Consider the following 114,365-nt stretch of genomic DNA (forward strand, 5'->3'; position numbering starts at 1 on the left):
GCGTAAGACTATCTCAGGATAGCAGCACCCAAAGAAGCGCTAACCCGCCAGAATTTAAGCAGCTATCAATTTTTGATCTGCTTAAATAGATGGAATCACCGTCCGTTCACGGCGGTGAGGATGTCAAAAGAAAATATACTTGCCGAGTTAACCCCACGAAAACAATTATTTTTTCAAAGATTCATTGATACTTATAAAAATAAATGGTCTAGTCGGTTGGGTTGACGGCGGAAACCTAACTAATACCGATGAAGTTGAATGAAGTAAAGTAGAGACTAAAAAACCCGGTTTCTTCTACGGCTTCAGAAAATCGGCGATGTGTATTATTAAAGAAACCGGGTTTTTGGCTTGTAGTCGGTTGGGTTGACGGAGGAAACCTAACTAATACCGATGAAGTTGGGTTGCGTTAGCACTTAACCCAACCTACAAAAATCAATGGTCTAGTAGGTTGGGTTGACGGAGGAAACCCAACTAATACCGATGAAGTTGAATGAAGTAAAGTAGAGACGAAAAAACCCGGTTTCTTCTACGCTAATACCGATGAAGTTGGGTTGCCTTAGCACTTAACCCAACCTACAAAAATCAATGGTCTAGTAGGTTGGGTTGACGGAGGAAACCTAACTAATACCGATGAAGTTGAATGAAGTAAAGTAGAGACGAAAAAACCCGATTTCTTCTACGCTAATACCGATGAAGTTGGGTTGCGTTAGCACTTAACCCAACCTACAAACATCAATGGTCTAGTAGTCTAGTAGGTTGGGTTGACGGAGGAAACCCAACTAATACCGATGAAGTTGAATGAAGTAAAGTAGAGACGAAAAAACCCGGTTTCTTCTACGCTAATACCGATGAAGTTGGGTTGCGTTAGCACTTAACCCAACCTACAAACATCAATGGTCTAGTTGGAAGACAGCAATTTTGAGAGTGCTGTTTTTAGCATTTCAACGGCTCGATCAATTTCCGCTTCTGTTACAATTAAAGGCGGAACAAACCGCAACACTTTCGGGCCAGCCGGAACCAAAAGCAAACCTTCAGCCATCGCCGCTTTTACCACTTCAATAGAAGTTAATTCAGCCTCAGCATTCAGTTCCAAACCATTAATTAAACCCCAACCCCGCACATCTACAATTAAATCAGGATATTGAGCTGCAATTAACTGAAGTTGACTGCGAAGTTGTTCACCCCGTTGTTGAACATTCGCCAGAAGATTCTCACGTTCTACCGTTTGACAAACACACAATGCGACTGAACAAGCAAAGGGATTTCCGCCAAAGGTACTCGCATGATTTCCCGGTTCAAACACATCGCAAAACGACTTACACAACATCGCCCCGATGGGAATTCCGCCGCCTAAACCTTTCGCTGAGGTGAAAATATCTGGTTCAATTCCCAGGTTTTCATATCCCCACAGTTTACCACTGCGACCCATTCCCACCTGCACTTCATCAAGAATCAACAAAATGCCTTTTTCGGTGCAGATTTCCCGAACTCTCTGGAAATAAGCCAAATCTCCCGGACGAACTCCCCCTTCGCCTTGAAGCGCTTCTAACAGAATAGCCGTAACTCGGCGTTCATCGCGATCAACTTCAGCAATCATCGCTTCTAGGGCGGTAATATCGTTATAAGGCACATAGACAAAGCCCGGAACGAGGGGGCTAAAGCCTTTTTGATATTTCGGTTGTCCAGTAGCAGTAATCGTGGCTAAGGTGCGACCATGAAAGCTAGCATGAGCCGTAATAATTACCGGATCAGCAATATTTAACTTGTCGTGAGCGTACTTGCGAGCCAGTTTAATCGCCCCTTCATTCGCTTCGGCACCGGAGTTGCAAAAGAAGACTTTATCGGCGCAAGAATGAGCCGTAAGCCACTGGGCGAGTTCTCCTTGGGAGGGAACATAATACAAGTTGGAAACGTGATGCAGCGTCTTTATTTGCCGGGTAACGGTATCAATCAACGCCGGATGCGCGTGTCCGAGTGTACAAGTGGCAATTCCCGCTACAAAATCTAAATATTCTCGTCCGTCGGTGTCCCACAGGCGACAGCCCTCACCTCGTTCTAGGGCGAGGGGAAAACGCCCATAGGTATTCATCACATGAGCGTTAAACTCATCAGGACTGAAGGGCGTTGTATCGGTCGTTGTAGAATCTTTAAATAGCGTCTCTAAGCTCACAGCGAACTCCTAAAATCTTAGCTTTAGTTTCTATCCTGACCTTGATCTTAGGCGAAAAACTGAGATTGAGGGGGTGAAAATTGATTGAAAAATGCTTAACATCGTCAACGTTTGCTGACGTCATTCATTGAAAAGGCTATAGATTTATTTGTAGACCTCTAAATTCTAAACTCAGGCGGTAACTCATTGGGATCGCGAATTTTTCCCCATCCCGGTGAAGCTTCTGCCGAACGAATAATATAGGCAGCTAACTTTTCAGCTTGCGGTTGGGGTATCCAGGTTTCGGAGATTTGACGACACCAATAGTTCGTATCGCTACCATCGAAGCTCAGAGGATATCGAAAATAGCTGATTAAACTTTTGATGTTATCACGAGGCGGAGTTGCCGCTTTCAGGTCTTTGAGAGATAAAGAGACATCCGGGTAAGGAATGGTGACTCCCCCAGCATGACAATTGAGACAACTTGCCTCAAACAGTATTTTACCTGTTGTTAGATCTTCGGCGGAAAATTGCTGAGTATGACCTTGATTATCGGCAGGTATTTCTACAGGCTGACTGGCTAAATAGCGACGCACATAAGGATCAACTCCATCGGCTAAAACCGGGGAATGAACCATAAACATTCCTAGTCCAATCAGTAAAAAAATCAGTAAAGAATTCAGAAATTTTTGAAATCGCATTGAGTCTGGATAGAGTTGAGTTTGCCCAAAAAAAATCAAAACATTCAGACTTCAGACTTTAGACCTTAGATCAGCCAACTTTTCCCCCTCAGATCACTCATCAGACGTGAAAATCCCAACTGCCTCTAAAACCCAAAATCCGAAGTCTAAAACTGCATTGTTATCTCAAATTAACGCAGGTATTTACCGCCACCCCACTGATCACCCCGAATTTTGGGTTCTAGCAAAATGTAACCCGCAATGGCGTACAGATCATCCTCAGTCAGATTTCTCATCTTCGGATAAATATCAGCACTCTTGGTACTCGGGTGTAATTCAGCAATTTCGTCAAACCCATCATAGGTCGTGGGGTTTTGCATATAGTCTATCAAGGCCTCAATATTATTCCGAGAAGGAACAGCACCGGAGAGCGCTTTGGGACTCAAGTTGACATCAGGATTGGTTTTTGTTACCCCTAAAGCATGACATTGAGCGCAAGCATAGTTAAACAGTTGTTTACCCTGTTTAACCTCTTTTAAACTCAGAACAGTTTGATCTCCTTGTTCGTTGAGGGGAAAAGTCCGTAGGTCTTCTGTCAGTTCGAGTGCGCTTGCACTATTGACAAACATTTGAAACGTGAAAAATACAGTGGCTACAGCCAGCCAAATGTATCTTTTGATCATAATTCTCCTTAACCTTATGTTAGTTATGGAACTTTGTAATACAGAGCGACTTCATCTGAAAGTTGTGGGTTGAGTCTCAACTGTTTGATAACTCGCACCCAACCAGAGAATGTCATGGATCAATCATCCTCTAGGATGTCTCTTTGGTCAAAAGTTTGATCGCTTGTCCTGTTAAACTCATCTCTGAGTTCAGCAAGGGTTAGTCTTGCTTTGTCAAATCTTCTTTTTGTTGGCGTGCCATAATTTCTGACATAATTGCCTTAGCATCCTCTAAAGCCAAACGGGTTTGAGGGTGTTTGTAAGCAATTCCCAACTGATCGCATAGATTGAGTACCGCTTCGACTGGGAGATTGTAATCCTCCGCAATTTCTGCTATGGACAGGTCTGCAAAACCCATGAGATTTGGTTCCAACAGATTTGAATCAAATTAATTATAGGAACTCTTGGTAACTCTGAAAACCCGTTCTCACTAATACTTCGCTTTCTTGAGTGTTGGACTCAGGCGTGATCGCCTAGAGCGTTTCACTGACTCGCCTCGTCACCCCCGGGTAAATTTCTTTTCCCTCAAGGCAGTTTAACCCGCCGCAGGTTTACGGTTTCGGCTGAACTGAGGTTTAAGCATCGGTACTGATAGAATTGCGATCGCTCACGGCTGAACTCAAAGGTTTAGCGTCAGAGCGACTCGCCAGATAGTGAGCGGGTTTTTGAGGAAGACGATGAAAGCGAACCAACTGAGCTAAAGTTTTCTTAAGCTGAGGACGAGGAACAATCTGATCCACAAAGCCATGAGCCAACAGATATTCAGAAGTCTGAAAATTATCAGGAAGCTTTTCTCTGAGGGTTTGTTCGATAACTCGTCGTCCCGCAAAACCAATTGTCGCCTTGGGTTCAGCCAGGATGACATCACCCAACATCGCAAAACTCGCCGTTACCCCTCCGGTGGTTGGATGGGTTAAAACCGGAACATAGAGTAATTTAGCCTCTCGGTGATGCTCTAACGCGCCCGAAATTTTCGCCATCTGCATCAGACTCAACATTCCCTCCTGCATTCTTGCTCCTCCCGAAGCACAAATAATGATTACGGGATATCGTTCTTGAGTGGCGTGTTCGATCAGGCGAGTTAGTTTTTCACCGACGACTGAACCCATGCTTCCCCCCATAAACTGGAAGTCCATCACCCCAAGCGCTACAGGTTCACCGTCCATTAAACCGATACCCGTTTGTACCGCATCAGTTTGGCCCGTTTTTTCGCGGTAATCTCGCAGGCGATCGCTATAAGGTTTGCGATCGCGGAATTTCAGGGCATCAATCGCGTACAATTTGGCATTGAGCGGCATCCAAGTCTGAGCATCAATGAGCTGTTGAATGCGTTCGTCACTGTTAACCGACATATGATGACCACATTCCAAGCAAACTCGCAGATTTACTTGTAAGTCTTTGGTGTAGGTCAATGCACCACAATGTTCACACTTTACCCAGAGTCCATCAGCTATTTCCCGCTCTTGTCGCTCTGGGCCGATCTGAACTGACTTTTGTCGATTTGCAAACCAATCAAATAGAGACATTAAAAGAGTTTTTTCGGTTAGATTTTGGATCTCAAGCGTGAGGCTGTCTGAAACGTCAGTTTACCTCATTATTCTTTCTAAAATATCATTTGCGATATAACGATCTGTTTCATTGATCAGTTTTCCGGTTTAATCGGCTGATTCTGATTCCTCTTCGATCGGACTGAGGAGCAAACGAGCCGCCCACTGATGCACTGAATGAACTTGTAATGCAGCCGGACTCCCCATACCCATGTAAGACGTTAGACCTAAGTCTACAATTCGGGTGGGAATTCCATGAGCGGCTAACACTTGTTGCATCAATTCAGCTTCCCATCGCATGGGTGTTGTTCTGAGCGTAATCCAAGACATAACCCGTTGACCTTAGAAAGCGGGGAAAAATAGATTGAGATAGGCTGATAATATTGTCTCACCCCACAGGGCTGTTAAACCAGCAGCCAGGGCTAAAAACGGGCCAAATGCCATCGGTTGTCGTCGATCTAACCAACCCAGTGCGATCGCCCCACCCCCGACAAACGCCCCCAACACACAAGCAATAAATCCCGCTAGCAGCAAATATTTCCAGCCTAACCAAGCCCCCATCAAAGCCGCTAATTTGCTATCTCCAGCCCCCATCGCTGTTTGTCCCAGGGCAAGCGATCCCAAAAAAGCAAGAATATCTAATAACCATAACCCCAAAACCGCTCCAAATATCCCGCCCATCAAAGATCGACTCACCAGAGCAACGTTCAACCCTTGTTCCCAAGCTAGAGCCATTTGAAAACCAAGTCCTGCGACTAATCCCGATTGGGTGAGACAATTGGGTAAAGTCAGCGTATCGAGATCAATAAAAGCCAGAGCCACTAACCAACTGAATAACGCCCAATATCCGACGATTTCCACCCCCGTTTGAGAATTCCCCAACACCAGTAAAAAAAGTAGCCCTGTTGCGGCTTCAACGAGGGGATAACGCACAGAAATGGGAGCATGACAATGTTTACAACGTCCTCGTAGCCCCAACCAACCGAATACCGGAACATTTTCAACCGGACTCAGAGGAGTTAGACAATGAGGACAGCGTGAAGGTGGCCTGAGTAGGGATAAACCCGCCGGAATTCGATAAATGACCACATTTAGGAAGCTGCCAATCGAAGCTCCCAGAACGAATACAATTAAGTTAATGAACCCCGTCAGTAAGATATCCATAGGCAACAAGCACTCTGAAGTCAGAAGTCAGGAAAAAACGGGTCACTGAAAAGACTGTTCCCTGTTTAAGACAGTTCCGAGTCAATGTTATCGAGGGGAATAAACCGCTCTCCGGGTAACAAAATCGGTCGAGCGGAGAACGTTAACAAGCCGCGATAGGTGATCGGATGAATGATCACGCCAGAGGGTCGTCGCATTTGTCGGGCGTGAACTTGAAGATAAGCCAGGTAAATTCGCCGAGCCGCTTGCAATAAATCAGGTTCAAGCCAGCTTTGAGGGCTTTGAGAAACCCAGGAACCTTTAGGTTGAGGCTGAGAAGCATAGACCACAGGACACTCTTCCAAGTGTTAATCTTTTGTATGGGAGTTGCAAATTTTGCTATTAGCAATCATAGGACGATTTTTCAATTATCCTGAAAGAGAGTGGTTGATTAATGGGGTTATTCTAGTTTGTCCTTTGCTCTCGAAACCATTTCCGTTCCTATTTTCCAAGCCGATGTCCAATCAATCTGACGCTTCACCACTACCCACATCCCTGCGTAGAGTCGCCTTTGCGCTTCGTCGAGCCGGTTGGATTAGCTTTTGGGTTCAGCTCGTCCTAGCGGTTGTTTCTGCTATTATTCTGCTGTTTGCTATTTTAGTCGCCAATCAAACTTCTTCTCCAAGTGGAAGTTCAGGAGTGGAAGGAGGCTTATTTTTTGCCTTAGGGGGTTTGGCTGTATTAGGATTTAGTGCTTATCGGGCTTTTTATCACACTCGCTTGAGCAAACAACTGCGTGGACCTGCTCCAGGCCGGCCGAGTCGGGGCGAGACCATTAAGCAAATACGGGTCAGCTTAATTGCGAATATGCTTGGGATGCTACTGACACTTATCGGATCTGAGGCGATTAACGGTATTCTTTTGGCGAAGGCGGTTTCTCAACCGAGGGGGATTTTAGACGCTTCAGTGAACCTACGAGAGTTTATTCAACCGCTTGATATTTTTATTGTTCTCGCTAATACTCATACTATCGTTGCCCATTTTGTCGGGATTGTCGGAGCAATCTGGTTAATTGAACAAATCTACAAAGAATGATTTGTAGCTTGTACATTGGTTCACGGCTGGGGAGATTGACCCGATAGACTATTTAACAAAGCCAACCAGGCAAAGCTTAGGGATTGAGATGATTGTCCAACTCAAGTTCTTAATCCAACGCCATTCAGTCCCTAATTTTGTAACTTTCCTGACCTCCGGGACTGCCCATTTCTTCTATAATAGTGGTGTCTGCATCCGGAATCAGGAGCAGGCAATAGAAAATGTGACTCAGATGGTATTGTACTGAGTAACAACAAACAATTCAATATGGAACTAAACTCCGAAACGGGTATCGGCCTGATCGAGCCGAACGTTGTTGAAGTTTCACCGGAACACTTGCGCTCTCTGTTAACTTTAATTGAGACCGAACTGCACCACAGTCAAGTCTATCAGATTGCTTTAGCTAATCTGCAAAAAATTCTAGGAGATGCAGCCCCCAAAGGTGAGATTCTGCTCAACGCAGTCGGTCGGGAAGGGATTCAACTGGCTCTCAAACAACTATTAATTCGCCAGAGTCAAACTATAGTACAAACAGTTGCAAAAGACAACTACTCGAACTCTGTTGCCCATTCATCCTCAAGCCCAACAGAACAAGCGGCTCTACAGTCTTGGGAGTCTGCTCCGTTGTTATCCCAGCAGTCAGACTTGTCTTCTTCGCTCCAAGAAGTTTCTGTGATCTCGTCGGGTGGGGAAGCTGTTTCTAATGGGGTTCATTCTTATTCTGTCGCATCAGAATTTGATCAAACCTCATCTGAGGAAACCCTAGACTCTCACTCAGCCAAGGATGAGGCTAGTGTTCAGAAGCAGAACAAGCGCAAAAAAAGATTAACAGAAGCAGAATTAGCAGCCCAAGCCGCAGAAAAACGAGAAGCTTGTCTGCGTCAGGTGGGTCAAGAGTTACGACAAGCGCGTGAAGCTCTTTCTGTGTCTCTCACACAGCTTCACCGTCAAACCCTCGTTCCTCTGTCTCATCTGCGAGCTTTGGAAACGGGTCAAATTGAAGAGTTACCGGAAGATGTCTACTTGCGGGGGTTTATTTGTCGTTTAGGGAATGCTCTGGGACTCAATGGCACCGCGATGGCGGCTTCTATCCCTACTCCTGACCCTTTACAACATTTGATGCCTACATGGTCAAAAGCAGAACTTGATTCTAATTTTTATCTCAATTCTGTTCATCTCTATTTGGGTTATGCGGCTATTCTGGCGGGGTCTTTAGGCGGTATTGCTTGGCTGTCTCAACAGTCTATACCTGAAACCACAATTCCTCCAGAAATGCAGAAACTTCTGCAAGAAAATGAGCCTCAGTCTCGTCATCGTCAACATCACTCTGAGTCTAAAGCTTCATCCAAGCCCGGTTTGGCGTCGGCTGAAATGGGGGTGGTTCTGGGTGCTGATATTGCTCCTCCCCAGGCGATGGATACAGACCTGATGCCCCAGGAAATGACCAGTATGGGGTTCGGTAGCTACCAACCAGAAGGATAAGGGGAGAATGGGGAAGTTTCTTCTCCCCTCTTTTGAGTATAAAAATTGTTGTATAGAAATAGGCAATCTTGCAATCTTGCACTGCTGCAAAATCTGGTGACTCTCTTACAAACTTTGCTAAGATTGCAAAGTTCCTTCTTGACGGAAACCGCCTGTCTTGGGCAGCATTCCCTCTCTTGCAAACTTCGCTAAGATTGCGAACTAAGTCTCGCCGGAAACCGCCGGGCCGCAAGGAAAGCGCTCTCGACGGAAACCGCCAAGTCGCGAGTTTGCGCTGGCGCCCGCAGGTGGCGCGGGGTCTGCCCGCAAGATCGGACTTTGCGCTACCGACTATTCCGCGCCCGTCGCAAGGCAAGCGCTGATAATTGATAACTGAAAAAACGGGTAGGGGCAATTCATCAATTACCCCTACAACTGTTATAGCACTACGCATAACGGTTAGGACATTGGTAAATGCTGAAAATATTTTCTGCTGGCACTTTTGCCTCTTGCCTGTTGCCTTTTGCCTAGCGCGTAGCGCTATAACTGTCTCCCCCGACACCCCCGCGCTCATCTGTAGCAAATATTATAGTATTTCAGATCAGAACTTATTTCAAAACCCTACACCCCAGAAACCCGATTTCTTCTCCTTAAAAATCTAGGGAGTTAAATTGGCGGGTAATGCTTCCCAGAAAGGTTGCTTTGAAGCTTCACGAGTTGTATTGATTCCGGTGTAAACATCACCTTTGAGTTCCTGATAGTAACTATCATCCAGGAAGTTAATATTCATTCCCGAAATCGCTAACCGTCTTTTGAAATATTCCTGAGTGTAATCTCGACCATCAATTAATGCACCGCGAGGGTTAGGTGCCAGGAGTTCACCATTAATAGAAACTGTATTAATCAAGTTCGGCCACCAAGCATAACCGCTATAGCCAAACAACACTGGAACTTGAATAATTTGATCATCTTCTAGGTTGAATTCTCGTTTAATTTTCTTCAATAATGGGTCTATTTTTTCCCGTTGTAATTGCAGATTATGCTGAACAAGTAAGCGATTATTCAAAGCCGCTCTTACAGTTGTTTGGGTACTCAAACCCCGATTAATTGCCGCCCCTTCATATCCTTTTTCAGCGAGTTCTTCAATGAGTTTAATTCCGGCTTCTGGACTGACAATTAATAGCAAAGGTTCACCCGTTTGACTGGGAATAAAGTTAATAATTTCACTCACATGACGAATCATTAACCAAGAGGTATCAATCTCCACTGGTGGGCCTTGTACTTTCTGGGCTTTCAGGAATTCTACCACATCAGGATGCAAGGTGTCTCCGTCGGCTTTCCCATAATAAATTCTACCCATCGGATATTTAGGAAGTGGGGGAGTTACTTCTAAATTACCATACCAATCTAATCCTTGATTGAGCGGATCAAGTGATCGCGGTTTACCCACTTCAAACCAACCGAAATTTCGATTCATCAATGATTTAGCGTAATCATCACTTTCACTCAAACGATTTCCATTCAACGCCACTGGATAATTTTTGAGGGTATTTTCACGGGGAAACTGTACATAACCAATTTCTGTTGTATCTTGCATCCAAGCTGTTTCACCGGGAGTTATTTTTGAGGTTACACCAGTGGGTTCGACTATTTGTTGAACTTGTTTGATAAAATCTTGATTAACACCGCGATCGCTGAGATGAATTTCAGACACCAAAGCGGTATTAGAAGACATGATCCAAGGGGCGACTCCCATTTGAATGGTATCAGAAGCAATTTCTTGATCTTCTCGACGAGCAACTGCTTTTAAACTGACTAAACCCGTCCAATTTTTATCTGCAAATTGTTTGGCTTCTACTCCTAATATAATTTCCTCGCTAATCGCTAGAGGTTGTTGACCTGTTAAATCTACTGGAACCCAACCGCCTGCTGTTTTCTGAAAGAGATTGATAAACGGTTGTGAACGAGTGTCCGTCGTCATAAATATTTGGGCATTTTTGTATTCTTGAGAAATTTTGAACTGAACTTGGGCTAAATCTTCACTATCATATTTACTATTAACAATTTTATCTTTCCAATCGGGAATTCCATCGCGATCATCATCATCATTATTAAACAAAATCAACGGGCCTGTTGACAATGACCACTGAGTTGGACGAACTTCATCGGCTTCTGTGATGATTCCATCTCGGTTGGTGTCGCTGTAGAGTTCAAAGCCTGGAAACTGAGGAACATCAACTGAATATTCCGAGGCGTTTTGTGAGGTTTGTTGATCTTCGATTTCCGATTGAACCATTGCTCGTTCGTAGGTAGCGATCGCCAGATAACCTTGATATTCTACAATTTTTTCAATGGCTTTCTGGGCGAGAAAGCTATCGGAGGGAATTTGTCTGATGGTATCAATGGCTTGTACCCAGAGACGTTGGGCTTTTTCCCAGTCGGCTACACCTGGGCTAGAAGTTCCGGCGGCTACGGCTTCTGTCGCCAGTTGCATCGCCTGTTCCCAAATTTGTATGGCTTGTTCTTCGCGTCGAATGCGGGTTTCAGTTTGACGTAAGGCACGGAGTCGGGTTTGATATTGTTGCAGTTGCAGTTCGTATTCCCAAGCTTCTAAACGGGATACATCTGGAGAACCGGAAACTTTTTCTAAGTCGGCAAGGAGTTGATCTCGCAGTCGATATAAATCTTCTAAAGACTGGGGCGTAGAGGGTTCAGTGGGTGTCGAGATAGCCTCTGGGGATAAAAGTTGGGGTTCTTCGTCGTAGAGGCTAGATTCATCAATTCTGTATTCGATCTCAGGACTGTTGGGAGAGGATTGAGCCAATACCAATTGAGGAATAGGAATCCAGATAATCCCGACTACGACTCCGAGTGTATTGATCAATGCTACAGCAACGTATCGCATCCAACCCATCTAATATGCTTCCTCAAACATCGAAATTGATTGTACCAGCTTTTACAGTGAACAGTGAACAGTTATCAGCGCAAACTTGCGACGGGCGCGGAATAGTCGGTAGCAAAGTTTGTAAGAGAGTTACCAGTTTTTTCAGTTATCAGTTAACAGTGAACAGTTATCAGATTTTGCATGAGTGCCTATTTTAATTGGCGATCGCTCGGAGTAAAACATCAGTTAAACTCATTTCTTCCATATCTTCAAAGGTTACGGTATTACAAATATCATACTTGGCTCCTGCCATTTGCAATTCTCGATCTAGTACCTTAAAAAATTGAGTAACCGCCGCATCATCTCCGACTTGAATTAATTCTATCCCGAGTTCTTCATCTCGACTGAGTTGATTGGCTGCATTAATGGCAATTTGTTTAACCGCTTCTGCTCCTTCTATTTCTCCGCCTGTTACAATAATAATCAGTTCACCATTGGGCTTAGAAATATCCATTGCCCGACGTGCAAAGTAGTTATCTGTCGCATCTTTAAGAACAGCCGCGAGATTGGCTTTTCCTATAGGTTCGTGATTCATAAAAATCTGAGCCATTCGTTCAGTCGTCACCTTTTCATATCGTTGAAATTGATCTGAAAATAAGTAAACGGTAATACCATCGGGATCAAAATGTTCACAGAGCGTCGCCAAGGCCAGAGTAGACTCTTGGATCATTTCCCAACGGCGTTTTTGTTCAAAGCGATCAAAAATCGACATACTCTGACTTTGATCAATGATTAAAGTATAGTCACGCTGTTGTAAAGTCGATCCCCCATCCAACAAAACATCCATGAGTTCACCTCCAAACGGTATAAGACTCGACTCTGAACGCGATCAGGAATTGAGACCTGAGCCTGATCGATTAGGCAATAATGAAGTGTATCAGTTATAATCTACTTAGGCTTTGATACTCTGGAAAATATAACCTCAGTCGGCTTGCCTCAGCTCTAAAGTGGATGTATGGCATTCAATACAAGAGTGTAAAGGTATACAAATAAAGTTACAAATATCCCTTGACTTTTTTACATTGTGTTACGTTTTTGGCACTCTTAGCAAGAATGAGAGATGTTTAAAGTCAATTAACAGACTCAGTAGCAGTGCAAGTCAAATTCAACTGGGGAAACAATTCTCAGGGTATCCAAGTCTGTCGTTGGTATAACTGCGATAGCGGATGCTTCCCATGAAAATTAGCCCTTCCCAATCGACCGGGACTCAAACTATAAAGAATCAGAAGCACCCCCGTCCATTGATTTTAGCATTCATGTTGACCGGGGTCTTAACAATACAAGCCTACCCAGCTTTTCTCAAAACCGTGATTGAGAGTGCTGGTATGCTGGTCTCTCCTTCTTCTGTCTCAGTAGCCAGTATGGGTTACTCAGCTCCTGCTCCATCTGACTCATCTGTTTCTGAGGAATCGATCAATCAGGTTGAGTATCAAGCCAATTATTATCATCAAGCTGAAGCTTCGGTTTGTCAAGGGGATCAAGGTTGTGCGAGTCCCAAAAAGCCTTCAACTTATAAAGTCTTACCGACTCCTCTATTTGATCGTCATACCCAAACCCCACAACAGAAGAGTCCTATCGAACTCCCTGTTGAGTTGGTCAACTATGATCTTCACAGCCAAGCCCAACCTCCCAACCCCATGAGTTCTTTACCGCCTGCTGTTGCTCTAGCGGTTCGTCAAGATTTGTCTACTCAGACGGGTATTTCTCCGGAAAAACTAACGATCACAGAAGTTGATCGCCAAACCTGGCCAAATTCTTGTTTAGGACTCGCCCAACCGGATGAATTTTGTGGTCAAATGTTGGTAGAAGGGTGGCGAGTGGTTCTCTCAAATGGTCGTCAAACTTGGGTTTATCGTACCGATTTAAAAGGACAAGTTTTTCGCCGGGAACAAAATCAAACCGTTTCCAATTTACCCATTTCGGTGGCGAATCAGGTTTTTCAAGATGCGGCGAACCGCTCGGGTTTACCCCATTCTGGTTTACGAATTGTCGAGGCTCAATCCCAAACTTGGCCTGATGGATGTTTGGGACTCGGTGAACCGGGAACTTTGTGTACTCTGGCGCTGGTACCGGGATGGCAAGTTAAAATTTCTAGTGGAAGACAAGCTTGGGTTTATCGTACAAACGAATCGGGTTCTTTGGTTCGATTGGATGAAGCGGCGAGTCAATTTAATGATTCGGCTCGTTTGAGATTGTTGAATATTACCGATAGCCAACTTCTCTCTCCACGAACCCAAAATTGGGTTTGGCAAGCCATTGCTTTTTGTGGCATTACAGATACAACTTATGAAACCTTATTTGGTAAAACCTGTAATGATCCTCTAAAACCTAGCTCAGAATTATTTTAAATCGTTTTGAGCATGGGCTGTGTGAAACTGATCAATTGAAAATGAATTTATGGCAGATTTAAGCGGAACTTGGCTGGGAACCTATTGGCAACAAGGAGATCCAACTCGTTTTGAGGTGACTTTCATCCAGAGTGGTAATACTCTTAGTGGTAATATTTTGGATGATGGGTATTTAGGAGAAGCTCGTTTGAGTGGTACGGTAACAGGACGAAATGTTAGTTTTACCAAACGTTATCTAATGACTTCTCCCGAATCCGTCAGCTATATGGGCATCGTTTCTGAGGAAGAAAACTATATTCAAGGACAGTGGAATATTGACTCCCGTTTTTCGGGTCCTTGGGAGGCTCATCGTAGTGGAGAAAACTTGGTTGCTGAACTCGAAATGCTTAAAAGCGAACAAGTTCCGGCTGCTGTTAGTTTAGGATAATGATTGATCTGAATCGAAATTTCAACACGATCGACACAAAGAACACAAAGAAGTTGTCAACAGGCTCCTTGCTGATTGCTATAGCTCAATGTTTTGATAGAAACCGCTCCTTGCTGATAATTCTTAGACTCAAAATTAAATGAATCTGAACCGACATATAATATGGGAATTGAGCTACTTGAAAACGGGTTGTCTGTTATAGTCTCATTGACAAAAATATTACTAGAATTGATTTCAGTTTTATGTATTATTGTCGGCTTAGGAGCTACGTTTAAATTAGTCATTCGTCAGCCTTATGTCTTGCGAGATTTGCCTTTTTTTAAAGTGCGACTTTGTTTAGGGTCTTGGCTGGCACTTGCATTAGAATTTCAGTTAGGAGCTGATATTTTAGCGACGACGATTGCCCCGAGTTTAGAATCTTTAGCTAAGTTAGGCGCGATCGCGATTATTCGGACTTTACTCAACTATTTTCTCGGAAAAGAACTCGAAACTGAGCGAGAACTTCAAGAGAAAAATATCGTTAGATAACTCGAGTTTAGAGAGTTTAACGATTAGTATCCACTGGCTTTGAGATATTGTAAAATCCCTTGTGCGATCGCTGCCGCCATGCGACTGCGTTGAGCGGGGTCAGCTAAAATACTGGAATCATAAGTATTTGTCACGAAACCGACTTCTACTAAGACTGAAGGCATAGAGGTATTTCTCAACACATAAAATCTCGCTTGTTTGACGCCTCGGTTTGTCATGTTGAAATTTGCCAAAATGCTATTTTGAATGTATCCTGCTAGGGAATAACCCGATTGATAATAAAAGGTTTCAATCCCAGTGGCTTCCGCTCTATAGGCGGCATTGGCATGAATACTCACAAATAATGTCGCGCCTAAACGGTTCGCCATTTGTACACGGGGTTCGAGTTCAACCGTTCGATCATCGAGGCGAGTCATCACCGCACTAACCCCATTTTGCTCTAGAATTTGGGCGACTTCCTGGGAAATCGGAAAAACAATATCTTTCTCTCGCAACCCGCCCACACCCACAGCACCAACATCACTCCCGCCATGTCCTGGGTCAATGATCACCACAACTCGTCCTTGGGGAATTTGCGGTAAAGAAGGTTCACCGGAACCAATGGGTCGAGGGGGAAAGGGAAGGGGACGCCGAGAAGGTTGAGATTGACGAGGGGGTAAAAGGGGTCTAGGACTTGAAGAGGCTCTAGAATTATCAGGGGGTTGAGGCGTGGGTTGAGAGGGGGGAGGAACAGGCGGAACCGAAGCCAAATTAATCGCCATCGGGAAGACAAGCTGTTCAGCGCTATTTTGGCTGGGTTGTCCAATTTGAACCCGAGTGGCAGGTTGTACTAAAAGGGTAAAGGTTTCGGGGTCTTCTTGACGAACGCGGGTGGAGAGGAGGGGGCTACCGACTTGTCGTTGGGGGAGTTGAATGTTTTCTGGGAGTTTAGCGGCGAAGAAGGTAATCCCATAGGCTCCCGTTTCTCGATCCCAACCATGAGTATAGTTGAGGGGTTTGTCGGCTTCCACCACAAAATAGGTTTGATTTTGTAGCTCAATGGATTTAATTGTGGCTAAACCTGTGGAAACTTGAATGGCGGGAGGGGTACCGCCAGAAGGCCAAATCGCCACGCCTCCGGCTGAGGGTCGAGCTTCCCAATTTTGGCTGGTATTAGGGGTACTCATTGTTACTCGCACGACAGGCGGCGAGTTCGACAGTTGACTGACTCGAGTGATGCTGACACCATCTTTATTCACCCGTTGACGAAAGCCATTGGACTGAGCGCTTAGGGTGGTTCCTAACAGATCAACCGTCATCCAGGTGCCATCTTGACTACGCTTAAATTCGATTTGGGGCATTTGGCCGCTAGTAAGCAGCACAATCCCGTCATCACGCACTTCGACTTGATCTAGTGCCGTTTGATTGGTCGTGGGTCGAGGTTGAACCGCCGCTTGTCTGGAGGGAGGGGTCGGGGGAGTCGGAGGAGTCTGTCGCTGAACGTTAACGGAAGGATTGGGGATGGGTGTCGGTGTTGATCTAGGGCTACCAATCGCTTGCGGTTGGGGAAGTTGTACGGTCCACTCACTGGGAGAAACACCTCGAAACTGTACCATCTGCGGATCGAGGGTATATCCATCGGCGAGTTCAACGACGATACGAGCGGTTTGATCATCAAACTGACCCAGACGAATTTCTCGAATGGCTCCCCCAACAGACTGCTTACGAGTCACGTTTCCCAATGTGGTCCCGGGTAAATCGATCACTAAACGAGTTGGGTTGGAGAGTAGAGAAGCCGTAGGTTGTACTCCACCTTGAGTCGTAAAGGAGAGTCGATTCTCGGAAGTCTCAAATCGCCAGAATTGCAGTTGAGCTGCTTCACCTGGAGAGACGAGTAAAAATAGACTGACTAAACTGGGGAATATCCAGCGCAGCAATAGTGTTTTTCCCATGCGTAACACAGTGAGGAAGTCGAGCGAACCTTAAGCTATCGGTACTTAGCCATAGGCTAGAGAATCATAGCACAGATTATGCCCTATGACGGAGGTGTTCTGTTGAGGATAGCCTGAGTTGAAAATAAATCTGTATCAATTGAATCTCCTGATCCTCTATCGAAATCGTATGCTGAAGGGTAGACTTGTAAGAATAACACAAGTTCCTCAAGATAGATATCTGAACTCGATCAATATCTGCATTGAGCAATGATTGCTTGACTGTTCGATCAATGATTTGTTTTTACCCTACGGCTAGTTCTAGGGAAAATCAGCAGAGTCGAGCAAATTTTTTTCTAGAGATTGTTGGGTCGATTGTAGAAGGAGGTCAAGTTGAGTGTCAATCCTAAGCCGAGATTAACAAATCGATTTGAGTTTTGTGGTCAAACAAAACCACTCCCACCTCAAACCGAAGAGACGTTCTATTATTTTGCTTATGGTTCCTGTATGTGTCCGGTAGACTTACAGCGTACTATGGGAGAATCAACTTATCAATATGTGATTGGCCCGGCGATTCTTTCAGGATATCGACTTGGTTTTTATCGGCGATCGCAGCGTCGAAATTGTGGGGCGCTTGATGTGGTTAAAGATTCTAATTCTTATGTGGAAGGGGTTCTTTATCAGCTTCCTTCGCGGATGAGTCCTTTACTAGATGAACGCGAAGAAGTTCGTTTTGATATTGATCAAGGAGTTCACGTTGGGGGCTATCAACCTGAACTGATAGAAGTTGATTGTTCGGGTCAATTATACAGCAATGTTCGCACCTATACGGTGATTCATAAGTTACCGGAAGAACTCGCTCCAAATGATTGGTATTTTAACGTAGTTCTACGCGGTGCGGTGACTTGTGGACTGACTCCCGAATATTGCTGGAAATTGTTTGAACATATGCACAAACTCCAAGAACAGCAATTTAAAATTCAATCTCCTTGGTTACGTTCGGCCTAAATTAGCCACTGTAAAAATTGTAGAGATGTTGTATGGAATGTCTCTACATAACTATTCCAATCTATCAAAAGAAACTGACCCCACATTTTTTTCAACATAGGCTAATTATAAATTGGGGAGTTGCCATTGTTGCGGTTGAAATTCACTTAAAGAATTAAGAATTTGATCCGCTTCGAGATAGAGTTGTTTATCCATATCAGCCGCCGGAACTGCTACTACAGACATTCCTGCTGCTTTAGCCGCCGTTACTCCCGCTAACGCATCTTCAAAGACTAAACAATTTTCGGGTTTTGCGCCTAAACGTTGGGCGGCGATTAAGAAAATATCGGGTGCTGGTTTGCCTTGTTTGAGTTCGGGATCATCACCTTGAATGACACATTGAAAAATGGAAAACCATTGCTGATAACTTTGGATTTTTGCCGCATAAGGACGACTGCTGGAACTGGTGGCAATGGCTTGTGGAATGTGATGAGCGGCTAAATGTTGGGTGAGTTCTACTGCACCTTCTAAGGGTGGAACATTTGCATAATATTGATAAATTATAGCATCTTTTTCGGCTAAATACGCTTCAACTGTTAAGGGAATTTCCAGCATTTCAATAATTAGTTTTGCCGAATCATGGGATTTTCGTCCCCGCAATTTACACATTAAAGAAGGATCAATAAATTTATCATAGCGACTTGCTAGCATTTGGTTAACTTTCGCATGAAGGGGTTCTGTGTCTAACAGTAAACCATCTAAATCGTAAATGAGATGCGTAATTTTTGGAAAGGTTTTCATTGATAAAAGCACTGAGAACTAAAGGGTGATTTGACGGAAATCTGTTGGTTTATCTCTCTTCTCCTTCAATCTAGTCAAACCCGGAACATTAGACTAAATTTTAGGAACTTTTACAGAGTTTAGAGCCTTTTCTCTATTCTCCCTGATTTGAGGACTTTAGACAAGCCTGAAGGGTGGGAATGAAGTCTTCTAAACTCGGAGTGGGATAATTTAGGTGTTTGGCTTGATCATCCCAAATTCGCAGTTTAACAGCATCATTAGCGTAGGGATGATTAATAAATTTGGTTGCTTCCTCCGGCGACAAAATCCCGCCTTGCAGGTTTAAACTGTGTTGAGAAGCAGGGGATAATGTTAAAAAATACTGAGAATTTGCTGCACAAAGATAACGTTTAGCTGCCACATGAAGACGAATGGGTTCGGTGATGGCTGAACTAAATAATAAGCTTAAAAAAGGTAAGGCACAATATTCATGGCGATCATCAATTCCTCGGGTTGCAGCATCTTCTCCCCAGTCATGAATGAGATGTCCGAAGTCATGCAATAAACAAGCGGTTATCAGTTCAGGAGAAGCATCATTTGACTGTGCTAAAGCCGCACATTGTAAGGCGTGTTCGAGTTGGCTAACGGCTTCTTCACCATATTGGGTATTGCCGCGAGTTTGGAGAATTTCTATAATTTCATTAATGCTCGGTTTCATCATAAATTGAAATGAATAAATTTAGCTAAATTGAATTACAACAACCAAGATTTTAAACAAGTCCAAGTCCAGTCGGGATATTTGTGATAAAATCGTAATTCCCATTGTGTTGATGCTTGAGGATCAATGATTTTTTTGGCGAGTTTTTTGAGGGAATCATGGTGTTGGGGTTGAAAGTTATAGGCAAAACTAACATGAAGCCATTCTTTTAGTCGAATCTTTTCCTCAATGGGTTGACTGTTCATGATTTCGGCAAAGTGAGCAATCAGATGTTTTAAACCCGATGCTTTTAATTCTAAACCATGCCAGTTTGGTTTGAACATCATCTGGACAATTTTTATGTCTAGAGAGATATCTTGAGATTGATGATAGGCTTTGTCTAGAGTATTTAAGTAGTGATGAATGGTTGTTTGATCGGCGTTAAAAAAACCTGTTAGGGAACAATGAGGCATATAGTGATGGGCAGTATTTTCTCCACAGAGTTCTTTACTTTTTTGGAAATAGAGGTTAATTTGTTGACCGAGTTCGCCCACTGGACAAGCATAGATAATAAATTGTTCAGCGTTCATCATTTCTTGTTTATTTTGATTTTAAGCTATTATGCAACTCGTTTACCTTTACGAATTACCGAAGTAATTCTGGGAACAACTCCATCATCGTGAACGGTGATTAAATCCGCTTGTTTCCCCACTTCTAAACTGCCTCTTTCGTGAAACAAATTAATAGCTTTGGCGGGGTTACTCGTAACTAAACGTAGGGCTTCATAAATCGGTTTTCCGAGCTTGTTCGCAATAATAAAAATAGATTGTAGCAGACTATGAGGAACATAATCAGAGGAGAGAATATCAACGAGATCTTTTTGAATGAGTTCCATTGCTGAAATATTACCGGAATGGGAACCCCCTAACACTAAATTAGGCGAACCCATTAACACTTTTAAACCAGATTGATGAGCAGTTTTCGCTGCATCTAATGTTGTTGGAAATTCGGCTATTTCAGCGCCATTTTCAACCGCTTCTTGAATATGTTCAACGGTTGCATCGTCGTGAGTTGCTAGAGAAATATTTTTTTCTTGGGTGAGTTTGGTAATCGATTTTCGGTTTTTATCGGCATATTTCTGTTGCAAATCCCGACGCATTTTGACAAAATTTTCCATCTCTTGGGCTGAAAATCCATATTTTCCCATATAATATTCAGTGTATCTTTTCACATCTACAAATTGTCGCTGACCGGGCGTATGATCCATCACAGAAATGAGGGAAAGTAACGGATGATCACTATATTCACTGGCTACATCACACACCTGTTCATAGGAGAGTTCACAGCGTAAATGAAGGCGATGATCGGCGGTAAATCTTCCGGCTTTTTGTCCTTCTAAAATAATATCAATCATCGGCCTAAAATGGCTCATGCGGTTGGAACCGGGTTTAATATCTCCAACTCCAATGGCATCACAAACTGTTGTAATTCCTGCGCTAATTAAATCGCGATCATGGTAGGTTGCAGCCGCTTCTAACGGCCATTTAACACTCGGTCGAGGAGACATACATTTTTCTAGATTATCAGTATGTAACTCAATTAATCCCGGCATTAAATAGTCACCTTGACCATTTTTGCCAATATTTACGATTCCCGGTTGAATGTCTGCAATTTTGCCATCACGAACGACTAAAGTTCCTCTTAATTCTTGGTCGGGAAGTTGTAGACGATAATTGGTGTAGACTTGTTCATTCATGGTTGCTTAATTGTCAGTTAATCTAAACTTAATCGAGATTTGGAATCATCAAACCTTCATATTGTAACTAAAATTCTGCTAAAATTCTAAAGGAGTTTCAAAGAATTATCGGGACATTGACTCAATGATTGTACACGTCGTTTTGTTTAAGTGGAAAGAAGACGCGACTCCAGAAGCGATCTGCTCGACGATGGAGGGACTAAAAGAATTGAAAGCTAAAATTCCGGGTATTATTGACTTATCCTGTGGTGAAAATTTCTCGGAACGTTCTCAGGGGTTTCAGCATGGATTAGTGGTCAAATTCACAGATAAATCTGCTTTAGAAGCTTATACACCCCATCCGGATCATCAAGCGGTTGTGCAGAATTTAATTAAGCCTATTTTAGCAGATATTCTCGCGGTTGATTATGAAGTTTAATGGGTGAAACATTAATCACTAAATGTCAATTCTCGCGTACAAAGCTGATTTTTGACTTCTTCATCGTGAAATATTCCAATTAAAGCAGAACCTTTGGCTTGACGTTCTTTTAACAGTTTAATTACGGCTTTAGAATTGGTTTCATCTAAAGCAGATGTTGGTTCGTCTAAGAGTAAAATGGGATAATCTACCGATAACGCCCGAGCGATATTCACCCGTTGTTTTTCTCCTCCTGAAAAAGTTGTCGGAGATAAACTCCAAAGTCGTTCGGGTAAATTCAGGTGAATAAATAGCTGCTGAATTTTTTCGTAAGCAGTATTTTGATTTTCCCCTAATTCTAACAAAGGTTCAGCCGCAATTTCTAACGCTGGAACCCGAGGAATAACCCGTAAAAATTGACTCACATAACCGATTGTTGTCTGTCTAATTTCTATGAGTTCATGGGGTTCAAGTTGGGTTAAATCGACCCAATTTTTGTTATGTTTGATCCAAATTGAACCGCTATCAACTCGGTAATTTCCGTAAAGCGATCGCATAAAAGTAGATTTTCCTGATCCCGATTTTCCAGATAAAGCTACTCCTTCTCCTTTGTTAACTTGGAGAGAAACCATCTTTAAAACGGATAGCTGTATCCCCCCTTGATTGTGTAAAGTAAAGCCTTTAGAAATGTTCTCCGCTTTTAAGAGAGTAGAATGATCAAAGTTGGAAATAGAATGAAGTTTTTGTGGTTTTAATTGCATTTTTAGATGAAATTGCTGAATGTTTGCTATAGGAAATTCTGTAGGGGCGGATTCCATATTTATGAATATTTCCGACAAACCACCTAAATAAACTCGCCCCCTGAATTGCTAAGGCGTTAGAGTCGCACTAACTAACTGTTGGGTGTAGGGATGTTGCGGATCATCTAACACTTGATCAGTTAATCCACGCTCAACAATCTTACCATTTTTCATTACAAATAACCGATGAGCGAGTAACCGCACAACTCCAATATCGTGAGTCACTAAAATAACACTTAAATTCAGATTTCTCACCAAACAACGTAATAAATCTAACAGCCTTGCTTGTACAGAAACATCTAATCCGCCTGTGGGTTCATCCATTAATATTAAACGGGGTTTTGTCACTAAAACTCTGGCAATTTGAAGCCGTTGCTGCATTCCCCCAGAAAACGTTGTCGGAAGTTCATCTATCCAACGACAGTCAATTTCAACCTGTTGTAACCACTCCCCAACTTCTTGGCGAATTTTGCCATAATTTCGCACACCAATGTCCATTAAACGTTCACCAATATTCGCCCCTGCTGTAACATTCATGCGTAAACCATCCCGAGGATTTTGTTGTACAAATCCCCATTCTGTTCGCATTAATTGACGAAGGTAGGATTCAGAAATTTGTTGAAAGTTCAGCCATTCTTCTTGGCGGTTTAGATAAGAAACTTTTCCTGAATCAATGGGTAAATATCCAGCAAGGGCTTTGAGTAAAGTTGATTTTCCTGAACCGGATTCACCGACTATTCCTAACACTTGACCTGGATAAAGATCGAATGAAATATTATGACAAGCTTGAGTTGAACCGTAATATTTATTGAGGTTTTTCACAGTTAGCAAGGGTTTATTTTTGTTCATACAGTATCTCTATTTAAAATCAGGGGTAGGGCGGGTTTAGTAAGGTTGCTTGAGGGAAGGATAAATCTATGTGAACCCGCCCCTACAATGCGTGTTTTTTCATAGTTCCTAGATACAATTTGATCAACATTAATTCATTTATTTATTGAGATTTTTGGGATAAAATAGCTTTAATTCGGGCGTAGGAAGCTTCTACCTCTTCGGGTTTAGGTTCAGTTTTTTTCCAGCTTTCTCGTGACATCAAACGTTCACACCAAGCTTTGAGTTTGGGATACTCATCTAAAGAAACATTCAAATATTTTAACGAGGGGATAACAGTCCCAACCGCAATATCAGCCAGCGTCATTTGTTCACCAACTAAATAAGGATTGTCACCTAAATAGTTTTGATAAAAATTGAAAATGGTTGCAATTTTTTGCTCAACTGCTTCTAACGGTTGGTTGGGGTCAGCAGGTAAACCCACCACCTGTTTTAAGAGAGGTAAAGTTGTCGGTAAAAGTTCATTAACTGTCACCAATTCTAACATTCGCATAATTCCAATCGCTTTAGCGTCTTGGGGGGTAAAACTCGGGGTGGGATATTTTGCTTCTAAATAGTCTAAAATAGCGAGAGATTCAATTAAGGTAAAATCATCATCAACGAGAGTCGGGATATGATGAAATGGATTTAATTTTAAAAACTCTGGATCAAATTGATCGCCTTGTAAGCTGAGAATAATTTCTTCAAACTCAACTTGCTTTTCTAACAGCATTACCCAAACTCGACGGCTGTTAAAGGAGAGGGGAGTATGATAAAGTTTTAACATGATTAAAAACCTCTTTGTAGTTTGTCGGTTAAATTATACCTTTTTTTGATGTTGCTGCTGACAATAATCACTATCTGAACAGACCCACATTCTTGTTCCTTGGTCATCCATGATCACTTCATCTAGATAACTCTCTTTTGAACCACAAATTTCACAGACTTTATCCCATTTTCCCACATAAAACGGATGATCTTCAAAGTCTAAACTCTTCACCTGAGTATAGGGAGGAATAGCATAAATTCGCTTTTCTCGCCCCGCCCCAAACAGTTGTAAAGCCGGACAATTATGCAGTTTAGGATTATCAAATCGAGGAATTGGACTCGGACTCATTAAATAGTGATCATGAACCATTACGGGGTAATCATAGGAGGTAGAAATATAACCATATTTTGTAATATCTTCATAGAGTTTAACGTACATTGAACCGTATTCTTGCAAAGCGTGCATTTTTTGAGTTTGAACTTCTGAGGGTTCCAACCAACGCAAAGGTTCAGGAATCGGAACTTGATAAACCATTATTTGACCTTCTTTTAAAGGCGTTTCAGGGATGCGATGTCGGGTTTGAATGAGAGTGGCTTCGGATGTTTTTTCTGTCGTTTTAACATCACAAACTTTAGCAAAAAAACGTCTAATATTAACGGCATTTGTCGTATCATCTGAACCTTGATCAATCACTTTTAATACATCATTTTTACCGATAACGGATGCAGTCACTTGAATTCCTCCCGTTCCCCAACCGTAAGACATCGGCATTTCTTTAGAAGAAAAGGGGATTTGATGACCTGGAATGGCAACCGCTTTTAAAATGGTTCGACGAATTGAACGTTTAGTTTGTTCGTCTAGATAGGCAAAGTTAAAGCCTTCGTAAGATGTCTTTTCAGAATCAGAAATCATGTTAATTTTACTTCAAAAAACTAGAATAATTATGAATGGGGTTGAGAGGTTAACGGGGATGAATTTTGAGGAGATGAAGCAGAGGGTATATTTTGGGGTACAGAATGATTGATTAAATTAGGGTCGGAAACTGAGGAAGAATTACCCTGAGTTTGTTCTTGTCGCATCTGTCTAACTAAATTTAACTCGGCCTGAAAATCGACATAATGGGGTAATTTTAAATGCTGCACAAATCCCTGAGCTTGAACATTATCAGAATGATACAAAACAAACTCCTCATCCTGGGCTGGCCCTTGAATTTCTTCTCCAAATTCTTTAGCTCTCATCGCTCTATCAACCAACGCCATTGACATCGCTTTTCGTTCATTATACCCCAAGGTTAATCCATATCCGCGTGTAAATTGAGGTGACATTTCTTGACTTCCTGAGAACTGATTGACCATTTGAACTTCTGTTACTGTAATGTCAGCAATTGCCACTTCAAATCCTAACTCTTCTGGAGAAATAATTACTTCAACTTCTCCCATCCGAATTTCTCCCGCAAAGGGATGATTTCGACCATATCCTCGTTGTGTAGAATAGGCTAAACTCAGCAAAAATCCCTCATCTGCACGAGCTAAATTTTGGAGTCGTTCATCTCTTCCTGCGGGGAATTTTAACGCTTCCTGAGTGATGTCAAAGGGTTGATTTTCTTCTGGCGGTTCGGCTTGAATTAATCCTTCTTTTCCTAACAAATCTAATACAGCAGTAACTTCTTCTTTTTTTGGAGTTGCTGTTGGTGCAGGGTGAATGTTTCCTTCGGCTGCTAACTTAAAATCTAACAATCGATGAATATAATCAAAACTCGGCCCTAACTGTTGTCCACCGGGAATATCTTTGAAAATTGAAGAAATTCGCCGTTGAATTTGCATTTGATTTGTATCTAACGGTTTGCTGTGGTAAAATCTAGGTAAGGTTGTCCGATAAGCTCTAATTAAAAAGATCGCTTCTACTAAATCTCCCCAAGCTTGTTTAATCGCTAAAGCTGCTAAATCGGAGTCATATAAACTCCCTTCACACATCACTCTGTTCACTGCTAAAGCGAGTTGTTGTTTAATTTGTTCTATCGTTAATTCGGGTGTATTTGCATCCCCTCGTCGCAACGCTTTTAACAAGGCTTCTGCATTTTCTATCGCTTGCTGACCACCTTTGACGGCTACATAAGGCATTTGATGAACTCCTGATTTTTATGAATTTTAAATGCTTAATGTTGTTGTTCTGGGTAAACCGATAACGGTATTTTCACCCAATAAAAATACATCTATCCCTAAAGGATAACTGCGATTAATTTCTAACCATCCTTGTCTAAATGTCGAAGATAAGGGGAGTTTTATCACTCTTTTTTCGGAAATTCCAGGCCCCTCTAATCGCACTGATTCCGTTTTTTCTAAGGGTTCAACTTGAATCAATAAAGTTGTCGAAAGTTCCGGTTGTTCAGCAGTTCCCCAATTAAAATTAGATAAGGCTGGTAGAAGACAAAGCTTCTGAATCATCGCAAAATTTGCGGCTTTCGGATGCTCGGTAAAATGACAACCCGTATGAAATTTTAACCAGCTTTTTACTTCGGGTTCAAAATCTGAACTCAGCCAAACAGTTGTCTCTAAATCGAGTAAAGTTAAGCAAGCCGCAGCACAAGCTAATGTTAATCCAGGCGGAGGAGTGAGTTGAACAAAAATCTCTTGAGTTCTTCCGGGAAAAGATAAAGCATCCAGGAGAGCGCGAAAGGTGATTTGAGCATCGTGTATTGGGTCTTTTAATCCCGGAAATTGTGTGATTTCCATAAAAAGTTTAGAACAAACTAATTGTTTTTGATGTGTTAAAATCTGATTTTTCAATCAATAATAACTTTATTCCCCTCTTGCTAAAGTAAAGAAATTAACTTGAGTTGCTGCGGCTTGAGACTGTTTAACTTGTTGTTGACGAATGGCTTCAGCTTGTAGAGGTTCTATGACAATTTTTTGAACCCGTTCAGACCAGTCAGGATGCTGCATCAAACCATCACCCAAAGCCGCTAATTCCGCATGAAGATGAGAGCGCCCCGCTACATAACCAAATCCTGTTATCATCGGTTGATGATTAAGTTTAATCACACAGCGAGTCAATGTCATTTCTCCCAGGTTAAAGACTTGTCCTGTACCTCCGGCTCTGCCTCTAACAAGGGTTAAACCGATTTCGGGCGGACGCAAGAAACTGTATTCTGGCAGAGGTTCCAGGGCTTTGATTTTTTCCTGCAACTGCAAAGGCGAAGCTTTGGCTAAAATTGCCATCCAAGCCTGTCGTTCGACAAGATTTGACATAATAATACTTGAGGATTATTCAACTTAACTAAAATTCATCTAGACAATTCAACACGCTAGTCACAAAGTACCTAACTTTGTCAAAATTGACAAGGTTTACCATCGACATTGCATCTCGAATGAACCGTGATACCATGCCTGTATACGCTCAAATCGCCCATGAGTTGCGACAAAATATCAATCAGGGGACTTATCAGGTTGGAGACAAATTACCAACCGAAAATCAGTTGAGCGAACGTTTTAGAGTCAACCGTCATACTGTACGACGGGCGATTGCTTTGCTCAAAAGTGAAGGGCTGTTGCGTGTTGATCAAGGTCGGGGTACCTTTGTAGCAGGAATACCGATTCGATACCCCGTTGGAAAACGAGTTCGTTACAATGCTGCGATGAAGGCTCAAGGCTTAGAAATGAGCTTTCAACTGTTGCGAGCGATTGAGATTCCTGCTAATTCATCGGTGGCGAGTCATCTAGAACTTTCCCCTGGAGATGGAGTCGTATTAATCGAACGTTTGAGCTTTGTTGATGACCAACCGATTAGCATTTCTACGGGTCATTTTCCACTGCATCGCTTCCCAAATATTTTATCTTACCAACATAAAATGTGGTCGATTTCCCAGCTTCTCAGAGAGGTCTATGGCTGCGATCATCTTCGACGTTGTACTCGGGTTTCTGCTCGGGTTGTTCGACCTCAAGATGCCAGTTTACTCAGATTACCACTCAATCACCCCATCCTGTTAACTGAGTCTATTAATGTTGATCAAGATGATCGTATTATAGAATATGGTATCACCCGATTTAGGGGCGATCGCATGGAATTAGTGTTTGAGCCAGAATAGTCAAACGGTCTCAATTTTTAGGGAAAAAATTTGTTGCAAAGTGCAGCTATATTTTAGCTGTATCTTGTCCGCAACTTCTTTTTAAATTTTAACAAAAATCTAAACCAAGCTTGAGCAGGTTTATCATAAAATGTAAAAATATCACCGTAGGCTACTCTCGAATTGAGATGATGTTCCCAATGTCGTTCAGGAGTTGTAATCCATAAGATGTGGCAAATTTTTTTAACAGAGTTTGGCGTTTCCCATTTTTCGAGAGAAACGTGTCTCCACTCCACATGGCATTCTGCCAAAATCAATCCTAAAATTGTTCCGATTGGTGAGATGATTCCTAATATCGGAATAAACATCAAATAGGGAAATGCGCCAAAAAATCCAGTGATCAAAGCAGAAGGTTTCTTCGTCAAAATAGCATAACGGACAAAGCTGCGGTTCGGACTATGGTGAACCACAGCATGAAATCTACCAAAAATATGTTCAGGGACGTGATAGCAAAACGTTGAAATGAAGTCTCCTAACAGCATGAGTAGAAGAGCAACGCAGAAAATTTTGAGAAAAGCCACAATAAACTCCTCACCATAGGCAAAAGGCAAAAGGCAAAAGGCAAAAGGCAAAAGGCAAAAGGCAAACTATTGTTGACCTTAATCAATCTAGGTTAAACTCAATTAATTTTTGGGTTAAATTTCGTTTAATTTTTTGATGAAATTTTCTAAACCCTTCTCAGCTTTAGCTGATCTGAAATTGAAAAAAAAGCAACAGCGTAGGGGCGGGTTCCCCAGTTCCCCATCTCCCCCCGATCATCTGTAGCAAACACCTCTGTCTTTGATATTAGACCCTGATACAATATTCACTGATTTTAGACTAACCAGTTTCGCAGTTTAGCGGAGATAAAATCTATCGTTGATGTTGCCACAATTAAAATGATTAAAATCGCGCAAACTTTTTGATATTGAAACGCTTGAAAACTCTGATAAAGTGATACCCCAATTCCTCCCGCACCGACAATTCCCAGCACCGAAGCTGCACGAACATTCGACTCAAACCGATACAAAATATATGAAGTCCACAAGGGCATCACTTGGGGAAGTATACCAAATAAAATCTCTTGAATTTTTTCAGCGCCTGTCGCCCGAATTCCTTCGACTGGCCCCGGATCTATCGACTCTACAACTTCTGAAAATAACTTTCCTAATATACCTGTGGTACTCACAAACAACGCTAATACTCCCGCAAAAGGCCCTAAACCAACAGCCACTACAAATATTAGCGCAAATACGATTTCGTTAATCGCTCGCATCGCATCTAATATCCGACGAATTGGCTGTACTATCCAAACCGGAAAAATATTTTCTGAGCCTAATAATGAGAGCGGAATTGCTGCAATTGCTGCCATTAACGTTCCCCAAATTCCCATCGAAATGGTGATAATCGTATCTTCTAAATATAATCGCCAATCCGAAAAATCCGGGGGAAAATAAGATCGAGTATATTCAACCATATTACCGCTATTTTGCAACAAAACCGGGAAATTCAATTCACTTTGAATCCCTGCAAAAATGAGTATACCAATTGCTCCGAGCAAAAATAAAATACGGTTATTTGTCACCCGTTTTTTTTCTTGATCAAGCATTTCTAACACGGCTGGAGATGCCAACAATTCAACAGATGAAGAGGTAGATGGCAAATTATTATGATTATTTTTCATGTTCAAAAAATTCAGAGATTGAATATACAAAAAATGAACGTTTCTCTCCCTCTCTCACCCCCGTGACCCCCATCTTTCAAAGTCCCCCGCCCCCCTTGCCCCCCAATTCTGGGGGGAATTAGCGGATGCTTCGCTGTTTTACAGTGGGGTAATTTGGGGTCACGGGGGCGGGGATTTAGGGGGCATTATCCCAGAATTGGGGGATTTAGGGGGCATTATCCCAGAATTGGGGGATTTAGGGGGCATTATCCCAAACTTGGGGGATTTAGGGGGCAGGGGATTTAGGAGAGACCAATAAATACAATTAACTTTGTACGGCTTTCAACTGTTTATTCAACTCATCTAACTTTTTCTGTTTCGTGGCTGCATCGATATTTTCATCATCTTGAACTTCAAGAATTTGCTTGCCAATTTCCAATTCTCGAATGGGGTTCCAATTTTTATCGTCTGCGGGAACAAAGCTAGACCATTCAAGAGGCCCTAATACCGTTTCATCGTTATAATTGTAAAAGAAGTTTTTAATTTTCTCTTTTAAATCTTCGGGTAAATCTTTCCGATAGCTAATAGGGTCACTGGGAATTTCAGGAGAAGTCCAGATGATTTTGATTTTTTCATGGGCGGCTGGATTTGTTTTTTCTAGGCGACTAATAGACTCGTTGTTATTCGTTGCCACATCAACTTGATTATTCGCAACGGCTAACGCTGTGGCTTCGTGACTTCCTGAAAAAATCAGCTTTTCAAAAGCTTTTTTCGGGTTAACGTTGTTTTTGGCAAAAATATAATAACTCGGGACTAAAAAGCCCGAAGTTGAGTTCGGTTCATTAAATGCAAAGGTAAGATTTGCCGCATTTTTCAAGACATATTGATCGCCATTTTCTCCTTGAATTTCGGAAACAATGGGGTTATCTTTATTCGTGATTAAATAAGCATAGTAACCCTTGGAACCATCAAGCGCTATCGTTTGAGCAAATGCTTCAGCGTTGGCTATTTTAGCCGCTTCAATATAGGATTTTCCACCCAACCAAGCCAGATGAACTTGTCCGAACCGCATGGCTTCAATCACCCCATTATAGGAGGTCGCATAGAAGGCATTAACAGGCATTCCGAGTTCTTTAGACATCGCTTGAATAAACGGCTCCCAAATCGGTTTTTGGTTCGCCTGAGACTCTGTAGAGATGATGCCAAAATTGAGTTCTTTGATCTCAGATAAAGGCTTAACCTGTGTCGTTGTCGCAGTCACCGTTTCAGCTTGGGGTGTTTCTGAAGTCGGTTGAGTTTCAGAAGTCGTCGAACTGGGTGAACAACTGGCGAGAAGTTTTGCTCCACTCAGTGATAAAATAAACCAAGAAGTGGATTTAAAAAAATGGCGTCTGTCCATAGTTTCCTCTAAGTGACTTGTTGACTATTTCAAGGGTTAGAATCGGGAATTTTGATTTAGACTAATAATTCTCCATGTCCGCTTAAAACTAATTCTTGGGCGGCACTACCGTAGAGTTCGTTGAGTCGGTTTTTATCAAGTGCTTCTGTCGGCCCATCAAAGAGAACTTCTCCGTTTTTCAGAGCCACTGCACGGAGAAAATATTGCTGCACCATCTGCACTTGATGCAAAGAAGTAATCACGGTAATTCCATTTTGTTGGTTGAGTTCACTCAACAATTCCATAACTTTACGAGCCGATTCGGGATCGAGAGAAGCTATCGGTTCATCTGCTAAAATAATCCGAGCGCCCTGAACTAAACAGCGAGCAATTGCCACTCGTTGCTGCTGACCTCCTGATAGCATCGAAGCACGTTTGTAGGCTTGCTCTAAAATTCCCACTCGTTCTAAAGCAGACAAAGCTTGTATTTTTTCGGCTTTGGTAAAATAACGAATGGCAGAGCGGGCGAAGGACATTTGTGCTAAATTTCCAACGAGGACATTTTCAATCACACTGAGTCGCTTCACCAGATTAAATTGTTGAAAAATGCAACCCATGTTGCTTCGCAGTTGGCGAATTTTTGAATGAAATTTGCCATCGGATTGTAACGCAAAGTCAAAGACTTTAACGACACCACTATCGCCCCGTTCTAAACCGTTGAGATGGCGGAGGAGCGTTGATTTACCCGAACCTGATGCCCCCACCAAGGCCACCATTTCCCCGGATTCTACGCTAAAGCTGACCTTTTGTAGAGCGGTTTTACCTCTGAAGCTTTTGGTCAGATGCGTCACTTCTACCGCAGTTTCTTTTAGCACAGTTGTGAACTCCCCCTTGACTTGAACTATCCATAGTTTGGAAGCTTGACATTAAAAGAAAAATATCTCTAGATGATCATTGGGTTAAATTTTATAAAAGATTTATTTTACCCACAGATAATACATCATAAAATATAAGCACATACTTGGGATTTTCTCAGTTCTTGGACTAAACGATAAGCTTGATGCTGATAGAGCGGAATGGGTAAAGTCGCGGGTAGGTTATTCATCAAATTTCGAGCGAGACTGAGTTGACAGCCTGAAATCCTGACGATGAGGTTTGCCCCTTCAAAAGCTGCATCTGGTGTGCGGGCGTCTTCGATGTGAACTTTCGTTGTTTTCGCAGCAATACAAATCCCTTGTTCAATGGCTTGTAATCCCTCCGTTGTCGCTAAAACCACCATGCGATCGCCAACTGAAAGTAGGATATCATCAGAGGGAATAAATCGAGCTATATTTTCTCCAGATTGATGTAAAATCGGCACAACTCCGTAACCATAAGCCACTTCTGACAACAGCAACCCGTTCAGGGTATCTCCCGCTTCAATCTGATATTCTGTGACTAAAATGGTTTCATTTCCCAGGCGAAATAAATTCAGAATATTTTCGCCAAATGCCGCTCCCGCAAACGCTTCGGCTGCGACTTTATAGGCACACAATACATCGGTTTTCGGCAATAACTGAGTTAAACTTTGACTAAGGCTTTGTTCCATCGTGCGAATTACGATATGACAATGGGGATTAACATTGCGTACCATCAAGCCAATTTCTAAGTTTAAAATCTCGTCATCCGTCACAATGACAACGCTACGGGCGGTTGCGAGATTGACTTTACTCAGGGCATCTGCATAATTACTAATAATCAGAGGAATAGACGGTAAAAGAGTCGAGTCAAATTGGGAATTTTCTGTGATTCCGACAATCGCCTGTTTGAACTCTTGTAAAAAAACCGCTACCCGTTGACCCACTCGCCCCAAACCAATCACAATCAGATGGTTATTTTGAGGAATGGGCGGACGTTTTCGAGTCAGTTGAAATCTTGCACTCAGGAGGGCTTGAGTGAGTAAAGCATACAACACCCCAACCAGGGCGGTTCCGGCTAGGGTTAGCCCCAAAGCAAAAAACTGTAACCACCCGGGAATTACGGTAACAGGTTCAAACTCACCGAAAATATCTGCATAACCCCCCAATAGCAAAATAATCACGCCGTAGAATGCACTCAGATAGGTCGCTTCAGGGTAATAGGAACGAAACAATAGCGTACCAATAACCGATAGAATAAACACCAACAAGCCACAAAATAGGGCGACTCGCCGCAGGGGTTGTTGTTCGCTTTGTTGCCAATATTGAATGATTTGTTGTTGGAGAAACTGCCAACTGATTTGATGGAATGAGTTTTGCAGAATTTGTTTTAAAGATAGCGTTGTTGTCGTCGTAGGTAATCGAGAAAATGACCGTTCGATGACTTCGACATAAACAATCATATCACCCGGGCTAGGTTGAAGATTAGGCTGCCAAGCGTGGACTTTTAGCGGTTGGGAAGAACCTCTCGGAAGATGACAAAGAAGACGGCGACTGCGACTATTGAGGTCTTGTAAACTTGAACGATTACACCAAGGATCACCGGGACTCAGTTGGCGTTGAATGATTTGGAAGCGGTAGCTATCTAGGTGAAAAAATCCTAGAATTTCACTTCCTAAAGCCGCTAAGGCAAAGGCAAAAGCAGGCAGTTGTGTGGGTTCATAGGCGACTAAGTTTCCCAGAAGTTGACCCAGAAGTTGGTTGAGATTTTCCTTGGATGAACGCACAACTAAACGAGAATATCGACTGAGTTTGCGAATAACGAGGGCGGTTTCGGCGTTGATTCGTTCGTTTGAGGTGACGATTAAGACACATCGAAAGTGTTGAATTTTTGCCTGATTCAGTAGGGCTGGATCTCGACAATCTCCAATGATTAAATTCTCTAAGAAGTTGGGGAAATTGGGGATTTCCCAGTGTTGAGGATGGACTAATTCAATGGCACTCACTTTGACTCCGTAGGCTTTGAGCGCCACAACACAATGCTGTCCTAAACCCCCTAAACCACAGACTAAAAATTGATCGGACAGAGGTTGAGAATCATTTTCTTGCTGATTTTGAGGTCTATTTTCAGGAGTTGACATAGATGCAACCGATTTAACTTTCTTTTAAAGAATCTCGTTGACTTTGAGGCTGATGCAGGGAATCTGTTTCATCTCGATTGAGTCGCAGCCAAGGCGATAGTATACTTCTAGATGAGCTTGGTCTTCCGCTTCAAAAAGTAAGTGTTGATCGGGGAATACTACACGCTCGAAGTAGCCTGTTGTTGTACTGATAATTCGCAATACTTGCAATTGAGAGGTTTGGTTTTTGTAGCTACAAAGAATCACACTGTCAGACAGAGGGTTCGAGAGGTTTGCAAAATTCATAGCAGATGTTCACACGCTTTTGTCTATACAAGTTGCCGCACCCAAACTTCCTAAACTCACTCAAGTTGGTGATGGATAGTCTACTCACGATTTTCTGTCGAAGGCACAAGAGAAAAGGCTGGCAACCCTGGCTAGGAGTCTACGTTCCTTTATCCCTACCTTGATCAAAACACATCTGCTTGACAATTAAGTTAAGGTATGTTTAAGTAGTAACTCTGATATTCCCAATTAAGTTGGTAAAAAAAACACACAGGCGAATCCCCAATAAGCATTCAAAGTCACTCAGTTAGATAACTTTGGGGGTCATCTATTTTTGGTGACTTTGTTAAAAGATCAGGTTTTGTTTGTTCAATACATTCATAAATCTATCTTGAGGAATAAACTTTATTTATGTTTTTTAGGGTAAGCACAAGCTGTTTTATATCTTTTGAATTAATTGTATTAACTTTTGTTAACTTACTTGAGACCGAGCTGTTATAATCACTAGAATAGAACTGAATCATTCCGTGAAAATGATTCGATTTCGCGAGGTGAAAATGACCACAACTACATTAGATAAAGTTAGAACATTGGGGGACTGGGCCGCACTCGGAATTCAGCAACACTTAGAGAAAGTTCTCCAGCACGAACCAGAAGTTTTGGCAGACAAAGATCCCGAAGAACTCCACCAAATGCGAGTCGGAATGCGACGTTTACGTTCAGCGATTACAGGATTTGCCCCGGTACTCGATTTACCCCAGGGAACACAAAACAAAAACATCGGGAAAGTCTCTCGGTGCTTAGGAGAATTGCGGGATCTAGATGTTCTACTCGAAGCAATTGATCAACGATACTATCCGAATTTACCCTCAAAAGAACAGAAAGCAATCAAACAAGTTTTGTCCGAATTGAATCTACAGCGTCAACAAACGTTTAAGCAGGTGAAAAAGACGCTAGAAAGCAAGAAGTACAGACAATTAAAGCAAGAGTTGCAACAATGGTTAGACTCCCCGTGTTACACGAAAATCGAACAATTACCCATTGAAGAAGTTCTGCCCGATTTATTATTACCGCAAATTAGCCAACTGTTTTTACATCCCGGTTGGCAAGTGGGAATTGAACAGCTTCAAACAGAACCCACTCAAAATGGTTCAGAACAACTATCTTCTGAAACTGTAGAACAGATTTTGCAAGTCGAAGGAGAAACAATTCATGATCTGCGTAAACAAGTGAAGCGAGTTCGGTATTTGATGAACTTGTTTACTGATTTTTATGGCGCGACATACTCGGCTTATTTGCAAGACATGAAAGACATTCAAGAATATTTGGGCGATATTCAAGATAGTCATGTGTTAGAAGTCGTAATGACAAATGTTTTGGAGTCAGATATTAAGTCAGTCTTGCCGACTTTTGCCCAGGTGTTAGCGCAAAGTCGTTATAAAGCGTGGCAAAAATGGCAACTGTTTCAACGCCGATATCTAAATACAGAACTTCGCTTAAATTTCCGTTCAACCCTTCTGCATCCCATCGTAGACTTGACTTTACATTCAGAAGAATAAACCCTCACAATTAGTCACCACAATCGGCTAACGTGTTATTTCCCTCATCTGATTCAGGTGGGGGAGAGTTTGCACAAGATCGCGAAAGGTTTCTTTATTTTTGATGACGATTTCTTCGACCCCGGCAGCCAAAGCTGTCCAAAATCGGAGGCATATACACCGGTTGGGGGGTGGGAATACAGGCGTTTGCATCGCCCATTTGCGCCCAGGCGATCGCCCAGTACCGCCTTGACGATTTCTCGCAGGCTCTGATCAGCTTGCCAAATAGAATTACAAAATTCCGGTTGTTAAGTGAATCCATATTAAGAGAACTTTTCTAACATACAAAAATGTCCGGCTGACTTAATCGGTAGTGACAATCGATAGTTATCTGGATGGGCAGCGATGAACTCCTCGACTGCTGTTTTTACGCCCGTCGAGAAAAAGTCGTAATCATCAACAATAATATGTCCACCTTTAGATAATACCTGATCTAGAAAATTGAGAGCCACTAAAATAGGTTCATAAAAATCAAAATCGACGTAGGCAAAACAAACCTGTTGAGGCCGGTTAGATGACTGAATTGTCTCTTCAATGAATCCAGGTATAATTTGAGTCCGTTCTGAGGGAAAGTTAATATCATTTAATCGCTTTTGTACCAGATCAACAGAGGTGAGCATTGTCCCCGTGTAGGCATCCATTGATCGGAGATTAAAGATATCATCTTTTAGTGTATCTTTAGCGGAGGGTTTGGGTAATCCAGCAAAGGAATCAAAAAGCCAAATTGTTTTATCCGTCTTTTGAATTTCATGCGCCATTAATGCTGATGTCGCACCTTGGGCGACCCCAAATTCGCAGATATCCCCTGGTAAGGGTAAAGATTTGTGTAAATAATTGACAATATAGAGCGCTTCACTGACCGATGTACCTAAAAGTTTAAACAGTAAATCAGTTCTTACCTCGTCATAGTCTGATAAATCGGTCAGCAGTATCTTTTTATAAACCCCTTCCACTTCTTTGAGCAGTGTTTTATATCGAGTATCGGGTTTATTCAGTTGTGCTAGTTGATAGCCTAACTGTTTTTTAGAATAAAACTTATATAATTTATCTAGACTGTTAAAAATTAACCTATCCATCACGTTAAACATCAGATGGGTTTAGCTCCTAATGGTCTTCTGACTCTCTATTAAACCATAAAACGTGAACCATTACTTTTATTTTCAGATGCCTCAGTCTCAATTAATCCTACGGGCATATAGCAGTTCTATCTGATTTGTGAAATTTGCAGCGCCAATAAGCTTACAGTGCGGGCATTCCCGCCCGCCGGAAGTTCACGATGGTTTGTCGCTGCTCAAACGTCGGTTTGAGTTGGCTGAGTGTCGCCCCAATTGCGGGAATTGTTTGCGCCATCTTCACCCGTTCTCCCGGCTACAACCTTCTATTTGATCGCCGCTTTTCACCCCTAATTTCTCAACTGAACAGGCATCACTAAATAGGTCATTTTGAATCCGCCTAAAGGAGATAAAATCACGGGACTTGTAGCCGCATTAAGCTGAATTTGAATCTCAGAAGTATTGAAAACTTTTAAACCTTCCATCAAATATTTGACATTAAAAGCCAGTTCTTTCGGTTCTTCTCCTGAGATTTGAGCCGATAAAGATTCGAGTGCATTTCCCACATCCGCCGCTTCTACTGAGAGTGATATTTTCTGATTATCGTTATCAATGCTACACTTAACAATATCATTTTTCTGACTCGCTAAGACGGCAATTCGTTCTAAGGCGCTTAAAAAATTACGACGATCTACATTAATTTGATTCAGAAATTGATTGGGAATCAGTTGTCGATAAGCGGGATAAGACCCTTCTAATTTTCGACTATTTAATCGTTGATTTCCCAGTTCAAAGATAACTTGACTTTCATCAAATCTCAGCTTAACCATTGGTTTGGACTCTTCTTTGCCGCTAGAATAGGCAGCCATCATTCGTTCAACTTCTCGTAAGGCTCGAGCGGGAATCGTCACTTCAAAATCTTTGATTTCTGAGTCGCTATCAGCTTTCGATTCATCATCAGAATTCAAGTTTTCAGCTTTAACAACCGCCAAGCGATGACCATCAGTTGAGGCAAATTCAAGTAAATCTTTACTCACTTTTAGATGAACACCTGTTAAAACTTGTTTAGTTTCATCAGGACTGGTTGAAAATAACGTACCTTTTAATCCTTCCATTAAAGCATCAGCCGGAAGTTGAATGAATTCTCCTTCTTCGATACTCGGAAGTTCCGGGTATTCTTCAGCACTCATACCCCTCACTTGATAGCGTCCTGAACTTGAGGTTAATGTAATAATAGATTCTCCGGCTTCGTCATCGAGAGCAATCGGACTATTGGGTAAACGAGAGACAATATCATTGAGTAATTTAGCCGGGAGTGTAAAGCTTCCCCCTTGTTCAACTTCTGCACTCATACAAGTATAGATTCCTAAGCTTAAATCGAATGCAGTCAGGCTCAGTTGTTGAGTTTCTGAAGATGCTTTTAATAAAATATTCGATAAAATGGGATGGGTCGGACGAGAGGGAATTGCTCGGGAGATTAAGGATAAATTAGAACTGAGTTTTTCCTGTTCAACAATTAATCGCATAGATTGACCTGGGTAAAGATTGAGTTTTTATAAAAAGATTGGCAATCAGAGTATGAGGTTCTGACAACAGAATACCATTCCTAGAGTGAAGACACAGAGTTTTATATTCTATCGTTTTCTCTGCGATTTGCTAGAGCCTATTGCTCATCTTGTGGAAAACCTGTGGAAAACTGCTTAAACCTCTACGGCTCTAGTCAAGAGACTGAAGCAGTTTGGAGGTTTTCCACAGTGTTTGAGGAAATTATCCACAATTTTTTCCACAACAGAGGGAAAAAGAGCTACCGTTGAACTGTGGCGATCGCTAAGTGTTGAGTCCTGGAAAAGCCCATTGTTTTCTCCGAGGTACTGCGACCATAGCCCGATAGGGTTTGGTCCTATGGGGGATAGGAGGGGAGCCGGAGGGACGGAGGCTCCCAATTAATCTTTGTCATCACGTTTTATCTTCCTTTTGAGACTACGAATGTATTCTCTGAGTACGTCTGTCTGATTTCTTCCTTCTTGCTCACAATAAGTTTTGAGAATTGCTAGCTCCTGTTCGGGGACGTTGATGGTTAAGTATTTCATACTAACAAGTACGGTATAATACCAGTATGTTAATCACCTACCAGTACAAGTGCAACCCAACCCCTAGCCAGGCATCCACGATGGAAGCCTGGGGAGAGTTGCTGCGTAGACATTATAATTATGCACTCGGTCAACGACTCGATTGGCTACGTCGTACTCGATGTCAGATTGACCGATGCAGTATCGTGTCTGAAGCGATAGGTGATATCCCTGAAAAAGTTGACTATTACTCGCAAGCATCACAGTTACGCCAAACGAAAGAACTATTCCCTGAGTACAAGAACATCTATGCCGACTGCCTGCAGCAGAACTTGATGCGGTTAGATAAGGCTTGGAAGCGTTGGTTGATTCCTGATCAAACAAGTAAGCGGGGTGGTCGCCCTCGCTTTAAGAAACGGAATGACATCTGCTCATTCACATTCCCTAGAGTAAACTGTCCAAAAGCAGGAGCGCATCTAACAGGAAATGTTCTCAAACTGTCCAAGATTGGCGAAATTGAAGTGATCCTGCATCGCCCAATTCCTGATGGATTTGCAATTAAGCAAGCTACTTTAGTCAGGAAAGCGGATGGTTGGTATGTGAGTTTCTCTCTTGAAGACGATACAGTTCCGGAGCCTTTACCTGTAGATGAAGTTAAGAGTGTAGTTGGCATAGATGTTGGACTTGAGAAGTTTTTAGCGACATCGGATGGGCAAGCTGTTGTAATCCCTCGGTTTTATAGGAAATCTCAACAGCAATTAGCACGTCAGCAACGGCAATTGGCGCGGATGGAAAATGGTTCAAAGAACTACCGTCGGCAATCGAATAAGGTTGCTCGTCTTCATCTGCACGTTGCCAGGCAGAGAAAAGAGTTTCATTATCAAGTTGCACATTGGTTGTGTGACCAGTACGACTTGATAGCGTTTGAGAGCCTGAATATTAAAGGATTGGCGAGAACCCGACTTGCCAAGTCGATATTGGATGCAGCATGGGGAAGCTTCTTGAATATCCTGCAAGCAGTAGCGGTAAAACGCGGCAAGTGGGCAATTGGAGATGACCCTAGAGGTACGAGTATCGAGTGTTCTGGTTGTGGTGAAAGGGTTGAAAAAACCCTCAAGGATAGAGTTCATAATTGCTCTCATTGTGGGCTGGTAATTGATAGAGACTGGAACTCTGGAATTAACATCTTGAATCGGGTAAAACGGACGCTTGGACTAGCGTTTGCTGGCTGCGGAGGATACTTGGGTACAAGTCCTATGAGGCAGCAGCTCTCAATCGTGAGTTTGGGAAGCCCCTTCTATACTGCTCTTAGCAGTTAGGAGGGGAGGATGTCACCCGTCATAATAGAATTAAGCCGAAAAATCGCTATAAAACTCTTGACCCATGTCAGAAACTCAGGTAAACAACCCAGCCTCAAATCACGCAGAACCGACTTCTCGCTGTGTCTGGGTCTGTCAAAATCAAACCTGTCTGAGACACGGTGCCGAAAAGGTGCTGCAAGCCTTTCTAGACGCTGAGATTTCTGAAATCGTTATGGAGACGGGCTGTATGGGCCAGTGCAGTGTTGGCCCAACGGTTCGCGTCACTCCGGATGAAACTTGGTACTATCGAGTTCAACCCCAGGATGTTCCCAACATTGTTGAACAGCACCTCAAAGGGGGTCAACCTGTGGAAGAAAAGCTCAATCCCCGAATTCATCCTCGTTTTTACTACTAATTTCGCATTCAGAAAGAACCCAGGTTTTGATCAGGTCATTGACAATTTCCGGGACTTCATCATGGGGACAGTGACCTGCTGTGAGAAAATGTTCGCTCAGTTTAGGATAATATTGGCGAAACTTGGCACTGCGATCGCGACAGTTAATCCAAGGATCAGCTTCTCCCCAAACCAAGAGTAGCGGACAACTCAGTTGACTCAGCAGAACATCAACTTTTTCTCCTGATCGCGTTTTAAACACCGAAGCAAACACCTGCGCCGCACCGGGAGAACAAGAGGGACGATAAATGTCTTCAACCAGTTGTTCGGTAACAGTCTCGGGGTTTAAATAGACTTTTTTCAGGGTTTTGCGAATGGTTGAGCGCCGTCTTGTCCATTGAAAGACGGCATAACTGGCCCAATTCTGTTGGAATAGCCATCGCAAGCTTCCTGAAGCCGTCTTTTTCCAGGCGGGAGGGGGGGGAGCGGGTTCAGTTTCGGTAAATGGCCCTGCACTATTGAGCAAGATTAAACCCCGAGCCGATTGGGGACGTTGGGCGGCGACACATAAAGCCGCATATCCACCTAGAGAGTTTCCCGCTAATATTGCAGGTTGACCAATGGTTTCGCTGATAAAATCATCCAGTTGATCGCGCCAGAGATCGCTGCTATAGTCCCAGTTTGGTTTGGCTGAACGTCCGAATCCGAGGAGATCAATCGCCCAAACCTCGAAATGTTCACTCAAGCCGATAATATTTTTGCGCCAATGGTCAGTTGAGGCGCCAAATCCATGAACCAAGAGCAGGGGGGGACGCGAGGCTTGAGGTTCACCCGCCCGCACATAATAAATTAACTGTTCTCGCCACTTCCAGTAAGTACCCGAGATTTCATAAGGGTTAGCGGTTACAGTTGTTTGCATAGCATCAATTTTTGTGAACTCAGGTTGATGATTATCTTTTAATTTTAAGATGGGACTGCCCAACCCGGGATAATACCGAATCAGAAAGTTGTTTTTTACCTCAAGTTTTGGGAGCGGGAATTTTTAGATCTCCAGGGATTGAAACGCTGTTTGGGGTTCTCGGTCAGCCTCAACAATTTTCCGGATCGGTGTTTTTTGGCGAGTGTTTTGATAATCTTAAAGTAAGGATCTAATTCTGGCAAATTTGCGGATTATGACTCAACTCGGTCGGGAAGTGCTTTCTCAGAGCCAATCTCATCAAGCGTTAGGGGGTTTTTAGCGTCGTCGGAAGTGACTCACGGCTGTCTGAGCCGCTGAGAAATGATAGAATGGCAGGTAGAGGCGAAGTTCACCTTTGAGCTTGATGAAATAAAAAGTCCATTACTAAACACTAGAATCAGCTTCTAGTTTGTTTAGTTAATCAAGCCCTCAAAATAGCTGTTCTGCTGCTGTAACTCTGTAGAAAGTTTTAGGAAAAGGTGCATTGTCAACCTACCCATCAAAAAGCAGTCTAACCCTTCTCACATCCTGCATGGGGAAAATGGGAATAAAGATGACCTTTAAACCTGCTCCGATTGTCGGAAAGGAAGTTAAAAACTGATGCAGGGTGTGAAATTTATTCACCATGACGCCAGGGAGTTTTCCGAGTGATTGCCATATCATCGCGTCCGGTTCAACGTAACTGGGTCACAGTTAGCTTTGCTTCTACGCTTTATCTGTGTCCAATTTTAGATTTGCTCCTAGCAGAGATCCCTGAGTCCTGGCAAGCAGAACTGCGCTTAGGGCTTCAGGAGGCACTGGTGAACGCGGCCAAGCATGGCAACAAACTAGACCCCAGTAAAACAATCGTTGTCCGTTTCTCCATCATCAAAAATCAGTTTTGGTGGATTATTTCTGATCAGGGATCAGGTTTTCGTCCTCCCTGTCCTTGTCCCGCTCATTTATTAGACGATCATCACCCGCCAATAGAGGAGTCAATATTGCCTGTTGATGAGCATGAGTGTGGACGAGGTTTGTATATCTTGCACCAAATCTTTGATCGAGTTGAGTGGAACCCGGAAGGGACAGAATTAACGCTTTGTAAGGAGATAGTCAATTCCTATTATGCCTAAACTCGGATCACGCTAGGGGAGAAAACACAGGCTGAAATACAGCTTTGCTGCTTGATCCCTGAACAAAAATTTAGAGTAAATTTGAGCAGAACCTGACTCAGATCTGCTTTGAATCTCTCCCCAACTATCATAACAGTAAATTTTCCAATCTAGTTCAAGATTGTTTTTTTGGTGAATTCACACCATGACCTGGACAAGGAGGTGCTGAGATCGAGTGATCCAGCCAACCAATTGCTTGATTCAGGCGAGGGATCGATTCTTGGGGTTGATTTTTGAGTAGAAAAACCAGAGCCGCAATGATTTGTTCGCTCGCGCGAGCTTTGCGGTTAGATTTGAGTTGATGCCAGTCTTGATCACCGATGGCTAGGCGTTCGGCTAGAGCTTGGGCCAGCTCTTCGGTGGTATACTCGTCAAGGCGAGACACCAGGGAAGTATTAACGAGGCTAGCATTTTGAGCAGATGTGGGGATCGAGTTAACCATGAACAACCTTCTATCAAATAGAGAATAAGGGAAGTTGCATCTTTGCATTTATATTATGCCAATAAACTTCACCCCTAAACCGATCCCGATTATACTTAATCTGTCTGGCTCAGAACCTTACCCCGTTAAAACAGAGATGACATCGCAAGATCAGGAATTTGAGCAAGCGTTATCTCAAGTCGAGCGATCGCTCGTGGGGATCAAACAGCGTTATGCTCAAGTTAAACGAGATCAACGCCGTCAGGCTGAACTTAAAAATCGCATTGATCAAGTGATCCCCGAACTGCGTCAAACCCGATCCCGTCAATTACGAGAGGAATTGCGTCAAATTGAAGCTGAGTTAGAAACCATTGAACTCAACCTCGAAAGCAGCTTGTTTACTTGGGGAAGTCTCAAAGAACCCTTTTGGCAAGCGGTTCGCTTTGGGGGATTGGGGATCATTTTAGGATGGATACTGAAGTCTTTGGCGGGATAACGAGATCAGCACCAGATGAGAACCACCAAGACACAAAGACACGAAGATTTGCTCTGGGTGTTTTCTGTGTCTGGGTTGAAAGATTCCTCAAGTTGTTAAGACTGTAACGTTTTTAAGTCTCCTGGGGGAACAGCACCTTTTTCGGTAATAATGGCAGAAATTAATTGGGCGGGTGTAACATCAAACGCCGGGTTATAAAACTCAACTCCCGTCGGACATAAGCGGGTATTACCGACTTCATAAAGTTCTGTTGGATCTCGTTCTTCAATGGGAATTTCTGCTCCAGTTTCCAGTTGAAAATCCACCGTCGATAAAGGAGCAGCAACGAAAAAAGGAATATTGTGGGCTTTGGCTACTAACGCTAAACTATAAGTGCCAATTTTGTTCGCTGTATCCCCATTTGCTGTAATTCTATCTGCGCCTACAATCACCGCATGAATTAAACCTTGTTTCATGCAATGAGCCGCCATATTATCGGCTATTAATGTAACTGGAATTTGGTCTTGAACACATTCCCAAGTTGTTAGTTTTGCCCCTTGTAAACGAGGACGGGTTTCATCGGCGTAGACTCTTTCTAGCCGTCCTTCTCGCCAAGCTGAACGAATCACACCAAGAGCGGTTCCATAGCCTCCAGTGGCTAACGATCCGGTATTACAATGAGTGAGAATATTGAGTTTTTCAGGAGATGTCGGTAAAACGGTTAATCCGGTATCTCCGATCAGTTTACAGGTTTGAATATCCTCAGCATGAATCGTTTTTGCTGTTTCTAATAAGGCTTGTTGTACCTGTTCAACTGATCCCTTGGTTTCTTGAGCGGTTTTCAGCATTTGATCAATCGCCCAAAACAAATTAACAGCCGTTGGACGAGTGCGGCGTAACACATCAGCTACGGTTTCTAATTGTACTAAAAATTCTTGAATATCAACAGTTTGGATATCTCGGGCGCCGAGATACATTCCATAAGCTGCGGCGATTCCAATGGCGGGCGCACCTCGAACAATCATCGTTTTAATCGCATGAGCCATATCTTCATAGCGACTAATTTCAATTCGAGTATATTCTTTAGGAAGGCGAGTTTGATCAATCAGCAGAACGTGATTATCTTGCCAAATGATCGGATAAACTTGAGTCAGGCTAGAAGTCATAGGGCGTTGAGAATGGAAATATACAATTTATATTCTAGTTCTATTCTAGTCTACACCTTTTAGGGATTTTGTTTGAGTCAGCCTAGAGCGAATCTGTCGAATTAAACTGTGAATCTTAGCTGCAAGCTTGTAGCGTAGATAAGGAAATACTCCCCGATAGATTACTTTAAAATTGTATTCAAAAAGAATCTCTAAAATTTCATCTGCGCTGAAATGGTTTAAGTACGCAACTCCGCGATCAATCAACTCATCACTATACTCTAAATATTTCCTAATACCCATCCGTTCAGACCAGTCCCAAGTCTTTTTATAGGTCTGATACATCTCCGGTTTATAGGCTTGGAAATTCACTTGTTTTCCGGAAAGATAAGCTTCAATATATCGACAAGCAATTTCAGCACTTTGCATTCCATGTCGAATCCCTTCTCCGCCCAACATATTCACGGTTGAAACTGCATCTCCAATGGCAATAATGTTATTTTGTGAATAGGTATCTTTCAGGCCGCTACAATATTTCAATACTCCACCATGAATATTAATAATATTGTATGAAATTCCTGATAAATAATCATTTAAAATCAGTTCAATATAGGTTTTAAGGGAGTCGGTCTGTTCAACAATTTTATGCTCACGTTTGAGTCTAGCAGAACCCACTTTTAAAAGATTTTGTTCCATCGGAAAAATCCAAGAATATCCTTTAGGCATCCATTTGTGACCTAGAAAAAATATTAATTCATGGGCATATTTTTGATAGTCTGAGCTTTCTACTTCTATTAAATATTCCGTTCCAATTCCGGTTAGGTAAGATGAAGATTTTTGTCGGGATGGAGAAATCACCGCTCGGGTCGGGCCAGTAGCATCTACCAAAACTTGAGTCGATACATGAACCGTTTCATGGCTTTTATAAGGTTTGAACTCAACGACTGTTTTTCCACTTTCTTGAAAATGTTGAATGTAGCGGTGTCCCATGCAAACTTCACCCCCTTGTCGTTGAACTTCTTGGGCTAAAAACTCTCGCAGTTTAGCAAAATTCAAGACAGCACCCCGAGGGCGATCGCATTCCCAACTTTGATGAACATGAGTTGTAACAATTACAATTTTTTGCCACAAACTACCGACCACATCTGGAGGGAGATTATACTGTTCTAGGGTTTCTATCGGAGTTGCGGCGCTTGAAAAGTCATTTTGACCAAAGGTTTGATGCTGTTCGGCGAGTAAGACGTTTTTACCAGACTTTGCAAGCTGTCTCGCACAGTGACCACCCGATGGCCCTGCTCCCACAACAACAACGTCAAAATGCTTCATTTTCCCAATCTAACACTAACTGCTTTTACAGTTTACCGGATGTGTTGTATTTTCTAAACCAACGGTGTGAGCGCTTAAAGTCAGCAGTTTAATTGTAGCCGAATCGGTGCTATTCTCGCGAGAGAAACTCAAAAGATTTTTAGGTAATCTTTATCCAAAAAAGTGAGAATTCAATCAACCACCGAGGAGTTACAACTAACGAGATTTACTTCTTGAAAATCGGGAATCGGTTGACGACTTGAAGTAATCGGAATAAATTCTCCTTCGAGTACAAAATCATCAGCGTTGAGAACGACGGCTAAAATGGCTTGGGTTGATTTCAATTTAATCACAGCATCATCTAAAAAGCCATCTTCATCAAAATCGATGAGTTCCATATAGTCAAGATCTTCTTCAGTAAGTCCACCCGTGAGTCCGATTTTATCTGCATCTGCAAACCAATCAAAGTCAGTAATTACTTGGGCTTGATAGATATTATTAGTGGCTGCATGAGCTTCTAAAATAAACACATCAGTATGACCATTATTATTGAAGATTTCAGCTTGAACAGATTTATGAGTGACTAAGGTTGTCATGCAGGGCAGCACAGTTGCCAGCAGTAAAGTGCTTAGTTGTGTTACAATCATTTATTGAGGATTCATCTCTACGATTTCACTCTACGGATCTGTGCATTTACTATCTGAAAGGTTGGTGCTACTATTTCCACCTAGACATGATCTCAATTCAGAAGTGAATAATAGGTCAGGTACCTACGATCATCAATTTATAGGGAATTTTTCCTCCGTTTAAGTTAACAGAGATGAGCGAGTTTTAGTAGACAATTTGCGAATTGGTTACGATTGACTGTAAGAAAGTTGTAAATCAAAGAAAGATTAATCAAATCCTCCGGGTTATATCAAAGACAATCGGTTAGTAAAAAAGCCTATTTTCTTCTGTCTCGGGAGGGTTAGCTAATTTTACAGATTTTTTTAAAAATCTACAGGACTTACGTCTCAACCCAGTTTCGGGCTGGGAACCTCAACAGGGCTGTTGATCAGCCAAGGAGTGCGTAAGTCCTGAATATTCGGTGTTGAAATCGTCTAATCTTTACGATTCAACTCGAATCACTTGTTCATAATTATTTTGGGCTTTTTTCTCGTATACTTGACGAGCCTGAGCATCTTTATCGCCATAAAAAAATGAGAGAAGTGCAAAACGACGACCTGCGGTTATATCGGTTGCTTCGTGCATTAAAGAACAAGAGAAAATAATCGCACTCCCTGTATCTGGTTTGTACAGATGAAGACAATGTTCTGGGAATCTCAAAAATCCCCCAACATATTCCTCTACATTCAAGTTAATCGTCATTGCAAACCGACGGTGAGCTGTTCCCGGTGTGGTGTTATCTCGATGGGGTCGAAAATATCCACCTTCTTCGGCATTATAACAGGCTATTTTGTAGGATTCTCGACGGCTGACTTCAAATTGAAAAGCGTGTTGAATTTCCGGAAAAACTCGTCGCTGCATTAGAAAATCAATGTGATTAATTAATGCTAAATCTTCTATAAAATGATCGCGACGCCGTTTATGGCTGGGGTCAAGATATCCTACTGTTTTCTCTCCATCTCGTCGCATAAAACCGGATTCAGAGTTTCCGCGAGTTTCCCAAATCTCAATCAGGTAGCGACAAAATTTGAGATCGAGAACGTTAGGAATGAGCAACACAGGGGCTTGCATTTGAATAGCTCGGGGTTCTTCTCGACGAATGAGAACCTGAAGATCTCCTAAGAGTTTTTGAATCGCTTCTTCGAGGTTATTGAGAGGATATATCCCTAAAATTCGCTGGTTTGAATCCAGTAAAAAGCCAGTCCGAAGATAGGATAAAGTAGAATGATCTCCGTCTGCTGAAGAACAAACTCTGTACTTTAAACTCACTTCAAACTTGCAATCACACAGCAAGCTAAAGGGAATATTATGAGTTTGAGCAAATATCAGGCGAGATTCAGGCTGATCTGAACTAATAGAAAAAACGCGCAGATTCGATTGATTTAAAATCGGCATTAAATCTCGAAATCGACAGGCAATTTCACGACAAGCCGGAATTTCATCTAGAGCGTAAAAAAGCAGAAGAATTGGTTTTCCGGCATTGTTACGCAGGAAGAAATCGCCTTTATTTTGAGTGGGTAAGCGAAACCAAGGTGCAGGGTCACCAACCCGAAGTAATGGTGTTTGAGGCTTCATTGTCGCAATTTTGGGATTTACCGATTTGACGACTCAATCATCGGACTAAAGGTTCCCTAAAAGATGAAATTTAGAGAGAGAGTTGAAGCTTGAGTCAGCTTTTTTTCGTTTTCCAACTAACCCTTGATTGAAATCAAAGTTCAATCTAAATTAACAGTTTTAAACAACTTAGAGCAAGCGTTAGCAGCTTTAGAGACCCGAAAAAGATGAAGTCAACCATAAAAACCCAGTTTCTTCAAGAAACCGGGTTTTTCGAGCGGACTGTACCTTACTCAACTAAAAAATGCTATAAGCCAAGCAGATTGCTGTCGTTATCCGATCGCCGACATGGGTAACAGAGCATCCTTCAACAACTGAATTTTATCCGTTCTTTCCCAAGGTAAACCCAGGTCAGTCCGTCCAAAATGACCGTAAGCTGCAACCTCTTGGAAGAAGTGTCCACCTCGTTTAGCAGGTAAATTCTGCAAGTCAAACGCTTGAATCATTCCCGCAGGACGCAGTTCAAAGTTCTGCTGAATCACCTCAATCAGCTTATCTTCATCTACTTTGCCGGTGCCGAAGGTTTCAATAAACAAACTCACCGGACGAGCAACCCCAATCGCGTAGCTAACCTGAACTTCGCATTTATCCGCTAATCCAGCAGCAACGATATTTTTAGCAATGTAGCGGCAGGCATAAGCGGCACTACGGTCTACTTTTGTGGGGTCTTTACCCGAAAAAGCCCCGCCTCCATGACGAGCATAACCCCCGTAGGTATCAACAATAATTTTACGGCCAGTCAAACCCGAATCCCCTTGGGGGCCACCAATCACAAATTTACCTGTGGGGTTGACTAAAAAGCGCGTCTTGGCATCCGGCTTAACGCTAATATCCTCAAACACAGGTTCTACCACTTCAGACCAGAGATCTTGTTTGATTCGGGTTTGAATTGCAACGGGGTCTGTAATTTCTCCAATTGTAGCGGTGTGTTGAGTCGAGATTAAAATGGTGTCAATTCCCACCGGGCGGCCATCTTCATAGATGATAGTCACTTGGGTTTTACCGTCTGGACGCAGGTAGGGAAGGGTGCCATTTTTGCGTACTGCTGCCAGTTGACGGGAAATGCGGTGGGCTAAACTAATCGGTAGAGGCATTAGTTCAGGCGTTTCGTTACAAGCATAGCCGAACATTAAGCCCTGATCTCCGGCACCGATAGCATCTAACTGTTCCTCACTCAGATGTTCCCGTGTCTCCTGCGCTCTGTCAACCCCTTGAGCGATATCTGCGGATTGTTCATCTAAGGCAACCAGAACAGAACAGCTATTGGCAGAAAAACCGTTATCTGCATGAATATAGCCAATATCAGCAATTTTTTTGCGAGCGATGTCAATATAGTTGACCTGTGCTTTAGAAGTGATTTCGCCCGTAATTAAAACTAAACCTGTGTTGACGACGACTTCGGCAGCAACCCGGCTTTTGGGATCTTGGGTGAGTAAAGCATCCAAGATGGCATCGGAAATTTGATCACAAATTTTATCGGGATGGCCTTCTGTAACTGATTCAGATGAAAAAAGGTAACGACTAGACAAAGGTAGTTCCTCCTAAATATTAAAGCTGGGTTGATTGTAAAGTTTTGATTAAACTCGCAATTCAAGCTACTCTGACCCCAAAAGTCATTGGTCAACCCGATGAATGTTTGTTGCTACGCAAGAAGCTACAAAGTGGCAAGGAATTTAGTCAATCCTCAGGAATGCTCGAGGCTACTCGAAGTCATCTGCAACTTGAAGAACTTGAATTTCATCAAGTTGAGTGATAATAACATCAGCTTGACACAAATTTTTAGCAGTTTCGGGTTTCCAACTCATCCCAATACAACCTGCCGCCCCCGCTTTTTTAGCCATCTCCATATCCACTGCTGCATCTCCAACCATTAGAGTCGTCGAAACTTCTACCTCTAAGTATTTGCACGCTTGGCAATATAAATCTGGATCAGGTTTACTCAAGCCCTGATCTACACCCATTTGCAGTTGAATATAGTCTCCGAGCTGATAACGTTCGACAAATGCTTGTACTTCTCGAAGGGGGGCGGCGGAGAGAATGGCCAGTTTCAATCCCACTTCTGAGAGAAACTTCAACACCTCTAAGCTGCCTGGAAATAATGGGGACGGAGCTGCATCTTTCAAATATTGGTCAGCTTCATTAAAAGCTTGGCGAGCTATTCCTAACGATTCTAACCACCCCCGTCCCGTTTCGGCAATATAGGCCGCCGCCGCAATTTCATTTTCTCGCCGACTGCCCACTGCCATTAATCCGGCAGGATCGAGCTGATCACCTTCTACACCAAACGCCATTAACAGTGGCTCTCCGACACCGGGGATTTGAGCATCAATTAAACGCGATCGCTTCTGAGCAAGATTTCTCAAAAAATTTTCAGAATTTTCTAGCGTGCCATCCTTATCAAAAATGACAGCGCTAATCTTCTCAAAGATAACGCCTTGAACCTGAATAGTAACCAACTAAGACTTCTCCAACAAACTTCTAGTCTTCTTGCTGAACAAGCTGAAAAAAGAGGGACATTCCCTCTTCCTTAAAACCTTAACTTCTAAGATTCGGCAACAGCCGAGGCTTCTTCTGGTTCAGCCGTCTCAGGTTCGGCTTCTTCCACCTCTGTTTCGGTTGCAGGAACTACGTCTTCAGGAACTACGGCTTCAGGAACTACGGCTTCATCAGCAACTTCTAGAAGTTCTTCATCCTCGGTTGCAGGCGGAATGTCTATCTCACTCAGTTCCGCTTCATCAACCGCAGGAGCATCTGTTCCTTGCTGTTCGGCTAACATTTTCTCTCGGAACTTAGCAGCCATTTCCTCAGCTTTCTCGTAGACAAGCTCAGGATTTTTCACCATTGCTCCCGGTTCAGGTTCAAGCTGCTTTGTTGACAATGAAATCCGACCCCGATCCGCATCGAGATCAATGATCATCACTTTAACCTCATCATTAACATTGAAGACACTGTGAGGTGTATCAATGTGATCATGGGAGATCTCGGAGATGTGTAACAAACCGCTCACGCCACCAATATCAATAAAGGCACCATAAGGTTTGATTCCGCGTACTGTTCCGATCACCACTTCTCCAACTTCGAGTCGGTTCATCTTCCGCTCAACTAAAGCACGACGATGACTCAACACCAGTCGGTTTCGGTCTTCGTCTACTTCTAGGAACTTCAGAGGGAGTTCTTCTGAAACCAATTCCTCTTTGGGCTTTCGGGTACTAATATGGGAGCCGGGAATAAAACCGCGTAATCCTTCAATTCTAACCAGAGCGCCACCTCGGTTAGTCGCAAACACTTGGGATCTTACCGTTGCATCTTCTGCTTGCAGTTGACGAACTCGTTCCCAAGCTCGCATATACTCAATCCGACGAATCGATAGGGTAAGCTGCCCATCTTCATTCTCATCGGTTAGAATAAAAAACTCACGGGTTTCGTTGGACTGTAATACTTCGTCCGGACTCTCCACCCGGTTAATTGACATTTCCTGGAGGGGAATGTAAGCTGCGGTCTTAGCACCAATATCAATCAGAGCGCCTCTAGGTTCTAAACTAAACACCGTTCCTGGAACAACGTCTCCCGGACTAAAATGATAGTCATACTGATCGAGTAAGGCGGCAAAGTCTTCGTGGGTAAAACCCACATCTCTCTGATTGGTTTTCTGATTGATCATGCGTGTTGTTTCCTAGATTTTCTCTCCTTAGTAGTTTTTGACACAACTTAGAGCCTTTCTTCCACTTGCTTTGCCTGAAATTTGGTTTGAGCATTGGAAGATCCCAAGTTTTGAGGTGACATTCAACCTCACTCTAATTGCTTTGACCTGCGCCTCACTTTAAAAGAGGGCAGGACAATGAGTTGGGTCTAACTAACTTAGATCCGTTATAGAACTATAGCTAATCAACTCTAACAACTTTCCCCAAACTGAGCCAAAATTTGGCTTGAGTTAGGGAATGAGCAGTCTTTATAACTGTAACTCTGGGGTTATGTCGATTAGTCTAGGTCAGAGCATTACTATTATGCCACACTTATCTGAGTTTTGTGTCAAGGGGATAGAAAGAATTGAAATCAACAGTTGAGAACAGCTGATCATTCCTCAAACCCGAAATTAAGGAAAGATTGCTTCTTGGGGTTGGGTTTGATTTTCTTCAGCTTCCCCCGACTGTAAACGTTTTAACGAACTGAACTCAGATGTAGATTCCTCTGAACAGGAGTTGGCGGAAACATCGGCTTCTTCTTCAGCTTGATCACTATTTCTCTGATAGCTTTTGAGGTGATCTAAGGTTTCCACAAAATCTCGGATTCCTTGAAACTTTCGATAAACCGAAGCAAAACGCACATAAGCCACTTCACTAACTGATTGGAGCTGTTCTAGAACTAATTCACCAATTTCCTGACTGGAAACTTCCCGAATCACACGTTGTTGTAATTCGGCTTCCATCTCATCAATAACTGCCTCTAAAGCCGTTGTTTCCAAGCCGGTCTTTTCACAAGCTCGTATCAGACCTCGTAACAACTTAGAACGGTCAAAAGATTCTCTCTTCCCATCTCGCTTAATCACCGTAATCGGCACGAATTCAATCCGTTCATAAGTCGTGAAGCGATGCTTACAATTCAAACATTCTCGACGACGACGAATACTTCTGCCTGACTCTGCGGAACGAGACTCCAAAACTCTACTATTGGTGTGTTGGCAAACAGGACACTGCATAACTATAATTTTTCAAGTTATAACTCCCTCAAAGCGGTCATACCCTTTGACTAGAGTGAAAAAACAGAATCCTTATTATAATAGCCTGAATATAGACTTCAGGGACTAAAGGAATTTCCCATAGCCCCGGATGAAGTCTGCTTCTATTGGGTTTGCTTGATGCTATGCTCTTAAAAATTTTGCGGATCTCCAGCAAAAAAGCATTCTAGCTTATTTTCCAATCCGAGGAGGTTCTCGGAAGGCGATCGCAAAAAATAGCACTCCCAAAGCTAAAGCCAAAACTAAGATATAGGCAACGCTTTCCATTGTGTCAAAGTTTCCTTATATTCCAATTGATCATCAGTTTACCAGTTTAGAGATCAAAACCGTCGAAAGAATCCTCTTTGATCTCACTCCAAATTAGAGAAGAGCTAAGACTAGGAGACGAGTTTAATCCCCTAGCTTAACTCTCAAAAACTTACATCAACCTGTATTTGAGGTAGATGAAATCCATTTCACAAAAGTGACTCTAAACTGTTTTATTAGTACGAGTTGTTTTGTCACCCAATTTCTGGAAGAGTCCCCATTCCACTTGCTCTTCGAGGTCAGCTTCAATTCCCGCAAATACATCCCGGAAGATGGTACGAGAACCATGCCAGATATGACCAAAGAAGAACAGCAGAGCGAAGCAGGCGTGAGCAAAGGTGAACCAGCCTCTTGTACTGGTGCGGAATACACCGTCAGAATTCAGAGTTTCTCGGTCAAACTCGAAGGGCTGACCCTGTTGAGCTAGACGAGCATACTTTTTAACCGTGGGTGCATCGCTAAAAGTTTGACCATCCAACTGACCGCCATAGAAAGAAACCGTTACTCCAGCTTGCTCAAAGCTATAACGAGATTCTGCCCGACGGAAGGGAATATCAGCTCGGATTACACCGTCTTTGTCTTGTAAGACAACGGGGAAGGTTTCAAAGAAGTTGGGAAGACGACGCACAGTCAGTTCACGACCTTCACGATCAGTGAAGACCGGATGACCCGCCCAACCTTGGGCAATCCCATCACCGTCGTTCATTGGACCAACACGGAATAAACCGCCTTTAGCCGGACTATTACCAACATAGTCATAGAACGCCAGTTTTTCAGGAATCTTAGACCAAGCTGTCGATAAGCTATCACCAGAGGCGACACTGGCTTGAACTCGCCGCTCAATTTCTTGCTGGAAGTAGCTTTGATCCCACTGATAACGAGTCGGGCCAAACAGTTCAATTGGAGTAGCTGCCGAACCATACCACATGGTTCCTGCGACCACAAAGGCCGCGAAAAACACCGCCGCAATACTGCTAGACAGTACAGTTTCGATGTTCCCCATCCGCAGAGCTTTATACAGGCGTTGGGGAGGTCTTACCGACAAGTGGAATAAACCCGCGATAATTCCCACAATACCTGCCGCAATGTGGTGAGCGACAATACCCCCGGCATTAAACGGGTTAAAGCCCTCTGGCCCCCATGAGGGCGAAACGGGTTGAATACTACCCGTCAAGCCATAGGGATCAGAAACCCACATTCCGGGGCCGAACAATCCAGTCAAGTGGAAGGCTCCAAAGCCGAAGCACAGAAGACCAGATAAGAACAGGTGAATCCCAAACATTTTGGGTAAATCCAAAGCGGGTTCACCGGTGCGGGGATCGGTAAACAGTTCGAGATCCCAATAAACCCAGTGCCAAACGGCCGCTAGGAATAGAAGACCGGACAGAATGATGTGAGCGGCTGCAACGCCTTCAAAAGACCAAATTCCGGGGTTGCCAGAGGCTTCTCCGGTGACGCTCCAACCCGCCCAAGATTCGGTGACTCCCAAACGAGCCATGAAGGGCATGACAAACATTCCCTGACGCCACATCGGATTCAAAACGGGGTCAGATGGATCAAAGATTGCTAGTTCGTAGAGGGCCATTGAACCCGCCCAGCCTGCTACGAGAGCAGTGTGCATTAGGTGTACAGAAATCAGCCGTCCCGGATCGTTCAGAACTACTGTATGTACGCGGTACCAGGGTAGTCCCATTGACTACGCTCCTCCTCTATTTGTAAGGTATACTTTTTTAAACTTTGCCATGAATACCCGTTTCCTTACCCTAAAGTTAACGATTTGTCAACCTTTATTTAAGCTAAGACCGTTTTACGGGTGATTTGCATCCATGAAACTTATGTGAAGTACCTGACCCCAACACAGGAGATGCGCGGAGCAGGTTTCGTGTCTCGTCTGCCGTTGCCAAAAGAAACTTAGCTTCTTTTGGTCTTAAACAGCATCTCTGGTTGATTGCTCAACCTTTATCTCCTAGACAGGAGAACCCACGCAGCAGTCCACCTCCCGCAGACCGAAAAAATTCTCTGATTTTACGCCTCAGACAAGTTTGGACTCTTGGAACAGTGACTCGTCTGATTCCCTATTTTAAAGAAGTGTATCGATAGTTAGAACCAATTGCAAGAGTATTTGCAAAACTCAGAAACCATCCGAGTCAAAAAAGCCGAGAAAAATCCCCCCAGTGTACTAACCTTTGTTATCTAACCTAGCTGCTTTCGGCTCGACTTTTACCCCGGTTCAGTCGAGATCAAGGGAGTCTCTATCCTTTGGCATTGAGCCGAAGCCGTACATAAGCGATCCAACACTTGGTCAGCCGTAATTAAGCGAGTCAGAATCACTTGACCAATGCTACTGGCTGAGTGATTATTCTCAGAGGAGAGAGTCAAGGGTTTAACTTCCAGCATCAAGACGGCATCTTCTACCCGATGCAGCCACATTTTTTCTTTCTTGTCACACAAACAGAGATTCAATTTCTGGATTTCTGGTGGGCGGCGGTGAGCGGCTTCATCCCACAGGCCACCAACACCCCAGACACGACCCACAGTCCATCCATCCGTTAAAAAGAAGTATTTCATGGACTTTCTGTCGCCTACTCAAGCTAGAACTAAACTTAAAGATAGCGCGAAATCATTCAGGCGCTAGCTTTAATCACAATAGTTTTGGATTTTCAGCAATAGCCCTGACGCTCAACCCACCGATAGAAATTAACACAACCGATACGCTAATCCTCCCCAAATGTTGAGATAATCAGGTCAATGTTAGAAACAATATCCGCTAACTCCGACCCTATACCTGGAGAATAGGAGATACTCCCAAGTGAAACTCGCCGATTGGATTGGTTTTCTCTGTCTGATTATTGCTCTGGTGATTTTGTGGCAGTTTCAACAGATTGTGCTGTTGATTTTTACCTCTGTGATTTTAGCGATCGCCCTTAACAGTTTGGTCAGATGGCTTCAACAGTTTAGACTTAAACGCGGCATGGCTGTGATCATCGCCTTAAGTTTAGTAGTGCTATTTGGGATATTATTTTTCAGCCTCGTCATGCCCCCTTTCTTAACTCAATTTCAGCAGTTGATTGAGTTAGCCCCAAAAGGATTTAACCAATTTATCGGATGGGTTGATAACCTGCTAGCAAATCCTCCGGCTAGGTTTGCTCAATACGAGCTTCGCATTCCCAGCGTTACGGAAATTGCCAAACAAGTTGGGCCATTTGCTCAAAATGTTTTAGGTAACTTTTTTGCCTTTTTTTCCAACTCCCTCACTACCTTGCTTCAACTTTTGTTGGTGATGGTATTATCTTTAATGTTTCTCAGTAATCCACCCGCCTACCGACAACTGTTTGTGCGCTTGTTTCCTTCATTCTACAGGCGACGAGTTTCGGAAATTCTGGAGGCTTGTGAAACGGCTTTGTTGCAGTGGATGGGGGGAATTGTAATTAACTCCATTTTTATTGCGAGTTTGAGTGGAATTGGTTTACTCGTCCTGGGTATTCCTTTCGTCTTTGCTCATGCCTTATTGGCTGGAATGTTTAATTTTATTCCCAATATCGGCCCAACTGCCAGTGTGATTTTTCCGGTATCGGTAGCCCTGATCGATAATCCCTGGAAAGCACTGGCGGTGATTATTCTCTATCTGATCATTCAGAATTTAGAAAGCTACTGGTTTAGCCCCATGATCATGCAAAAACAGGTGTCTCTGCTTCCGGCGGCGACGTTAACGGCTCAAATTTTCTTTGCGCGATTTTTCGGCTTGTTGGGGCTAATATTAGCACTTCCTTTAGCAGTAGTTTCCAAAATTTGGATTGAAGAAGCCATAATGAAAGATATATTAGATAGATGGCATGACAATACTGAAAAATCCCTGATAGAATTGTCTCCCGAATCCGTTATAGATTTTGAACCCGAACTTAAACCCATCCCAATTGATCACCTTTCCAACCTTGAAGATGAATCAAATGATCCGCAATGAAAGAGATCGAACAAGTAGCCGAGGCTTTAGAAAACCAAGACTATCGCACGGCGGCTAAACTGCTAAAGCAACTGCAAAAACAATCTCCCCAAAATCCTTGGGTGCAATTGTATATCGGTCGTTGGTATGAAGGCACTGACAAGCTGAAATCGGCTGAAAAAATGTATCGCCAATTGCTTCGCGACGCTACAAACCCAAAAGTAATTGATCAAGCCCGCAAAGGTTTACAACGTCTGGAATTGATCGAACAAAACCGCCGACAAGCCGCAATTACCGAGGCGAAAGCAGACCCCCGCAATACAGAAACCGGAGTTTTAATTCTCGAACCTATTGACCCCCAACACAAGCAAGCCGCAGCCCAACATTTAGCAAAACTGTTGAATGTCGATGCCTATACCGCCCGAATGCAGTTACAAAGTCGGGGTTGGCGACTCTATCGGACGGGTGAAATGGCGGAGTTACAAGTTTATGGTCAACAGATGCGAGAGGCGGGAATTCCCGTATTTTGGGTCAACCTGACTGACATTGAGACTATTCATGTGTTTCAAGTTCTGTATTTTCAGTCTGTTTCACCTCAACCCGTAGTCGTTTGTCAAAATGAAAATCATCAACTCGGTTCTCTTTCCTTTGACTGGTCAGAAGTGACGCAACGAGTTGAAGGTTTACTTCCCTTGTTTATCGAAGCGATGGACTTCGACCCTCGACGCCGCCGCACAGACCGATTTCGCCACAAAGAGATGACTCAAGATTATGCTCAAGTGTATGATTTACATCTGGGTCATCGTCACTCTATTCTGCGATTTTCTGACCAAACTTACGACTTTAAGCAAGGAATTTCTGTTAATCCTCCTACAACATCCAACGCGACGGGGTTCGGTTCTTCTCTAACTCAAAATACGACTCGCCTCAATTGGAATCGTCTACTCCATCGGTTTAACCAGAGTTTAGCTGATGTGCAACTCTGGTCTTATTTTACGCCGTTTGCAGAAACAGCGATTGATTACACTCAACTACTGAGTCGTTTAAAATCTCATGTTTATATAGAGCGGAAATCTGAAACCCCTTGGGACCCAGCATTTCATCTCTATAGTGGGTTAGTGTTTATTAAAGTTCAACAAAAATAACGGACGAGGATTATTTCATCCGTTATTTCCCAGCTATTGCTGTTAAGAGGTTCAGACTCGTTTTAGCGAGACCCAACTTGACCCGCCATACCCTTAAACATATTCATGCTTGGACCCGGACGACGACGGCCAGAGGTCGATTTAGGCATTAAATAGTCAGGGGCAAAGGTCATTCCCGCAGGTGTAGGTTCAATACCGTTATTGAGAGAAGGTAGTTCTTTCGGCTTCACAGAGATCGCCTCAATTGTCGCCTTAGCCTCCTCTTTAGCTTCTTGAGATGCGGGCTTTGCTTTCGCTTTAACAGTGGTCTTCTTGCTGCTCTTTTCTGCTTTTTTGGGTTGTTCTTCTTTCGCTTGAACTTCTACGGGAGCAGGTTGAGATTGTTGAGGAGCGGATGGGGTTTGAGCTGAGTCAGTTCCCTTTGCTTCCTCAAGCTCTAAAAAATAATCAGACTTCTTACCAAAGCCAAAAACTTTTCCTATCATTTTATTTCCTCTATTTTTTAAGAAATATTATGCTGCTAGATTAGAGGAAAACCGCAAGAACTGTCTACATTTATTAACATAAATTTACATTTCAAGTAAAAAATCATACTATCTTCCAGAAGATAAGTAAAAATACTGAGTCAATTGTTGCAATTCTTGATATGATTCTCAGAATTTAGTGATCCGTCACTTGATTAACTGTACTATTCCCTCTCGAACACCTGTTAACAGTAGTTTATCTTGTGAAAAAAGTTCATTTGTTGCCTTCCCATGAACAGTACCAGTAACCGCAATCCCGTTATCCTGATTCACGGTATATTTGACACTACGGCGATCTTTCGGAAAATGTCAGCCTATCTCACCCAACAAGGATGGGAGGTTCACAGCTTTAACCTTACCCCGAATTATGGGTTTTTAGGGCTAGACCGACTCGCCGCACAAATTACGGACTATGTAGACCGAACCTTTTCACCGGATCAGCCGATAGACTTAGTAGGTTTTAGTATGGGAGGTTTAGTCAGTCGCTACTACGTCCAACGCTTAGGGGGTATCAAGCGGGTACAACGCCTGATTACCATTTCTTCTCCCCATAATGGCACTTTAACCGCATACTTTTATGTAACTCCAGGTACTTTACAAATGCGCCCTAAGTGTCAATTTGTAGAAGATTTAAACCAAGATATCGCCATCCTGGATCAGATTAACTTTACTTCGATTTGGACTCCCTTAGATGCGATGATTGTACCTGCGAGTAGCTCTCATTTGCCTGCGGGTCAAGAGGTTATACTCAATGTATTGTTTCATGCTTGGATGGTACAAGATCCTCAATGTCTTCGCATTGTTGCTGAAGCTTTATCTGCTCCCCTGAAAACATCTTCACCCATAACAGTCACTCAATACCAGTCACCAATGTAGGGGCGGGTTCTGTGCAAATCTATGTCACTCACAAATAACCTAGATAAACCCGCCCTTTCAGTCACCCGTCAAAAAAACTGTAAACTGAAAAGGCTGATAACTCATTAAAGTTTAACTGCAAATTAATTTAAGATGCAAAATTTTAACCTAAACGGGAATGATTTATTGTTCGCAGCGAATCCTTGGGTGATCGCGATCGCCTTAAATACAATTTTACTCAGTCTAGTTGCGATCGCCCCGAAAAAATTATTGACAACTGCTGGAATTATTCATGCGTGGATATTAGGGGTATTAATTTGGGGTTGTTTAGGTTGGCAAGGCTATCTCGTCGTCGGATTTTACTTTATTGTCGGTTCGGGAGTAACTCGCATCGGGATGGCGCAAAAAGAAGCCGCCGGAATTGCCGAAAAACGCAGTGGCGCCCGAGGGCCTGAAAATGTTTGGGGTTCAGCTTTAACTGCGGCGTTGTGTGCGATCGCAATTGTGATCATTCGGCTTTTGTCTTTAGAAGCTAGCACAATGGATCAGTTTGTTTCTTTGTTGCTCTTGGGTTATGTAGCCAGTTTTAGCACCAAGCTTTCCGATACCTGTGCCAGTGAAGTGGGAAAAGCCTATGGTCAGCGAACATTTTTGATTACGACTTTACAGCCTGTTGCCAAAGGGACGGAAGGAGCGGTTAGTTTAGAGGGGACGGTTGCAGGTATTGTTGCTTCGGTTGTTATTGCTTTAGTGGGTTGGGGAGCGGGTTTAATTGACGCGATGGGTGTTGTTTGGTGTGTAATCGCAGCTTTGATCGCAACGAATCTTGAAAGCGTGATTGGGGCAACTTTACAAGCTCAGATCAAATGGTTAACCAATGAGGTGGTAAACTTTATTAATACATTAATCGGAGCCATTGTGGCAATAGCACTTGCTCTGATTTGGAATTATAGCCAAGCTTTGCCGACTTAGAACCTTTGTTGAGACGGAGAACTTCGGGTTAGGATAGACTAGCTCGCTTATTTCGTGCAGTTGTTTTTTGTTGAAGAAGTGATTTATTATGGCTCAACCTTTTTTAGTGGTTAATGATGAACCCATTACATTGGGACAGTCTTTAAGGTATTTGCAATCCTCGGGTAAGTTGCAATCTTTTATCGGGGAAATGCTGCGCCAGTATATTCTTGACAAGGAGTTAGCGTCCCTAGAAAATCAAAATATTAATTCATCGGCGGTTGAACAAGCGGTGATTAATTTCCGATTGGAACGCAATCTCAGTGATCCCCAAGCGTTTCAGCAGTGGCTCGATAGCAATCAAATGAGTTATGACTCCTTTCATCAACAAGTTGAAATGGGATTTAAACGAGAAACTCTGAAGCTATCTATTGTTCAATCTCAATTAGAAGCATTTTTTGAAGAACGCAAGCCTTTTTTAGATACGGTGATTCTCTCACGAATTGTCGTTGCGGATTACGAACTTGCAGAAACGTTACACCGTCGCATTCTGGAAGAAGAAGCTCGTTTTGAGCAACTGGCGCGGGAATATTCACTGACACCGGAACGCAGTGTTAATGGGATGATGGGAGCGGTTAGTTTAGCGACTTTACCCGACAGTCTCAAAGCTGTAATCCCTGGCACTGCACCGGGACAAGTTGTTGGCCCTGTGGAGATTGAAGGACGCTGGTGTTTGTTTCGAGTTGAGCAATTAATTGAAGCTTCTTTTGATGATCCAAAATTGAAACAAAGACTGCAAAACGAGTTGTTTGAAAAGTGGATTAATGAGAAGCTGAAAACTTTGACGGTTAAGCTGCAAATTAACGATTAAATATAAAGGTGAGTGCTAATTGCTAATTGCTAACGGTCAATCGGAAATTAGCGATTAGCGATTAGCATAAAAATTACAATTTATTCATCTTCTTTCGGGCCAAAAACAAACTGTAAAACCATCGGTTCTCCACCCGTTTGATGATAGCGATCGGCCCATTGTCTGAGGATTTCATCTAACTCTTCTAAAGCTCGATCAATGCGATCGCTCGGAATATCAAGTTCCTCTAATGCACGCATGACTTTGGGTTGACGTTCAGCCCAGTCTCTCATTAGGCGGAAGTATCGAGCCGTATCTTCGACCATGACATAGGTGCGTTCTTCTTGATCTTCGGGAGAATAAGACCCACGGGAGAGAGCGTAGAAAGGCATTCCCCAAGGAGAATCAATTTTAGTCACAGTACCCGAATAAATCAGACGACGCTTGATGTGTTCGGCTAAAGCTTCACTTAAAGCCATTCGCCGACTGGGATCTAAATCTTCTTGAGATCGTCTATGAAGAAACTCAATTAACTCCATAAATTGAAAGGAATTAATCAGTTGAGCATCGGGTAAAAGTTTAGGGAGTTTGCTTTCGATAACGCGCTTTTCTTCTGGAGTCAGACCATTACCAGGAATACGAGGTTTTCCCGGTTGCCAGGGATATTGTTCTAACCAAACAAAGGGAAACTGGATTAGGTAGCGAGGCTCTTGAGACCCCAACATTTTCAACAGTTTTCCCTCGGTCACAGCTTGTCGAACTTCTTCAACAATCACTTTGACCCGTTTGGGTTCAATATGGTGCAGGTGTCCTGTCATCCGCAGGTTTTGATCCTGCTCCATATAGGTCATGTAAATCGCACATTTAGCGGCAGTAGCGGCTGCATCTAGAAAAGCCCCATGCCGATGCCCACTGGTTCGCATGGCACTAAAAGCCAAATATAACATGATCTGATCCATCGAGCTGGGGCTAAGAGTTTTGATCAGATCGGTATCTTTTCTCATGATTTTCCTTGAAATAGCCTAACTTGGAGGCATGGTATCATCCTCCGTTAACGAGCGCTTAGGGTTGAACTTGCTCAATCTTAACCTAAGCCAAGTCACCTAATCACATCGCCCATACCAATCCTTGCCCCTGATGTTGATGAGGCATGAGTGTGATCGTGAAGTTTTCATCCGAATCACGTACCATAGCACCCTCTGTTCTCAGTCAGTCTGCACTGCTGTGGGTATATTATATAGCAGAAATCAGGAGACAGGAGACAGGAGACAGAATTGAAACCTTTATCATAAAAGGATTTGACAGAAAAACAGTGTCCTAATCAACTCTTTCTCTGCTATAGCCTTAAAAATCAATAAATTTAGATGATTAGTTTACAGAATCTCAACAAAATGCAAGACTGCTAAAATCCAAACAGAAAAGGGGATTGGATGAATAGCAGTCTGATGAGTTACCTGAAGTTTATGATTGCTCAAGACGACATCCTGTGATGTTTTGAGTGAAGTTGTGAAAACAAGACTTGAGAGGTCAAGATATAATCTCAATCCAAAGTTCACCTGTCCTGAGCATCTTTACGGCCACTACCGCGACGCAGAAAGATAGAATTGTCTTCGGAGTTGGTGATTAGACTGTCTGCAAAACGCGGTCCATTCCCTTGATCGGGTCGAGAAGGTGGGTTATTCATCACGTTTGCTGACATCATATATTTGTGGTTTGCTAATTCTAATAAGTCCATTGATTGAGGATTTGTGGCTCGAGCTTGACCAGCGATACCAACGAATAAAAGGCTAGTTAGGGTTAAAACTGTTGTGACTTTCATTGGGATTGGCTCGTAATTAATCTATCCATTTCCTGATACGAACCTAAGCTGACTAGATCAGGATAAGATTGAAATTTTTTTAAATAAAATTTTCTGACGTTACAATAGAAGTGGGTCTTTCAGTATTTTTACGGAAACTCAACCTAAAACTCAGGAAATTTTCAGAAATTGACACAGACTTAAAGCCGTAATCTCTAAAAACACATCACAGTCTAGTCTGAGTCAGATTTTGATCTGTCACACTCAGGCTTGCTTTTGTTTAGAGAGTGCGGGATGTTGAAACTGACAACGATCACCGAACAATCATCATTACTCGAAACCAATTGAGAATTATTCTATTGTTATTGAGGGTCTAAACGTAGAGGATGACCCGAAAATATAGACCTTAAATTAAATCAGAAATGCTAGATTGGGATTTCTTCAATTCTTCATCCTCAACCTGTAATTTAATTCTCAAAACTTCACTCAAGTTCTGAGCGGTTGGAATGATCCATTGAGACTGATCAATGGCTGAGACCATTAACCAGTGACCCGCTTGATTGAGTCGTCCTTTGAGGGAAATTTGAGAACCGTCTAAATACTGTTTTAACTGCTGATCAATCTCTGGATAGAGCGTTACTAACGTCCAGGTTTGATGTTCAAGTTCAGGGGGAAAAGTCAAGGTCAAGGTATAATCTTGTTCTTGACGATGATGCAAAATACCCGAAAAATGATTCTCCAATTCTTGGGTTTCAGCCTTCAATAAATTGGGATTAACTTCGGGATAAAAATTGACCTGATTTGACGCTTTGATTGTTGGGTTTGTTGGATCAAAATCTGAGATCGGCAAATTTGATAATGTTGAAACAGAATCTAAATGACAATACCCACTCGCTGGATAGGCTTCGGGATGTTGGAGATAATAACACTGCTGATCTAACCAATTGGGATGATTCGGCGGTAAATTAAATAGGGGAATGATTGCCGCAGGTGCAACCGGATCATGCAATAATTCTTGTTGTAACTGACGTGAAGGTAATTCTCTCGGCTGACAATGGTATTCTACACACAAAGCTGCCGCCATTCCAGCCGCTTGTCCAATTCCTAACACGACAGGTTGCAAACGAGTCGCACCATTGGCAATATGAGACACAGAGATATTTTTTTCACAAACCAATAAACCGTCTGTTTCCTGGGGAATTAACGCCCGATAGGGAATCGTAAACGGTGTACCTGTCCAACGTCCGCCCCATCGTAAATACTTCTGTTTGACAGGCAATATTCCCTGAGTGTAATGATGATCATTGGGATAATTTCCAATGGCGATCGCATCACATTCACCTGTTGTATAATTGATAGGCAGAGGAGCAACATTTCCTCCCGGCATCGGTAAAATATCCTGTTCCCGAATTGTTGTCAGTCCTTGCAAGCGTCGGCTTTCTCGATAATATAAATGTAGGGCGAAGGATGTGTCTAGAAGATTAATAGGATTAGTCGGTTGCTGAGGCGGAAAAGTTCCCACTGCTAAACCATAACGGCGTCCGAGTTCCATCTGAATAAAGCGGACAAAACTCTGAGTATGCCATCGGCTTTCTTGAAAAAATTGTTGCTGTTGGGCGGGAGATTGAATTAACCGATCTAAATTTTCTCCGTAGTCATTTCCCCGACAAGGCCAATTAATCATCATCAACCCGCCCGGAAGCCGACCATAATTGAGGAATTGTTCAGGCGTATAACCTTCCCAAGCCCCAACAAATTGATTAGGATTATCGACTTGAGGGGCGGGAATTTCTGGAGAAACGGCATTTTCCCCAAAATCTTGCAGAATTGCCACCCAAGTCGGGGCTTGTACGGGAGAAGATTTTGTTAGAGAATTAGCAACAATAGGCGCACTCGGTTCTTCCCATTCGGTTTGCAACTCCCAACCCCAACGATAGGGAACTGATCCTAAAGCCAATAAATCCCCGAGTTCGGTTGCATCTACAGTAATTTCAGCATAAACAGTAAACTCGGAGAATCGCACCCCTGTAATTTTGTTGTTGTGTTTGAGGACTTCTAGGGGTTTGTAACCGGAAATCCAGTGTAAATTGGGTTGTTGTAATACCCAGTCGGCAAAGATTTCCGCTCCCACACGGGGATCAAAGGTAAAAAAACTCACCCAACCCCAATCTAATCCTTGGGGGTGTCGGCGTTGTAATTCTTGTAAAAAAGCGCCCCACAACCCGGTTTGAAAAGCGATTAATTCGTTGCCATCCGGTGCGGATACGCCTGCTGAGGTCAGCATTCCTCCCAACTCGGTGAATTCACTGACTAAAATAGTATTGGCGCCTCGACGGGCAGCTTGCAGCGCAGCAGCAACACCGCCTGTTCCCCCACCAACGACTAAGACATCAGCATTGAGTTGGTCGATCATGGTTGTTTCTGGGGTTGGGGCGACGACAACAAATTAGCTTACCATTATTAGCCGATTGTGGCTTTTTGGCAATCGGTTTGAGAGAGCTTATATTGGAACTCGGGGTGGCAATGTTTTGAGGTGAGCAGTCGAAAATTAATCGAGATGAAAACTTTGAGCGATTATCAACATCTTTTTCAGAAAACAACAATTGCTTCCATAACGCTTTTGGGATTTTCTCTGCCCTTGTTTGTGGGCGTTGAAAGCGCAAAGGGTCAGTTTCTTCCTCCTCCACCTGTTGCGGTTCCCACTCCAACGGTTAATCCTGCACCTGCACCCATTTCTGAGGGGTATATTCTTGGTGTAGGCGATCGCGTCCAAATTGATATTTTTAATGTTCCTGAGTATAGCGGCCCGAATGGTCAACATCAGGTTTCCATTGATGGTGCGCTGAATTTGCCTTTGGTGGGGACGGTGCCTGTACAGGGGTTAACAACCGAACAAGCGACAGAAGCGATTAAACAGCGTTATGCGGAATATTTACAACGGCCCTTGATTTCACTGACTTTGCTTTCGGCGCGTCCGATGCAAATTGCGATCGCGGGAGAAGTTCAGAGTCCCGGTGCTTATACCTTCTCTGGGATAGCAGGCGGTAACGCTATGCCCGGTAGTGTAACACCTAGTTCTGGCGGTTTGCAACTGCCTCGTGTGACGCAACTGTTGCAAATGGCGGGAGGAGTGACGGCGTTGGCTGATATTCGTCAAGTGAAAATCCGTCGTAAACAGCCTGGTTCTACTGTAGAGCAAATTCTGAGTGTGGATTTGTGGGAACTGCTACAAACGGGAGATTTGCGTCAGGATATTAGTTTGCGAGATGGAGACACGGTTTATATTCCTACCGTAACTGATCTTGATCGCGTTGAAGCCCGTCAAGTGGCGGTGGCGAATTTTGCGAGTTCGACGTCTCAACCGATTAGTGTAGCAGTCGTGGGAGAGGTGAACCGTCCAGGAAGCCATACGTTAGCGGCGTCGCAGAATACACCCGGATTTGATCCTGAAAATCCTCAACAACCGACGGCTTCTCCCAGTGTGGAAGGGATGGGAGTATTTACGGTGACGAGGGCGATTAAAACCGCAGGCGGAATTACAGCGATGGCGGATATTCGCAGTATTGAAGTTCGTCGCCTCAGTCGCACGGGAACTGAACAAGTGATTTCTGTGGATTTGTGGTCGCTGTTGCAAGAAGGGGATTTGACTCAGGATATTGTACTCCAGCAAGGGGATACAATTGTGGTGCCAACTGCGACAACGGCGAATTTTAATCAGTCGGATAATGTGGCAATGGCGAGTTTTTCTCCAGATGCCGTTAAAATCAGTGTCGTTGGAGAGGTAATGAGGCCAGGACCGATTGAAGTGCCTCCGAATACTTCTCTTAATCAAGCGCTGGCAGCAGCCGGGGGATTTAACCAGTCTAGAGCCAATACAAAGAGCGTAGAATTAATTCGGGTTAATGCGAATGGAACGGTAGTTCGACAAACGATTGCCGTTGATATGTCTCAGGAGGTGAATGAGCAGAATAACCCTATTTTGCGCCATAATGATGTTATTGTCATTGGACGTTCTGGCAGTGCCGCTTTTCAAGATGGGGTTGGAGGGGTATTAGGGAAGTTAGGCCCCGTTAATGGAATTTTTGGTGTCTTGAGATTTGTGGGAATTTTAGATTAAAAATTGATAAATTTTCGGGTGTGAGGAGCTAAGTTAACCCGATTCTAGACTGTTAATTGAAGGGGCTGAGTTTTGATTGATTATCCTGAGAAATCAAGCCCAATCTTCAGGGTAAACTTTTAATTCTAAACACTTGAAGCTGTCTCCTTCTCAGGATATGATTGAGATCAAGCTTTAAACTTTCAGTGACTAGAATCAGCTTGGATTGCTATCTTTATCGTTTTCAGTTCGGTTGGTCATCTATTGGGAACAACCTCGATCAAAACGCTTAATCAACAACGGCTTATACTACAATGAACACCGGAAAAAATATTCAAGTCTCAGTCTTTCATCCCCAGAACACAAACCAGAATTTTGCAACAGCCTATCCTCTTGAAAGAGGTTCGTTTGTTTACAATTCTGATGTTTATTCTCAACCCCATTCTCGGGGGGAAAATCAATTCTGGAAAGGGATTTGGCGTCGGGCGATTTTAATCTTAGGAATTACTGCTGCTACGACATCCGGGACTTACCTGTGGACGAACCATCAAACCCCAGAGTATCGCGGTTCATTTCAACTGTTTATTCCTGAGAATTCATCCCCAGAAATCGGACAAACTCTTTTAGAACAACCGCAACCAGAACTCAGTTATGCGTCTCAAGTTAAACTGCTGCAAAGTCCCAAATTAATGTCAGGAATTATTGAGACGATTAAAACTCGATATCCTGAAATGAGTTACAGTTCGTTATTCAATAAAAAAACAGGTCAAACTGCCTTTGAATCCGATAAATTATCGATTAATCCCATTCCAGATACTCGTATTTTAGAGGTGAGTTATCGGGATACAGAACCGCAGAAAGTGCAGTTTATTCTCGAAAATATTGCGAAAAGCTATATTGATTCTAGTCGTGAAAAAGAACGTTTCGACCCGAACCGTGAGAAATTGAAATTAATTGATGCTCAACTTAATCCTTTGCAATCTAGGGTTGAAACGATCAAAAAAGAACTGTTGAATCTACAGCAGAAACATACCTTTATTACACCAGAAATCAAAACTCAACAACTCACCGAACAAATTAGTCAAATTGAAGCGGAAAAACTGGAAACACAAGCGCAACTTGAGCAGCAAAGAGCAGGTTATTTAATGTTGCAACAACAGCTCGGACTGCAACCCGAACAGGCAATGTTAGCCTCAGCTTTAACGCAATCTCCGCGTTATCAAGCGTTACTCCAAAAGTTGCTGGAACTCGAAACCAATATTGCCATAGAATCGGCTCGGTTTACCAGTAAAGCCCCACAAATTCAAGCCTTACTCGACCAACGCGAACAAATTTTACCCTTATTGAGTCAAGAAGCTGAACGGGTTCTAGGACAGGATTTGGCGAATATTGACCCGAAAATTTTATCCTTTCAAGACTCGATTCGTATAGGATTAATTCAGCAATTAGTGACAACGGCGAACCAAATTTCAATGTTGGAAATTCGCACCCAAGTTTTAGAGAAAGCCGCTCAACAGTTTAATCAATCGGCTGAAGGTTTTCCGGCTGTCATGCGACGTTATACCGATTTAGAACAAGAATTAGAAGTTGCAACCAGTCGTTTAAATGATTTATCCCTTAAACGTCAAGAACTTCAGTTAGTCGTCACTCCCCCGCCACCGCCTGCTTGGGAACTGATTGCCGAACCCAATATTCCTCGCAACCAACAGGGTGAACTGATTAGCGTTTTTCCGATTATGCCCTTAAATTTAGCGCTCGGTGGACTAGCGGGGTTAGCGTTGGGAATTGCAGCCGCACAGTTGCTTGAACGTTTAGATAATGTTTTCCACAATACCAACGAAGTCACCAACCGAGTACCGCTACCGTTGTTGGGTGTCATTCCCGCCAGTGATGAAGCGTTGATGCTTCCGGCGGCTACTCTGCCTCGGATAGCGGTTTCTCCTCAACGAACCTATGAACCCAGTTGTACGCCGTTTCAAGAGGCGTTTCGTTCCCTGAGTGCGAATATTCGCCTGTTAAACCCCGAAAGTCCAGTTCGTTCCTGTGTGATTAGTTCCGCAACCCCTGCTGATGGGAAGTCAACCGTCGCGATGAACCTGGCAATGGGAGCCGCAGCGATGGGACAACGGGTGTTGTTAGTCGATGCTGATTTGCGTCAACCCAAAATTCACCGGATGTTACAACTGTCTAATGAACGGGGTTTGAGTGATATCTTGATTCAAAATCTAGAGGTTCAGGAGGTGGTACAGAAAACCCTGGGCGATGAAAATTTGTATGTGTTAACGGCGGGTCAACCGATTTCAGACCCCACACGCTTGTTATCTTCGACGGTGATGCAGGCGTTAATGCGTCAGTTAGCCCAGGTGTTTGATTTAGTCATTTACGACACGGCACCGTTGTTAGGGTTGGCAGATGCGAACCTGTTAGCGCCTCATACGAGTGGGTTAATGATGGTTGTAGGTGTGGGTAAAACTGACCGGGCGGCAGTTGATTTAGCGTTGCGAGAACTTCAGATGGCGGGTGTTCCTGTGTTGGGAATGGTTGCCAATGGGGATAAGCAAGAACGCAAATATTACGCGGCTTATTATTAAACTCTAAAAACGGTTGTTTTGAGGGGGAAATTAACCACAAAGGCACAAAGTCACAAAGATTCTTGTTATTGGTGTCTCTGTGTCTTAGTGGTTGATTCTAGCTTTGAATAGGAACCACAAAGGCACAAAGTCACAAAGATTCTTGTTCTTGGTGTCTCTGTGTCTTGGTGGTTGATTCTAGCTTTGTAACAGTGGGATAACTGCCGTTTGCAATTAAATTCCAGTTCAAAATCAAGTCATTAGAATCAGCCGAAAATTCTATTCCCTGATTTAATTCTGCTTGTTGTAAGGTTTGCCAAACTTCCCGAATTTGAATCATCTCAGGGCGGTTTGGGTTGCTAACAGAAAAACAAACAATCAGTAGTTCAGCCGTTGGAGTTTGTTTGAGAAATAACCATTCTTGCTCTTGTAGCGAGAGCGTTACTGAACTTGAATCAAGCGTTTTAACAATGACTTGAATTTCGGGTAAACTTTCACTCTGACAAGACCAATCAAAAACTTTGTTATTCCCTAGATTAATAGTATCATAACCCAGGTTTTTATACAAGGTTTTGGCGAATTCTTTTGATGAGGTTATCTCTGAACTCGCAGTTTCAGAGTATTGGGAAGACGATAAACTGCAAATTCTCAATTCATCTAAAAGTGAGTGTATTTGAGTCGGTTTAGCATCTATTAAACTTGCTAAGGGGAGTAAGTTTTCTAAGCCAAACTCACCGAGATGATGATTCAAGCTTTCTGTTAAATAAGATAGCATAATCCAGCGATTGGGACTACTGAGAATGTAGAAGGTGTTTTGTGAAGTATCGAAATAATCGGTTCCGGGTACATCTTCTGCAATTTGCAATTCATCCTGCAAAAATAAGTTAACGCTAATTTGACTGACGGGTTGAACTTTGACTTGAGTTAAAAAGTTACTATCACAGATGAACTCTAAATCCTGTTCGTGAACAAATAACCGTTTTAAGCCTTCTAAAAATTCTGTTGAGTTAATCGTAAATTGCCATTTTTGACACCATTGTAAACTTTGGATATCTTCAGTTGGATGAACATCAACAGGTTGTTCACTCACATCTCGCAGTAATGAAAGACTTCCGCTTCGTTTGGCTAATTTAGGAGAAACTTGAGGATGTAGCAGGCGTTTGGGTTCAATATAGTCTTTCCGCCAAGGTGCATCTGGAATTAAAATTTCTGTCGCTTCACACAACAGATTCGCGGCTGTTAATAACAGAATATTATTCACACTTTTTTCCTCTAAATCCAGTTGTAATTCCAACCGCTTGAACACCTGAATTACACCGTTAATATCTTCTTCAACGAGAGTCAAAAACCCGGTTTCTTGTTGGGTTTCTTGGGGTTGAGAAACCGGGTTTTTCTGAAAGTTGTTCAAATCTTCTTCCGTGAGAGTCAAAAACCCGGTTTCTTGTTCTTCCGCAATTTCTTCAATAAAACAGAGGTAATCTTCTACAATTGGGGATTGACGTTGACCTAAAAGTTGATAAACTTCTCCAATTTTATGACAAAATGAAATGGTAGTTCGACGTTTACCAAAAAATGGAACAGGTTCAGTAAACACATGAACGGGTTTCCAAAAGGTTTGGCTCGACTCATCCCATAAACAACAACGCCCTTCAAAACGTTCTCGAATATTCTGACGTTGTTCCTCTGTTGTCTGACGGTTATCGACAAAATGTTCGTAGAGATATTGATAAATTTGACGCACAGAGTTGAGGGTTATTTCTGCTTTTTGGGGTGTGGGTTCTTCTAGAGTTTCCCAAGTTTGAATAACGGCTTCAAAATGGTTGATAACATCTGCGGGAGCAATTATTATAAATCCTAGTTTTTCTTGAATATGTTGAGGAATCTGTTTTTTTTCAATGGAAAAAATAGGCTTCTGACTCGCTACCCAATAAGCTTCATCAACAAAACAAACTTCATCGGCTTTATAGAGTCTATTTTCCGGCGAAATTGCAGCCGCATAATTATTGAGAAATTCCAGATTTTGTTCGACGGCTAACCACGCTTTTTCTCGCAAGGCTTCCGCCAGAGTTTTACTCCCATTATTAACTCGATGATCCAAAATATTGCTATTTTTTACAACATAGGAGAATATTTCTAATACAGCATCTCGAACTGTGTCTATTCCTGAACGAATAGCCATTTGAATAAACTGTTCGATACAAGCAAATATATCCTCAGCATTGGGACTATCCTGCATTCCCAGTTGAGAGAAAAACTTCAGCCAATTTTCAAGTTCTTCTGTATAAAACTCAACATCAGGAAATACCGCTTGATTCCCTAAAATTGTTTTGACAATTTCCCGCTCTGGATGGTAGATTAAAGTAGGCGATCGCAATCGTCCATCGTTACACCGTACTAAACGTGCTTTTTTGATTTTATCTAACAGTTGAGAATAGTTACTCGGATTTTCTTGCAAATCTGATTTAATACTGTTGAGATTATCTCGTATCCAAGCCAAAGCAATCAACTGTTCTTCGTCGGAAAGGTAGGGATATTCTCGCAGCAAACAGTCTTGAATAAATGTCACTTTATCCAAAACGGGAACTTCCAAAACTTGGAAGAATTTCAGCCATTTTGTTTGAAGGTTTCCTAACTTCAGCAGTTTAAGTTCACCGCCAATTTCTGGGGGTTGGTAGCCATCTTTAGGAAGATAAACGGGTTCATCGGTTAAGTTCACAACCTCATCATAAACCGTGAGGTAAATGGGAAGTTGACGCAACTTTTCCAAACGTTCGTCATTATATTTGTTGTCACCCGCTACCCATTTTTTATCGGCTAAAAAGTCCAGCAATACTTCACAATGTTCGGGATGATAAGGAGAAAGTCCCGGTTTATAATGACTGTGAATGGTATCGACTACATCGGAACCTGTTAAAAACCAAATGAGTTGATTAGGCTGTTTTTTTGCAAAATCTATTATCGCCTTTTCCAGATTGGGCGATGCGTTAACAATTTTTACGCCAAAATATTGTAAAGATTCTAATGTTTGCTGACTAATACTGCCAGAAATTGATTCATCAAAAATTAATGGTGTTGTCGCCGAACCTGCCCGATAGAGTTTTCCATCTGTTGCGGGAACGAGGGGAATTGTTTTCAATTTATCCTGAACCGTATTAGCATCTCTCGAAGGGAGGTAGTTTGTAAAATACTGATAAACTTTCGTTAGCCATTCTGTGTTAGGAAGTTCAGTATTATCAAAATTCAAAGTTAAACCCTCAGTATCTTGAGTATCTAAAATAAGAGTCAATTTACTCGCGACTTCTAAAGGAGTCATTTCCGAAACTCCTGTATAACTTGTAGAGACTATTCCTGACAAATTTGGATGAAGGAACCATTCAGGATAACTAACAAAAATTTCTCGAACTAAGCTGATATAAGTATTGTCAACTTTAATTCTAGCGTTGTCAAAATAAACCGTTCCAGTTGAATTATATCCGAAAACTTCTAACTTGTTATTCGCCAAAACCGCCAACGGTAAACCCCGCAAATCTGAATAACCATCATTCACACAATATCGGAGTAAATGGTAAATCCAATCTAACCGTTTTAAACAAGGTTTGGGAGCATCTTTTAACTCAACATTCAACGAACGATGTTCAATTAAATGCTGTCGCAAGTCTGCGGGATAAAAGGGTTTTATTTTACAATTAAAAGCTTCAAATGCTGAAATAATCGCTTGGGGTAATTGAGGTTCAGCAATATCAATTTTCTCAACTCGTAGCGGTTCTAATAAATGTTTATACCAATCTCCACTCAAAATTTTAACTGTATTAGGACAAACCCAGCGAGTGCTTGAAATCACTTTAATATTGTCTTGAATGTCGGGTTCTCTATGTTCAACCGCAGAACGAACTACGGGTTTACAATAAAGAAGCCGAATGGTATAATCATTCAGATGCTCTAAAGCTTTGCTGGTTGTAATTTTTTGAATAGGCCAAAGTTGATAATATTCTTGAGGATTATATTGTCCTAAATCTTCGACCAAATCGGCAATTAAATTCGCACAAGCATGGGAAACAACATGACGCACTAATAACTGATTCCAAATGGCTCTGGGACTGTCTTTTCCCGTTTGTCCGAGGTCACTGCTGAGGTTATCTCGCGAACTATTTAAGTTAAAAAATCCGTTAATATGTATCGGAAACTCCGTCTCTAAAGGAAGGGGTAAAAAGCAATAAACTCGCCCCCGAATGGGTTCTGTTTTTTCCCCCTGACAAGAAGTAGAAATTCGAGCCGCAGCCCCCGCCCAAGGTAACACTTTCTCCTGACTTTCATACATGGCGGTGATCACATTTGCGAGTTCTTCACCGTCATCAATTCTAATCACTTGCGCCACTCGCCAAATTGATGTTATCGTTTGTTTTAAACTAACCGTTTCGATTTCATGGCGATAGGAAATAGCGGCAGCGTCTTGATGGCGACAGTGTTCAATCAATAAATTAAAATCATCAGGAATTGCATTTAAAATCTTTTGACGGGCTTCTTGAACCTCTTGAGGATTTTTAGTGGTAATTCTGAGAATTTCTTCTCGTGTTCCTTCACTATCCGCCGGAATTTCATAAACATGAATGGACTGAACAGACTTGAGAAACAGCAACAATTCTTCGCCACTCGCGATTAATTCTTGCAAAAGTTCTCTAATATTAGATTCAGTAAATGCTTGCTTGCGAATTTCACTTTCTTTCGCCTGTGCTTTTGTTCTTAACGGTAAACGAAATAATGTTCCTTGAAAATCTTCGCTATTTTTGGGAAGTCCTCCCGCTTCGTAAACCTTCATAAAATCGGGATAATTTTCCCACCATCGAGGCGCAAAAATCCATTCTCGTCCCGGTTCTTGTCTAGAAGTACCCGGAACTGCATTTCCGTGAGGGTCAAAAAAGATGAGGCGATTTCGAGAGATAAAACTCGGATAGTCTGTCACGTGATAAACTGCGTTAAACCCAACCCCAAACCGTCCAGTTTTTTGTAAATCTTGTGCTTTTTCGCTTTGTCCTAAACTGCGAATACTGTTAAAATCTCGCTCGGTAAATATGCTATTATTATAAATGAGCATTGCAGGCCCTAACAGTCTAACCATCCGTTCATCAGGAAGGTTTGAAGCCCTATGAGTCCGCCAGTCAAGAGTGATTTCGACTTGGGTTGCTCTGGCATCATCTGCATTTTGAATCAGTTCTTTAATGATACCAACGCCTTCAGGATAGTCTCGAATAATTCCCCGCAAACGAGCAATTAAAGGTTCAAACTGATAAAATGAGGTTCCCGTGATTAATTCATCGCCCATCGCTTACTAAGAATAATGTTTGGTTGAATTTTAAACGGAATTGAGTAACAACTTAATTGCTAGAATTTTCACTCTCTTCAGTCTGACGTTGAGCTTGTAAAACGTCTTGGGCGGAAATCCCATCACCTTGAAATCCAAAATACCACAAAGCAGAAGCGGCTTGAGCGCGAGTGACAGGTTTTTTGGGTTGAAATAAAGTCGTAAACCCAAACACTCGGCGAATATTGGCGTTGTCACCGTTATCAAAATCGGCTAAAATCGCTCGCAACGAGTTAGAATCAATTTTACTGCTATCTTGGAACCCCCAGCGTTCTTGAACTGCATCTACAGTGGCTTTGGGTAACGCCTGACGGGTATCTAAGGGAACTTTCCACAAAATCATCTCTTCGCGGGTTAGAGGCGCGTCAGGGCGAAATGTAACGGCGGCGCTATCTCCTGACAACGAACTTGAGATTAAACCGGCTTCGGCTAACCCTTGAATTTCGGAAAAGTTTGGATGCGTTGGGGGAACATCGGTAAAAACAGGTTCATCGCTGGGAACTCCCAGACGAATTTGTTTGGCGGAGGTATTGCTGTAAAAGTTGTTATTGGCGTTGACTAACCATCGCGCAAACTCGCCTCGTGTTATGGTGGCGTTGGGGTTGGCTATAATTTGATCGCGGTTGGCGGGGTCTTGAGTACGTCCGGGTGAAGATTGCAATATGCCTAATTTTGACACATCACTGACAAATTCTCGCAACTCTTGAGGAACAGTTTCTAGGGCGGGGGAGGGGTTGGAAACTTGGGGTGAATTTGTCGGAGAGGGAGTTGGGGAAGCGCTAGGAGTCGGCGACTCTGTAGGGGTGGCAGAGGGAGTCGGTGTATCGTTAGACGTGACAGGTGGAGGCGGAGGGGGAAGGGGAATTGTCGAGATAGATTTGTCAGAGTTTTTCGCAATATTCCCATCTTGAATATAACGAATTTCAAAGTTTGTTTCTGTGCTAGAAATGGTATTGGGTTCTAGAGAAAGGCTGACTTGTAAATTATCTTGACGGGCGACAAAAGAACCTTCGCCCTCGGGGTTGGGACGTTCAAGAATTTGCCAATTTTTGCTTTGAAATTCCTGTTGGTAATAGGTTTCGACTACGTTAATGGGATCACTGGTTTTCCAGCGAGTAATCACATCGACTTCTGACTCTTTTTCCGATGCGGTGACATCTTGCAGTGTGGCGTTAGGATAAAGGGGAATTTGCGACGGAAAATTTTCAGGTAGCTGGACGAAGGTTTGATCAGTATTGTTAGAATTGGACTGATCAAACGGTTGATTATTTTGCAGGAGGGGATCGGGTTTAAATGCCTCTTCGAGTGAAGAATTGGCACAGGCGTTTAAAGAAGCGATCGCGATCGCTAAACCAGCTAACTGAACGAAACGTTTCACGGGTTTACAGTTGAAGTCAATGAGTGAACAGAGTTGATTTTGACGGAGCATCCCCAGTCTACAAACTGTATTTTAATTATACCGGAACACTGACCGGAACTCCGTTTTCTTTGGTGGAAAGTTTCAAAATATAGGGAACGGCTTTTTTCACCCAAACGTTTAAGGGGGTGTAGGAAGCTGCATCTTCACCATAGCAAACTTCTAGCATATCGGTGTGAATCATTCCCGGACTTAAAGGAATAGCGGCTAAACCGGGGGGTAACTCTTGGGCGAGGGCTTGAGTCAGTCCTTCTATCGCCCATTTTGATGCACAATAGGGGGCGACTTGCGGCGAGGTTGAACGTCCCCAACCGGAACTTAAGTTAATCACAATTCCCTGTTTTCTTTCGATCATCGCGGGTAATACATGGCGGATCACGTGGGTAACACCTTTGATATTCACATCAATGACTCGAGAAAATTCTTCGCTGGTAACTTCCCAAAGGGGTGCTAAATTATTAACCAATGCTGCATTGTTGATCAAAATATCGGGGGCGGAAACTTGCGATAAAAACTCTTTTGCCCAGGTTTTGACTTGATTTTCATCGGTGACATCCACAACGGTAAAATGATGGGGTTTACCATATTTTTGACTCAGTTCTTTAATGGCTTCTCGCGATCGCGCACAACCAATAACAGTATGTCCTAATTCGATGAAATCTTCGGTCATCGCTTTACCTAAACCCCGACTCACCCCGGTAATTGCAATTACTTTAGTCATTTTTTCCTTAATAAACTAACAGTTTAAACTTCCTTTTGGGTCGGGCTGGTTTAACAAGGTTGTTTTCAGAAGTTCAAAATCTCTCTGAACCCGCCCCTACAGAATGAACTCAACCGACTTCTTCGTTTGTTAAAATTGAGAATAACACATCGACTAACTTTTGTAAGTGATGTAATTTATGAGTAGCCATTAGTGTAATCCGAATTCGGCTGGTACTGACTGTTGGCGGACGAATAGCCGGGGCAAAAATTCCTTTTGCTTTTAACTGTTGTCCGACATTTAACGCCGTTGTTGCATTCGGAAGATGAACACAGAAAATCGGAGAATGAAAACTAGACCAAGACTCAAAAAAATTGTCTGTACTTGTCGTTTTTCCCTGGTGTTCCTGCAACAACTGCTTGAGCTTATTGATATTCTGCCATAATTGAGCGCGACGTTGGGGTTGTTGGTGAATTATCTTAACAGCTTCTAGGGCGGCTGCGGTATCAGCCGGAGTTAACCCAGTCGTATAGATCCAACTGGGGGAACGGTTTCGTAAAAAATCAATTAAACTCGCGCTTCCCGCCACATATCCCCCTAAACTTCCTAATGCTTTGCTGAGGGTTCCCATTTGAATTAAGGGTTGTCCGGTACAGCCAAAATATTCGACACAACCCGCGCCTGTTTTCCCTAAAATTCCTGTTGCATGGGCTTCATCCACTAATAGCATACAGTTAAATTCTGTCGCTATTTCTAACAACTCTGGTAAGCAACATAAGTCCCCGTCCATGCTAAAAATACTATCAGTAATGATTAAAGTTTTCCGATATTGATGGCGGTTTTGTTGCAGAATAGTTCTTAGATCTTCGCTGTCGTTATGCTGATATTCAAGAATGGTTGCCCCACTCACTTTTGCACCCGTTTTGAGGCTAGAATGATTGTATCGATCTGATAAGATTAAATCTCGTCTTCCTACTAATGCGGAAATTGTGCCTAAGTTTGCTAAATAACCCGAACTAAAAACAATGGCATCTTCTGTTTGTTTGAGACGGGCAATGGCTAATTCTAATTCTCGATGTAAATGGCGGTGTCCGGTGAGTAAACGAGATCCTGTTGTTCCGGTGCCAAATTTTTTTGTAGCAGCAATTGCGGCATCAATTAATCGTTGTTCTCCGGCTAACCCCAAGTAATCATTACTGGCAAAATTAATCAGTTCTTGCCCTTCTAAAATAACGGTTGATCCAGGACGGCTTTCTATTGCTTTTACACTGCGATACCAGTCCGCCCGGTGAATGGTTTCGAGCGATCGCTCTATCCAACTATAAGCATCTATTGACATTATTCAGACTCAGAATCTAGATCAAATTTTTCTGGATATGGAATTTCAATGCCTTCACCTCGAACCGGAGGTAGTTTCTCGACTAACCCCATGTTAAAAGCGATATCCGGTAATTCCCCGGCAATATATTTTCCCGGTTGAAAGACACGGCTGGGGGTAAAACAGGTTTGTCGAAGTTCCACGACTTCGGTTTCATCAAACATTCCTCGAAAGAGTCTGCGTTCAAGTCCCATAATCTATCCCTCTCGCCTGACAAGTGGATGGATTTTCTCACTTTAACATTACCCGTAAAAGTTATGGGTTTCAATTGATCTTTTTTTAGATTTTCTACGGATGAGAGAGCAATTCTAAAGAAAAGTTAAAAATATATCTGAATATCTGTTCAGATGTTAAATTTAAAGGAGAAGCTCACCCGGAGAAAAAGCCATGACTAGCGTTACTCAAATGAAATGCGCCTGTGAATCTTGCCTGTGTGTCGTTTCCCTAGAAAGTGCCATCAAAAAAGACGGCAAACCCTACTGTTCAGAAGCCTGTGCAAATGGCCATTCTAACGGTTCAGGCTGTGGTCATACGGGTTGTACCTGCGGTTCATAACCAATTCCTGACAGTTATCAGTGATGCAGTAACCAGTTATCAGTAAATAGGAAACAGGGTAACAGTGAAAAAACTGGTAACTATTCACCGTAAAAACTGGTCACTGATAACTGATAACTGGTCACTGTTTAGCGTGCCGTTTTGACAAATATTTTCTAAGTTTGCACCCGAGGCACAAGCGTGTTCGGCCATTGCAAAAGCGATCGCATCAAATAAAGGCGCCGCCCACTCTTGTCCAGCTTGAATTGATCCCGCTTTTTGAACAATTTCTACGGCTTGTGCAACTTCAATAATAGCAACATTGGGATTATATTCTGCTGCACGTTCAATGAGGGGATGCCAAGCGAGAGAATGACCTTCTTTATCACTTTTTCCGCCCCTAACTCTCGGCCCAATATTGTAGAGTTGTTGTTGTTGGTAAAACGGCATAATTCGGGATTGAATGCGATATTCCCACCACAAATCCCTCGAATGCAAACCTGTTACTAACATCTGCGCCCCTGGACGTGGATTTGCTGCATTAGCAACATTAGCATCCGCCGTTAATACAATCGTTTGAACGTGAGAATTGCCTTTATGAACTCCCGCAATAAAATGTTCTAAGGCTTGAAAACCCTCAATACTTTCACCATACATTTGAATGGTTGGCGTTAACACAAAAAAACCTAATGCTTCTAACCGTCGCTTCATTTCAATAACGGTAATTGTATTCCAAAATTGACCAATAGGAACTCCATTAACAGATGCTCCGGGTTGTACACCATTGGCGGTATATTGAAGGGGTAAAATAGCGATGGGTCTGTCAGTATTAATGCGAATAGGGGCGACATCGGCGTGTGTCCAGTTGCGTCCGGTATAGTTATAATGAACTTGATAAATACCCTGTCCGGCTTGGTATTGATAAAAGCGTCCATCGGGTACAATGGCAACCATTTCGGTATAATTAGAAGTGTCGGTTTTTTCGGGTTTATCGAGGGGTAAAGATTGCCTACAACGTTCGTAGAGGTAGGCTCGTGAGGAGGTGCAGTCGTCTGTTGCGTAGGCGGGTGAGAGGGCGAAAATCGTGATTATTGCCGAACAGAGTGCAATCTTTAATTTCATTTTGGGTTGATTGGAGTTCACAAAACATTTGATTCAATAACGCTCCACTTTACCAAAAATCAGGGGAAATGATACACTCTTGCTGTACAATGGTTTTAACGAGATTTAAGAAAACGTTGAGAGGATTTACAATGTATTCTCTTGAAGCCAACTGTATTACTGAAAGAATAAGTCCTATCTTTGACCACGACGGCCGTGAGTATTATCTGGAAGTAGAGTATATTTACTATGAAAATTTTAAGACAATTTATCTTTATTTGATTAGATGTAAAAGAGAATCAGAAGTTGCCAGGGCAAATTGTATATTAGAATCTAGAGGAGAAATGCTAATTGCAGACATTGTTATTAATAACAATATGGAGTTTGCAAGTTTGAACGATAAGATTTTTCGGTTGACTCACTGGAATGAACCTGTTGACTATCGTAGAAAGGGACTAGGAACTTATCTTTTGCAATATATTATTGATTTAGCAAAAACAAAAGGAGTTAATAAGATTTATGGTTCTTTAACCGAACAAGATATTAATGAGAACCCGAATCTAATTAATTGGTATAAGAAACATGGATTCAAAATTGAACCTCCAACAAGTGAAGAAATTGGAACGGCAAAACATCGAATATGTTTGTATCTTAAAGATTGATATTAACTTACAACTCGCCGAATAAGTTAATTAAACAGAAAAAAATTAATGAGAGATTTAAGTTTTCAATTCAACAAAGTTTTGAGAAAGAGAGCGGGTGTTAAAATCTGAGTTCAGTGATAATATTTAAGAGAGAGCAGATCGTTATCAAGAGAAACTAATTTATTGGGCTTAATGTTATGATTTGCTAAAATACAGTAAATTCCAAAGTGAGCTAATTATTTTATTAATTGTTCAATTTCTTCATCAGTAAAACCAAATTGTCTAAAAATCCTTAACACATAAGCGGGGGACATTTCTTTAGCCCCCATATCTATCGGCACAATTCTTTTGGTTGCTTCCAACTCCCGAATGTATAAACGATGATCTCCTTTTCCCTCTCGATAAAATTGACACCCAGCTTGTTCTAAAATTTTAATGAGTTGTTTGGGCTTGAGGGCGGGTATGTTTTTAGGCATAAACTTTCCTCAATTCATAAATCTCTGTTGACGGTTCCGTGTCTTCAAGTGTCAAAAATTCGTGCAGTTCTTGAATGGAGATTGGAGAAGAATAAACATTATTTTCTGATTGACAAGCCTCTTCAAAAGATGCGATCGCCTCTTTGAGTTTGTCAATGGCTTCTTGGGGGGTTTCGCCTTGTCCGACCAGGCCGTTTTCAAGGGATAATGAAACCCAATAGTCTTGGCTTTTTCTCAAAACAACAGTATAAAAATTCATGGTTTTTGAGGATATTTTTGTCTCAGTTTAACTAAGAATTAGGGAGGTTCAACTATTTTATCTAAGTTATAACATAATTTCAAATCAACGGGGTTTTTGCGAGAATTAAGGCATCTTCACCGAAATTTAACGAAAAAACGGGGTTTGCGATCGCCAAGTTCGGATATAATTAAACCGGATTCTTATATGAAAACAAGGGCGAGAGTGAAAATCTGATGTATTATGATAGACATAGTGATTCCCTAAAAGAAATGACTCTGTTGGAAACTATCATACAGGAACTTTCATCAGTGCCAGAACCATTGCTTATAGAAGTCTTGAACTTTATCCAGTCTGCTAAAAATGACAGGCTTTTAGTCTCCGAATCATCCACACCCCGCATTCCGAACCTACATCAAGGAGAAATTGGGATCGGCGATGATTTTAATGATCCTTTGGGTTTTTGTGATAATTAAGGCATCTTCACCGAAATTGAACGAAAAAATGGGGTTTGCGATCGCCAAGTTCGGGTATAATTAAACCAGATTCGCAGTAGGGAGTTCAAATGATGACTGAGGGTTTCCAGGACAGGCCTATTCAATAGCCTAATCGTTTCCTAATACAATAGGGCATTGAATAACGAAAGGAGCAAAAACAGCAATGAATCGTCCAAAACTTGAATACATAATAGATTCCAATGGTAATCAAACCGCAGTAGTTATTCCGATTGAATTATGGAGACAAATCTTACCTCAAGATAATGAGTCAATCGAAACAATGACTGAAAATATTGAGGACTATTGCTTAAACAAAGCGATGGATGAAGCAAAAACAACTCCTCTTCTTAGCCGCGACCAAGCGATTGATTTTTTAGCGGAGGAAGATGATTGAAAGTTGAGTATAGAACGCTGTTTTTGAGAGACTTAAAGAAACTCAAAAAACAAGAGGTTTATCCGTCTATTTACGAGTTGGTCTTCACAACTTTACCAGAAGCTACATCGGTTCAAGAGTTGCCCAATGTTAAAGCATTGGTTGGAACGGAAAACCGATATCGCATTCGAGTTGGCAACTATCGGATTGGTTTTGAAGTCAATGAAGACCGGATAGAACTCATGCGAGTTCTGCACCGTCGGGAATTTTATCGGTATTTTCCTTAAAGAAAACTATTACGATGATAGAATATAGCATCAACCTACACAAACTGATAAACTCGCCCGACATCCACACCGCCAACGTCATAACCCGGTACACCTGTCACCCAAGTATTACCGACTGCGGTGACGGACGCGCCAAAATTCAACCGTTCATCGCCGTTATCGGGAATCGTGTTAATATAAGTATCGAGAAGTTCTCCGGTTCGTAATTGATGCCGGAACACCGCCCCAGAGGTTAACGACCCATAACCCGGAGTTCCCACAAACACACTGGTATTGACGATATCAATGGCTTCTCCGAAACGGTCAAAGGGTCGCGGTTGAGGATAACTGTAGGTTTGCAACACGGTCCCGGTTATCCCGTCAAACAGAAACGCTGCCCCGGTATCAGTACCCCGTGTATCGTCTCCCGGCGCCCCAATTAATACATCTCGGCCAATATTCGTCCAAGCTAAACCCCTGCCAAAATCATCAATTCCGGGGTTGGGGTTGCGAAAAGTTTGCAATAATTCTCCGGTAATACTATCAAATAAATAGGCAACTCCGGGCTTTGTTGCCCCCACTCCCGTTAAACTTCCGGGGGCGCCTATCAAGACTTTATCGCCCACTGCGGCGACTGACGCCCCAAAATAGGAGTCGGCTGTGGGTTCGGGGTTATTGAAAGTTTGTAGCAATTGTCCGCTATTGCCATCAAACAGGTAGGCGACGCCGGAACGGGGGGCGAGGGTGTTGCTGGTGGGGGCGCCGACGATGATAGTATTGCCGATGCTATCGACTGCAAAGCCAAAGTTTTCAAAAGGTTCGGGGGTGGGGTCACTCAACAGTTGATAGGCGACTCCCGCCGAACTGCTAAATTGATAAACAGCGCCTCCTTGGGGAATGACGGTGCTATCTTGGGGGGCGCCGATGACCACATCTGCCCCAAATGCGGTTAAACTTCTGCCGAGTTGGGCGTTTCCGGCGGTGGCGGGGAAGGGATGATTAAAAATTTGCAGGGGTTGTCCGGTGACTGCATCAAATAAATAAGCTGAACCTTGACTATTATTTTGTCCGGGGGCGCCAACTAATATATTGGTGGTTACTTGTTCGACCGCAAAACCAAAATTTGCGTTGGTTTCTGGGAGAGGATGGGGGAGGGTTTGTTGGGGTTGAATTAGGGGTTCGTCATCCAATATTTCTAATGTGGCTTGGGCGGGAATTCCAATAGAAGCTGAACCTGTGGGGTTTTCTAAGGAGAGTTTAACTTCTCGAGGGTAGTCAACAATATTGTTATTGGTAATGTTTAAAGCGATGGTTTTTGCTGTGGCATCGCCGTTAGCAAAGTTAACCGAAATTGGGGCGGTATTCAGTTCTTCTGGGGTAATAATTCCAATAGGAGCGAGGGTTAAAACCACGCTAGCGGCCCCATCTTCCCCCACGCTACGAGTAATGGTTATAGGGTTAATAGGAGTGCCGTTTTCACTCACGGTAAATTGTGAGGAATTGAAAGAAATAAAACCGGGAATAAAAAAGTTTGAACGGGTGAGTCTGTCGGGTGAAACTCGTTGAACGACGGCTAAATATTCACCGTTTGCGGCTTGAATTAGGGTATTATTAGAATCACGAGGGTCTTCGGTAATATTAAGACTGTCAAAAGGGAAATCTCCGACTAAAGCAATGGTATCTATACCGGGTTGAAAGTCAAAGATAAAGTTGGTGTCTGCGGGGGTATTTCCACCTGTTCCGGGTTCAATGAAAAAGATGTCGTTTCCTTCTCCCCCAATTAAAGTATCTCGTCCTTTATCCCCATAAAGTCGGTCATTTCCAGCTTCTCCTAAAACGCGATCGTCGCCTGTTCCTCCGAATATTAAATCGTTATCCTCTCCCCCAACTAAAAAATCGCTATCTTGTTCACCGCGAATGACATCCTCTCCGGCTTCTCCATTAATTATGTCTGATCCAAAACCGCCTAAAATAATATCATTTCCTTGTCCGCCTAAGAGAACATCTCCATCATTTTCTCCTTGTATTAAATCATCACCGTTATCCCCGTTTAACGTATCAATTCCGGGTCCACCAAAGAATACATCGTTTCCTTGTCCGCCATTGGCTTCATCATTTCCCTGTCCGCCAAAAAGCGTGTCTTCGCCTAAATTTCCAAATAAAATATCATTATCTAATTCCCCAAAAATAGCATCATTTCCACCTTCTCCCAAGAGGCTATCGATACCTTTACCCCCCAAAAGGGTATCATTTCCATCCCCACCTCGAATCAGATCATTATCTAAATTTCCGCGAATAAATTCGGGGTCAGATGAACCTTGAACGGTATCATTTCCTCCCAGAAAAAAGACACCTTGAGTAAACACACCCAATTCACCAGGAAAAAAGGTGGTATTTTCTGGAAAGTCTGTTCCAACTAAGCGTAATTCTCCGGTTTGGGGGTCAGTTTCGGGTCTTAATACCATTGGTTAAACGGGAAAGTTTTTGTTGCCAAAGCTGATCTATGGTAACAAACTTGTAGCTTTTTTCCAAGAGTTTTGGGATAATTGATTTGGCAGAAGCGGCGACATCCTGGCCGCCATCGTTACCATCATGTAAGACAATAATTGACCCGTTTGTTGTTTGTTGAATAACACGATTTGTGACAATATTAACCCCAGGACGCACCCAATCTTCAGGAACGACTGTCCACATCACGGGACGATATCCCCATTGTTTTAATAGGGTTAAGATTTTCGGGGTAAAAACACCATTGGGGGGACGAACATCGAGTAAAGAATTAGGATTAAGATCACTAATATTGATAATTTCTTGTTTGGTGTTTTCAAGATCTTTTTGGAGTTGTTCATCGGTCATTTTATGAAACATTTGATGATAATATCCATGTAAACAAATCCAATGACCTTGTTGAATGACGGCTTGGGCAATTTCAGGATAGTTTTTCACCCAACAGCCTAACCAAAAAAAACTGGCTTTAATTTGATATTCGTCTAAGACGTTTAACAGGTCTAAAGTATATACTGGATGCGGCCCATCGTCAAAGGTTAGGGCAATTTCAGCTTGGTTGATATCTCCTCGCCACAGACAATGAGGAAAGGCTGTTTTTAAAATGGGATGTAAAACGGGAAAGAAGGGTGCGAATTCCATTTTTATTGAACGTTAATTAACGGTTTATTTTTGAAGTATGTGGATTGATTATAACATTTTTGCAAAGGATTAAAGCTTTTTGGTATAATTTAAAAAAGATAAAATATCCAGGAGTTCATATCACTTTGTCTGAATTAAGTTCTATGAAAGTTGTTGTTATTGGCGGTGGGGCTGCGGGTTTTTTTGGGGCGATTGCTTGTGCAAATACTCATCCCCATACTAAGGTTATTTTACTGGAAGCCGGACAGCAACCTTTAGCCAAAGTTCGTATCTCTGGCGGGGGACGGTGTAACGTGACTCATGCTTGTTTTGATCCTGCCCAATTTGTACAGAATTATCCCAGAGGGGCGAAGGCGTTGCGAGGGGCTTTTAGTCGGTTTCAAGCCAAAGATACGGTTGAATGGTTTACTCAAAAAGGAGTGGAATTAAAAACAGAAGAAGATGGGCGAATGTTCCCGATAACAGATGATTCAGAAACGATTGTTAACTGTTTAATTCAATCTGCAAAACAAGCGGGGATTCAGATTAAAACTCAGGCGAGGGTGACTGAAATTCACGTGAATCAAAAAAATCACGATTTATCCATAAACCCGGTTTCTGAAGGAAACTTAAAAACTTTCATCCCACATCATCAACAAGAAACCGGGTTTTTTAACAGAGAAAATTACTTTAAAATTATATTAAACTCAGGAGAAATATTAACGGCTGATCGCCTATTATTGGCGACAGGAAGCAATCCTTCGGGTTATCGTTGGGCGCAACAATTGGGTCATCAAATTATCCCTCCGGTTCCTTCTCTGTTTACGTTTAATATTACGGATGAAAGATTGAAAGATTTAGCGGGAGTTTCAGTTAATTCTGCTAAAATAAAGTTACCAGAAGCGAAACTCGAACAAACAGGGCCATTACTGATTACCCATTGGGGGTTAAGTGGGCCTGCGGTGTTGAAATTATCGGCTTGGGGGGCGAGATTTTTACAAGATTTTCGCTATAAAACATCATTAATTGTTAATTGGCTACCTCTATCTAATCCTGAAGCCTTGCGAGAGGAATTGTTAGCCGTAAAATCTCAATTATCTCAACGGGTTGTTTCTTCGAGTTGTCCGGTATTAATTCCGCGTAGACTGTGGAAACAGTTAACTTTAGCGGTGGGAATTGATGAACAAAAACGCTGGGGTGAAGTTTCTAATAAAGTGATTAATCAACTCATTCAAGAATTAACTCAGGGAAAATTTAAAATCAACGGAAAAGGGGTTTTCAAGGAAGAATTTGTCACCTGTGGCGGTGTGAGTTTGAAAGAAGTTGATTTTAAAACAATGGAAAGCCGTTGTTGTCCGAATTTGTATTTTGCAGGTGAAATATTAGATATTGATGGCGTGACGGGGGGGTTTAATTTTCAAAGCGCTTGGACTACGGGTTGGTTAGCGGGTCAAGCGATGGGAAAATTTTAGATAAGTAGGTAAACCTCAAAAACCCGGTTTCTTAAAAGTTACCGGGTTTTTTAAAGTTTATAAGGTCTGAAGTAGAGGAATATCGAGATAATTGACTCCTTCTAGTTTACCGGAAATACAGGTTAACGGTTTATCGACTTCGCCCAAATGATTAACGACTAAAACCGCATCTGAAAAGTCTTGATTTAGGGTATAATTATTAACAGTAACAATCGTTTTTAAACCCGCTTTTGTTGCTGCTTGTAAACCCTGATAAGAGTCTTCAAATACTAAACAATTTTCAGGAGGAAGGTCTAATTTTTGCAAAACATAGTTATAGATATCGGGGGCGGGTTTTTTGGCGGGAACAATATCTCCGGCGCCGATAACTTCAAACCAGTCAGGGTTAAGAGTTTTTTCGAGTAACGCCATCACGTTGGGTAAGGCGCTAGTTGTCGCAATGGCTAACCGTAACCCGGCGGTTTTTGCAGCTTCAATTAACCGTTTAACACCCGGACGTAAAGGAATGATACCGGATGCGAGTAAGTCGTGGTAATATTGATTTTTTAGGTGGTGTAAAGTGGTGATGAATTCGTCTATGTTTCTATCGGGTTTAAATTCAGGTTTGTATTGGTCTAAATAAAACCGAATGCGTTCTTTTCCACCGGGAACTTCTAACAATTCTCCATACAACTCAACTGACCAATTCCAAATCAGTCCTGTTTTAGCAAAAGCTTGATTAAACGCAATTCGATGTCCGTCTCGTTCTGTTTCTGCTAAAGTTCCATCTACATCAAAAATTAATGCTTTTAATGCCATTTTAGTTAAAAATATAACCGTTTAAATTTGAGGTTTAACGTCTTTATTGGGGATTTCGGGAGAGGGGAAACTTTGTTGGAGTTTGTAGCCTTGTTGTTCTATTGTTTCAACAAAATTTTTCGGGTCTGTTTCCGAGGAAGATTGAGGAAATTCTGCTGGAGAATTTTCTTTGGCTTGTTGACGCATTTTTTTGAGTTTAGCTTGTCGTCCCATGACGGGTTTCTCCAAATTAGTGATTAATTTTTTGACTGTCCATGATGCGATTTAAAACCTGTAAGATTAAAATCGCCACACTAATACTTGCCGCTAATCCTAACCAATAATTATACACAACTTGCGGTGTTTGATCAAGTACCCATCCCCCTAAAGGCGGCCCAATTAAATAACCAATTGCCCAACATTGGGCGTTAATCGCTAAATAAATTCCTCGTAAAGATTCTGGGGCTAAATCGGCAACCAGGGCAGACGCAGAAGGGGTATAACTCACTGTTGCTAGGGCTAATAGACTTAAAGCTAAAATGGCAAACAGCAGGTTATTTTCTGCAACAATTCCGGTTAAACCAATCAGAATAAATCCGATTCCCCAAAAACTTGCGGAAATCATTAAAGCTTGCGGACGAGTCCAACGACTGAGAAAATGAGCAATGGGTAATTGAGTGAGTACACATAAGGTTATATACCCGGCAAATAGATAACTAATTTTACCGGGAGAAAAACCGTTATTCACAAATTGATTAAAGTAGAGAGGTATTGTACTATGAATCTGAGAGATATAAACAGTAAACATGATATTAATCAAAACAAACACCAACAAAGGTCGGTCACTCAGGGCGAGTAACCATTTTTGAGTGAGATTTTGTTCTTTTGAGTCTGTTGATGGGGGAGTATAGGTTTCTTGGATGGTTGCAAAAATAACGCCAAAAAACACTAAAAACGATAACGCATCAACAATAAATAGAGTCCGATAAGCCCCTGTTGTCGAAATCACAATTCCGCCTAAAATAATCCCTAATTGTAAACCAATATTATCAGCAAGACGAGTTAAAGCAAAGGCTTGATTGCGGTTATCTCCTGTACTCAAATCAGCGACAACGGCTTCTGTTGCTGGCCAATACAATCCAATGCCTAATCCTAAAAATAAATTCCCTAAAACAACCGTTTTAAAATCGCTTGCACTTGCTAGAATAAAAGAAGATATCGCAGAAATTAAAGCCGAGAGTAATAACGTGCGACGCCGACCCCAAACTGGAGAATCAGAGAAAGAACCGCCCAGAATTCGCCCCAAAATACCTGAAATTTGAGCGCTTCCCAAACCAATTCCGACTGCTGTTGCCGATAAACCAACTTGGTTGACAAAAAAAATCGGTGCATAGAATAATGTAAAACCTGTACCCGTTTGAGAAAGTAACCGACCAAAAGCTAGAACCCAGATTTGGGGATTAAGTGAGGGTAGCCAAGTTAATATTCGATTAAGGCATCCCATCGTTAAAAATCCCTATCTAAAAAAGTTATTGTCATTTATTTTAACATTTTTTTGCTCAAGGAGACTGAAGGATGATTGGCTATTTAAAAGGAACAGTTGCAGCAATTCACAAAAATACGAACAATCGAGTCATCCTTTTGATAGAAACGAATAATATTGGCTATGAAGTGCAGATTGTTCCTCGAATGATTACCCAGCTACCTGCGATTGGTGAGTCAATTCAAGTCTTTACCCATCTACAAACCCGCGAAGATCAAATGGTGCTTTATGGCTTTTCAGCTATTGCTGAACGGGATTTATTTCGTCAGTTAATTAGTGTAAGTGGGATTGGAACTCAGTTAGCAATTGCTTTATTAAATACGTTGGAATTACAAGAGTTAGTACAAGCTATTGTTGGTGAAAATACAAAAGTTTTAGCAAAAACGCCAGGAGTTGGAAGTAAAACGGCTCAACGCATTGCATTAGAATTAAAAACAAAACTTGCTCAATGGCGGCAAGAAGCAGGACTCACAGCGATTGTTTCTTCTGGCTTAAGCGTCGAAATTCAAGAAGAAATTGAGATGACACTTTTAGCTTTAGGCTATACGGGTTCAGAAGTGATGCAAGCGTTACAAGCTTTGAGTCAAGAACAAAAGCTGTCCTCGCAAATCTCAACAGAAGAATGGATCAAAAAAGCAATTGCTTGGATGGCTCAAGAGTTAGGATAAATACAGATGAAGCTATCAAATAAACAAGCGATTTAGATCCGCATCTGAAAACCCTTCTAAGAGGATCGGGCATCCGGTTCTGTGCAGCACGTATATCCTATGTAAATCAAGGGTTTTGGCGATATTCATTAACAGCATTTTTACACAAGCTTTATAATTTTATCCAACCTTTTTACACAAGCTTTACAGAGTAATCTATCTAAGGACTGATTTTTTTCACAATTCTGTTTAAGATGATAGGGAGGAAACAACAAGACGAAAAATCGTTGTCTAAGGAACTATGAGTAATAACGGTCAAGAGCCTAAGCTAACGATATCAATCATTATCCCGGTCTATAACGGTGGAGAAAAGTTTCAGCGATGCCTTGAGAGTTTGACAAAGACTTCTCTAAACCCCAACGAAGTCATTGTTGTCGCAGACGGAGATACTGATGGTTCTCACGCTTTAGCTGAGAAGTTCGGTGCAAAAGTCTTTCGGCTACCCAAAGCCGGAGGCCCCGCTAGAGCGCGTAATTTGGGGGCTAAAGCAGCAACAGGTGATATTGTTTTCTTTGTGGATGCAGATGTCGAAATCTACCCAGACACAATTGAGAAAGTGGTCAAAACTTTCACGAACGAACCGAATTTATCGGCTCTAATTGGTTCCTACGATGATGCGCCGGGAGCGGATAATTTCCTCTCTCAATACAGAAATTTATTTCATCATTATACTCACCAAACAGGTAACGAAGAAGCATCTACATTTTGGGGAGCTTGCGGCGCTATTCGTCGAGAGATCTTCCTAGAAGTTGGCGGTTTTGATGAAAAATATCGTCTTCCCTGTATTGAAGATATTGAACTCGGCTATCGCCTGAAAAAAGCAGGTTATCAAATTGGGTTGCGGAAAAATATCTTTGTTAAGCATCTCAAGGAATGGCGGCCTGTTTCCATGTTGAAAGCTGACTTTTTTTATCGAGCTTTGCCTTGGACTGCTTTAATTTTACGCGATCGCCAATTGAATAATGACTTAAATCTGCAATACTCTAGTCGCCTGAGTGTTGTCTTAGTTTATGCGAAAATCGGCGCATTATTAGCAGTGCCTTGGTTATCTCAAACCTCGATTATTGCCTGTCTATTTGCGATCGCTTTTCTGGTTTTGAATGCACCCGTTTACCAGTTTTTCCACAACAAGCGAGGCTTGGTTTTTGCCCTCAAAACAGTACCGTGGCACTGGTTTTACTATTTCTATAGTGGGCTAGCGTTTGCGATTGGTTTAGTTCGTCATTGGTTTGAAGAAAATTGGACTTATCGCCGAGCATAAAGTTGTGAGAGATCACAATTTTTTTTTGTGATAAACTCAACTTGTAGAACTTGATCAAGACGACCTCACTACATTGAAGCGTAGATTATTACCCGTCTTGAGTTGAATCTAAATATTCGTTTGACCGGGGTGAATTTACCAGTGGTTGAGCTTACTACTGGTTTAAAGGGTGAGCGAATCATTGTTTTTTAAGTTTTTTGTCTCAACTTTTCTGGAGTTTGCGAAATTCTGTTTTGATCATCCTATATAATCACAGAGTTCTTCTGAAACTCCAGAGAAGATCTGGGTCTGAAATCAGGAACTCTACAGGCTTTAGATAGTGCTAAAGTGAGTTAAAATTCCAGATTTTGGACAGAGGCATATTCCGTATTTCACGTTCTACCAATATCTTCCAAAGGTCATCAAATGCTACATCATCACCCCGTCGTTATCATCGGAGCTGGCCCGGCTGGACTTACTGCTGCTTATGAACTCACTAAGCGGGGAGTACATCCTCACGTCTTAGAAGCCGCGAGTCAAGTGGGAGGGATTTCTAGAACAGAAGTATATAAAGGATATCGCTTTGATATTGGCGGTCATCGCTTTTTTACCAAAGTAGATATTGTCAATCAATTATGGCAGGAAGTTCTCGGAAAAGAATTCATCCAAGTTCCTCGACTGTCTCGTATTTATTACCAGAACAAATTTTATGACTATCCACTGTCTATCTATAACACCCTCTTTAACCTGGGTATTATCGAAAGCTTGTTGATTTTATTAAGCTATTTCAAAGCCAGAGTCAAAGGAAAATTACAACCCGATGTAGAACCAGAAACCTTTGAAGAATGGGTCACAGATAGCTTTGGAAGTCGGCTTTATCGCACCTTTTTCAAAACCTACACCGAAAAAGTTTGGGGAATTCCCTGCAATAAAATCGAAGCAGAATGGGCAGCTCAAAGAATCAAAGGTTTATCCTTAAAAAAAGCTGTTCTCAATGCTTTATTTGGCAGCAACGACACGAAAACCTTAATCAAAAAATTTGATTACCCCATCTATGGACCGGGCATGATGTGGGAACGTTTCCAACAAAAAGTTGATGAAAATGGGGGTCAAGTTTCCCTCAATACTCGGGTTGTGAGTATCAAGCGAGAAGGTCATCATATTACCGAAGTGATCGCATATAAAGAGGGTCAAGAGATTAGCCTAAAAGCGGATAAATTTATCTCCAGTATGCCTGTCACCGCGCTGGTAAACCGACTTGATCCTTTACCTCCCGATGAAGTTTTACAGGCGGCAAAATCACTGTCTTATCGAGACTTTTTGATTGTTGCTTTGATTATCGATGAGGCTGATCTCTTTCCAGATAACTGGATTTATATTCACAGTCCAGAAGTGAAAGTCGGCCGGATTCAAAACTTCAAAAACTGGAGTCCGGCGATGGTTCCTGACCAATCTAAAACCTGTTTGGGTTTGGAATATTTCTGCACAGAAGGCGATGAAATCTGGAACTTATCAGACACCGAACTGTTGGATTTAGCTACCCGTGAAATCGAAGAATTAGGTTTATCAAAAGCGAGTAAAGTTGAAGATGGAACGATATTGCGTCAACCGAAAGCTTATCCGGTTTATGACCGAGATTATCGCCGACATCTACAAGTCATTCAAGATTATTTATCACAGTTTGACAACTTACAAACCATTGGTCGTAACGGAATGCACCGTTATAATAACCAAGATCATTCAATGTTAACCGGAGTATTAGCGGCTCAAAATGTACTCGGCGACCATCATGATCTCTGGAATGTAAATACTGAACGTTCCTATCACGAAGAATTTACAAAAGAAGAGTGGAAAGGTCGTGAAAAACCTCAGTTAGTTATGAAGTAAGAAAAAGGGGTTGATAGGGGCTAAAAAATATTTACCCTGTCAACTTTTTATCGTTTTACTTTCTTCAGTGAAGATATTAACTAAAATGCTCAGAAAATGGAACACTCATCTCGACATTTTGTGTCTGTCATTGTTCCTGTTTATAATGATGTGGAACGTTTAAAACACTGCTTAGAAGCTCTCGATAATCAGACCTATCCTCCGAGTGATTATGAAGTCATTGTGGTAGATAATGGTTCAGATTCGGCTGAAAAAATTGACTCTGTTGTAACTTTATTTCGTCAAGCGTTCTATCTCTATGAAAGCACTCCAGGTTCCTACGCTGCTCGCAATCGCGGGATATCTGTTGCAAAAGGGGAAATTATTGCTTTTACAGATGCGGATTGTATTCCTGCTTTGGATTGGCTTGAACAGGGTGTAACGCATTTACAAAACGCTCCTAATTGTGGATTAGTTGCGGGAAAAATTGAGCTTTTCTTTAAAGATACCCAGAAAATTACACCTGTAGAACTCTATGAAAGTATCACAGCTTTTCCTCAAAAAGAACTTCTAGAAAAGCATCGATATGGAGCGGGAGCTAATTTATTGACTTGGAAACAAGTTATCGAAAAAGTTGGCGTTTTTGATGCAACTCTAAAGTCAAGTGGAGATGTCGAATGGTGTAGGCGAATTTTTGATTCTGGTTATCAGCAGATTTATAGCGAGGAGACTTGTGTTCAACATCCAGCTCGAACATCTTGGCTAGAACTATACAAAAGAACGATTCGCCTCGTTGGAGGAATCTATGATTTACAGCAAAAGAAAAACTCTAGAAACTTACCTCAAGATTTTGTTTTCATTTCTCTATTGCTGAAAAACTTAATTCCTCCGTTAAACTTTGTAGTCAATACCTTTCTAGATAAACGATTAAAAAACGTTCAACAGAAAGTTCAAGTTTCTGTCGTGATGTTTGTCGTTCGATATGTCAGCGCTTTAGAAATCATTAAACTGAGGTTTGGTGGAGTATCAGCACGAGAATAACAAGAGATTAGAACCATGAAAATTGCATTTATTGTCGGCCATTTTCCACAATTGTCGGAAACTTTTATTCTCAACCAAATTACAGGTTTAATCGAGCGAGGTCATCAAGTTGATATTTATGCGAGTTCTCCCGGTGATACCACTAAAACTCATCCCGCAATCGCTAAATACAACCTTCTAGAACACACTTATTATTTTCCTCAAATCCCCGAAAATATTGTCTTGAGAATTTGGAAAGGCTTGGGATTACTACTCACTCAAGGTCATCAAGATCCTTGGCGTTTTCTTGATGCTTTAAATGTTTTTAAATATGGTCAGCAAGCTCTTTCTCTGTGGTTGCTTTACACAATAATTCCCAAGTTTAATTGTCATTACGACATCATTCACTGTCAATTTGGTACCCAAAGTTATCGAGGAATGTCATTTCAGACAATCAATGATCCAAAGGCAAAACTCATTACTACATTTCGAGGAGATGATATTAGTCGGTTTGTGAAAGAAAGAGGCAAGAAAGTTTATCAAAAACTATTTCATACTGGTAACTGCTTTTTAGCCAATTGCGAATTTTTCAAGCGTCGAGTTGTAGAGCTAGGGTGTGATGAAAGTCAGGTGTTTGTTCATCGTTCTGGACTAGATTCTAGTCGATTTACGTTTACTCCCCGTTACTTCCCTAATGATGGAAAAATCCGCATTGTGACAACAGGGCGCCTCGTTGAAAAAAAGGGAATTGAATACAGTATTCTGGCTGTAGCCCAACAAGCTCTAGTTTACTCTAACATAGAGTATAATATCATTGGTGACGGCCCTTTGAAAGAAAGCCTACAAAAATTAATTAACGACTTGAACGCTCATAATTTTATTCACTTATTAGGGTGGAAAGATGAAAATGAAATTATCGAAATTCTCAATCAATCTCAGATTTTTGTGGCTCCGAGTGTCACAGCAAAAGATGGTAATCAAGATGCTCCCATCAATGTCTTAAAAGAAGCGATGGCGATGGGTTTACCTGTGATTAGTACCTATCATGGTGGAATTCCAGAATTAGTAGAAGATGGAGTTTCCGGTTTCTTAGTTCCTGAACGAGATGCAGAAACTTTAGCCGAAAAACTTGGTATTCTCATCAAAAATCCGCAGTTGTGGTTAGAAATGGGAAAAGCTGGACGAACCTATGTTGAAGAACACTATGATCTCAATAAACTGAACGATATTTTGGTCGAAATCTACCAACAAACGTTAACATCAAGTTTGCCCAAACAGAACTTAAATGTTCAGATGGCGTCAGTCAAGAAAGTTACTCAATCATTACTTTAGGAGGTTATTAACATGGAAAGATTAGCGACAACTACAGAACCGCAAGTTACGATTATTGTTGTGCCTCGTGAACGATTTAGCTGTACTCGCGAGTCTTTAGAAAGCATTTACGAACACACAAAAATTCCGTTTAAATTGGTTTATGTAGATGGGAATTCTCCCAAACACATTCAAACTTACTTGAAAGAACAAGCTGAAGCAAAAAGCTTCCAACTTCTGCGAACAGATTACTATTTGTCTCCGAACCAAGCCAGAAATATTGGTCTAGCTCAGGTCAACACAAAATACTTGGTTTTTATTGATAATGATGTTGTCGTCACAGCCGGTTGGTTAACTCAATTAATGCAGTGTGCAGAAGAAACAGATGCTACAGTTGTTGGGCCTCTCATGTGCCAAGAAAGACCTTTACATGAAATCGTTCATTGTGCGGGTGGAGAGTCTCATATTTGGGTCGATAAAACAGGTCGGCGGCGGTTTCGAGAAAAAATGTGTTTGCAGGGTAAACGAGTAACTGAAGTTCGCGATCGCCTACAACGTCAAGAAACAGAATTAGCTGAGTTTCATTGTGTTTTAGTCCGTCACTTCATCTTTGCTAAAATTGGCTTTCTCGATGAAGCAATACTCAATACCAAAGAACATTTAGACTTTTGTATGTTAGTTCGTCAAGCCGGGGGAAAAGTCTATTTTGAACCCAATTGTATTGTTACCTATATACCTGGCCCTCCTCTAGAATTGACTGATTTGCATTACTATATGCTGCGCTGGAGTGATGCGTGGCAGTTAGCAAGTCTGCACCGTTTACGAGATAAGTGGAACCTCGCTGAAGATGAATACTTTAAAAGCAAATATAGAAAGGTAGGATGGCGACGATACGGCACAATTATTGTCCCTTTAGTTCTTCGTATCACATGGGGTATGGGCAGTGATTTATTAGCCAGAATTATCGGCAAAATCGACCATGTATTGATTAATCCTTTCTTGACGACTAGCCATGCTCATCGCCAACGTAAACTTCATCATTCGATGTCAATTAATAATTAAACTAAACAATGTATGATCTGCATGAACAGCCCTAAAACTAAGATATGAGCATTAAACAGAAGGCAATTCAAGGTGTCATTTGGTCTGTAATTCAAAACTGGGGAAGTCAGGCTGGTTCACTGATTGTGTTCTTAATTCTGGCTCGCTTACTTACTCCTCAAGCCTTCGGTTTAATTGGTCTAGCTAATGTTTTTTTAGCTTTTATGCAGATCTTTCTAGAGCAAGGATTTTCCCAAGCCTTAATTCAACGCCAGGAAATTGATCCAGAAGAACTAGATACAGCTTTTTGGACTCATGTATTGAGTGGGTTGTTGCTGACTATTATCAGTTTTTTCCTGGCTGGATTTGTTTCTAATATCTTCGAGCAACCCAAGCTAATACCCATTTTACAATGCTTTTCATTTTTGTTCTTTATTAATTCTCTAAGTCATGTTCATAAAGCCATTTTGAGCCGGGAGTTTGCCTTTAAAATCATGGCAGTTCGGACGATTATCGGGATTATAATTGGCGGAACTGTGGGAATTGTCATGGCTTTATCTGGGTTTGGGGTTTGGAGTCTAGTCAGTCAACAATTTATTTATGAAGCTGTAGAAGTCTTTATCATTTGGGGTGCAATTGATTGGCGACCCAAATTCAGATTTTCTTTTCAACATTTGCGAAATTTGTTAAACTTTGGCTCTAGTATCCTCGCCTTAAAATTTCTGAACTTCTGTAATAAGCGAACAGATAATTTGCTCATCGGTTACTTTTTAGGAGAAGTTGCTCTAGGATATTATATGATTGCTTACCGTGTTTTAGAAGTGATGACTCAACTCTTAGTCAGTACAACAAAACAGGTAGCCTTACCAACTTTCTCTCGATTACAAACAGAGCCAGAGCGCTTTCGACAAGCTTTTTATCAAGTTACTTTATTTACCAGTTTAATTGCTTTTCCAACCTTTTTTGGCATGATTACTTTGACTAAAGAACTGGTCATATCATTATTTGGAGAACGATGGCTACCTTCAGTTCCGGTGATGCAAGTTCTAGCTTTTGCTGGCATTTTGAATGCAATTTCTTTCTTTAATGGTTCCGTATTCATAGCAATTGGGAAACCCTCTTGGAAACTTTGGCTAAGTTTACTAAATGCTGTGCTAAATCTAATTGCTTGTCTGGTTGCCGTACAATGGGGAATTGTTGGGGTTGCTTTGGCTTATGTTATCAGTAGTTATATAGCTTTTCCAGTTAGTCAATGGGCAATTAGTAAGTTAATTCATGTTCCCTTGCTTACCTATTTACAGCAATTTAGGAGTCCGCTCATTGGTTCAGTAGTCATGGTTTCCGGGATTTTAATTGCTAAACACTTTATGGTTGATTTAATTAATGAAAAAGTATTAATATTAGTCGGTACAGCCATAGGCACAATAATTTATGGATTGACAATCCGCCTGGTAGATCCTAAGTTATTTAAAGACCTATTAGAACTTTTGAAAATGATTAGATCTCCATCAAAAATAAAAATGAGTAATTAAGCCACTCTAATCCACAAAAAACTTTAACGAAGTTCAAAAGTAAATCCTAAAAATTTTAAGCTTTAAAATCCATGTCACACTTCAACTTGTCTAAAATTAATCACTTAGATTTAGTCAAAAAATATGCTTTAGTTGAAAACAGTATCATACTGGCGTTTATTATTTTCGGCTTTGTGGGTATTCTTCATCACGAAATTTGGCGAGATGAGTTTCAGGCTTGGTTACTGGCTCGAGATAGTGCATCCTTGATAGAACTTTTTCACAATATACAATATGAAGGACATCCGGGTTTATGGCATCTTTGCCTTTATGGGTTAAGCCGAATCACTCATAACCCTTTGATTATGCAGGTTTTTCATTTATTTATATCAGTTATTCTTGTCACTCTCATTGTAAAATTTTCTCCCTTTTCTCCTGTACAGAAATTTTTACTGAGTTTTGGATATTACTTTTTTTATGAATATACAATCATCAGTAGAAATTACAATTTAGGAGTCTTATTTATTTTCCTTTTTTGTATCATTTATTCAAGAGTAAAAGTTAGACCAATATTACTGGCAACTCTCTTAGCATTGATGGCTAATGTCAACGTTTTTACTTTTATTCTCAGTTTTGCACTCTCATTAACTTTAGTTGATCATATTTATTCGCAATTCAAAGCGAATACACTTAACCCAAACAAAATAGTCATTAGCTTACTGATTTTAATTTCAGGTTGGGCTATTTCCTTATTTCAAATCATCCGTCCTTTAATTTCACAAGAAAAAGTCATTCGCCCTATACAATCTTCTGCTGAACAAGTTCAGTCTAACCCGGGTTTGTTGCAAGAAATTAAACGTTTAGGTATTGCATTCATAGATATCTGGCGAAGTTATGTTCCCATTCCATTTCACCTCAATAATAATTTTTGGAACACTAATATCCTGACTCATAATAATCTTTTTCCCTCAGTGGGTGGTGTTTCCTTGGGTGTAGTTATTGCGGGTTTAGCTGCAATCTTTCTGTTGCTAATTGTTATAAAAATCTTCTCTCACAAGCGATTTATCCTAACAATCTATCTTTTGGGAACGGGCAGTATTATTGCTTTTAACTACCTAATTTTTCAAGGAGTTATGCGGCATAGAGGTCATCTTTTTATCTTGTTAATCGCTTGCCTATGGCTGATTGAAAAAGAGTTTTTACAGAAGCAAAATTTTATTTCAGAACAGAAACCTGCAAGTCAATTCAGAAATCAATTTTTAACGGTGATTCTTTTGCTTCATTTAATTGCAGGCTTGCACGCCTACAGCGTGGATCTATTTTATCCTTTTTCTATGGGAAAAGAAACAGCTCAATTTATCAAAGAGAATAATTTGGAACAGTTAACAATTGTGGGTCAAAGATACAGACAAGCATCAGTTTTATCTGGCTATCTCGACAAGCAGATTTATTATCCAGATTTGGGTGAATTTGGCAGCTTTTGGACTGTTAAAACCCCGATGAAAGACATACAAACAATTACCGGACTCATTCGTGAAAACTCCAATGATACTTTACTGGTTCTCACTTATCCACTCCAGTCAGATTCTACTTTTCCTCCTGACATTAAAATTACTGAGCTAAAACGTTTTGTGAAGCCAACCATCGAAAATTTTGAAAGATCATTTTACGTTTATACTGCTAGATAAAATCGTCAAAGTTAACTCAAGCCAAAGATACCCCTAGCTTAAACCTCATCTCAAAATCATCAGGTAAAAACTATGAATCAGCCTTTATTTTCAATCGTTATCCCCACTTACAACCGTCCTGAACGACTCACAAATTGTCTTCAGTCCCTTACTCAACTTGACTATCCTCGCGATCGCTTTGAAGTAATTGTCGTTGATGATGGAAGTTTCATGTCTCTTGAACCTATCGTGACACCTTTTCGCCAACAAATTGAGATTACTTTCATCACTCAACAAAATGCAGGCCCAGCTTCTGCACGCAATACTGGGGCGGCTAAAGCGAAGGGTAAATTTATTGTTTTTACAGATGATGACTGTCAACCGACACCCAACTGGTTAACCCATTTAGAGACTCAGTTTACCATGACACCTGATGCCCTATTGGGAGGTAAAACCCTCAATGCTTTACCCGAAAATCTCTATTCAACAGCCAGTCAACTCTTGATTGATTATTTATACGAATATTATAATACAAACCCTAAACAAGCCAGCTTTTTTGCTTCTAATAACTTCGCTCTCTCTACAGAAAATTTTCATCAAATCGGTCGGTTTGACACGACTTTTCCCCTAGCAGCCGGAGAAGATCGAGAATTTTGCGATCGCTGGTTATATCACAACTACCCAATGATTGCCGTCCCCGATGCTCAAATTTATCATGCTCACAAATTAACATTACGCAGCTTTTGGCGACAACATTTTAACTATGGTCGGGGAGCTTTTCACTTTCATCAATTACGCGCCAAAAGAGGAATCGGAAAAATTCAGGTTGAGCCATTATCATTTTATTTTAAACTGCTGAGTTATCCCTTTTCTCAACCCGATTCTCATCACCCTAAACTTCTACTCTCTGCCTTATTTTCTATCTCTCAATTTGCTAATGTGCTTGGTTTTTTCAGGGAGCGGATGAATCATCAATTTAAAGTTCATCAGTCCCGACTTCAAGTTGAAAATAATTGAGAGCAAACTAACGATAAAAACACAAAGATTTACTCTTTGTGTCTCTATGTCGAGCGTGGTTGTTCTTTTTTTAAAGGCAGAACGAGGGTTTTTATAAATTCGTAATCCCATCAGGAAACCTAACCACAGTTGATGATTATTTGGTTTTTTGACGACGACGAGAAGCAACGAATGAACCTGCAACCAAACCTAAACCGATAACAGCAGTGGGTTCAGGAACAGAAGCGGGAGTGGGGTCAGTAGTTCCTAAGATTTTCCAGTCTGGGCCATTGTAGAGTCCCCCTTGGCTGATCATCCGATATCCGAAAATAGACTCTTTGGAATCTAAGCCAAAATCTAACAAACTTAAACCGATAGAAGCAACGGCTTGAGCGCTACCAATTTCTTTTGTATCAATGCTGTATCCGGCATCAAACCAGTTATTAGACCTCGGTAAATTGACCAAATTACCGATCAGATTACCATTGAAGTCGATCGCTTGGATATCGAGTTTACTGTTCTTACCCCGTTCAAAAACCAAGATATTGTCAACCGCTTTGTCAAACATCACGTCAATCGCAAAGTTACCGCTATCTTCAGTATCAATAATACTGTTGAGGTTCAGATTTCCCAGTGCTTGAACGGCTCCTGCTTCTGTGAGTCGTTCTTGGCTGAGGCCTACAGTAGCTTTGTCTCCCATATCCGCACTCGCAGCACCGCTATTACCGCTGGTCCACAGGTCATTGGTGACGATTGTGGCTCCTTGAATCACTGAGAACTCAGAGATAGTTTGTCCGCCAAACTCGACAGACTTTAGCCAGATATTTCCTTTCCACTTATCACCACCTGTTAAGTCTGCGGTGTAGTTTGTTTTGAAGCCAAAGCCAACAGCTTGAGCAGAAGATGCAAAGACTCCAGTTAAAGCCAGAGCGGTGGCAAAGCTAGCAAAAAGTTTGGTTTTCATGGTGATTGCTTCCTTTTAAGATGTTGTTTACTGGATGAATCCTGAAGCTATCAAGCTATTCAGGCGTTTTGCTTTTTTTGTTTCTGTTAACTCTTATCGTAGTTTCTTATTTTTTATTTGTCTAGGCTTAAAACGATCTTTTACAAAAGATTTATGAAAGAATGCTAATCATTAAAGTATTACTTTTATCCGTATTTTTGAGTATAAAAACACCTAAAGTTCAATCAAATTTGAACGCTCCCAATTTCTAGATCGAGTGAAATTACGGACAAACCTTAAAATCCTAATTTTTCCTTCAGTGAAAATACTTAGATGAGTCAACGTTTCGGATACATACAGGCGAAAGAAATCTGCAAACCCGGTAACAACAGATATAACCCAGCCTCAGTAAAATCCCTGATTGTAAGCTTACCCCGGTCTAAAGACACGGGGCATTCGCACTAACCGGTGTATACTGTCGAGTAGAGAACAAGACAGAGGGTTGCGCGTTACGGGAAGGCTTACAGACTCCCCCAAAATTGAAATCATCTTCGCACCATTGAGATCAGCATCTCCCTTCCATCCGCAATTACCGCACTCAAAAGTCTTACCATTACGGTAGGACTTTCCTTGTTCTGGATGAATGTGCAAGCACCTGTGGCAGACCTGGCTGGTGTATCGAGGAGAAACAGCTACAACTTCAATCCCTTCTTTAATTCCTTTGTACTCTAGGAATTGTCGAAGTTGATAAAATGCCCAACTGTTAGAACGTCTGCGTTCAATCTTGTTTCTGGGCTGAGTATTGGTTCTGTCTCTAATTCCCGTCAGATCTTCTACAGCCACACTAGCTTCAGTCTCTATAGCGCGAGAAATGATTTGTTTACTGATGTTGTGGTTTACCCAGGTAAGATAATCGCTTCTCTCTACCGGATAGCCGTTTCAGGAGTCGTTTTGCTCCTTTTGTGCCTTTCTTTTGAACAGAAGCCCTAATCCTAGAAAACCTATCCCTAACCTTTGTAATGTTTTCGCCGCTCCAATTAATTCCTTCTGATGTAACAGCAAGATCACGACGACCTAAATCTACACCGATAACATTGTCTGTACTTTTAGGAGTTGGAGTTGTGTTTTTTATCTGAATATGGATGTATAGTTGACCGTCTCTATGCTTGGACAAGTTGGCTGATGTTGGCGTTTTTCCTTTCAGCTTCCCTATCTGGTAATTTCCTAAAATCAATTGAACTCGCTCTCGTCCTTCTACCGTAGACAGACTAACGGTTTGATCTTTTTCTCTGTAAGAAAAAATCCTCGCGTCATAGTCTGCTGAAGTTGGCTTGAAAACTTTGACTGGGCGTTTTTTTAAGTCTGCTGTTTTACGATTAGAAGCGACTCGCGCACAAGCTCTAACAGCGAGGTTGGCTGATAGTTGAAATCGCTCCCTGACCGTTTTATAAACCTCAGCTTGAATCCGATTCTTGTTCTTAATTTTAGGATTGACGGTGCTATTGATATAGTTGCAAGCACTAGCAAATGCCCCCAAAGTCAATTCAAGCTTTTTTACTTGTTCAGGGGCGGGTTCAATTTTGCAAACTATAGTCAATACTTGTTCCATACTCTCAATATATCACCGCGACGGAAGTATTGGCTATGCGGTTAAAACCGCACAAGTCGCCTTTCCTCCTCGGATTAAAATCGCGAGGCTTCCAGGCTACCGGACTTATTTCCCGTGAATAACCGCAAATTTCAAAATAGACTCTCGGATGATCAGAAATGGAGGGTTGTGTCGCTTCCCCATCACCCGCGTTGTGAATTACTTTTGCTCTGTATTAAGCTGTTGTTCAAGCTTGCGGCTGGCTTGAGACATCAGATAACAGAACAACCAGTACAAGATACCAATAAACAGGTAAACTTCTGAGTATCGCCCCAGGAACTTAGGATTCGCGAGAATCGAACCGCTAATTCCCAACAACTCCACCAAGCCGACAATCGCCAATAGAGTCGTATCCTGAAACAAACTAATAAACTGACCCACAATAGAAGGAATCGAGATTTTCAAAGCTTGCGGTAAGACAACCAACCCTAACACCAGAGGGGTATTCAAACCCAAAGCTTTCGCGGCTTCAATTTGACCCCGAGGAATGGCTTGTAGTCCACCTCGCACATTTTCCGCCAGATAAGCTGAACTAAACATCGTTAAACCGACAATCGCCCGTAAAATCCGATCAGGACGCATCCCTTCGGGTAAAAATAAAGGGACTAACACTTGTCCCATAAACAAAATCGTAATCAGGGGTAAGCCCCGAATCACTTCAATATAAGCAATCGAGAGAAACCGAATAATCGGGAGACGACTTTGACGCCCCAAAGCCAACAACACTCCAATCGGAAAACACAGCAAAATACTGATAATTGACATCAGTAATGTCAGCATCAGTCCGCCCCAAAGGTTACTCGAAACGGACTTTAACCCCAGTCCTCCGCCAATAAACCAAACCGCAATGATTAAAAAGACAAACCAGGTAAAAGGAAGCCATTTCATCAAATCTGGTTTTGTTTGACCGAGTTTTTTTCCTCCCCAAGCAGTAGCAACTAATAGCAAAACCATTCCAACCAGCAAAATTCGGTACGGAATGCTGACAGGAACCAAAACCGCCAGCATACAAACAATACTAATAGCAAGGATAATATTTTGACTAAACAAAACGGGAATATTACGGGCTAAAATTCCCCAAGTTAAACCTGAAAGTAAACAAATCAGAGTCAGTATAATCCATAAACGCCCATATTGATCAGGGGGAAATCGACCGACCAAAAATAAAGAAAGATTAGCGGGAATTACATCCCACTGGGCTTTTGTTCTTGCCCAAGATAGAAAATTCGCTAAACTTAACGCTAAACCAATAACAATGATCCAGGTTAAAAGACTGTTGTACCAGGTGTTAAATAGATTATTTTTTAACCATTCACGGAGGGTTAATGACTCTGAGGGTCGAACAGAAGCAGAAGGGGGTGTTGTGACAGTCATGGCTTGTAATCAGTGAGAGTTAAAATGGGTAAAATAAATTTGGATTTATTATCTTTCTCGCAATTGAACGGCTCGATTTAATCCATTCATCGCGATAGAAATTAAGAGGTCGATAGTCAGATAAGTTGCCATAATAATCAGCATGACTTCCACCACTCGTCCACTTTGATTAAACGTTGTATTTGCAACGCTATAAATGTCAGGATAAGCCACTGCGATCGCCAAACTGGAGTTTTTGGCTAAATTGAGATATTGACTGTTTAGCGGTGGAATAATCACTCGCAACGCTTGGGGAAAAACCACCAACCGCATCACTAAACCGGGTCTCAGTCCCAGCGATCGCGCCGCTTCCCACTGTCCTTTAGCAACAGATTGTATTCCTGAGCGAACAATTTCAGCAATATAAGCGCCAGTATAGACAACTAAACCCACCAATAGCGTTGTAAATTCAATCGTCATTCGCAGTCCGCCTTCAATGGTTCGACCATTTTCTAAAGGCATTGGACGTTGCCAACCCAGTCCAAATATAATGATGAAAATTGCAGCAATTCCGATTATCCAAAGTAAGGTTAATTGAGGTTGACCTGATTTTCCTTGTTCGACCATTATTTTTGTACGCCATCGCCAAATCAAAATAGAAGCGATCGCACTGATCAATAAAACCGCTAACCAAAACCACACCGCATTTCCCGACGGCCAAGGCACAAAAACGCCTCGTTGATTTAAGTAAATGAAATTAAAAAATCGAGCCGTTTGTTCTATAGAAGGGAGTTTCAAAAAAATTCCGTACCAAAACATTAATTGCAGCAGTAACGGTGTATTTCGCACCACTTCTACATAACAAACGGTCATCTGACGCAGTAACCAGTTATCGGAAAAATAGGTAATTCCGGCTGTAACACCCAGAAGAGTGGTGAGGATCATTCCGAAAAACATCACCCGCAGAGAGTTGATTAAACCAGCGAGTAAAACTTGACTATAGTTATCAGTCGGTTGATAAGGAATTAAACTTTCACCAATCCCAAATCCGGCGGTACTGTTGAGAAAATTAAAATTAAATACAGTTCCTCCCGTTTGCTGAAGGTTGCGACTGAGATTGGTTCCCAACAGTGTAAATAGAGATAATACCGCTATCAAAACGATAACCTGTAGAGCAATTTTCCAAAAGCGATCATCTCGCCAAAGCGGAGTTTTTGGTGTTGTGTTCATGGTCATCAATATAATAGAGTTCTTTTCAGAAAATATTCAATTTTAAAACCGTGCCTTTGAGAAATGGGTAAGGCACGGCGACAATGATTTTGAAGTTAAAATCTGTTATTCAGCCGTGCCTAAACAGGCTGTTCTCTACAGAGAGAAAATCTGTTTTAAAGGATGATCAAACCGATTAACGGAAAGGCGGTGAATACAATAAACCCCCATTATTCCAGAGGGCATTTTGACCTCGTTCGAGTTTAAACTGAGAACCTTGTCCGATATTCCGCTCGTAAATTTCGCCGTAGTTGCCAACTTGTTTAATAATATTGGCAGCAAATTCATTAGTTAAGCCGAGTCCCTGACCTAAGTCTCCTTCCAGACCTAAGAAACGCTTAATCGTCGGGTCTTGACTGGTTTTAAGCTGGTCAACGTTCGCTTGATTAATTCCCAATTCTTCAGCTTCAATCAGCGCGTAAGTCGTCCATTTCACAACATCGAACCAAGCTGAGTCATTATTAATAGTCACAGGGCCGAGAGGTTCTTTAGACATCGTGACATCTAACAGAATATGCTCATCGGGATTCGGAAGTGTACTGCGACGAGCCACTAACTGGGATTTATCAGAGGTCATCCCATCGCAAGCCCCTTCTGCGTAAGCCGCATAAGCCGGATCAGCTTGCTGGAATGTTTTCGTTTCAAACTGAACCCCTCTTTTACGCATATTGTCGGTTAAGTTCAGTTCGGTGGTAGTCCCTGCTTCCACACAAACGGCTCGACCTGCAAAATCTTCTAAACTGGTAATACCGCTCTCTCTACGAACCAACATCCCCTGACCATCGTAAAAAGTTGTTGGTGCAAATTCCATCCCGACTGATGTATCGCGCGTGATCGTCCAGGTAGTATTACGCGAGAGCATATCGACTTCACCGGATTTTAGAGCTTCAAATCGTTCGGTCGAGTCCAGATTTCGATATTCTACGGCGTTCGGGTCGTTGAAGATGGCAGCCGCAACGGCTTTACAGATATCCACATCCAAGCCGGAATATTGACCATTTTGATCAACAAAGCTAAACCCAGGAATTCCGCCATCTACACCACAGACCAGCTTACCCCGATTTTTCACCGTATCTAGGCGACTTGCGGTTTTTCCTGTACCTGATGATTTACCTTGATTTTCTCCATTCGTTGAACTGCTTGGACTTTCTACACAAGCCGTTAGGGGAAGAACCAATAGTAGAGTTGATAAGAGTAGAGAACTCCATTTAAGCATAGTTAAGGTTGATAATTTATTCAAAAGGCGAGTACATAATGCAGTTTCTTCAAACCTCCTTAAGATTACCTTAATTTGGTTCTGTTCATAGAACTCTCGTTATATTATTCCTTTTGAACGGCTCTTTTCAAAGCTTTGAGCTTTCACTTACTGGGGATCTTTGTCTAAGTCTCTGGGGTCTTCAGTTAATTTTTCCATCCTTTTGTTAGGAATGATCTATTGCTAGACGTGATTCTGCTAAATCTCGAATCAGTGATAGGCGTGAGTTAATATAATCATTCACCAAATCTCTGTCTAAACAGTTGACATTAGATTCAGCTTGCAGTCGTTTCAGTAAACACTGTACTAAATCTGCATCATCTAGGGAAACAATCAGTGAAGCCTGAGTCGTTTCGACTAAAGACCAAAGTTGACGGAGCATCGTGGGACTCATAAAACCTCCTTGTCCAGAACAGTATATATTCGCGTCCTTAGAGCTTATCTGCTTCTAACACCACGCCACAAAGCCGTTGCGGTTAGAAATGAGGAATTTTAGGTTTTCTTTATATTTCCACAATAACTGAATATACCTATATCAGATACTCGATCACACAAGATGTCACATGAGCTACAAATCCCTTAATCTAGCGTTGCAAAACTTGACATTGTTTTTCACTTCATCACAAATTCTTCACCCGGGTTAACGCCGGATTCTGTAGGCTGAGGTACAAATACAGCAATTGCTTTAGGAATGACTCGGAAGTGAGCCGGAGTCGAAACCGTTAACTCTCCATCCGTATTAATAGTATAGGGTTTGCTCGTTAAAACTTCAAACTCAGAGCCAGAGAGGGTTCTAGTTCCCAATTCCGGGCGATGTAGTCCGGTGCGGATAGCTACGATCACCGTAAAAAATTGCCACCACCGCTTAATTTCCAAGCTGTAGAGATCCAGACGTTGATCATCAATCGTAGCATCGTGCAGAATTTTCATCCCGCCCCCATAGTATCGACCATTACCCACTGCAATCTGAAACGTTTTCACCCGCTTACACTGATCTCCAAACCGAATCTCCGCAACAAAAGGCCTCGCCCTTAAAATCGCTTGAGTCGCAGTAATCAGGTAAGCAAAAATTCCCCAACGACGCTTGGCTTCTCGGGTGAGTTTGCGGGTAATATTCACACTCAAGCCTAGACTCGCCACATTAAAAAAATGCTTGCCATTTACCCAACCCAAATCGATAGATTGTTTATGTCCTTGGGCAATCACCTGACAAGCCTCTGGAAGTGATAGAGGAATATTCAAAGTGCGGGCCAGATCGTTAGCCGTTCCCAAGGGTAAAATCCCTAAAGGTAAACCCGTTTTCACTAATCCATCAATCGCCGCATTCAAAGTCCCATCTCCCCCTCCAATAATCACCAAATTCACCCGATCTTGGTAACGTTGAATCAGGGAAGTAAAATCTTGAGGAGATTGGGGAAAATCTTGAAGAATCTCTAAACCCAAGGCTTGGAGTTGAACAACCACTCTGGATAAAGAGTCCTGATTCACTTGACGCGCCTGGGAATTCAGCAATAAAAGTGCTGTTTTGGGATAGGGTTGCCGATGCCTGATGGACATAGGAAAAATTGATCAATAATAGGTTGACTGAACAATTGCCAAAGGCGAGTCAAACGGCTTCAATGGGGCAGTGTGAAAAAGCAGGATAAGCAATTGAGTTTCTTGGAATTTTAGACCGGAAACCGCTACTTTTTCAACTGTTCAACAACCCATTTCCAAAGCGGATGACTTGGCCCTTGTTGGCGAATTTGCCAAACCCGTTCTTCTAAACGTTGTTTGTACTCGGCGGGCATCCCAAACAAAATATTGCGACTCTGCCAAACCAAAACCCCCACCATCATACCCAGACATAAACCCAAACCCACTGCGGATAATCGATGCTCGGCCAATCCATAGCGCACCGCAGCCCAGGTAAAATGATCCAACCAGAGCCGAATTTCTGAACGCAATCCCCATAGACTCAGGGGAGCAATTGTCATCCAGAGAAACCCAACCACTAACCATCGACCCCAGACAATCAATTCGTGCAGTTTCTGAACTTGAGCTTGGAAGATAGAATCTTCGGACGGAGGTTCAGGCTTCATCACAGTTCCAGATTGAGCAAGACAAACAACACTTACCGAAGTTGAGCGGAAAGCCCCAGTCTTTAGACATGGGGATGGATAGCGAACAATTAATATTGTTATCCGGGGAGTTGTGTGGCAAAATTATACCATGATTGTACGAGAAGCTAAGTTATTAAACGGTTCCAAGTCTCAATACTCAAGACTTGATGATGCCATAAGAACTGCTCAATTCATCAGAAACAAGGCAGTTAGACTATGGCGAGATGAACGGGATGTGGATAAATCTCGCATTTCTCGCCTCTGTAAAGAGTTGGCGAAAGAATTCCCTTTTGCTAATAAACTTAATTCAATGGCACGTCAAGCTTCTGGTGAAAGAGCTTGGAATTCAATCTCTAGCTTCTATCGTCGCTGTCGTGAAGGAGCCAAAAAAAAGGGTTATCCTCAGTTCAAAAAACATTGTCGCTCAGTTGAGTACAAAACCACTGGCTGGAAACTGTCAACTGACTGTAAATCAATTAATTTCACAGATGGGTTTAAAGCAGGTGAATTTTCTTTATTCTGCAACTCAGATGTTAGAAAGGATTTGTTTACATTGAAGATAAATCGAGTGAGAGTAGTCAGACGAGCCGATGGGTATTATGCACAATTCTGCTTTAATGCTAATCGGTCTGAACCGGGAAACTATACCGGAAAAGTAGTCGGTTTAGACTTGGGTTTAAACTATTTCTACAAAGACACTAACGACAATGCAGCCATCTATCCCAAGTATTTAAGGTCATCTGAAAAGCGAATTAAAAAGCTACAGCGACGACTATCTAGGAAGTTTGTCAAGGGTAAAAAGCCCCAATCAAACAACTACCACAAAGCTCGAAAAAGACTGGGGAAAGCACATTTGAAGGTTCAACGCCAACGCAAAGACTGGGCTGTAAAACTGGCTCGGTGCGTAGTGACATCTAACGATGTTGTGGTATATGAAGACCTCAAGATACAAAACATGGTCAAGAACCATCATTTAGCTAAGTCGATTTCAGACGCGAGTTGGTATCAATTCACCCAATGGTTAGACTATTTTGGAAAAATTTGGGATAAAGCAGTTGTTTCTGTTAGCCCACATTTCACTTCTGCCGATTGTTCTAACTGTGGTTTTCGGGTGAAGAAAACACTCAGCACCCGGACTCACAAATGCCCTAAATGTCAGACAGAAATTTGTCGGGATACTAATGCGGCATTAAATATTTTCAAGAAGGGCATGAGCATTTTAGGGGCTGAGTATAATAGTACCGAAGGGCATTCGGAAACTGCCTCGTTCGAGGAAACGCTTGGGGAGATTCCACCTCTGTTAATCAGGAGACATCCGACTTAATAAGTGGTGTTGATGAACCAAGAATTAGCAATAGCTAAGAATCCCCTTTCTTTAGAAATGGGGAGTATGTCAAAAATTCTGATCAGGTTACTGTTGATCTTCAACAGCTTTAGGGTCGTTTGCGGAAACAGCAACACCAGAAGAAGGTTGACGATTCCGCCACCACGCGAGTAGGGTACTCGCAATAAAAATACTCGAGTAAGATCCCGCAAGAAAACCCACTAATAAAGCCAAAGCAAAATATTTAAGCGTTTCCCCACCAAAGAGGAAAATACTGATCAAAGGCAACATTGTGGTTAAAGTTGTATTGATCGAACGCGCTAAAGTTTGATTAACCGCATCATCAACAACTTGGTTAATCGGTAAAGTGGGATCTCTGGTAATCACTTCTCGAATCCGATCATAAATAACAACGGTATCGTTAACGGAAAATCCGATAATCGTTAACAGTGCCACCAAAAACAAACTATCGACTTCGAGACCCAACACCAAGCCCAAAATCGAAAAGACACCCGTTGTTACGATAACGTCGTGAAACAGCGCGATAAAAGCAAAAACGGCATAATCAAACTGAAAACGGAAGGTGAGATAGATAGTAATTCCAGCAAAAGAAACAAATAAAGCTTGTAATCCCGAGATAAAAATCTGACGGCCTAATGTCGGGCCTACAGTGTCTATTTGAGTCGATTGAGGGTCAAAAGCACCAATCGCTTCGCTGAGGCTATTTTGCAGCTCTGTACGTTCCTCAACATTCAGACTCTTAGTCCGAATCGAAACAATTTGTCTATCTTTTTTTTGAGGATCTTTATCAAGCAGTTGAATCGAACTATTCCCTAATCCTTGACTGGTGAGGACTGAGCGAACTTCATCGAGTTGAATCGGCCCTTGACAATTATCCGGTACTGAACAATCGAGTTCGAGTTGCAGCCTGGTTCCCCCCACGAAGTCTAAGCCTGGACGTAGGGGCGCACCAATATCCGGGCGAGTCCATGAAATCGCCATCGCGATTAAGCCCGCCAGGATAACGACTCCTGAAATTGTCCACCACAGCGATCGCTGTTTAATTACACTAAGTTTCATAGTTTGTGGTTTGTGATTCGTCCTGCGTCAATCGAGCCGGAAAAAACCCGGATGTTGTCTGACGTTTAGGAAATCGCTTTTTTTAAGTTAGGACAAAACAGTTCCGGTTTGCGTAACTCGGGAAATCCAATCACGGTAAACATGAGGGTACGACTACAGGTTACGGCTGTAAACATACTGACGGCAATCCCCAGTCCCAAAGTCAAAGCAAATCCTTTAACCAAACCTGTTCCTAACCAAAACAGGGCAATACAAGCAATTCCCGTTGTCAGGTTGCCATCTAAAATACTACTAAAAGCGCGATAAAATCCTGACTCCACCGAACGATACAACGTTTTACCCGCTTTTAATTCTTCGCGAGTCCGCTCAAAAATCAACACGTTCGCATCCACCGCCATCCCAATACTGAGAATAAATCCAGCAATTCCCGGTAAGGTGAGCGTCACACCGAGCAAGTTAAACAGAGCTAAAGTGAGTAGAGCATAAACAATCAGAGCAAAATCAGCAATTAATCCGGGGAGGCGATAATAAACCACCATAAAAATCAACACCAGAATTAACCCAGCGAGTCCTGCATAGATACTGCGTTGAATACTATCTCGTCCTAAGGTTGCGCCAACGGTGCGGTTTTCAACAATTTCTACCGGAACAGGTAACGCCCCGCCTCGCAGTTGTACCGCTAAATCATTGGCTTCTTCGGCAGTAAATCGTCCGGTAATCACCGCACTTCCGCCTGTAATTCCCGTTTCAGCGAAGTCAACCGGAACGGTGGGATAACTGATCAGTTCATTATCGAGGAAAATCCCAATGGTTCGTCCGGTTCCCGCTAAATTTTTAGTCAGTTGGGCAAACTTGTCTCCGCCTTCGGTTGAGAAACGCAGCGCAATATTCCAGTTATCATTTCCCGTCGGTTCCGGTAAGGCATCCCGCAGATCTTGGCCGCGCAGAATCGGATCTTGGTAAAGTGCAACGATCGCGTCTTGATTACTTTCTAGAGAAGCGAGGGTTTTCTCAACTGCGGCTCTATCGCCCTGTTGCTTCTGTTGTTCGAGTTGAATTTGCAAATCTCCTCTAACTTGAGTTTCGACGAGGAGTTGCGTCTCGGTTCCCGGTTTTTGCTCTCGAAAATCAAGCTGTGCAGTTCCGCCCAATACTCGTTCAGCTTGTTCGGGGTCACTAACGCCAGGGAGTTGAACCAGAATTTGATCTTGTCCGATGGTTTGTACCACTGACTCTGAGACTCCTAAACCATTAACCCGGTTCTCAATCACGCTTTGAACGGCATTAATTACCCGTTCATCAATGGTGGGGACTTCTTCTGAGGTTTTCAACTGAATCGTTAATTGCGAGCCGCCCCGCAGATCTAACCCCAAGCGCATCGGAATATTCACCAATACAATAATTGAGGAGATAACAAGAATCAGGATTAAGATCAGGAGTGAACGCTGTTTTCGCATACTCACATAAAAAATCACAGGTCAGTGGTCAAAGTTTGGGGTTGAAACCTTGAGACATTGCGGCTCTCAACACCCATCCGTTCACCTGAATACAGGTAACAGGCTTCTATTATCGGCTAATTTGGGGTCTGCCGTACAGAAAGATTCTCCTCAACTGTTTGAAATCTTTTTTTCTATCTTACCAAAAATTGCCGCACACGCCCCTACCTTCAGGTATGGGGATATAAGGCTCTTTCTAATGCTATAATAACTCTACTGGCAGGGTATTCAACCAGTTGAAAAACCCAGCATCTAATCGATGCAA

The 114,365-nt window shown here is 42.1% G+C and carries 108 protein-coding genes; 36 read left to right on the forward strand and 72 right to left on the reverse strand.

The features are described from left to right. Window positions 1-898 precede the first annotated feature (898 nt). The 8 genes from VB836_RS19295 to VB836_RS19330 form a co-directional block, all read right to left on the reverse strand. Complete coding sequence (locus VB836_RS19295; RefSeq protein ID WP_046282122.1) at window positions 899-2,170, reverse strand: aspartate aminotransferase family protein; 1,272 nt, start codon at window positions 2,168-2,170, stop codon at window positions 899-901. 158 nt (window positions 2,171-2,328) lie between these two features. Beyond that, window positions 2,329-2,850: a photosystem II cytochrome PsbV2 gene (psbV2, locus tag VB836_RS19300; protein WP_046282135.1), complete on the reverse strand. Its 522-nt coding sequence runs from the start codon at window positions 2,848-2,850 to the stop codon at window positions 2,329-2,331. 170 nt (window positions 2,851-3,020) lie between these two features. Then, on the reverse strand, window positions 3,021-3,512 hold the full coding sequence (gene psbV / locus VB836_RS19305) for a photosystem II cytochrome c-550 (RefSeq protein WP_046282123.1): 492 nt from the start codon (window positions 3,510-3,512) through the stop codon (window positions 3,021-3,023). A gap of 199 nt (window positions 3,513-3,711) precedes the next feature. Continuing rightward, the gene (locus VB836_RS19310; RefSeq protein WP_046282124.1) at window positions 3,712-3,909 is read right to left on the reverse strand and encodes a translation initiation factor IF-2; all 198 of its coding nucleotides are present in this window, start codon (window positions 3,907-3,909) and stop codon (window positions 3,712-3,714) included. A gap of 217 nt (window positions 3,910-4,126) precedes the next feature. Further along, window positions 4,127-5,077, reverse strand: a complete 951-nt coding sequence (accD, locus tag VB836_RS19315) for an acetyl-CoA carboxylase, carboxyltransferase subunit beta (RefSeq protein WP_323221688.1) — start codon at window positions 5,075-5,077, stop codon at window positions 4,127-4,129. Window positions 5,078-5,206: 129 nt separating this feature from the next. Continuing rightward, a complete protein-coding gene (locus VB836_RS19320) occupies window positions 5,207-5,428 on the reverse strand; it encodes a putative signal transducing protein (RefSeq protein WP_046282126.1) in 222 nt (73 codons plus the stop codon). A gap of 12 nt (window positions 5,429-5,440) precedes the next feature. Beyond that, window positions 5,441-6,262, reverse strand: coding sequence for a prepilin peptidase (locus tag VB836_RS19325; protein WP_323221690.1), 822 nt, complete (start codon window positions 6,260-6,262; stop codon window positions 5,441-5,443). 65 nt (window positions 6,263-6,327) lie between these two features. Beyond that, a complete protein-coding gene (locus VB836_RS19330; RefSeq protein ID WP_046282128.1) occupies window positions 6,328-6,591 on the reverse strand; it encodes a hypothetical protein in 264 nt (87 codons plus the stop codon). A 166-nt stretch (window positions 6,592-6,757) separates the two neighbouring features. Here VB836_RS19330 and VB836_RS19335 point away from each other — a divergent pair, with 166 nt between their 5' ends. Both VB836_RS19335 and VB836_RS19340 read left to right on the forward strand, forming a co-directional pair. After that, window positions 6,758-7,336 (forward strand): DUF3611 family protein, encoded by a 579-nt coding sequence (locus VB836_RS19335; RefSeq protein ID WP_046282129.1) that lies wholly within the window; start codon window positions 6,758-6,760, stop codon window positions 7,334-7,336. 267 nt (window positions 7,337-7,603) lie between these two features. Further along, window positions 7,604-8,818 (forward strand): helix-turn-helix domain-containing protein, encoded by a 1,215-nt coding sequence (locus VB836_RS19340; RefSeq protein WP_046282130.1) that lies wholly within the window; start codon window positions 7,604-7,606, stop codon window positions 8,816-8,818. Window positions 8,819-9,455: 637 nt separating this feature from the next. On the opposite strand, the gene VB836_RS19345 is transcribed toward VB836_RS19340, so the two are convergent. Both VB836_RS19345 and VB836_RS19350 read right to left on the reverse strand, forming a co-directional pair. After that, on the reverse strand, window positions 9,456-11,711 hold the full coding sequence (locus VB836_RS19345) for a protein-arginine deiminase family protein (RefSeq protein ID WP_046282131.1): 2,256 nt from the start codon (window positions 11,709-11,711) through the stop codon (window positions 9,456-9,458). A 184-nt stretch (window positions 11,712-11,895) separates the two neighbouring features. After that, window positions 11,896-12,528: a VWA domain-containing protein gene (locus tag VB836_RS19350; RefSeq protein WP_046282132.1), complete on the reverse strand. Its 633-nt coding sequence runs from the start codon at window positions 12,526-12,528 to the stop codon at window positions 11,896-11,898. Between the two features lie 574 nt (window positions 12,529-13,102). Between VB836_RS19350 and VB836_RS19355 the strand changes: the two genes are divergently transcribed. The 3 genes from VB836_RS19355 (at window position 13,103) to VB836_RS19365 (ending at window position 15,044) form a co-directional block, all read left to right on the forward strand. Further along, window positions 13,103-14,089 (forward strand): hypothetical protein, encoded by a 987-nt coding sequence (locus VB836_RS19355; protein ID WP_323221695.1) that lies wholly within the window; start codon window positions 13,103-13,105, stop codon window positions 14,087-14,089. 49 nt (window positions 14,090-14,138) lie between these two features. Next, a complete protein-coding gene (locus VB836_RS19360; RefSeq protein WP_046282133.1) occupies window positions 14,139-14,516 on the forward strand; it encodes a hypothetical protein in 378 nt (125 codons plus the stop codon). A gap of 207 nt (window positions 14,517-14,723) precedes the next feature. Further along, a complete protein-coding gene (locus tag VB836_RS19365; RefSeq protein ID WP_235440935.1) occupies window positions 14,724-15,044 on the forward strand; it encodes a DUF1622 domain-containing protein in 321 nt (106 codons plus the stop codon). A 23-nt stretch (window positions 15,045-15,067) separates the two neighbouring features. Here the strand turns inward: VB836_RS19365 and VB836_RS19370 are convergent, their stop codons facing one another. Continuing rightward, window positions 15,068-16,975: an N-acetylmuramoyl-L-alanine amidase gene (locus tag VB836_RS19370; protein WP_323221697.1), complete on the reverse strand. Its 1,908-nt coding sequence runs from the start codon at window positions 16,973-16,975 to the stop codon at window positions 15,068-15,070. Between the two features lie 372 nt (window positions 16,976-17,347). Between VB836_RS19370 and VB836_RS19375 the strand changes: the two genes are divergently transcribed. Beyond that, window positions 17,348-17,962: a gamma-glutamylcyclotransferase gene (locus VB836_RS19375; protein ID WP_407659706.1), complete on the forward strand. Its 615-nt coding sequence runs from the start codon at window positions 17,348-17,350 to the stop codon at window positions 17,960-17,962. Window positions 17,963-18,067: 105 nt separating this feature from the next. On the opposite strand, the gene VB836_RS19380 is transcribed toward VB836_RS19375, so the two are convergent. The 4 genes from VB836_RS19380 to phnM all read right to left on the reverse strand — a co-directional run bounded on the left by VB836_RS19380 (window position 18,068) and on the right by phnM (window position 21,174). After that, the gene (locus VB836_RS19380; RefSeq protein ID WP_046280130.1) at window positions 18,068-18,742 is read right to left on the reverse strand and encodes an HAD-IA family hydrolase; all 675 of its coding nucleotides are present in this window, start codon (window positions 18,740-18,742) and stop codon (window positions 18,068-18,070) included. Between the two features lie 133 nt (window positions 18,743-18,875). Beyond that, entirely contained in the window at window positions 18,876-19,442 is a 567-nt protein-coding gene (locus tag VB836_RS19385) for a phosphonate degradation HD-domain oxygenase (protein WP_235441068.1), read from the reverse strand. A 32-nt stretch (window positions 19,443-19,474) separates the two neighbouring features. Beyond that, window positions 19,475-20,011 (reverse strand): hypothetical protein, encoded by a 537-nt coding sequence (locus tag VB836_RS19390; RefSeq protein WP_046280132.1) that lies wholly within the window; start codon window positions 20,009-20,011, stop codon window positions 19,475-19,477. 26 nt (window positions 20,012-20,037) lie between these two features. Further along, window positions 20,038-21,174: a phosphonate metabolism protein PhnM gene (gene phnM / locus VB836_RS19395; RefSeq protein ID WP_323221700.1), complete on the reverse strand. Its 1,137-nt coding sequence runs from the start codon at window positions 21,172-21,174 to the stop codon at window positions 20,038-20,040. Window positions 21,175-21,298: 124 nt separating this feature from the next. On the opposite strand from phnM, the gene VB836_RS19400 reads away from it, so the two are divergent. Further along, window positions 21,299-21,592, forward strand: coding sequence for a Dabb family protein (locus VB836_RS19400; protein ID WP_323221702.1), 294 nt, complete (start codon window positions 21,299-21,301; stop codon window positions 21,590-21,592). Window positions 21,593-21,603: 11 nt separating this feature from the next. On the opposite strand, the gene phnL is transcribed toward VB836_RS19400, so the two are convergent. The 7 genes from phnL to phnG all read right to left on the reverse strand — a co-directional run bounded on the left by phnL (window position 21,604) and on the right by phnG (window position 27,255). Then, window positions 21,604-22,332, reverse strand: coding sequence for a phosphonate C-P lyase system protein PhnL (gene phnL / locus VB836_RS19405; protein WP_323221704.1), 729 nt, complete (start codon window positions 22,330-22,332; stop codon window positions 21,604-21,606). Window positions 22,333-22,440: 108 nt separating this feature from the next. Next, window positions 22,441-23,220: a phosphonate C-P lyase system protein PhnK gene (gene phnK / locus VB836_RS19410; RefSeq protein ID WP_046280135.1), complete on the reverse strand. Its 780-nt coding sequence runs from the start codon at window positions 23,218-23,220 to the stop codon at window positions 22,441-22,443. A 142-nt stretch (window positions 23,221-23,362) separates the two neighbouring features. Then, complete coding sequence (locus VB836_RS19415; protein ID WP_323221706.1) at window positions 23,363-24,025, reverse strand: glutathione S-transferase family protein; 663 nt, start codon at window positions 24,023-24,025, stop codon at window positions 23,363-23,365. A 33-nt stretch (window positions 24,026-24,058) separates the two neighbouring features. Next, entirely contained in the window at window positions 24,059-24,919 is an 861-nt protein-coding gene (locus VB836_RS19420) for an alpha-D-ribose 1-methylphosphonate 5-phosphate C-P-lyase PhnJ (RefSeq protein ID WP_323221708.1), read from the reverse strand. 29 nt (window positions 24,920-24,948) lie between these two features. Continuing rightward, window positions 24,949-26,127 carry a carbon-phosphorus lyase complex subunit PhnI gene (locus VB836_RS19425; RefSeq protein ID WP_323221710.1) on the reverse strand — a complete coding sequence of 393 codons (1,179 nt, stop codon included), beginning with the start codon at window positions 26,125-26,127 and terminating at the stop codon, window positions 24,949-24,951. Between the two features lie 27 nt (window positions 26,128-26,154). Further along, entirely contained in the window at window positions 26,155-26,739 is a 585-nt protein-coding gene (gene phnH, locus VB836_RS19430; protein ID WP_323221712.1) for a phosphonate C-P lyase system protein PhnH, read from the reverse strand. 66 nt (window positions 26,740-26,805) lie between these two features. Further along, on the reverse strand, window positions 26,806-27,255 hold the full coding sequence (gene phnG, locus VB836_RS19435; RefSeq protein WP_046278426.1) for a phosphonate C-P lyase system protein PhnG: 450 nt from the start codon (window positions 27,253-27,255) through the stop codon (window positions 26,806-26,808). A 119-nt stretch (window positions 27,256-27,374) separates the two neighbouring features. On the opposite strand from phnG, the gene phnF reads away from it, so the two are divergent. Continuing rightward, window positions 27,375-28,091 (forward strand): phosphonate metabolism transcriptional regulator PhnF, encoded by a 717-nt coding sequence (gene phnF, locus VB836_RS19440; RefSeq protein WP_046278427.1) that lies wholly within the window; start codon window positions 27,375-27,377, stop codon window positions 28,089-28,091. A 53-nt stretch (window positions 28,092-28,144) separates the two neighbouring features. Here phnF and VB836_RS19445 read toward each other — a convergent pair whose 3' ends face one another. The 6 genes from VB836_RS19445 to VB836_RS19470 all read right to left on the reverse strand — a co-directional run bounded on the left by VB836_RS19445 (window position 28,145) and on the right by VB836_RS19470 (window position 34,472). Further along, the gene (locus tag VB836_RS19445; RefSeq protein ID WP_323221714.1) at window positions 28,145-28,702 is read right to left on the reverse strand and encodes a sterol desaturase family protein; all 558 of its coding nucleotides are present in this window, start codon (window positions 28,700-28,702) and stop codon (window positions 28,145-28,147) included. 242 nt (window positions 28,703-28,944) lie between these two features. Continuing rightward, window positions 28,945-29,793: a phosphonate ABC transporter, permease protein PhnE gene (phnE, locus tag VB836_RS19450; protein ID WP_323221716.1), complete on the reverse strand. Its 849-nt coding sequence runs from the start codon at window positions 29,791-29,793 to the stop codon at window positions 28,945-28,947. Window positions 29,794-30,097: 304 nt separating this feature from the next. Further along, window positions 30,098-31,171 (reverse strand): phosphonate ABC transporter substrate-binding protein, encoded by a 1,074-nt coding sequence (phnD, locus tag VB836_RS19455; protein ID WP_323221718.1) that lies wholly within the window; start codon window positions 31,169-31,171, stop codon window positions 30,098-30,100. Window positions 31,172-31,227: 56 nt separating this feature from the next. Further along, a complete protein-coding gene (gene phnC, locus VB836_RS19460; protein ID WP_323221720.1) occupies window positions 31,228-32,025 on the reverse strand; it encodes a phosphonate ABC transporter ATP-binding protein in 798 nt (265 codons plus the stop codon). Window positions 32,026-32,150: 125 nt separating this feature from the next. Next, on the reverse strand, window positions 32,151-34,187 hold the full coding sequence (locus VB836_RS19465) for an NAD-binding protein (protein ID WP_323221722.1): 2,037 nt from the start codon (window positions 34,185-34,187) through the stop codon (window positions 32,151-32,153). Between the two features lie 24 nt (window positions 34,188-34,211). Further along, the gene (locus VB836_RS19470) at window positions 34,212-34,472 is read right to left on the reverse strand and encodes a DUF1830 domain-containing protein (protein WP_323221725.1); all 261 of its coding nucleotides are present in this window, start codon (window positions 34,470-34,472) and stop codon (window positions 34,212-34,214) included. A 536-nt stretch (window positions 34,473-35,008) separates the two neighbouring features. On the opposite strand from VB836_RS19470, the gene VB836_RS19475 reads away from it, so the two are divergent. Further along, on the forward strand, window positions 35,009-36,010 hold the full coding sequence (locus tag VB836_RS19475; protein WP_323221727.1) for a CHAD domain-containing protein: 1,002 nt from the start codon (window positions 35,009-35,011) through the stop codon (window positions 36,008-36,010). 302 nt (window positions 36,011-36,312) lie between these two features. Here VB836_RS19475 and VB836_RS19480 read toward each other — a convergent pair whose 3' ends face one another. The 3 genes from VB836_RS19480 to VB836_RS19490 all read right to left on the reverse strand — a co-directional run bounded on the left by VB836_RS19480 (window position 36,313) and on the right by VB836_RS19490 (window position 39,191). Continuing rightward, entirely contained in the window at window positions 36,313-37,125 is an 813-nt protein-coding gene (locus VB836_RS19480; protein ID WP_160315466.1) for a TylF/MycF/NovP-related O-methyltransferase, read from the reverse strand. Between the two features lie 326 nt (window positions 37,126-37,451). Then, window positions 37,452-38,627, reverse strand: coding sequence for a DNA polymerase III subunit beta (gene dnaN / locus VB836_RS19485; protein WP_323221730.1), 1,176 nt, complete (start codon window positions 38,625-38,627; stop codon window positions 37,452-37,454). A 417-nt stretch (window positions 38,628-39,044) separates the two neighbouring features. Continuing rightward, window positions 39,045-39,191 (reverse strand): ribbon-helix-helix protein, CopG family, encoded by a 147-nt coding sequence (locus tag VB836_RS19490; protein ID WP_323221732.1) that lies wholly within the window; start codon window positions 39,189-39,191, stop codon window positions 39,045-39,047. Between the two features lie 26 nt (window positions 39,192-39,217). On the opposite strand from VB836_RS19490, the gene VB836_RS19495 reads away from it, so the two are divergent. Together VB836_RS19495 and VB836_RS19500 are read left to right on the forward strand one after the other, a co-directional pair. Continuing rightward, window positions 39,218-40,489: an RNA-guided endonuclease InsQ/TnpB family protein gene (locus VB836_RS19495; protein ID WP_323221734.1), complete on the forward strand. Its 1,272-nt coding sequence runs from the start codon at window positions 39,218-39,220 to the stop codon at window positions 40,487-40,489. 64 nt (window positions 40,490-40,553) lie between these two features. Then, window positions 40,554-40,886 carry a (2Fe-2S) ferredoxin domain-containing protein gene (locus VB836_RS19500; RefSeq protein ID WP_323221736.1) on the forward strand — a complete coding sequence of 111 codons (333 nt, stop codon included), beginning with the start codon at window positions 40,554-40,556 and terminating at the stop codon, window positions 40,884-40,886. Here VB836_RS19500 and VB836_RS19505 read toward each other — a convergent pair. Beyond that, window positions 40,852-41,784, reverse strand: a complete 933-nt coding sequence (locus tag VB836_RS19505; RefSeq protein WP_323221738.1) for an alpha/beta fold hydrolase — start codon at window positions 41,782-41,784, stop codon at window positions 40,852-40,854. The genes VB836_RS19500 and VB836_RS19505 overlap by 35 nt on opposite strands. A 686-nt stretch (window positions 41,785-42,470) precedes the next feature. On the opposite strand from VB836_RS19505, the gene VB836_RS19510 reads away from it, so the two are divergent. Continuing rightward, window positions 42,471-42,935 carry an ATP-binding protein gene (locus VB836_RS19510; RefSeq protein WP_323221740.1) on the forward strand — a complete coding sequence of 155 codons (465 nt, stop codon included), beginning with the start codon at window positions 42,471-42,473 and terminating at the stop codon, window positions 42,933-42,935. Between the two features lie 154 nt (window positions 42,936-43,089). On the opposite strand, the gene VB836_RS19515 is transcribed toward VB836_RS19510, so the two are convergent. Further along, window positions 43,090-43,416 (reverse strand): DUF6439 family protein, encoded by a 327-nt coding sequence (locus tag VB836_RS19515; RefSeq protein WP_323221741.1) that lies wholly within the window; start codon window positions 43,414-43,416, stop codon window positions 43,090-43,092. 136 nt (window positions 43,417-43,552) lie between these two features. Between VB836_RS19515 and VB836_RS19520 the strand changes: the two genes are divergently transcribed. Continuing rightward, on the forward strand, window positions 43,553-43,891 hold the full coding sequence (locus VB836_RS19520; protein ID WP_046277902.1) for a hypothetical protein: 339 nt from the start codon (window positions 43,553-43,555) through the stop codon (window positions 43,889-43,891). A gap of 95 nt (window positions 43,892-43,986) precedes the next feature. Here VB836_RS19520 and mtnA read toward each other — a convergent pair whose 3' ends face one another. From mtnA to VB836_RS19575, 11 genes are all read right to left on the reverse strand, one after another. Then, window positions 43,987-45,036, reverse strand: coding sequence for an S-methyl-5-thioribose-1-phosphate isomerase (mtnA, locus tag VB836_RS19525; RefSeq protein ID WP_323221744.1), 1,050 nt, complete (start codon window positions 45,034-45,036; stop codon window positions 43,987-43,989). Between the two features lie 45 nt (window positions 45,037-45,081). Beyond that, a complete protein-coding gene (locus tag VB836_RS19530) occupies window positions 45,082-46,341 on the reverse strand; it encodes an NAD(P)/FAD-dependent oxidoreductase (RefSeq protein WP_323221746.1) in 1,260 nt (419 codons plus the stop codon). A 170-nt stretch (window positions 46,342-46,511) separates the two neighbouring features. Further along, window positions 46,512-46,967 (reverse strand): hypothetical protein, encoded by a 456-nt coding sequence (locus VB836_RS19535; protein WP_046277905.1) that lies wholly within the window; start codon window positions 46,965-46,967, stop codon window positions 46,512-46,514. A gap of 460 nt (window positions 46,968-47,427) precedes the next feature. Then, on the reverse strand, window positions 47,428-48,561 hold the full coding sequence (locus tag VB836_RS19540) for a redoxin domain-containing protein (protein WP_323221748.1): 1,134 nt from the start codon (window positions 48,559-48,561) through the stop codon (window positions 47,428-47,430). A gap of 311 nt (window positions 48,562-48,872) precedes the next feature. Then, window positions 48,873-50,129 (reverse strand): methionine adenosyltransferase, encoded by a 1,257-nt coding sequence (gene metK / locus VB836_RS19545; protein ID WP_046277907.1) that lies wholly within the window; start codon window positions 50,127-50,129, stop codon window positions 48,873-48,875. A 171-nt stretch (window positions 50,130-50,300) separates the two neighbouring features. Further along, entirely contained in the window at window positions 50,301-51,056 is a 756-nt protein-coding gene (locus VB836_RS19550) for an HAD family hydrolase (RefSeq protein ID WP_046277908.1), read from the reverse strand. Between the two features lie 86 nt (window positions 51,057-51,142). Beyond that, window positions 51,143-52,261, reverse strand: a complete 1,119-nt coding sequence (locus VB836_RS19555; RefSeq protein WP_323221751.1) for a 30S ribosomal protein S1 — start codon at window positions 52,259-52,261, stop codon at window positions 51,143-51,145. Window positions 52,262-52,693: 432 nt separating this feature from the next. Next, the gene (gene nrdR, locus VB836_RS19560) at window positions 52,694-53,296 is read right to left on the reverse strand and encodes a transcriptional regulator NrdR (protein ID WP_323221754.1); all 603 of its coding nucleotides are present in this window, start codon (window positions 53,294-53,296) and stop codon (window positions 52,694-52,696) included. Window positions 53,297-53,506: 210 nt separating this feature from the next. Beyond that, window positions 53,507-53,602, reverse strand: coding sequence for a photosystem II reaction center protein T (locus VB836_RS19565; protein ID WP_046277911.1), 96 nt, complete (start codon window positions 53,600-53,602; stop codon window positions 53,507-53,509). Window positions 53,603-53,804: 202 nt separating this feature from the next. Then, a complete protein-coding gene (psbB, locus tag VB836_RS19570; protein ID WP_046277912.1) occupies window positions 53,805-55,334 on the reverse strand; it encodes a photosystem II chlorophyll-binding protein CP47 in 1,530 nt (509 codons plus the stop codon). A gap of 527 nt (window positions 55,335-55,861) precedes the next feature. Then, complete coding sequence (locus VB836_RS19575) at window positions 55,862-56,209, reverse strand: hypothetical protein (RefSeq protein WP_323221758.1); 348 nt, start codon at window positions 56,207-56,209, stop codon at window positions 55,862-55,864. A gap of 241 nt (window positions 56,210-56,450) precedes the next feature. Here VB836_RS19575 and VB836_RS19580 point away from each other — a divergent pair, with 241 nt between their 5' ends. Both VB836_RS19580 and VB836_RS19585 read left to right on the forward strand, forming a co-directional pair. Then, entirely contained in the window at window positions 56,451-57,602 is a 1,152-nt protein-coding gene (locus VB836_RS19580) for an AI-2E family transporter (protein ID WP_323221760.1), read from the forward strand. After that, window positions 57,599-58,726, forward strand: coding sequence for a tetratricopeptide repeat protein (locus VB836_RS19585; protein ID WP_323221762.1), 1,128 nt, complete (start codon window positions 57,599-57,601; stop codon window positions 58,724-58,726). Before VB836_RS19580 ends, VB836_RS19585 begins: the two co-directional genes overlap by 4 nt. A 62-nt stretch (window positions 58,727-58,788) precedes the next feature. Here VB836_RS19585 and VB836_RS19590 read toward each other — a convergent pair whose 3' ends face one another. After that, a complete protein-coding gene (locus VB836_RS19590) occupies window positions 58,789-59,211 on the reverse strand; it encodes a hypothetical protein (RefSeq protein ID WP_323221764.1) in 423 nt (140 codons plus the stop codon). A gap of 270 nt (window positions 59,212-59,481) precedes the next feature. Here VB836_RS19590 and VB836_RS19595 point away from each other — a divergent pair, with 270 nt between their 5' ends. From VB836_RS19595 to VB836_RS19605, 3 genes are all read left to right on the forward strand, one after another. Next, a complete protein-coding gene (locus VB836_RS19595; protein WP_323221766.1) occupies window positions 59,482-60,126 on the forward strand; it encodes an esterase/lipase family protein in 645 nt (214 codons plus the stop codon). 132 nt (window positions 60,127-60,258) lie between these two features. Then, window positions 60,259-61,077, forward strand: a complete 819-nt coding sequence (locus VB836_RS19600) for a TIGR00297 family protein (RefSeq protein WP_323221768.1) — start codon at window positions 60,259-60,261, stop codon at window positions 61,075-61,077. Between the two features lie 88 nt (window positions 61,078-61,165). Next, entirely contained in the window at window positions 61,166-61,927 is a 762-nt protein-coding gene (locus VB836_RS19605) for a peptidylprolyl isomerase (RefSeq protein ID WP_046279307.1), read from the forward strand. Between the two features lie 80 nt (window positions 61,928-62,007). On the opposite strand, the gene hetR is transcribed toward VB836_RS19605, so the two are convergent. The 3 genes from hetR to VB836_RS19620 all read right to left on the reverse strand — a co-directional run bounded on the left by hetR (window position 62,008) and on the right by VB836_RS19620 (window position 66,117). Then, window positions 62,008-62,910 carry a heterocyst differentiation master regulator HetR gene (gene hetR / locus VB836_RS19610; RefSeq protein ID WP_046279306.1) on the reverse strand — a complete coding sequence of 301 codons (903 nt, stop codon included), beginning with the start codon at window positions 62,908-62,910 and terminating at the stop codon, window positions 62,008-62,010. A gap of 548 nt (window positions 62,911-63,458) precedes the next feature. Beyond that, window positions 63,459-63,725, reverse strand: coding sequence for a hypothetical protein (locus VB836_RS19615; protein ID WP_323221771.1), 267 nt, complete (start codon window positions 63,723-63,725; stop codon window positions 63,459-63,461). A 385-nt stretch (window positions 63,726-64,110) separates the two neighbouring features. Next, the gene (locus VB836_RS19620; RefSeq protein WP_323221773.1) at window positions 64,111-66,117 is read right to left on the reverse strand and encodes an FAD-dependent oxidoreductase; all 2,007 of its coding nucleotides are present in this window, start codon (window positions 66,115-66,117) and stop codon (window positions 64,111-64,113) included. A gap of 144 nt (window positions 66,118-66,261) precedes the next feature. On the opposite strand from VB836_RS19620, the gene VB836_RS19625 reads away from it, so the two are divergent. Together VB836_RS19625 and VB836_RS19630 are read left to right on the forward strand one after the other, a co-directional pair. Beyond that, window positions 66,262-67,821, forward strand: coding sequence for an SLBB domain-containing protein (locus VB836_RS19625; protein WP_323221775.1), 1,560 nt, complete (start codon window positions 66,262-66,264; stop codon window positions 67,819-67,821). 293 nt (window positions 67,822-68,114) lie between these two features. Continuing rightward, window positions 68,115-70,391 carry a GumC family protein gene (locus VB836_RS19630; RefSeq protein WP_323221777.1) on the forward strand — a complete coding sequence of 759 codons (2,277 nt, stop codon included), beginning with the start codon at window positions 68,115-68,117 and terminating at the stop codon, window positions 70,389-70,391. A 130-nt stretch (window positions 70,392-70,521) separates the two neighbouring features. Here the strand turns inward: VB836_RS19630 and VB836_RS19635 are convergent, their stop codons facing one another. The 5 genes from VB836_RS19635 to VB836_RS19655 form a co-directional block, all read right to left on the reverse strand. Next, the gene (locus VB836_RS19635) at window positions 70,522-75,690 is read right to left on the reverse strand and encodes a sacsin N-terminal ATP-binding-like domain-containing protein (protein ID WP_323221778.1); all 5,169 of its coding nucleotides are present in this window, start codon (window positions 75,688-75,690) and stop codon (window positions 70,522-70,524) included. Window positions 75,691-75,742: 52 nt separating this feature from the next. Beyond that, window positions 75,743-77,107, reverse strand: coding sequence for an S-layer homology domain-containing protein (locus tag VB836_RS19640; protein WP_323221780.1), 1,365 nt, complete (start codon window positions 77,105-77,107; stop codon window positions 75,743-75,745). A gap of 76 nt (window positions 77,108-77,183) precedes the next feature. Continuing rightward, the gene (locus tag VB836_RS19645) at window positions 77,184-77,867 is read right to left on the reverse strand and encodes an SDR family oxidoreductase (protein WP_323221782.1); all 684 of its coding nucleotides are present in this window, start codon (window positions 77,865-77,867) and stop codon (window positions 77,184-77,186) included. A gap of 109 nt (window positions 77,868-77,976) precedes the next feature. Beyond that, the gene (gene bioF / locus VB836_RS19650; RefSeq protein WP_323221784.1) at window positions 77,977-79,185 is read right to left on the reverse strand and encodes an 8-amino-7-oxononanoate synthase; all 1,209 of its coding nucleotides are present in this window, start codon (window positions 79,183-79,185) and stop codon (window positions 77,977-77,979) included. Continuing rightward, window positions 79,185-79,418, reverse strand: coding sequence for a hypothetical protein (locus VB836_RS19655; RefSeq protein ID WP_046282394.1), 234 nt, complete (start codon window positions 79,416-79,418; stop codon window positions 79,185-79,187). Before VB836_RS19655 ends, bioF begins: the two co-directional genes overlap by 1 nt. Window positions 79,419-79,611: 193 nt before the next feature. Here VB836_RS19655 and VB836_RS19660 point away from each other — a divergent pair, with 193 nt between their 5' ends. Further along, window positions 79,612-79,779 (forward strand): metallothionein, encoded by a 168-nt coding sequence (locus VB836_RS19660; protein ID WP_072075632.1) that lies wholly within the window; start codon window positions 79,612-79,614, stop codon window positions 79,777-79,779. Between the two features lie 84 nt (window positions 79,780-79,863). On the opposite strand, the gene VB836_RS19665 is transcribed toward VB836_RS19660, so the two are convergent. Further along, the gene (locus VB836_RS19665) at window positions 79,864-80,880 is read right to left on the reverse strand and encodes a hypothetical protein (RefSeq protein ID WP_323221786.1); all 1,017 of its coding nucleotides are present in this window, start codon (window positions 80,878-80,880) and stop codon (window positions 79,864-79,866) included. Window positions 80,881-81,011: 131 nt separating this feature from the next. On the opposite strand from VB836_RS19665, the gene VB836_RS19670 reads away from it, so the two are divergent. Continuing rightward, entirely contained in the window at window positions 81,012-81,521 is a 510-nt protein-coding gene (locus tag VB836_RS19670; RefSeq protein ID WP_323221788.1) for a GNAT family N-acetyltransferase, read from the forward strand. A 218-nt stretch (window positions 81,522-81,739) separates the two neighbouring features. Here VB836_RS19670 and VB836_RS19675 read toward each other — a convergent pair whose 3' ends face one another. Both VB836_RS19675 and VB836_RS19680 read right to left on the reverse strand, forming a co-directional pair. Next, the gene (locus VB836_RS19675) at window positions 81,740-81,979 is read right to left on the reverse strand and encodes a type II toxin-antitoxin system HicA family toxin (RefSeq protein ID WP_323221789.1); all 240 of its coding nucleotides are present in this window, start codon (window positions 81,977-81,979) and stop codon (window positions 81,740-81,742) included. After that, the gene (locus VB836_RS19680) at window positions 81,972-82,238 is read right to left on the reverse strand and encodes a type II toxin-antitoxin system HicB family antitoxin (protein WP_323221791.1); all 267 of its coding nucleotides are present in this window, start codon (window positions 82,236-82,238) and stop codon (window positions 81,972-81,974) included. Before VB836_RS19680 ends, VB836_RS19675 begins: the two co-directional genes overlap by 8 nt. A 290-nt stretch (window positions 82,239-82,528) precedes the next feature. Here VB836_RS19680 and VB836_RS19685 point away from each other — a divergent pair, with 290 nt between their 5' ends. The 3 genes from VB836_RS19685 (at window position 82,529) to VB836_RS19695 (ending at window position 83,374) form a co-directional block, all read left to right on the forward strand. Further along, a complete protein-coding gene (locus tag VB836_RS19685) occupies window positions 82,529-82,693 on the forward strand; it encodes a hypothetical protein (RefSeq protein WP_323221794.1) in 165 nt (54 codons plus the stop codon). Window positions 82,694-82,877: 184 nt separating this feature from the next. Further along, entirely contained in the window at window positions 82,878-83,108 is a 231-nt protein-coding gene (locus VB836_RS19690) for a hypothetical protein (RefSeq protein ID WP_323221796.1), read from the forward strand. Then, window positions 83,105-83,374: a type II toxin-antitoxin system RelE family toxin gene (locus VB836_RS19695; RefSeq protein ID WP_323221798.1), complete on the forward strand. Its 270-nt coding sequence runs from the start codon at window positions 83,105-83,107 to the stop codon at window positions 83,372-83,374. Before VB836_RS19690 ends, VB836_RS19695 begins: the two co-directional genes overlap by 4 nt. A gap of 35 nt (window positions 83,375-83,409) precedes the next feature. On the opposite strand, the gene VB836_RS19700 is transcribed toward VB836_RS19695, so the two are convergent. Next, on the reverse strand, window positions 83,410-85,818 hold the full coding sequence (locus VB836_RS19700) for a Calx-beta domain-containing protein (RefSeq protein ID WP_323221800.1): 2,409 nt from the start codon (window positions 85,816-85,818) through the stop codon (window positions 83,410-83,412). Next, window positions 85,796-86,500, reverse strand: a complete 705-nt coding sequence (locus tag VB836_RS19705; protein WP_323221802.1) for a polysaccharide deacetylase family protein — start codon at window positions 86,498-86,500, stop codon at window positions 85,796-85,798. Before VB836_RS19705 ends, VB836_RS19700 begins: the two co-directional genes overlap by 23 nt. Before the next feature lie 143 nt (window positions 86,501-86,643). Here VB836_RS19705 and VB836_RS19710 point away from each other — a divergent pair, with 143 nt between their 5' ends. After that, a complete protein-coding gene (locus VB836_RS19710; RefSeq protein WP_323221804.1) occupies window positions 86,644-87,951 on the forward strand; it encodes a BaiN/RdsA family NAD(P)/FAD-dependent oxidoreductase in 1,308 nt (435 codons plus the stop codon). A gap of 57 nt (window positions 87,952-88,008) precedes the next feature. Here the strand turns inward: VB836_RS19710 and VB836_RS19715 are convergent, their stop codons facing one another. Genes VB836_RS19715 through VB836_RS19725 form a run of 3 tightly spaced genes read right to left on the reverse strand, consistent with a single transcriptional unit; the run spans window position 88,009 to window position 90,232 of the window. Continuing rightward, window positions 88,009-88,749: an HAD family hydrolase gene (locus VB836_RS19715; protein ID WP_323221806.1), complete on the reverse strand. Its 741-nt coding sequence runs from the start codon at window positions 88,747-88,749 to the stop codon at window positions 88,009-88,011. Between the two features lie 21 nt (window positions 88,750-88,770). Then, a complete protein-coding gene (locus tag VB836_RS19720; RefSeq protein WP_323221808.1) occupies window positions 88,771-88,962 on the reverse strand; it encodes a hypothetical protein in 192 nt (63 codons plus the stop codon). 16 nt (window positions 88,963-88,978) lie between these two features. Continuing rightward, entirely contained in the window at window positions 88,979-90,232 is a 1,254-nt protein-coding gene (locus VB836_RS19725; RefSeq protein ID WP_323221810.1) for an MFS transporter, read from the reverse strand. A gap of 71 nt (window positions 90,233-90,303) precedes the next feature. Between VB836_RS19725 and ruvA the strand changes: the two genes are divergently transcribed. The 9 genes from ruvA (at window position 90,304) to VB836_RS19770 (ending at window position 101,651) form a co-directional block, all read left to right on the forward strand. Further along, window positions 90,304-90,939, forward strand: a complete 636-nt coding sequence (gene ruvA, locus VB836_RS19730; protein ID WP_046280198.1) for a Holliday junction branch migration protein RuvA — start codon at window positions 90,304-90,306, stop codon at window positions 90,937-90,939. Window positions 90,940-91,219: 280 nt separating this feature from the next. Next, entirely contained in the window at window positions 91,220-92,239 is a 1,020-nt protein-coding gene (locus VB836_RS19735) for a glycosyltransferase family 2 protein (protein WP_323221812.1), read from the forward strand. 405 nt (window positions 92,240-92,644) lie between these two features. Then, on the forward strand, window positions 92,645-94,105 hold the full coding sequence (locus VB836_RS19740; protein ID WP_323221814.1) for an NAD(P)/FAD-dependent oxidoreductase: 1,461 nt from the start codon (window positions 92,645-92,647) through the stop codon (window positions 94,103-94,105). 96 nt (window positions 94,106-94,201) lie between these two features. After that, entirely contained in the window at window positions 94,202-95,125 is a 924-nt protein-coding gene (locus tag VB836_RS19745; protein ID WP_323221816.1) for a glycosyltransferase, read from the forward strand. Window positions 95,126-95,140: 15 nt separating this feature from the next. Continuing rightward, complete coding sequence (locus tag VB836_RS19750) at window positions 95,141-96,436, forward strand: glycosyltransferase (protein ID WP_323221818.1); 1,296 nt, start codon at window positions 95,141-95,143, stop codon at window positions 96,434-96,436. 12 nt (window positions 96,437-96,448) lie between these two features. Next, entirely contained in the window at window positions 96,449-97,477 is a 1,029-nt protein-coding gene (locus VB836_RS19755) for a glycosyltransferase family 2 protein (protein WP_323221820.1), read from the forward strand. Between the two features lie 44 nt (window positions 97,478-97,521). After that, window positions 97,522-98,988 (forward strand): lipopolysaccharide biosynthesis protein, encoded by a 1,467-nt coding sequence (locus VB836_RS19760; RefSeq protein ID WP_046280203.1) that lies wholly within the window; start codon window positions 97,522-97,524, stop codon window positions 98,986-98,988. Between the two features lie 86 nt (window positions 98,989-99,074). Beyond that, window positions 99,075-100,655 carry a hypothetical protein gene (locus VB836_RS19765; RefSeq protein ID WP_323221822.1) on the forward strand — a complete coding sequence of 527 codons (1,581 nt, stop codon included), beginning with the start codon at window positions 99,075-99,077 and terminating at the stop codon, window positions 100,653-100,655. Between the two features lie 72 nt (window positions 100,656-100,727). Next, a complete protein-coding gene (locus VB836_RS19770; RefSeq protein ID WP_323221824.1) occupies window positions 100,728-101,651 on the forward strand; it encodes a glycosyltransferase family 2 protein in 924 nt (307 codons plus the stop codon). A 136-nt stretch (window positions 101,652-101,787) separates the two neighbouring features. On the opposite strand, the gene VB836_RS19775 is transcribed toward VB836_RS19770, so the two are convergent. The 9 genes from VB836_RS19775 to VB836_RS19815 form a co-directional block, all read right to left on the reverse strand. Then, complete coding sequence (locus VB836_RS19775; protein ID WP_323221827.1) at window positions 101,788-102,594, reverse strand: exosortase-dependent surface protein XDP2; 807 nt, start codon at window positions 102,592-102,594, stop codon at window positions 101,788-101,790. A 408-nt stretch (window positions 102,595-103,002) separates the two neighbouring features. Then, entirely contained in the window at window positions 103,003-103,461 is a 459-nt protein-coding gene (locus tag VB836_RS19780; protein WP_323221844.1) for a transposase, read from the reverse strand. Next, the gene (locus VB836_RS19785) at window positions 103,454-104,170 is read right to left on the reverse strand and encodes a transposase (protein WP_323221829.1); all 717 of its coding nucleotides are present in this window, start codon (window positions 104,168-104,170) and stop codon (window positions 103,454-103,456) included. Before VB836_RS19785 ends, VB836_RS19780 begins: the two co-directional genes overlap by 8 nt. A 210-nt stretch (window positions 104,171-104,380) precedes the next feature. After that, the gene (locus tag VB836_RS19790) at window positions 104,381-105,595 is read right to left on the reverse strand and encodes an amino acid ABC transporter permease (protein ID WP_323221831.1); all 1,215 of its coding nucleotides are present in this window, start codon (window positions 105,593-105,595) and stop codon (window positions 104,381-104,383) included. Between the two features lie 48 nt (window positions 105,596-105,643). After that, a complete protein-coding gene (locus VB836_RS19795; RefSeq protein WP_323221833.1) occupies window positions 105,644-106,810 on the reverse strand; it encodes an amino acid ABC transporter permease in 1,167 nt (388 codons plus the stop codon). 169 nt (window positions 106,811-106,979) lie between these two features. After that, entirely contained in the window at window positions 106,980-108,059 is a 1,080-nt protein-coding gene (locus tag VB836_RS19800; protein WP_323221835.1) for an amino acid ABC transporter substrate-binding protein, read from the reverse strand. Between the two features lie 205 nt (window positions 108,060-108,264). Next, window positions 108,265-108,492: a hypothetical protein gene (locus VB836_RS19805; RefSeq protein ID WP_323221837.1), complete on the reverse strand. Its 228-nt coding sequence runs from the start codon at window positions 108,490-108,492 to the stop codon at window positions 108,265-108,267. A gap of 218 nt (window positions 108,493-108,710) precedes the next feature. After that, window positions 108,711-109,655: a lipid kinase gene (locus VB836_RS19810; protein ID WP_046280210.1), complete on the reverse strand. Its 945-nt coding sequence runs from the start codon at window positions 109,653-109,655 to the stop codon at window positions 108,711-108,713. Between the two features lie 125 nt (window positions 109,656-109,780). Further along, on the reverse strand, window positions 109,781-110,179 hold the full coding sequence (locus tag VB836_RS19815) for a hypothetical protein (RefSeq protein ID WP_046280211.1): 399 nt from the start codon (window positions 110,177-110,179) through the stop codon (window positions 109,781-109,783). Window positions 110,180-110,309: 130 nt separating this feature from the next. On the opposite strand from VB836_RS19815, the gene VB836_RS19820 reads away from it, so the two are divergent. Beyond that, window positions 110,310-111,524, forward strand: a complete 1,215-nt coding sequence (locus VB836_RS19820) for an RNA-guided endonuclease InsQ/TnpB family protein (protein WP_323221840.1) — start codon at window positions 110,310-110,312, stop codon at window positions 111,522-111,524. Window positions 111,525-111,611: 87 nt separating this feature from the next. Here VB836_RS19820 and secF read toward each other — a convergent pair whose 3' ends face one another. Together secF and secD are read right to left on the reverse strand one after the other, a co-directional pair. Further along, window positions 111,612-112,604: a protein translocase subunit SecF gene (gene secF / locus VB836_RS19825; RefSeq protein WP_046279831.1), complete on the reverse strand. Its 993-nt coding sequence runs from the start codon at window positions 112,602-112,604 to the stop codon at window positions 111,612-111,614. A gap of 65 nt (window positions 112,605-112,669) precedes the next feature. Further along, on the reverse strand, window positions 112,670-114,061 hold the full coding sequence (secD, locus tag VB836_RS19830) for a protein translocase subunit SecD (RefSeq protein WP_046279830.1): 1,392 nt from the start codon (window positions 114,059-114,061) through the stop codon (window positions 112,670-112,672). Between the last annotated feature and the right edge of the window lie 304 nt (window positions 114,062-114,365).

The sequence above is a fragment of the Limnoraphis robusta BA-68 BA1 genome, assembly GCF_034932365.1.
In the GTDB taxonomy this organism is placed as follows: Bacteria; Cyanobacteriota; Cyanobacteriia; order Cyanobacteriales; family Microcoleaceae; genus Capilliphycus; species Capilliphycus robustus.

Coding starts and splice junctions, on each gene's coding strand:
- psbV2 (WP_046282135.1), bottom strand. CDS start 2,850: ATGCGATTTCAAAAATTTCTGAATTCTTTACTGATTTTTTTACTGATT.
- psbV (WP_046282123.1), bottom strand. CDS start 3,512: ATGATCAAAAGATACATTTGGCTGGCTGTAGCCACTGTATTTTTCACG.
- VB836_RS19310 (WP_046282124.1), bottom strand. CDS start 3,909: ATGGGTTTTGCAGACCTGTCCATAGCAGAAATTGCGGAGGATTACAAT.
- accD (WP_323221688.1), bottom strand. CDS start 5,077: ATGTCTCTATTTGATTGGTTTGCAAATCGACAAAAGTCAGTTCAGATC.
- VB836_RS19320 (WP_046282126.1), bottom strand. CDS start 5,428: ATGTCTTGGATTACGCTCAGAACAACACCCATGCGATGGGAAGCTGAA.
- VB836_RS19325 (WP_323221690.1), bottom strand. CDS start 6,262: ATGGATATCTTACTGACGGGGTTCATTAACTTAATTGTATTCGTTCTG.
- VB836_RS19335 (WP_046282129.1), top strand. CDS start 6,758: ATGTCCAATCAATCTGACGCTTCACCACTACCCACATCCCTGCGTAGA.
- VB836_RS19340 (WP_046282130.1), top strand. CDS start 7,604: ATGGAACTAAACTCCGAAACGGGTATCGGCCTGATCGAGCCGAACGTT.
- VB836_RS19345 (WP_046282131.1), bottom strand. CDS start 11,711: ATGGGTTGGATGCGATACGTTGCTGTAGCATTGATCAATACACTCGGA.
- VB836_RS19350 (WP_046282132.1), bottom strand. CDS start 12,528: ATGGATGTTTTGTTGGATGGGGGATCGACTTTACAACAGCGTGACTAT.
- VB836_RS19355 (WP_323221695.1), top strand. CDS start 13,103: ATGGGTTACTCAGCTCCTGCTCCATCTGACTCATCTGTTTCTGAGGAA.
- VB836_RS19360 (WP_046282133.1), top strand. CDS start 14,139: ATGGCAGATTTAAGCGGAACTTGGCTGGGAACCTATTGGCAACAAGGA.
- VB836_RS19370 (WP_323221697.1), bottom strand. CDS start 16,975: ATGGGAAAAACACTATTGCTGCGCTGGATATTCCCCAGTTTAGTCAGT.
- VB836_RS19380 (WP_046280130.1), bottom strand. CDS start 18,742: ATGAAAACCTTTCCAAAAATTACGCATCTCATTTACGATTTAGATGGT.
- VB836_RS19385 (WP_235441068.1), bottom strand. CDS start 19,442: ATGATGAAACCGAGCATTAATGAAATTATAGAAATTCTCCAAACTCGC.
- VB836_RS19390 (WP_046280132.1), bottom strand. CDS start 20,011: ATGATGAACGCTGAACAATTTATTATCTATGCTTGTCCAGTGGGCGAA.
- phnM (WP_323221700.1), bottom strand. CDS start 21,174: ATGAATGAACAAGTCTACACCAATTATCGTCTACAACTTCCCGACCAA.
- VB836_RS19400 (WP_323221702.1), top strand. CDS start 21,299: ATGATTGTACACGTCGTTTTGTTTAAGTGGAAAGAAGACGCGACTCCA.
- phnL (WP_323221704.1), bottom strand. CDS start 22,332: ATGCAATTAAAACCACAAAAACTTCATTCTATTTCCAACTTTGATCAT.
- phnK (WP_046280135.1), bottom strand. CDS start 23,220: ATGAACAAAAATAAACCCTTGCTAACTGTGAAAAACCTCAATAAATAT.
- VB836_RS19415 (WP_323221706.1), bottom strand. CDS start 24,025: ATGTTAAAACTTTATCATACTCCCCTCTCCTTTAACAGCCGTCGAGTT.
- VB836_RS19420 (WP_323221708.1), bottom strand. CDS start 24,919: ATGATTTCTGATTCTGAAAAGACATCTTACGAAGGCTTTAACTTTGCC.
- VB836_RS19425 (WP_323221710.1), bottom strand. CDS start 26,127: ATGCCTTATGTAGCCGTCAAAGGTGGTCAGCAAGCGATAGAAAATGCA.
- phnH (WP_323221712.1), bottom strand. CDS start 26,739: ATGGAAATCACACAATTTCCGGGATTAAAAGACCCAATACACGATGCT.
- phnG (WP_046278426.1), bottom strand. CDS start 27,255: ATGTCAAATCTTGTCGAACGACAGGCTTGGATGGCAATTTTAGCCAAA.
- phnF (WP_046278427.1), top strand. CDS start 27,375: ATGAACCGTGATACCATGCCTGTATACGCTCAAATCGCCCATGAGTTG.
- phnE (WP_323221716.1), bottom strand. CDS start 29,793: ATGAAAAATAATCATAATAATTTGCCATCTACCTCTTCATCTGTTGAA.
- phnD (WP_323221718.1), bottom strand. CDS start 31,171: ATGGACAGACGCCATTTTTTTAAATCCACTTCTTGGTTTATTTTATCA.
- VB836_RS19465 (WP_323221722.1), bottom strand. CDS start 34,187: ATGTCAACTCCTGAAAATAGACCTCAAAATCAGCAAGAAAATGATTCT.
- VB836_RS19470 (WP_323221725.1), bottom strand. CDS start 34,472: ATGAATTTTGCAAACCTCTCGAACCCTCTGTCTGACAGTGTGATTCTT.
- VB836_RS19475 (WP_323221727.1), top strand. CDS start 35,009: ATGACCACAACTACATTAGATAAAGTTAGAACATTGGGGGACTGGGCC.
- VB836_RS19480 (WP_160315466.1), bottom strand. CDS start 37,125: ATGGATAGGTTAATTTTTAACAGTCTAGATAAATTATATAAGTTTTAT.
- dnaN (WP_323221730.1), bottom strand. CDS start 38,627: ATGCGATTAATTGTTGAACAGGAAAAACTCAGTTCTAATTTATCCTTA.
- VB836_RS19490 (WP_323221732.1), bottom strand. CDS start 39,191: ATGAAATACTTAACCATCAACGTCCCCGAACAGGAGCTAGCAATTCTC.
- VB836_RS19495 (WP_323221734.1), top strand. CDS start 39,218: ATGTTAATCACCTACCAGTACAAGTGCAACCCAACCCCTAGCCAGGCA.
- VB836_RS19500 (WP_323221736.1), top strand. CDS start 40,554: ATGTCAGAAACTCAGGTAAACAACCCAGCCTCAAATCACGCAGAACCG.
- VB836_RS19505 (WP_323221738.1), bottom strand. CDS start 41,784: ATGCAAACAACTGTAACCGCTAACCCTTATGAAATCTCGGGTACTTAC.
- VB836_RS19515 (WP_323221741.1), bottom strand. CDS start 43,416: ATGGTTAACTCGATCCCCACATCTGCTCAAAATGCTAGCCTCGTTAAT.
- VB836_RS19520 (WP_046277902.1), top strand. CDS start 43,553: ATGACATCGCAAGATCAGGAATTTGAGCAAGCGTTATCTCAAGTCGAG.
- mtnA (WP_323221744.1), bottom strand. CDS start 45,036: ATGACTTCTAGCCTGACTCAAGTTTATCCGATCATTTGGCAAGATAAT.
- VB836_RS19530 (WP_323221746.1), bottom strand. CDS start 46,341: ATGAAGCATTTTGACGTTGTTGTTGTGGGAGCAGGGCCATCGGGTGGT.
- VB836_RS19535 (WP_046277905.1), bottom strand. CDS start 46,967: ATGATTGTAACACAACTAAGCACTTTACTGCTGGCAACTGTGCTGCCC.
- VB836_RS19540 (WP_323221748.1), bottom strand. CDS start 48,561: ATGAAGCCTCAAACACCATTACTTCGGGTTGGTGACCCTGCACCTTGG.
- VB836_RS19555 (WP_323221751.1), bottom strand. CDS start 52,261: ATGATCAATCAGAAAACCAATCAGAGAGATGTGGGTTTTACCCACGAA.
- nrdR (WP_323221754.1), bottom strand. CDS start 53,296: ATGCAGTGTCCTGTTTGCCAACACACCAATAGTAGAGTTTTGGAGTCT.
- VB836_RS19565 (WP_046277911.1), bottom strand. CDS start 53,602: ATGGAAAGCGTTGCCTATATCTTAGTTTTGGCTTTAGCTTTGGGAGTG.
- psbB (WP_046277912.1), bottom strand. CDS start 55,334: ATGGGACTACCCTGGTACCGCGTACATACAGTAGTTCTGAACGATCCG.
- VB836_RS19575 (WP_323221758.1), bottom strand. CDS start 56,209: ATGAAATACTTCTTTTTAACGGATGGATGGACTGTGGGTCGTGTCTGG.
- VB836_RS19585 (WP_323221762.1), top strand. CDS start 57,599: ATGAAAGAGATCGAACAAGTAGCCGAGGCTTTAGAAAACCAAGACTAT.
- VB836_RS19590 (WP_323221764.1), bottom strand. CDS start 59,211: ATGATAGGAAAAGTTTTTGGCTTTGGTAAGAAGTCTGATTATTTTTTA.
- VB836_RS19595 (WP_323221766.1), top strand. CDS start 59,482: ATGAACAGTACCAGTAACCGCAATCCCGTTATCCTGATTCACGGTATA.
- VB836_RS19600 (WP_323221768.1), top strand. CDS start 60,259: ATGCAAAATTTTAACCTAAACGGGAATGATTTATTGTTCGCAGCGAAT.
- VB836_RS19605 (WP_046279307.1), top strand. CDS start 61,166: ATGGCTCAACCTTTTTTAGTGGTTAATGATGAACCCATTACATTGGGA.
- hetR (WP_046279306.1), bottom strand. CDS start 62,910: ATGAGAAAAGATACCGATCTGATCAAAACTCTTAGCCCCAGCTCGATG.
- VB836_RS19615 (WP_323221771.1), bottom strand. CDS start 63,725: ATGAAAGTCACAACAGTTTTAACCCTAACTAGCCTTTTATTCGTTGGT.
- VB836_RS19620 (WP_323221773.1), bottom strand. CDS start 66,117: ATGATCGACCAACTCAATGCTGATGTCTTAGTCGTTGGTGGGGGAACA.
- VB836_RS19625 (WP_323221775.1), top strand. CDS start 66,262: ATGAAAACTTTGAGCGATTATCAACATCTTTTTCAGAAAACAACAATT.
- VB836_RS19630 (WP_323221777.1), top strand. CDS start 68,115: ATGAACACCGGAAAAAATATTCAAGTCTCAGTCTTTCATCCCCAGAAC.
- VB836_RS19635 (WP_323221778.1), bottom strand. CDS start 75,690: ATGGGCGATGAATTAATCACGGGAACCTCATTTTATCAGTTTGAACCT.
- VB836_RS19645 (WP_323221782.1), bottom strand. CDS start 77,867: ATGACTAAAGTAATTGCAATTACCGGGGTGAGTCGGGGTTTAGGTAAA.
- bioF (WP_323221784.1), bottom strand. CDS start 79,185: ATGTCAATAGATGCTTATAGTTGGATAGAGCGATCGCTCGAAACCATT.
- VB836_RS19655 (WP_046282394.1), bottom strand. CDS start 79,418: ATGGGACTTGAACGCAGACTCTTTCGAGGAATGTTTGATGAAACCGAA.
- VB836_RS19660 (WP_072075632.1), top strand. CDS start 79,612: ATGACTAGCGTTACTCAAATGAAATGCGCCTGTGAATCTTGCCTGTGT.
- VB836_RS19665 (WP_323221786.1), bottom strand. CDS start 80,880: ATGAAATTAAAGATTGCACTCTGTTCGGCAATAATCACGATTTTCGCC.
- VB836_RS19670 (WP_323221788.1), top strand. CDS start 81,012: ATGTATTCTCTTGAAGCCAACTGTATTACTGAAAGAATAAGTCCTATC.
- VB836_RS19675 (WP_323221789.1), bottom strand. CDS start 81,979: ATGCCTAAAAACATACCCGCCCTCAAGCCCAAACAACTCATTAAAATT.
- VB836_RS19680 (WP_323221791.1), bottom strand. CDS start 82,238: ATGAATTTTTATACTGTTGTTTTGAGAAAAAGCCAAGACTATTGGGTT.
- VB836_RS19690 (WP_323221796.1), top strand. CDS start 82,878: ATGAATCGTCCAAAACTTGAATACATAATAGATTCCAATGGTAATCAA.
- VB836_RS19700 (WP_323221800.1), bottom strand. CDS start 85,818: ATGGTATTAAGACCCGAAACTGACCCCCAAACCGGAGAATTACGCTTA.
- VB836_RS19705 (WP_323221802.1), bottom strand. CDS start 86,500: ATGGAATTCGCACCCTTCTTTCCCGTTTTACATCCCATTTTAAAAACA.
- VB836_RS19710 (WP_323221804.1), top strand. CDS start 86,644: ATGAAAGTTGTTGTTATTGGCGGTGGGGCTGCGGGTTTTTTTGGGGCG.
- VB836_RS19715 (WP_323221806.1), bottom strand. CDS start 88,749: ATGGCATTAAAAGCATTAATTTTTGATGTAGATGGAACTTTAGCAGAA.
- VB836_RS19720 (WP_323221808.1), bottom strand. CDS start 88,962: ATGGGACGACAAGCTAAACTCAAAAAAATGCGTCAACAAGCCAAAGAA.
- VB836_RS19725 (WP_323221810.1), bottom strand. CDS start 90,232: ATGGGATGCCTTAATCGAATATTAACTTGGCTACCCTCACTTAATCCC.
- ruvA (WP_046280198.1), top strand. CDS start 90,304: ATGATTGGCTATTTAAAAGGAACAGTTGCAGCAATTCACAAAAATACG.
- VB836_RS19735 (WP_323221812.1), top strand. CDS start 91,220: ATGAGTAATAACGGTCAAGAGCCTAAGCTAACGATATCAATCATTATC.
- VB836_RS19740 (WP_323221814.1), top strand. CDS start 92,645: ATGCTACATCATCACCCCGTCGTTATCATCGGAGCTGGCCCGGCTGGA.
- VB836_RS19745 (WP_323221816.1), top strand. CDS start 94,202: ATGGAACACTCATCTCGACATTTTGTGTCTGTCATTGTTCCTGTTTAT.
- VB836_RS19750 (WP_323221818.1), top strand. CDS start 95,141: ATGAAAATTGCATTTATTGTCGGCCATTTTCCACAATTGTCGGAAACT.
- VB836_RS19755 (WP_323221820.1), top strand. CDS start 96,449: ATGGAAAGATTAGCGACAACTACAGAACCGCAAGTTACGATTATTGTT.
- VB836_RS19760 (WP_046280203.1), top strand. CDS start 97,522: ATGAGCATTAAACAGAAGGCAATTCAAGGTGTCATTTGGTCTGTAATT.
- VB836_RS19770 (WP_323221824.1), top strand. CDS start 100,728: ATGAATCAGCCTTTATTTTCAATCGTTATCCCCACTTACAACCGTCCT.
- VB836_RS19775 (WP_323221827.1), bottom strand. CDS start 102,594: ATGAAAACCAAACTTTTTGCTAGCTTTGCCACCGCTCTGGCTTTAACT.
- VB836_RS19790 (WP_323221831.1), bottom strand. CDS start 105,595: ATGACTGTCACAACACCCCCTTCTGCTTCTGTTCGACCCTCAGAGTCA.
- VB836_RS19795 (WP_323221833.1), bottom strand. CDS start 106,810: ATGACCATGAACACAACACCAAAAACTCCGCTTTGGCGAGATGATCGC.
- VB836_RS19800 (WP_323221835.1), bottom strand. CDS start 108,059: ATGCTTAAATGGAGTTCTCTACTCTTATCAACTCTACTATTGGTTCTT.
- VB836_RS19805 (WP_323221837.1), bottom strand. CDS start 108,492: ATGAGTCCCACGATGCTCCGTCAACTTTGGTCTTTAGTCGAAACGACT.
- VB836_RS19810 (WP_046280210.1), bottom strand. CDS start 109,655: ATGTCCATCAGGCATCGGCAACCCTATCCCAAAACAGCACTTTTATTG.
- VB836_RS19815 (WP_046280211.1), bottom strand. CDS start 110,179: ATGAAGCCTGAACCTCCGTCCGAAGATTCTATCTTCCAAGCTCAAGTT.
- VB836_RS19820 (WP_323221840.1), top strand. CDS start 110,310: ATGATTGTACGAGAAGCTAAGTTATTAAACGGTTCCAAGTCTCAATAC.
- secF (WP_046279831.1), bottom strand. CDS start 112,604: ATGAAACTTAGTGTAATTAAACAGCGATCGCTGTGGTGGACAATTTCA.
- secD (WP_046279830.1), bottom strand. CDS start 114,061: ATGCGAAAACAGCGTTCACTCCTGATCTTAATCCTGATTCTTGTTATC.